A 114,334-nucleotide genomic window follows, 5' to 3' on the forward strand; every position below is an offset into this window, starting at 1 on the left:
CCAGGGTGATTTCGGTCTGCATGTCAGCCAGTTTTTTCTGGATCAACTGAGTGGCCGCCAATGGGCGACCGAACTGCTGACGATCCAGGGTGTACTGGCGGGCGGTGTGCCAGCAGAACTCGGCGGCGCCCAGTGCCCCCAGGAGATGCCATAACGCGCGGAGTTGAGACAGGTAAAAGGGCCTTTCAGGCCACGGACATCCGGGAAGATGTTCTCTTCAGGAACAAACACGTTGTCCATGACGATCTCGCCAGTGATGGACGCACGCAGGCCGACCTTGCCGTGAATCGCCGGAGCACTCAGGCCTTTCCAACCCTTCTCCAGCACGAAGCCACGAATGTCGCCGGCATCATCCTTGCCCCAGACCACGAACACATCGGCGATCGGGCTGTTGGTAATCCACATCTTGCTGCCGGTCAGGCTGTAGCCGCCTTCCACTTTGCGTGCACGAGTAATCATCGCGCCAGGGTCGGAACCATGGTTCGGCTCTGTCAGACCGAAGCATCCGATCCATTCACCCGAAGCGAGTTTCGGCAGGTACTTCTGCTTTTGCGCCTCAGTGCCGAATTCATTGATCGGCACCATGACCAGCGAGGACTGCACGCTCATCATCGAGCGATAGCCAGAGTCAACGCGCTCGACTTCACGGGCGATCAGGCCATAGCTGACGTAGTTCAGGCCGCTGCCTCCGTACTCCTCCGGAATGGTCGCGCCCAACAGGCCCACTTCGCCCATCTCGCGGAAGATCGCCGTGTCGGTCTTTTCATGGCGGAAAGCTTCAAGCACACGTGGCGCGAGCTTCTGCTGAGCGAATTGCTCGGCGGTGTCGCGGATCATGCGTTCTTCTTCGGTGAGCTGTTGATCCAGCAGCAGGGGATCGATCCAGTTGAAGCTAGCTTTACCGCCCATGAGTGAGTCCTCTCGAATCGGGTCAAATAACGTGGGTTGATCCTAGGCCCGGTGCGGCATTCCGGCAAACGAGGATTTTGCATCCTGTTGTGCTAATTTCTCACTCCGAAGCATCGCGAATGGTCATTCATGCGATGTATTAGTGAGGTTCACGTACATGCGCAGGAAAATCCCCAGTACAACCGCCCTGATCAGCTTCGAAGCGGCTGCGCGCCACGAGAGCTTTACCAAGGCAGCCCAGGAACTTTCACTCACTCAGGGAGCCATTTGCCGACAGATCGCCAGCCTTGAGGAGTTCCTCAGTGTCGAACTGTTCCGACGCTCTCGGCGCGGAGTGAAGCTGACAGAAGCCGGGCTTTCCTACAGCCGTCGGGTGGCCACCCAACTCGATGCCGTTGAACGGGACACTTTGTCGGTCATGGGCCAACAAGGTGCCAACGTGATCGAGTTGGCGGTAGTGCCGACCTTTGGCACTCAGTGGTTGCTGCCAAGGCTCAAAGACTTCCAGCACAAGCACCCCGAGGTGACGGTCAATCTAACCAACCGCACACGTCCGTTCCTGTTTGCCGACACCGAGTTCGATGCCGCGATCTACTTCGGCGACGCGGACTGGTCAGGTACCGAATCCCACAGGCTGATGGGAGAAAATCCGATGCCGGTGTGCAGCCCGGCCCTACTGGGCAAGAAGACAAGCCTGACACCTGCTGAAATCGCGGAACTACCGTTACTGCAACAAACCACCCGCCCCTACGCCTGGCGTCAATGGTTCAACTCCCAGAGCCTGAATATCCCCCGCGACATGACAGGCCCGCGTTACGAGCTATTCTCCATGCTCGCCCAGGCGGCCATGCACGACATGGGGATTGCACTTATTCCGCCGTTCCTGATTCAGCGTGAACTGACGGAGAAGCGCTTGGTGATTGCCAATCCGCAAGCGCTGTTGAGCATCAAGGCCTATTACCTGATGATTCCTGAGCGAAAGGTCGAATCGGCTTCGTTAAGGGCTTTTCGGGATTGGCTGGTGAATCAGGCCCACAGCTACAGCCTGGAAGGATAAAGGCCAGCCCTATTAACTGACCCCGTAGTCAGTAAAATAAAAGCACTACAGATATAATTATTTGTCGCATTTTCATAGACTGTAACGACAAACAGTACAAACGTCCCACAAGCGCCTGAAGACGTGGCCTTGAGCCGCTATTTCGTAGCAATGACAGCTCATTCACCACGCCGATGTGTAAATTCTTTAATTTCGACCAGAATCCTTACAAGGCACGGCCTGCAAGGGATTGACCAGGCTAGTTGCGACATTCGGTCACGGGGTGACTTGTAGTTAATTTTCCGTCACCCGTCATAATTCCTTGAAGGGCACAAAGTTCGCCTGCAAAATGCCGCGCCCCGCCCTGATTTTGCGGGATCGTGCTGATCGGCCGCCCCAGCCGCACCATCCGAAGTGCCTGGGTTTACTCAATAAGATCACGCAGGAGATTTGACGTGCACATTGGTGTTCCTCTCGAAACCCAGACGGGTGAAACACGGGTTGCTGCAACCCCGGAAACCATCAAAAAGTTGATCGGCCAGGGTCATAAGGTCACTGTACAAAGCGGCGCTGGGGTAAAAGCCAGCGTTGTCGACAGTGCCTATGAAGCGGCAGGCGCAACCATTGGCAGCGCCAACGACGCGTTTGGTGCCGAGCTGATTTTGAAGGTGGTCGCGCCCAGCGACAGCGAGTTGACGCTGATTAAAAGCGGCACCGTTGTGGTGGGCATGCTGAACCCGTTCAGCAATGAAATCATCGCCAAGCTGGCCGAGTGCGGCATTACCGCGTTCGCGCTTGAAGCCGCGCCACGCACCTCCCGCGCCCAGAGCCTGGATGTGCTGTCCTCGCAAGCGAATATCGCCGGTTACAAATCCGTGCTGCTCGCCGCTCACTACTATCCACGCTTCATGCCGATGTTGATGACTGCCGCGGGCACTGTGAAAGCAGCGCGCGTGCTGATCCTCGGTGCAGGTGTGGCTGGCTTGCAGGCAATCGCTACGGCGAAACGTCTGGGTGCGGTGATCGAAGCGTCTGACGTGCGTCCTGCGGTAAAAGAGCAGATCGAATCCCTCGGCGCCAAGTTCGTCGACGTGCCTTATGAGACCGATGAAGAGCGCGAATGCGCCGTCGGTGTTGGCGGTTACGCACGACCTATGCCCGCTAGCTGGATGCAACGTCAGGCCCTGGCCGTGCACGAACGCGCCAAGCAGGCTGACATCGTCATCACCACCGCACTAATCCCGGGCCGCAAGGCACCGACGCTGTTGAGCGCCGAAACCGTGGCGCAGATGAAGCCAGGCTCAGTGGTCATCGACCTTGCCGCAGCCCAGGGCGGCAACTGCCCGCTGACCGTGGCTGATCAGGTGATTGTTGCGAATGGCGTGACCATTTGCGGCCCGACCAATCTGGCCGGTGAAGTCGCGGCAGATGCTTCGGCCTTGTACGCCCGTAACCTGCTGGACTTCCTGAAGCTGGTCTTCAACAAAGAAGGCCAGTTCGAAGTGAACCTAGAAGACGATATCGTCGCCGCGTGCCTGATGTGCCGCGACGGCCAAGTCATCCGCAAAAACGCCTAAGCAGGGATTCAGACGATGGAAGAGCTTATCTCCCCCGGTATCTACAACCTGATCATCTTCGTGCTGGCGATCTATGTCGGTTATCACGTGGTCTGGAACGTAACACCTGCACTGCATACGCCATTGATGGCTGTGACTAACGCAATCTCGGCGATCGTGATCGTCGGCGCGATGCTCGCCGCCGCGCTGACCGTGACGCCACTGGGCAAGACCATGGGCACCCTGGCGGTGGCACTGGCGGCAGTGAACGTGTTTGGTGGCTTCCTGGTCACCCGCAGGATGCTTGAGATGTTCAAGAAAAAAGCCCCGAAAGTCGTAAAAGAAGAGGCGCCCAAGTAATGAGCATGAACCTTGTCACGACGCTCTACTTGATCGCGTCGATCTGCTTCATCCAGGCCCTCAAAGGCCTGTCGCACCCGACCACGTCCCGACGCGGCAACGTGTACGGCATGCTCGGCATGGGGCTGGCGATCCTCACTACCGTGGGCCTCATCTATAAGCTGGGCGCGCTCTCTTTTGGACAAGGCGGGGCCACTGCCGGCATCGGCTACGTCATCGTCGGCCTGTTGGTCGGCGGCACCGCCGGTTCGATCATGGCCAAGCGCGTTGAAATGACCAAGATGCCGGAACTGGTTGCCTTCATGCACAGCATGATCGGTATGGCAGCGGTGTTCATTGCCATCGCTGCTGTCGTTGAGCCGCAATCGCTGGGTATCGTCAAGCAGCTGGGCGACTCGATTCCTGCCGGTAACCGCCTGGAGCTGTTCCTTGGCGCCGCCATCGGTGCAATCACCTTCTCCGGTTCGGTGATCGCCTTCGGCAAGCTGTCGGGCAAGTACAAGTTCCGCCTGTTCCAGGGCGCGCCCGTACAGTTCGGCGGCCAGCACAAGCTGAACCTGCTGCTGGGCCTGGCGACACTGGCCCTCGGCATCACCTTCATGCTGACCGGCAACCTTAACGCCTTCGCGCTGATGCTGGCCCTGGCCTTCGTGCTGGGCGTGTTGATCATCATCCCGATTGGCGGCGCAGACATGCCGGTGGTTGTGTCGATGCTCAACAGCTACTCCGGCTGGGCAGCGGCGGGTATCGGCTTCTCGCTGAACAACTCGATGCTGATCATTGCCGGCTCGCTGGTGGGCTCAAGCGGTGCGATCCTCTCGTACATCATGTGCAAGGCGATGAACCGTTCCTTCTTTAATGTGCTGCTCGGCGGTTTCGGCAACACGACGGATGCAGCCGGCCCGGCTGGTTCGAAAGAAGCCCGCCCGGTGAAATCCGGCTCGGCTGACGACGCGACTTTCCTGCTGACTAACGCCGACACCGTGATCATCGTTCCGGGCTACGGCCTGGCGGTTGCGCGGGCGCAACACGCGCTGAAAGAGCTGACCGAGAAGCTGACCCATCGCGGCGTGACCGTGAAGTACGCGATCCACCCGGTTGCCGGTCGGATGCCTGGGCACATGAACGTATTGCTGGCCGAGGCCGAAGTGCCTTACGACCAAGTGTTCGAGATGGAGGACATCAACTCCGAGTTTGGTCAAGCCGATGTGGTGCTGGTATTGGGCGCCAACGACGTGGTGAACCCGGCCGCCAAGAACGATCCGAAATCGCCGATTGCCGGCATGCCGATTCTCGAAGCGTTCAAAGCCAAGACCATCATCGTCAACAAGCGCTCAATGGCCAGCGGCTATGCCGGCCTGGACAACGAACTGTTCTACCTCGACAAAACCATGATGGTCTTCGGCGACGCCAAGAAGGTTATCGAGGACATGGTTAAAGCCGTCGAGTAAAACCTGCGCCAGCGCAATACCCAAAACCTCAGCCTTTAGTAGGCTGGGGTTTTTTTATTCCCCGTGAAACCCGACCAAAGGCTCTAAATCAGGGCTCGGCATTCGACCATGGTAGCGGGACGGATTTTTTCAAATCACTAGACTGCGTACCTTGCTTCCGTTGCCCGAGATAATAATCCATGTACCGTGATCGTATTCGCTTGCCTTCGTTGTTGGATAAGGTAATGAGCGCCGCTGACGCTGCCGCTCTGATTGAGGACGGCATGACCGTCGGCATGAGCGGTTTCACCCGCGCCGGCGAAGCCAAGGCTGTGCCGCACGCACTGGCCGAGCGCGCCAAAATCACTCCGCTGAAAATCACCTTGATGACCGGCGCCAGCCTGGGCAACGACCTCGATAAGCAGTTGACCGAAGCCGGCGTCCTGTCGCGGCGCATGCCGTTCCAGGTCGACAGCACCCTGCGCAAGGCGATCAACGCCGGCGAAGTCATGTTCATCGACCAGCATCTCTCGGAAACCGTGGAGCTGCTGCGCAACCAGCAACTCAAGCTGCCAGACATCGCGGTGATTGAAGCCGTGGCGATCACCGAGCAGGGTCACATCGTGCCGACCACGTCGGTGGGTAACTCGGCCAGCTTCGCGATTTTCGCCAAGCACGTCATCGTCGAGATCAACATGGCGCACAACCCGAATCTCGAGGGTTTGCACGACATCTATATCCCGACCTACCGCCCGACCCGCACGCCAATTCCACTGGTGAAGGTCGACGACCGCATTGGCAGTACGGCCATCCCGATCCCGCCGGAAAAGATCGTCGCGATCGTGATCACCAATCAATCCGACTCGCCGTCCACTGTACTGCCGCCGGACGCCGACACCCAGGCCATCGCCGATCACCTGATCGACTTCTTCAAGCAGGAAGTAGCCGCCGGACGCATGACCAACAAGCTTGGCCCGTTGCAGGCCGGGATCGGCACCATCGCCAACTCGGTGATGTGTGGCCTGATCGACTCGCCGTTTGAAGACCTGACGATGTATTCGGAAGTGCTGCAGGACTCGACGTTCGACCTGATTGATGCCGGCAAGCTGAGCTTTGCCTCGGGCAGCTCAATCACCTTGTCCGCCCGGCGCAATGCCGATGTGTTCGGCAACCTGGAGCATTACAAGGACAAACTGGTACTGCGCCCCCAGGAAATCTCCAACCACCCGGAAGTGGTTCGGCGTCTGGGCATCATCGCCATCAACACGGCGCTGGAGTTCGACCTGTACGGCAACGTCAACTCCACCCACGTCTGTGGTACGCGGATGATGAACGGCATCGGCGGTTCGGGTGACTTCGCGCGCAACGCCCATCTGTCGATCTTTGTCACCAAATCGATCGCCAAGGGCGGCGCGATTTCCAGTGTGGTGCCGATGGTCAGCCATGTGGACCACACCGAACATGACGTCGACATCCTGGTGACCGAAATCGGTCTGGCCGACCTGCGCGGCCTCGCGCCTCGCGAGCGGGCTCGGGTGGTTATCGACAACTGTGTTCACCCGGACTATCGCGAAGCCTTGAATGACTACTTCACCGCCGCCTGCGCGCTCGGTGGGCACACCCCGCACATCCTGCGCGATGCCCTGAGCTGGCACATTAACCTGGAAGAAACCGGGCGGATGCTGGTGGTCTGATTGACGTAAAACACAGCTGACGCAAACACAGTTGCGTCAGTTGGTTGTTGCAACACCCGATCCTGTCTAAAACTGTACTTCTGTACTGGTCTTTTCCTACCGTAATCTCCTACATTTTCGAATCAACTTGCCTTATTTGCACCTGTTTGGTGCCGATAGGTACAGTTGCTTCAATTTCGACCAGTACACCCCCTATAAACAGTTAATTGATCCCTCACAATACAAGTGAACTGTATCTAGAGGGACTGGCCAAACAGGAGGATCATTGGCATCAGTTAAACCACTACCTAATCCCGCCACAAGCGGAAGGATGTCAACCATGGAACGTACACTCAGTTCCGAGCTGTTCTTCGAAGACAATGCTGCAAAAACCCAGGCTTCGATGCCTCTTCGCGTTATCGCCAACCTGATGTTGTGGCAGCGCCGCATTACCAGCCGCCATCAACTGGCTCGTCTGGATTCGCGTCTGCTGGCTGATGCCGGGATTAGCGAAGCACAACGCTACGAAGAGCTGAGCAAGCCGTTCTGGCGCTAAGTTAGCGTCGCTGGCTCTGACCTGTAGGGTCCACCGCCAGCAACCCGAATTGAACAAACAAAACCCGTCGTGGGAAACCACGGCGGGTTTTGTCGTTTCAGGAGCCATAAACATCACACCGATACAGTTTGTTTAAATCCAATGTAGGACGGTACACTTTTGCAGGAGCTGCCGAACGCGGCCCGAGCCTTCGGCAGCTCCTACGTATCGTTTCATCTGTATGGGCTGTTCGAATCCATCCGCGTCAGCCTAATATCCGATCAGAACGTGGCGAACGCCGCATGACAGGCGTCTGATCTTCCAGACACTGCGCCACCTCTCAATCGGTTTATCCAAAGGAGCTTCCCCATGTCCCGTCTTCGCCTGCTGAGCGCTGCAGCCCTGCTCGCCGTAGCTGCCAATGCCCACGCCTCCAGCTTTATCGTGACCACCGACGCCGTTGTTGGTGCTCTAAAATCCAGCTCCGACGCGACCTCCAATCTCTCTTCTTCGCTGCGCGACAACAAAATTGTGCGTGCAGCCCGTGATGACGCCGCCAGCTTTGTCGCCAGCAACGGCGACATTCGTGGCGTGAAACTGGAAAGTGCATTTGACGAAATCCATCGTCAAGCGCCTCAGCTGAACGCTACTGACGCACAACTTGCCCAGGCCATCCTGGCGATCTAAACGTCGGTGCTGCAAGGGGACACGTCCATCGTGTCCCAATGTTTCGGCGCTGGCTCTAGCCCGGGCATTGCGCTAGCCTTGGGGCTCGCTTTCAGCTATCGAGTCTCATGCGTTTTCTTTCAAGCCTGTTGTCCATTGCGTTGCTTCTTCTCGCCTGCTGGTCTGGCGCTGCCCAGGCCTTCGACGCCTTCAACCTGTCTACACAAGGCACCGTGGTCAGTGGTTACGCCACAAGCATGGTGACCTCCGCGCCCTTCGACCATAAACTGCTGATCGCCGCTCAGGATGACGCTGCGGCTTTCATTGCCAGTGACGGCCAACTGCGAGGAGCGCAACTGGAATCCGCCCTGGTTTACCTGCGCCGGACCCAGCCAAAACTTCATGCCAGCGACCTTGAACTGGCACAAGCAATTCTCGTCCAATAGTTATCATCGTTCCCCCGGAGTCGTTCCATGCGTAGCCCGCTGATTGCTGCCACCCTTGGCTTGCTGTTGTTGGCCGACGTGGCCCAGGCACACACCCTGGTAGCCACCAGTAACATGATCATTCGTGCCACCCAGCGCACGCTTGATTTCACTTCTGATACCACCACGTCCATCCGTGATTCGAAAATCGTGCGCGAAGCCCACGACGATGCGGCCAGTTTCGTCGCCAGCGATGGCGATATTCGCGGCGCGCATCTGGAAGAGGCCTTCAATACCCTGCGCACCCGCGTACCTGAAGCCCGCGACGCCAGTGATCAGGTCCTCGCCGAAGCCATCCTCGCGCTGTGAGGTCGCTCAGCGCCTGGCTGCTGGCCGGGATGGTGTTGCTGCTTGGCAACACCGCACAGGCCAGCTTGCAATTACGGCTCAAGACCGACGGTCTGAGCCCCGCGCAAGTGCAGGCCAGCCAAGCGCTGCTCGATGAAGCCATGCAGGCATTGCCGCCGCGCTTCGTCGAGCAACTGGATCGGCGCATCGATGTCGGCTGGACCGACGAGATGCCCGACAACGCCTACGGCGAGGCGTCGCTGGTGTCCGAGCTCGATCTGAATCGCAATCTGCTGGACAGCCTCACCGACGGCAGCGCCGCGACGAAAAAGACCTACCGCCCACACGGCACGGTACGCCGGGAAATGCTCGCTACGGTCTTGCACGAACTCACCCATATTTACGACCGCGCGCGCCTGTGGCCATCTGCCCAGCGCACGCTGATCCAGCGTTGCAGCCAGCGTAATAGCAGCTCCGGGCTGGTCGGCCTCCCCGATCAATGCCGCGGCCAGACGGCGCGACGTTTTACCCTCAGTGACGACCCGCGCCTGCTGGATCTGGCCGGCTGGCCGCAATACGTCGGCCGACGTGGCGAACGCGAGCAGCACAACCGGCAAATCGTTCGCAGCCCGGATATCTACGAGACGACCAATCCCAAGGAATTCGTGGCGGTCAACATGGAGTATTTCCTCCTGGACCCGAGCTATGCCTGCCGCCGTCCTGCGCTTTACCGCTACTACAAAGAACATTTCGGCTGGGCGCCGGCCGCCAAAGACACCTGCGCCAAATCCTTCGCCTTCCTCAATGCCGGTAACGACTTCGCCAAGACACCATTGGGCCAGGTCGACCCGGAACGGGTTTATGCGGTGGACTATCTGCTGGCCGAGGCCAACCAGAACTGGGTCAGCCGGTGGGGCCACAGTATGTTGCGCCTGGTGATCTGCGCGCCGGGCCGACCACGCGGACCGGATTGCCGGCTGGACCTGGATCAGCACCTGGTGCTGTCCTACCGCGCCTTCGTCGGTGACGTACAGTTGTCGAGCTGGGATGGACTGGTGGGTAAATATCCGTCACGCCTGTTTGTCTTGCCCCTGGCTCAAGTGATCGACGAATACACCAAGACCGAACTTCGCAGCCTGGCTTCGGTGCCGCTGAATCTCTCTCGCACCGAAATCGAAGAAGTGGTGGAACACGCCGCAGAGATGCACTGGAGCTACGACGGCAACTACTTCTTCCTGTCCAATAATTGCGCGGTTGAAAGCCTGAAGCTGCTGCGCAGCGGCAGCAACAACGCGCAACTGACCGGACTGGACAGCATCATGCCCAACGGTTTGCTGGAAGTGCTCAAGGGTCGCGGGCTGGCAGACACCAGCGTGCTGGACGATCCCCGCGAAGCCTTGCGTCTGGGATATCGCTTCGACTCCTTCCGCGATCGCTATCAAGCCATGTTCGAAGTGCTGAAGAAGCACTTGCCGATCAAGCAGACCACTGTCGAAGACTGGCTGGCATTGAGCGCCGAAGAACGCCGGCAATGGATCGATCAGGCCGATTTGCGCACCAGCGCGGCACTGCTGTTGTTGGAACAGGCCAGTTTCCGTCGGCAGCTACAGTTGGCCCAGGACGAAGTGAAGCAGCGCTACTTGGGCGCTCGAGAACTGAAGAACGGCGGCATGGACAAGGCCAACGCGACCTTGCAGCAGATTCTCGCCAACAGCGGCTTCCTCAGCCGTCCCGCCGAATTGCTCGGCACCGGTGGTTATGGTTTGCCACAGCCGAGCGAGTCGGCGCGCCTGGAATCGGAAAGCAGCCTGCGCCAGAAACAACTGCAATCGCTGACCGGGGATCTGGATAAAGAAGTGAGAGCGCTGCTGGAACCGAGCCGGGCGGCGGAGATAGCAGCCAATGAAGCCAATCTTAAACAGGTTGGCGAACATTTGAGGGCATTGCACAAGGCCGCGGGTGGGTTGGAGCTGCCCTGACAGAAATGCAAAGATCGCAGCCTTCGGCAGCTCCTACGGGGTACACAATCCCATGTAGGAGCTGCCGAAGGCTGCGATCTTTGAGGCACAGCGCGCAATGCGCTGTGCCGATGCAGTCCTTAATTCAACACGTTATCCAGAATTTCATAAACAATCCCGGTTCCTACGGCGATCAGCACAATGTCGCCACCCGCCCGGCGCCATTCGTAACCCTCGTATTGCGGCAACCGACCCAGCGCACGCTGATCCAGGCGTTCGCCGTAATAACCGTGAGGCAACGGCCGGCCACGTTCCAGACGGATGCCTGACGGTGGCGGCGCACCGCGCACGAAGTATCCGTGATTGTCGTGAATGGTCTGACGCACCGGGCCAAAATCATGTGGAGGAGGACCGCCGCGATGGTTGTCCTGCGGGCCACGGTGATCATTGCCACGGTTGTCACCATGGTTATCGTATTGGCCCTGCTCCGGGCCGCCGTGGTCGTGATCGTCGCGCTGATCGGCGCTGGCGTGCAGCAACGGGGTCGCACTCAGCATCAGTACGCCCAGGCTGGCTATCAACCGTTTCGGCATTTTCATCGGGGGTTTCCTCACTGCACCTACAGCAAAAAGGGCTTCAGAACGTAGTCCTGAAACCCTCGGTCTTACTGTTTAGTCTGTGTTGCGAGGCGCTAATTCCTTTGTATCAGGAACTTTACTTTCAGTTGACCCGTGCTTGGCGCACGCCGTCGGCCAACGCTGCACAAAGGCTCAATACACCGTCGATTGCCTGATCCGGCGTCGACGCATTCGCGATGTGATCGATCAATGCCGAACCCACCACGACGCCGTCCGCCAGACGAGCGATAGCCGCCGCTTGCTCCGGTGTACGGATACCGAAACCGATGCTGATCGGCAGGTCGGTGTGACGACGCAAACGAGCAACCGCTTCTTCGACGTGTTCCAGCGTTGCCGCACCCGCGCCCGTCACACCTGCCACCGACACGTAGTAAACGAAGCCGGAGCTGCCGTTCAGAACGGTCGGCAGGCGCACATCGTCGGTGGTCGGCGTGGTCAGACGAATGAAGTCCAGACCCGCAGCCTGAGCCGGGTCGCACAGTTCGCCGTTATGTTCCGGCGGCAGGTCGACCACGATCAGACCGTCAACGCCGGCCTCTTTAGCGTCCGCGATGAAGCGCGGCACGCCATACATGTGGATCGGGTTGAAGTAACCCATCAACACCAACGGCGTCTCGGTGTTGCCTTCACGGAACTCGCGAACCATTTGCAGGGTTTTCGCCAGATTCTGTTTGGCACCCAAAGCGCGGATGTTCGCCAGTTGGATCGCCGGGCCGTCGGCCATCGGGTCGGTGAAGGGCATGCCCAATTCGATCACGTCGGCGCCAGCACCCGGCAAGCCTTTGAGGATCGCCAGCGAGGTGTCATAGCTCGGGTCGCCAGCGGTGACGAAGGTCACCAGAGCGGCGCGATTCTGTTCCTTGAGTTCGGCAAAACGCGTTTGCAGGCGGCTCATCAGTGTTTCTCCTGCTGGGAGTGCTCTTGTTGAGAGTGTTCCATGTGGTGCATCACGGTCTGCATGTCTTTGTCGCCACGGCCGGACAGGTTGACCACCATCAGGTGATCTTTCGGCAGGTTCGGTGCGCGTTTGAACACTTCGGCCAGGGCATGGGCGCTTTCCAGGGCAGGAATAATCCCTTCCAGGCGGCAGCATTTATGGAATGCGTCGAGGGCTTCGTTGTCAGTCACCGAGGTGTACTGGACGCGGCCGATGTCATGCAACCAGGCGTGTTCAGGGCCGATGCCCGGGTAGTCAAGGCCGGCGGAGATCGAGTGAGCGTCGATGATCTGGCCGTCGTCGTCCTGCAGCAGGAAGGTGCGGTTGCCGTGCAACACACCCGGTACGCCGCCATTCAGGCTGGCCGCGTGCTTGCCGGTTTCGATGCCGTAGCCGGCGGCTTCAACGCCGATGATCTCAACGCTCTTGTCATCCAGGAATGGGTGGAACAGGCCCATGGCGTTGGAACCGCCGCCGATGCACGCCACCAGGCTGTCCGGCAGGCGGCCTTCCTGGTCTTGCAGTTGAACGCGGGTTTCCTTGCCAATCACCGACTGGAAGTCGCGAACCATCGCAGGGTAAGGGTGCGGGCCGGCCACGGTGCCGATCAGGTAGAAGGTGCTGTCGACGTTGGTCACCCAGTCACGCAGGGCTTCGTTCATCGCGTCTTTCAGGGTGCCGGTGCCGGCCACCACCGGGATCACTTCGGCGCCCAGCAGTTTCATGCGGAACACGTTGGCCTGCTGACGTTCGATGTCAGTGGTGCCCATGTAGATCACGCAATCCAGACCAAAGCGTGCGGCCACGGTAGCGGTCGCCACGCCGTGCATGCCGGCGCCGGTCTCGGCGATGATGCGTTTCTTGCCCATGCGCCGCGCCAGCAGGATCTGGCCGATACAGTTGTTGATCTTGTGCGCGCCGGTGTGGTTCAACTCTTCGCGCTTGAGGTAAATCTTCGCGCCGCCGCAGAACTCGGTCAGGCGTTCAGCGAAATACAGCGGGCTTGGACGACCGACGTAGTCACGCTGGAAGTAGGCCAATTCTTCTTTGAATGCCGGATCTTCCTTGGCCAGTTCGTATTCACGGGCCAGGTCGAGGATCAACGGCATCAGGGTTTCGGCGACGTAACGGCCGCCAAACGAGCCAAACAGGCCGTTGGCGTCGGGGCCGTTGCGCAGATCGGAAGTGTTCGAAGTCTGGGTCATGGGTTGCTCCAGGTGAATTCGTATAGGAAGACAATGACGACCACTCTACCCCTGACGTTCCGACCTGAAAACCGATAAGATCGCCACAACCTGTCAGGAAAATTCACAGATCACATGAGCCACGACCTCCCGCCGTTGAACGCCCTTCGGGCCTTCGAAGCTACTGCCCGTCTGAACAGCGTCAGTCAGGCTGCCGAACAGCTGCACGTCACCCATGGTGCGGTCAGCCGGCAACTCAAGGTGCTCGAAGAACATCTCGGCGTGAGTCTGTTCGTCAAGGACGGACGTGGCCTTAAACTCACAGATGCCGGCGTTCGTTTGCGCGATGCCAGCAGCGACGCGTTTGAGCGATTGCGCACCGTCTGTGCCGAATTGACCCAAAGCACCGCCGACGCGCCCTTCGTGCTTGGCTGCTCCGGCAGCTTGCTCGCGCGCTGGTTCATTCCGCGCCTTGGTCGCTTGAATGCGGATCTGCCGGACTTGCGCCTGCACCTGTCAGCCGGAGAAGGCGATCTCGACCCACGGCGCCCTGGACTGGACGCTTTGCTGGTATTCGCCGAGCCGCCCTGGCCGGCGGACATGCAAGTCTATGAACTGGCCAGCGAACGCATCGGCCCGGTCATGAGCCCACGCTTCGCCGGCTACGAACGGCTGCAACAGGCTCCGGCCAGCGCGCTGTTGAGCGAGCCGCTGTTGCACACCACATCGCGTCCTCAGGCGTGGCCGAGCTGGGCACAGCAAAGCGGCCTCGACGCCAGGGCGTTGAAGTTGGGGCAGGGTTTCGAACATTTGTATTATTTGCTGGAAGCAGCGGTGGCGGGGTTGGGTGTAGCGATTGCCCCCGAGCCGCTGGTGGCCGAGGACTTGAAGGCCGGCCGCCTGGTTGCGCCGTGGGGTTTCTGTGAGACCCCGGCGCAACTGGCGTTGTGGCTACCCAAGCGTGCCGCGGACGGCCGCGCTCGGCAGTTGGCTCAGTGGCTCAAGAACGAGCTGCGCCAAGCGGATTAATCGCCGCGTTTGCACAACAAGTAAGCCGCCAGCAGACCGAGTGCACCGACAGCGACACCCGCTGTAGTCCAAGGGTGTTCCTGGGCGTAGTCCCGGGTGGCGATCCCGGTTTCGCGGGTTTTCACTTTCACTTCTTCATAGGCATCGGCGAGCAGGTGGCGCGAATGTTTCAGCGCGCTCTCGGCGTTGCTTTTCAGGGCCTTGAGGGTTTTACGCGACTCGTCCGAGGCGTCGTCCTTAAGGTTTTCCAGCGATTTGAGAAGACTCTCGATCTCGGCTTCCATGCTTTGCAATGAGGCTTTACGTAAAGAGGTATTGGCCATGGTGGCTCTCCTTCATTGGTGATGAGTAGCGTGTGTTGGTTGGGACTTCAGGGGTTTGAGAAAGTGCAGTAAATCTGAACGTCGGTGTCGGATTGGCCGACAGAAGTAATACGAAAAATCACTGCTAGGCTGTATTTCATACCCCAAGGAGAACGCCATGACTGACCATCACACCTACAAAAAAGTCGAGCTGGTCGGCTCGTCCCCTACCAGCATCGAAGACGCCATCAACAATGCGCTGGCCGAAGCCAGCAAAAGCCTCAAGCATCTGGAATGGTTTGAAGTGACCGAGACCCGCGGCCATATCAAGGACGGCAAGGCTGCCCACTTCCAGGTGACACTGAAAGTCGGGTTCCGGATTGCCAGTAGCTGAGTTTGAGCTAGTCTTCTGAACTTGCGCGCTGGCCGAGTGCCATAGGGAATGGCAAAGCGCTACTTGAGCGCATCTGGCTACCCGCTGGATGCTCCCCATTTGATCCGACCAGGGAATGCGACCGATGAAGAAGTTTATTTTGGCGGTAGGTTTATTGAGCATCGCGGGAACAGCCCTTGCTGGCGGCAAGTCGTGCGAAGACCTGAAAAGCGAAATCGCAGCGAAACTTGATGCCAAGCATGTCTCGGGCTATTCCCTGGAGATTGTCGACAAAGGCGCTGCCGCTGGCGGAAAAATCGTCGGAAAGTGCGAAGCCGGCAGCAAAGTAATCGTCTACAGAAAGTAGAAAAGTAGACTGTTACCCTCAATGAAAAAGCCGACGCAATCGCGTCGGCTTTTTTATGCGCGTCGTTCCGGGATCAGCCCTTCATGACCTGCGCCAGCAACTCATAGGAATGCACTCGATCCGCATGTTCGTAGAGGTCGCTGGTAAAAATCAGCTCATCGGCCTGAGTCTGCTCGATCAGCACTTCCAGTTTGGCGCGGATTTTCTGCGGGCTGCCGACCATGGCCAGCCCCAGGAAATCGCCGACCGCTTCCTTCTCATGCGCCAGCCACAGGCCGTCCATGGTTTTCACCGGCGGACGCTGCACCAGACTCTGGCCACGCATCAGCGCGAGGATCCGCTGATAGACCGACGTCGCCAGGTAATCGGCCTGTTCATCGGTGTCTGCCGCCACCAGTGGTACGCCGAGCATCACGTAGGGCTTGTCCAATACCGCAGAAGGCTTGAAGTGATTGCGATAGACGCGAATCGCCTCGTGCATGAAGCGCGGCGCGAAATGCGAGGCGAAGGCGTAGGGCAAACCGCGTTCACCGGCCAGTTGGGCGCTGAACAGACTGGAACCCAGCAGCCAGACCGGGACATTAGTGCCCGTTCCGGGCATCGCGATAATTCGTTGGTCCGGCGTGCGTGGGCCCAGGTAGCGCATCAGCTCTGCGACGTCTTGCGGGAATTCGTCTGCGCTGCCGGAACGCTCACGGCGCAGTGCGCGAGCGGTCATTTGATCGGAACCGGGCGCGCGGCCCAGACCGAGGTCGATACGGCCGGGATACAGACTTTCAAGGGTGCCGAACTGTTCGGCTATCACCAACGGCGCATGGTTAGGCAGCATCACGCCGCCCGAGCCGACCCGAATAGTCGAGGTGCCGCCCGCCAGGTAACCGAGCAACACCGACGTCGCGGAACTGGCGATGCCGTCCATGTTGTGGTGCTCGGCCACCCAAAAGCGGTTGTAGCCAAACTTTTCGACGTGCCGGGCCAGGTCCAGGGAATTGCGCAGTGACTGGGCCACGCTGCCGTTCTCCCGCACGGGCACCAGATCGAGGGTCGAAAACTTGATATCGGACAGTCGTTTCATAAACCTGCTTCTCCAATGGGGGGCGCAGGTTTTTTCACGAACGAAAACCTGCCGAGTCTGAAAGCGTTCCCTATGCAATGAGGGCATATACCCGAGTTTCAATAGCAAAGGTAAATTTGCCTACCAGATAAGCGGTTTGGTCCGACAATGTGAACTTTGCCACGTCTTCTATCCTCAGAACCCTTACCAAGCGAAAACCACGAAGGCGCGACGTTTCGCGCTGGATCTTGAGGAGGCAGACATGGCTATCACGAAGAAAGCATCGGCTCATTGGGCAGGCGATCTGAAAACCGGCATCGGTTCGATTTCCACGGAAACCGGCGTACTCAGAGAAGCGCCCTACGGCTTCAAGGCCCGCTTCGAGGGCGGCAAAGGCACCAATCCGGAAGAGCTGATCGGTGCGGCCCACGCAGGCTGCTTCTCCATGGCGTTTTCGATGATTCTCGGCGACGCCGGCCTCAAGGCTGACAGCATCGATACCAACGCTGAGGTCACACTGGACCAGGTGGAAGGTGGATTTGCGATCACGGCGGTAAAACTGATCCTCAAGGCGAAAATCCCTGGGGCGACCCAAGCACAGTTCGAGGAACTGAGTAACAAGGCCAAGGAAGGTTGCCCGGTTTCCAAGGTGCTGAATGCGAAGATCAGCCTGGAGGCATCGTTGGTTAGCTGATGGTCACAACGGTTCGAGTAGGCGTTGTTTGCACTGACGCCATCGCGAGCAGGCTCGCTCCCACATTGGCTTTGTGTTCGATGCAACGCCAAATTGGGAGTGAGCCTGCTCGCGAAAGCAATCTTATAAGCGACACCAACCCATGGTTGAAAACGCAGTTTGTGAGCGAAGTCAGAACTCGCTTTGCAAAACTGTGGTCGAATAAATGACAGCAGCTTCAGCGCATAGACATGCGCGCTGCCTCAAGGGAGCTTCAACCATGAAACGTTTTGTCTTGGCAGTTATTTGCGGTGCATTGGCGACTTCGGCCCTGGCCGCGACCAAAGACTGCGAAGAACTCAAGAATGAGATTGAAATCAAGATTCAGGCTAACGCAGTGCCCTCCTACACTCTGGAGATCGTCACGAAAGAAGAAGCCGACAAGCATGACGCGGCGATGGTCGTTGGTACTTGCGAAAACGGCACCAAAGCCATCATCTATCAAAAGAACGATCGCTGATTGGCCTCAAATGGCGCAGTCGACCGCTCGGTCTTCGGCCACGATCTCGCGCTTGGCGTTATACAGCCGGGCGCTGGGCGTGAACGACAATGAGCGCCCTTCGAGCATGTAACGCTGGCCGGCCTCGAAATGGTCGTAGCGGATGGTCAGGTAGCAGAGGCGCTCAGCGGGATCGTTCATCATTCCAAAACCGCCACTGAACACCTCAAAGTCGAAACGCACCATCAGCTCATGGCTGCCGGGGGCAACCTGAAAGAATCGCCCGTCGGTTAATCGCTGGTTATCCAGGCGTTCGGCCATCATTAATTTTCCACCGGGGGTCGGTGTAGACATGTCGACCCAGGCCATCTGCGGATTGACCGCCGGCATCGGGCTCAGGCAACCGGAAATGACGCTTGCCGTGAGCAACAGCAATAACCTGCGCATGATGAATGTCCTGATGATTGGTCATTCAGCATAACGCCGATCACGTGCGTTGGCAGCCTGCCGGTGTGCCATGCCCAATGACTTTTCGCTGCTGATCGTAGAGCTTTGCCCACGGTCGGAAGCCGATATTCCCCGCTTGCAGTTGATAGCGCTCACCCGCGTTGAAATCCTTGAATTTCACGCTCAACTGGCAATCGCGCCACAACGGCTCACTGTCCGGGCCAATGTTGGTGGGCTGGACCGCAAACTGGTAACGAACCTTCAATTCATGGCTTCCGGGCTGCACTTCGAAGAAGCGTTTATCGGTGGTCGCCTTGTCATCGACCTTCAGCGCTTGCAACGCGGTGTCTTGCGGCTTCGAATCGAGGTCAATCCAGGCTTGGGCGGGGTCCGGGTCGGGCATTCCAAACCCGGCACAACCGGCCAGCGTCAGCAGGCCTCCTGTCAGCATCAACATGCGCATAGCGGAGCTCCAGTCAGGCGGGATAGTCTTGCGGGCAGACTCTCCGAGGATGATTTTATTTTGATCAGGCCGCTTCCAAGCCTTGGGTTACTTGATCGCGTTTTGCGCGTTTTGTTTCCGGGCGTGTTGTTTTTGTTGCTCAACGGTTGCGCCAGCGTCAGCTACTACGGTCAATTGGCCAGTGGTCAGCTGCAATTGCTCCGGGCCCGGGAGCCGGTTGCCAAGGTAATTGCCAACCCACAGCGCGATCCGCAACTGCGTGCGCATCTGGCCCAATCGCAAAAGGCTCGGGTGTTCGCGAGCCAGCATCTGCACCTGCCGGATAACCAGAGCTATCGCCTGTACGCCGACATTGGCCGGCCGTATGTGGTCTGGAATGTCTTCGCCACGCAGGAGTTTTCCCTGACGCCGCAAAACCATTGCTTCCCCATCGCCGGTTGCGTCGCTTACCGCGGTTACTACAGCCAGAGCGCGGCCCGGGGTGAAGCGGCCATGCAACGACTCAACGGCATGGACGTGTCGATCGGCGGGGTGGAGGCCTACTCGACCCTGGGCTGGTTCAATGACCCGATCCTCAGCTCGATGATGAATTGGGGTGATGAACGGCTGGCCACGCTGATCTTTCATGAGCTGGGCCATCAGCGGTTTTATGTGAAGGACGACACTGAGTTCAACGAGTCTTTCGCCACGTTTGTCGAGCAGGAAGGCACCCGCCAATGGCGCGCCAGCCGTGGACTCGCCCCGGACAACGGCATGCAAATGCGGCAGCGCGATCAGTTCATTCAGCTGATTCTGGATACTCGCGTACGACTTGAACGGCTGTACGCCCAGCCCTTGCCCGCCGAGCAGATGCGTCAACGCAAAGCCGCCGAGTTCGAACGACTGCGCAGCAACTATCGGACGATGCGGGAAAGCCAATGGGCCGGGGATAAACGCTACGACGCCTGGATCAACCTGCCGCTGAACAATGCCCGGTTGCTGCCGTTTGGTTTATACGACCAGTGGGTGCCAGCGTTTGCGGCGCTGTTCAGGCAGGAGGGTGGGGATTGGGTAAAGTTTTATGCGGCGGTGGAGAAACTTGGCGGCTTGCCGGTTGCGGAGCGTAAGGCGGCTTTGAAGGCATTGGCAGACCTACAGAATGCCGGTGGCTGAACGGACGCCACGCGGGCAAGCCTTGCTCCTACAGATGCTCTGTCCAAACGCAATGGTGTGCACATCACAATCTGTAGGAGCAAGGCTTGCCCGCGATGAGGCCCGAACAGACACATCAAAAACAGGTCATAACCAAATCGCATCCCATAACGGGTAATCCCCTACCTTCTCGACCAATCCCGCGCGTAGCGGATTGGCGACGATGTATCGAGCAACCGCCTGCAGATCCTCTTCCTTGCGGATGGCCCTGTCGTGAAATCCAGGTTGCCAAAGTGGGTCTTCACGCTGAATCGCACGATTTAATGCCACGGTCGTGCGTGACTTGGTGCGGGCTATCAGCTTTGGCAGTGAGATATTCTGAAGCTCGATCAGCCAATGAAAATGATCCGGCATGACAACCCAGGCCAGGGATTTGGCGAATTGCTCTTGCTGCGCCTTTTGAAATGCATCGACTACCATTCGGCCGGTTTTAAAGCTTGAAAAGACAGGCTGACGGTTTCGAACGACCGCCGTCAGCAGATAGATTTGTCCAGAACCGGAATAGCGCCCGGTACGTAGACGATGAGCGTGATGCTCGCTTGGCATTAATGATCCTCCTTGATCGTGGCCTCAGTCATTAGAGGCTAGAACGACAAAAGAGAATCGGTTGCACAGCAGTTTCTCAGGATGTTTCTGCAAGGACGCCATCGCGGGCAAGCCTTGCTCCTACAGATGTTCGTCAGAACGCAGAGATGTGCACGCCACGACCCCGTAGGAGCGAGGCTTGCCCGCGAAGGCGTACTGATCAACGCCGCAGAAACGCCTGATGCATCTCCTCCAGCGTTTCAAAGTGATACGCCGGCGCTTCGGCGCTGAGCTCTTCGTGGCTGCCAAAACCGTAACCCACCGCTGCCGCATCAAGCCCGTTGCTGCGCGCGCCGATCAAGTCGTGTTTGCGGTCGCCGATCATCAGGGTGTTGCCCGGGTCGAGGCCTTCTTCGGCGATCAAATGGGCGATCAGCTCGACTTTGTTGGTCCGGGTGCCATCCAGCTCACTGCCGTAAATCACTTTGAAGTGCTTGGCGAAATCGAAGTGCCGGGCGATTTCCCGGGCGAACACCCAGGGTTTGGAGGTGGCGATGTACAGCTGTCGGCCTTGCCCACTCAAGGTTTCCAATAGCAGCGTAACACCGTCGAACACGCGGTTCTCATACAGGCCGGTGACTTTGAAACGCTCGCGATAGAAATTCACCGCTTCCCAGGCCTTGGGCTCGTCGAACCCGTAAAACTGCATGAACGCCTGCAACAGCGGCGGGCCGATGAAGTGTTCGAGCTTGGTCAGGTCGGGTTCGTCGATGCCAAATTTGGCCAGGGCGAACTGGATCGAGCGGGTAATCCCCTCACGCGGGTCGGTCAAAGTGCCATCGAGGTCGAACAAAACAGTTTGGTAATGCATGAAGATTCCTGGGCAACAGTGAGAAGGCTTAGAGCGGGTCGTAGCCTTCGGCCAGATGCAGGTCCTTGAGCTTCACGTAATTCGCCGCGCTGTAGGTGAAAAAGGCTTTTTCCTTGTCAGTCAGCGGCCGGATCTGTTTCACCGGGCTGCCGACATACAGAAAACCGCTTTCCAGGCGTTTGCCCGGCGGCACCAGGCTGCCGGCACCGATGATCACATCGTCTTCGACCACCGCACCGTCCATGACGATGCTGCCCATGCCGATCAGAATCCGGTTACCCACCGAACAGCCGTGGAGCATGACTTTGTGAGCGATGGTCACGTCGTCACCGATCAAACAGGGAAAGCCGTCAGGATTGAATGGTCCGGCGTGGGTGATGTGCAGCACGCAGCCGTCCTGAACGCTGGTGCGCGCACCGATGCGGATGCGGTGCATGTCGCCACGAATCACCGTCAGCGGCCAGACGGAGCTGTCTTCGCCGATTTCGACGTCGCCGATTACCACCGCCGAGCCGTCGACAAAAGCGCCTTTGCCCAGTAGCGGCGTGTGGTTCAGATACTTGCGAAGGGTCACGATAGGTTCTCTCTCTGTCGCTGATAGCTGCGGTGAGCGTCGATTGTAATTAAGATGGCCGCATGTTTCTTCCAGCCAAGGTGCCAACCGTGAGCGTGAACAACCCTCTTTTGCAGTCCTACGACCTGCCGCCGTTCTCGGCGATTCGTGCCGAACACGTGCAACCGGCCATTGAACAGATCCTGGCTGACAACCGCGCCGCCATTATCGAGATCCTCAAAACCCAGGGCAAACAACCGACCTGGGCCGGCCTGGTGCTGGCGATGGACGAGCTCAATGACCGCCTGGGCGCCGCCTGGAGCCCGGTCAGCCACCTGAATGCCGTGTGCAACAGCGCCCAATTGCGTGAAGCCTACGAGTCCTGCCTGCCGGCCCTGAGCGCCTACTCCACCGAGATGGGCCAGAACCGCGAACTGTTCCAGGCTTTCGAAGCCCTGGCCAACAGTCCCGAAGCCGCCGGTTTCGACGTGGCGCAGAAAACCATTCTCGAACACGCCCTGCGTGACTTCCGTCTGTCGGGTATCGACCTGCCGCAAGCTCAGCAGAAGCGTTACGCCGAAGTGCAAAGCAAACTGTCCGAGCTGGGCAGCCGCTTCTCCAACCAGTTGCTCGACGCCACTCAGGCCTGGACCAAGCACGTTACCGATGAAGCCGCCCTCGCCGGCCTGACCGATTCGGCCAAGGCGCAAATGGCCGCCGCGGCGCAGGCCAAAGGCCTGGATGGCTGGTTGATCAGCCTGGAATTCCCGAGCTATTACGCGGTGATGACCTACGCCCACGACCGCGCCCTGCGCGAAGAAGTCTACGCCGCCTACTGCACCCGTGCGTCGGACCAAGGCCCGAATGCCGGTCAGAACGATAACGGCCCGGTGATGGAAGAAATCCTCGACCTGCGTCAGGAGCTTGCAAAACTCTTGGGGTTCGCCAGCTTCTCGGAACTGAGTCTGGCGACCAAAATGGCGGAATCCAGCGATCAGGTACTCAGTTTCCTACGGGATCTGGCCAAGCGCAGCAAACCGTTCGCCGCTCAGGACCTGGAACAGCTCAAGGCCTATGCCGCCGAACAGGACTGCCCGGATCTGCAAAGCTGGGACAGTGGTTTCTACGGTGAAAAACTTCGCGAGCAGCGCTACAGCGTCGCGCAAGAAGCCCTTCGCGCCTACTTCCCGATCGATAAAGTGCTGGGCGGCTTGTTCGCCATCGTTCAGCGCCTGTACGGCATCGAAATCGCCGAACAGAAAGGCTTCGACACTTGGCACCCCGATGTTCGCCTGTTCGAAATCAAGGAAAACGGCCAACACGTCGGCCGCTTCTTCTTCGACCTCTACGCCCGCGCCAACAAGCGCGGCGGTGCCTGGATGGACGGCGCTCGTGACCGTCGCCGCACCGCGCAAGGCGTGCTGCAAAGCCCGGTGGCGAACCTGGTGTGCAACTTCACTCCGGCCGACAGCGGCAAGCCTGCGTTGCTGACCCACGATGAAGTCACCACCCTGTTCCACGAATTTGGTCATGGCCTGCATCACCTGCTGACCCGCGTCGAGCATGCCGGTGTGTCCGGTATCAACGGCGTGGCCTGGGATGCGGTCGAGCTGCCAAGTCAGTTCATGGAAAACTGGTGCTGGGAGCCCGAAGGCCTGGCGCTGATCTCCGGTCACTACGAAACCGGCGAACCACTGCCTCAGGACCTGCTGGGCAAAATGCTCGCGGCGAAGAACTTCCAGTCCGGCCTGATGATGGTCCGCCAGCTGGAGTTCTCGTTGTTCGACTTCGAACTGCACGCCACCCATGGCGACGGCCGCAGCGTACTGCAAGTGCTCGAAGGCGTGCGCGACGAGGTCTCGGTCATGCGTCCGCCGGCCTACAACCGTTTCCCGAACAGCTTCGCGCATATCTTCGCCGGCGGTTACGCGGCGGGTTACTACAGCTACAAATGGGCCGAAGTGCTGTCTGCCGATGCCTTTTCGAAATTCGAAGAAGACGGCGTGCTCAATGCCGAGACCGGCCGCGCCTTCCGTGAAGCGATCCTGGCGCGCGGCGGTTCTCAGGAGCCAATGGTGCTGTTCGTCGACTTCCGTGGCCGGGCGCCATCGATTGACGCACTCTTGCGCCACAGCGGCCTGAGTGAGGACGCGGCAGCATGAGCGAGGGGCCTGTGATCACGAAAAAACGCTTTATCGCCGGGGCAGTTTGCCCGGCCTGCAGCGAGCCGGACAAATTGATGATGTGGAACGAAGACGAGGTCCCGCACCGTGAGTGCGTGGCCTGCGGATACTCCGACACGCTCAATGAGCAGAGGTCTGTCAGTGCCCAAGGAATTGGGCACGCGGGTCAACGTTTCGGCGCTGAAAGTGCCGGATGCCAAGGTTCAGGCGGTGCAATTCTTCCCGAACCCGAAGTTGAAAAAGAAGCCTGACGAGCAGCACTGAGTCATCACTACCTTGCTCGCCGCAACGGCGTGCAAGGTTGGTACGCCCAGTACCAGTCAGTTAATGCACAGAACCTGTGGGAGCGAGCAAGCTCGCTCCCACAGGGATTGCAACCTTCAAATCCTTAACTGATCGGCATTAGGCGGTACGACTGCTTTTTCCTACTTCTCGACGTTGGCCGATTTGAACCAACTCTTCATCGAGCACATGGCGAACGGACTGGTGCTGCAATCACCATTGGCCAGCGCCGTGCGCAGCTTGTCGACATCAGCCTGCATCATGTAGCGAACACCGTCCTTGAAGTGGGTACTGTCGCCAAAACCGCCTTGGGTCATTTCATTCAAGGCATCTTCTTTGCTCCAGCCCTGCACGACCACCCGATACATGGCGGACATCAGGCCGGTGCGGTCGGAGCCATGCTTGCAATGCATCAATACCGGGCCTTTGGCCTCGGCGGTCTGAATGGCGCGAAGCGCGGCGATGACCTGCGCGTCGTCCACATGATTGGTGCGGTAAGGCAGTTGGACCTGGTCGATGCCAGGCGTGGACAACCAGCTCTTGTCCGATTCAGGCAGGAAGTTGATGACGGTTCCAACCTTGAGTTTTTCCAGCAGCGGCACTGCGCCGCTGTCCGGCAATGCGCTGCGGTAGAGCGTCGGGGACATTTGGTAGAGGTTGTATTTGGCCTCCACCGGCTGCGCCCATTCTGCGGGCCGCGCGGGTGCCGCGTCGTCAGCCAGGGCCAGCGACACATTGAAAAGGGCTACCAACGACAGGCACATCGCAGGGATAAGACGGGTTTTAGACATGCTGGGCGACCGTGAAGAAGAAGCGGATTAATAACGCTAGCTTCAGCCTTGAGCAGTCAAAGGGCTGTGAGCCGACTGTCAAAGAATCGTGAATCGATCGAGCCAAGGGCTACTTTCGTCGCATAACCCGGTTTATTTATGCTGAATCGCTTCATCCTGATTCTTAGCCTGCTACCATTTGTTACCAAAGTTTTTAGGTACGTGGCCATTTTCACTGATCGTCCCCCCCGTATCGCTGCCAAAACGAAAAGCCGCTCAATGAATCGGCTGAAAACCATCAATGCCTGATGAGGTGCACCCCATGTCTGATCAAGATCGAGACAACCCGCGGCGTGAGTTTTTGCGTAAATCCCTGACCTTGATCCCGGTGGTCACCGTCGCCAGCACTACGCTGGGCAGTTCTGTCCTGCTCGCCGCGCCGCAAGCGGCACCGGCCAGTCCCGGCAAAACGCCTGTAAGCACCAGCGTCTATGAACCCAGCTACTTCACCGCCGAAGAATGGACGTTCATCAAGGCAGCCGTCGCTCAACTGATCCCGAACGATGCCCAAGGGCCAGGCGCACTTGAAGCCGGCGTGCCGGAATACATCGATCGACAAATGAACACCCCGTATGCCGCCGGCGCCCTGTGGTTCATGCAAGGGCCGTTCAATGCCGATGCCCCCGCGGAAATGGGCTGGCAGAGCAAACTCGTCCCTAAAGAGATCTATCGCTTGGGCATTGCCGCCACGGATGCCTGGTCGAAAGCCTTGAACGGTAAAGTATTTGCTGATCAAGACAGCGCTACCCGAGACGATTTACTGAAGCAACTCGAAACCGGAAAGCCTGCGTTCGACAGCGTTCCGTCGACGATTTTCTTCAACCTGCTGCTGCAAAACACCAAGGAGGGGTTCTTCTGCGACCCGATCCACGGCGGCAACAAAGGCATGGTCGGCTGGACCATGATCGGCTTCCCCGGCGCCCGCGCCGATTTCATGGATTGGGTGGAACGCAACGAGCAATACCCCTTCCCGGCAGTTTCGATTCGCGGCGAGAGGGCATAAGCATGGCAACCGTAATGAAGAAGGTCGACGCAGTGATCGTCGGTTTTGGCTGGACCGGCGCGATCATGGCCAAAGAGCTGACAGAAGCAGGCCTGAACGTGTTGGCGCTGGAACGCGGCCCGATGCAGGACACCTACCCTGACGGCAACTATCCCCAGGTGATCGACGAACTTACCTACAGCGTTCGCAAGAAACTCTTCCAGGACATCTCCAAAGAGACGGTGACCATTCGCCATAGCGTGAATGACATCGCACTGCCGAACCGCCAACTCGGCGCTTTCCTGCCCGGTAACGGTGTGGGCGGCGCGGGGCTGCATTGGTCGGGCGTGCACTTTCGGGTTGATCCAATCGAGTTGCGGATGCGCAGCCATTACGAAGAACGCTACGGCAAAAGCTTCATCCCCAAGGACATGACCATCCAGGACTTCGGCGTCAGCTATGAAGAGCTGGAGCCGTTCTTCGATTACGCCGAGAAGGTGTTCGGTACGTCGGGTCAAGCCTGGACGGTGAATGGTCAACGGGTCGGTGAAGGCAAGGGCGGCAACCCTTATGCACCGGATCGCTCGAACCCGTTCCCGCTGGAATCGCAGAAAAACACGGTCTCCGCACAGCTGTTCCAGAAAGCGGCCACAGCCGTGGGTTACAAACCCTACAACCTGCCGTCGGCCAATACCTCAGGCCCGTACACCAACCCCTACGGCGCCCAGATGGGCCCGTGCAACTTCTGCGGTTTTTGCAGCGGTTACGTTTGCTACATGTACTCCAAGGCATCGCCGAACGTGAACATTCTGCCGGCGCTCAAGCCGTTGCCGAATTTCGAACTGCGGCCCAATTCCCACGTGCTGCGGGTCAACCTCGACAGCACCAAGACCAAAGCCACCGGCGTGACCTACATCGATGGCCAGGGCCGGGAGATCGAGCAGCCGGCCGATCTGGTGATCCTCGGCGCGTTCCAGTTCCACAACGTGCGATTGATGCTGCTCTCCGGCATCGGCAAACCTTACGACCCGATCAGCGGTGAGGGCGTGGTCGGCAAGAACTTCGCCTACCAGAACTTGGCCACTATCAAGGCGTTCTTCGACAAGGACACCCACACCAACAACTTCATCGGGGCTGGCGGCAACGGCGTGGCAATAGATGACTTCAATGCCGACAACTTCGACCACGGCCCGCACGGCTTCGTCGGCGGCTCGCCGATGTGGGTCAATCAGGCCGGCAGCCGCCCAATCGCCGGGACCTCGAACCCCCGGGCACTCCGGCCTGGGGCAGTGCCTGGAAACGCGCCACCGCCGATTACTACACCCATCAGGTGTCGATGGACGCCCACGGCGCGCATCAGTCCTACCGCGGCAATTACCTGGATCTCGACCCGGTATACCGCGATGCCTACGGCTTGCCGCTGCTGCGGATGACCTTCGACTGGCAGGAAAACGACATCAAGATGAACCGCTTCATGGTCGAAAAAATGGGCAAGATCGCCGAAGCGATGGGCCCCAAAGCCATCGCAGTGATCGGCAAGCAGGTCGGTGATCACTTCAACACCGCGGCCTACCAGACCACCCACCTCAACGGTGGCGCGATCATGGGCACCAACCCGAAAACCAGCGCCCTGAACCGTTACCTGCAGAGCTGGGACGTGCACAACGTGTTCGTCCCTGGGGCGTCAGCTTTCCCACAAGGCTTGGGTTACAACCCTACAGGCCTGGTGGCTGCGTTGACCTACTGGTCGGCGCGGGCGATCCGCGAGCAGTACCTGAAAAACCCCGGCCCGCTGGTTCAGGCTTAAGGAGCGATAACCATGAAAGCACTCGTTATCGCGACCTTCGCCCTGCTCGGCAGTGCCTCGATCAACGCCGCAGAAGTTGATCAAAACCTGATCAAACAAGGCGAATACCTTGCCCGTGCCGGTGACTGTGTCGCCTGCCACACCGCCAAGAACGGCAAGCCGTTCGCCGGTGGTCTGCCGATGGAAACACCGATCGGGACAATCTATTCGACCAACATCACCCCGGACAAAACCGGCCTCGGCGACTACAGCTTCGAAAACTTCGACAAAGCCGTACGCCACGGTGTCGCCAAAAACGGCAGCACCTTGTACCCGGCGATGCCGTATCCGTCCTATGCCAGCGTCACCGAACCCGACATGCAGGCCTTGTACGCCTACTTCATGCACGGCGTGGCGCCGGTCGCCCAGGAAAACAAGGCCAGCGACATTCCCTGGCCTTTGAGCATGCGTTGGCCACTCATGGGCTGGCGCTGGATGTTTGCCCCGGCCGCGGCAGATTACAAAGCAGCGCCGGGCGCTGATGCGGTGGTCAGTCGTGGGGCTTATCTGGTGGAAGGCCTGGGACATTGCGGCGCCTGCCATACGCCGCGAGCCCTGACCATGCAGGAAAAATCCCTGAATGCCGGCGAGGGCAGCACGTTTCTGTCGGGTAGCGCGCCGCTGGAAGGCTGGATCGCGAAAAGCCTGCGCGGCGACCACAAGGACGGTCTCGGCAGTTGGAGCGAGGCGCAACTGGTGCAATTTCTCAAGACCGGACGCAGCGACCGCAGTGCGGTGTTCGGTGGCATGAGCGATGTGGTGACCCACAGCATGCAGTACATGACCGACGCCGACCTGAGCGCGATTGCCCGTTACCTCAAGTCGCTGCCGGCTAACGATCCCGACGACCAGCCGCACCAGTACGACAAGCAAGTCGCCCAGGCACTGTGGAAGGGTGACGACAGCAAGCCTGGCGCCTCGGTGTACATCGACAATTGCGCGGCCTGTCACAGGACTGATGGCCACGGATATACACGGGTGTTCCCGGCGCTGGCGGGCAATCCGGTGTTGCAGTCGCAAGACCCGACGTCGCTGATTAACATTGTGCTCAAGGGCGGCACCTTGCCGGCGACTCACACGGCACCGTCGACCTTCACCATGCCAGCGTTTGCCTGGCGCTTGTCGGATCAGGAAGTGGCGGATGTGGTCAGCTTCATTCGCAGCAGTTGGGGCAATAACGGTTCGCCGGTCAAGGCCAGCACCGTGGCCGACCTGCGCAAGGCTGATATGAAAACCACCTCGGGCGATGATCTGGGCCAGGTCACCCGGAAGAAGTGATCGCCCGGCGGCACTAGCCAGATGAACAATGCCTCGCTACTGTATATAAAACCAGTACCGAGGCATTTTCATGTCCACTCCTCTTCCGCCACGCGGCCGCGGCACCGCCACTAACCCGCACAACCGCTTCGCGCCCAACCGCTCGGTAGCCGAAGACGACGGTTGGTATCAGGAAGCGCCAGTCACCCAAGGCACCGAGGTGCGCATCGAGACGGCGAAAACCATCATCACCCGCAACAACTCGCCGGACCTGCCCTTCGATCGCTCGATCAATCCTTATCGTGGCTGCGAGCACGGTTGTATCTATTGCTACGCGCGGCCCAGTCACGCCTATTGGGACATGTCGCCGGGGCTGGATTTCGAAACCAAACTGATCGCCAAGACCAACGCTGCGCACGTGCTGGAGGAGCAGCTCTCCAAACGCGGCTATCAATGCGCACCGATCAACCTCGGTTCCAACACCGATCCTTATCAGCCCATCGAACGCGAACACAAAATCACCCGCCAGACCCTGGAGGTGCTGCTGCGTTACCGTCATCCGGTGACCATCATTACTAAGGGTTCGCTGATTCTTCGCGATCTGGACCTGCTGGTCGAACTTGCTGAACAGCGGTTGGTGGCGGTGATGATCAGCCTCACCACCCTCGACGACGAGCTCAAACGCATCCTCGAACCCCGGGCCGCGGCGCCCAAAGCCCGGCTGCGGGCTATCCGGGTGATGCGCGAGGCCGGGATTCAGGTAGGCGTCTTGTGCTCGCCGATGATTCCGATGATCAATGACAGCGAACTCGAAAGCCTGCTCACCGAAGCCCACGCGGCCGGTGCCCAGAGCGCGGCCTACATGATGTTGCGCTTGCCCCTGGAAGTGGCGCCGTTGTTCGAAGAATGGCTGGCCGCCCACTACCCGCAGCGCGCGGCTCATGTGCTGAGCCTGATCCGGCAGAGTCGAGGCGGCGAGCTCTACGACAGCCAGTTTGGTGCGCGGATGCGCGGTGAAGGACCGTTCGCCGACCTGTTGGCGCAACGCTTTGCCAAAACCATCAAACGCTTGGGGCTCAATTGTCGTGAAGGGTTTAATCTGGACTGCAACGCCTTCTGTCCACCGGGTCGCCAAATGTCATTGATTTGAGGACAATTGGCCTATCGTTGAGTCGTGAAAACACTCGTCACCGTTAGGCCCGGTCACGTTTTTTTCGACCTGGAACGCACGTTCTAGAGCGGTCTATTCAGTTTGAGTTAAGTTTCGCCGGCTACCTTGTTCATCGAGTGACTGATGGGTCGAGACCTGCGACCTGGATGTTTTTTAAACAGCCACTGGCTTCATATCGGACAAAACGGGACACTTCCCCATCTCCGTCAAAGAGGATGAATCATGAGTGACAAGGATAAACAGCCGCTGGCTGCATCGGTTTCAGCCCACCCCGAGGCGGAGTCCGCCGATGCAGCGCTGAAGCATATTGTTGACGGCTTTTTGCATTTTCATCACGAGGTCTTTCCGCAGCAGGAAGAGCTCTTCAAAAAACTCGCCACGGCCCAGAGCCCGAGAGCGATGTTCATCGCCTGCGCCGATTCGCGCATCGTTCCTGAACTGATCACCCAAAGCGCCCCTGGCGATCTGTTCGTGACCCGTAACGTCGGTAACGTCGTGCCACCTTATGGGCAAATGAACGGCGGCGTTTCCACCGCGATCGAATACGCGGTGCTGGCCCTCGGCGTGCAACACATCATCATTTGCGGCCATTCCGATTGCGGCGCCATGCGCGCGGTACTCAACCCGCAGAGCCTGGAAAAAATGCCCACGGTCAAAGCCTGGCTGCGGCATGCCGAAGTGGCGAAAACCATGGTCCAGGAAAACTGCCATTGCGCTGACGAAAACGAAAGCATGCACATCCTCACCGAAGAGAATGTGATCGCCCAGTTGCAGCATCTGCGCACACACCCATCGGTGGCCTCGCGCATGGCCAACGGTCAGCTGTTTATCCATGGCTGGGTCTACAGCATCGAAACCAGCGAAATCAAAGCGTACGACGCGGATCAGGGTCGTTTCCTGCCGCTCGATGGCAGCCATCCGATCCCGGTGGCGACGCCTAAAGCGCGCTTCTAAAACCTCCTAAATCGTTGAGTGGTTTAGCCGGGGCTGCCGATTGAGCAGCCGGGCTTCGCCATGCCTGAAAAACTTCGGGAGAATCCCTATGCGTGCTGCGCAACTAAAAGCTGTACTGCCACGGGAGCTGCTGGCTTCGGTGGTGGTGTTTCTGGTGGCCCTGCCCTTGTGCATGGGCATCGCCATCGCCTCGGGGTTGCCACCGGCCAAAGGCCTGATCACCGGGATCATCGGTGGCTTGGTGGTGGGCTGGATTGCCGGCTCACCGTTGCAAGTCAGCGGCCCGGCGGCGGGTCTGGCCGTATTGGTATTCGAGCTGGTGCGCCAACACGGTATCGCCATGCTCGGGCCGATTTTGCTGCTGGCCGGTTTTCTGCAACTGGTGGCCGGTCGTTTGAAACTGGGCTGCTGGTTTCGGGTGACGGCGCCAGCGGTGGTCTACGGCATGCTCGCCGGGATTGGCGTGTTGATCGTGCTGTCACAGGTGCATGTGATGCTCGACGCCGTACCCAAACCGTCAGGGCTGGATAACCTGGCAGCGTTCCCGGCCGCCGTGGCTCAGGCCTTGCCATCCTTGGGCTGGCAGGCCGGCTTACTCGGGCTGTCGACGATTGCGGTGATGTGGTTGTGGGAGAAATTGCGCCCACATTCCCTGCGTTTCATTCCCGGTGCCTTGCTCGGGGTCGGTCTGGCGACAGTCGCCAGCCTGATGCTTGCCTTGCAGGTCAAACGCGTGGAGGTCCCGGCCAACCTGGCTGAAGCCATCGACTGGCTCAAACCGGCGGACTTGCTCAACCTGGCTGACCCGACCCTGCTGATCGCCGCGTTTGCCGTGGCCTTCATCGCCAGCGCCGAAACCCTGCTTTCGGCCGCCGCCGTGGACCGTATGCACAGCGGCCAGCGTTCGGACTTCGACCGGGAATTGTCAGCGCAAGGGGTGGGCAATATGCTCTGCGGCTTGCTCGGTGCATTGCCAATGACCGGGGTGATCGTGCGCAGCTCGGCCAACGTCCAGGCCGGTGCGACCACGCGAATGTCGGCAATCTTTCATGGTCTGTGGTTGCTGGCCTTCGTGCTGTTGCTGTCCAGCGTGCTGCAAAGCATTCCGGTGGCGAGCCTGGCGGGTGTGCTGGTTTATACCGGTTTCAAACTGGTGGACCTCAAAGCCTTTCGCGGCCTGGGTCGTTATGGCCGGATGCCGATGTTCACCTACGCGGCGACTGCACTGGCGATCATCTTCACCGACCTGCTGACCGGCGTGCTGATCGGCTTCGGCCTGACCCTGGCCAAACTGGCCTGGAAGGCTTCGCGGCTGAAGATCAGCCTGATCGACCTGCCCAAGGACGGCGAAATGGAGTTGCGCTTGATCGGTGCGGCGACCTTTCTCAAGGTGCCGGCACTGACCCAGGTGCTGGGCACCATTCCAGCAGGCACGACGGTGCATGTGCCACTCAATAACCTGAGCTACATCGACCATTCGTGTCTGGAGTTGCTTGAGGAGTGGGGCCGGGCGAATGCGGCCAAGGGCTCGACACTGGTGATTGAGGCGCGGGGGTTGAAGCGCAGGTTGGAAGGACGGTTGCGGACAACGTCCGGCGTGGGTTCTGCTGGATAGGAAAACCATTGTGGGAGCGAGCAGGCTCGCTCCCACAGAGATACGTTAATCCATTTCGTGCTTTTGCCCAATCGATGCCCTGACGATCTTGCAGTAACCGCTTCCTTAATAATTCAGCTCGACTTTTTTCTTCCTTTTAATAGGTAAATCTGAAATGAAAATTTTATTGACTGTAGTATTTAGTAGTCTGTGCGTAACTGCTATAGCCGAAGAGCACTCAACTGAAATCGTGCAACAACCGACAGTAAATGAATACAACTATTCCACTCGACTAGATGTTGCCAAAATCATTTCCACGAGCGAAATCCCCTATGTCTGCGGCGTTGTCCCGATGCAAATGGAGTACGAGGATTCCAAAGATCAACGCCATATTTTAAATTACAGTGTGATGGGCAATGGTTGCTCTAACGGCTGATGATTTTTCACAAACGAATTCTGAGGAAATACTACATGACGCCATTCAATACCCTTGAACCATTTTGAGACCGGATGAGAATCTCCTGGCCGTATGCAGCATTGTCCGAGTTCATTACACATTCATCCATTACAAACATTCAGCCGCAATGCTGGCAGGTAATAAATTCGACAACTATAAAGATAAATTATTCCTGCATTCATTAAGGAGCCGCTGCAGAAACAATTAATAGCCCCAGTCCCGGGCACACTGAACACCGTCAATGAGCCCCCTCGCCTTGAACACCTTTACACACCAAGCTGGAGATCTTCTCCGAATTCGAATCGTAATTCCTGCAAGTTTTTTGAGTTAATGCGTACTTAACTACTTCAACTGATACTGCATCGACAAGATGAATCGAGATGATTTGTCTAACATTGGCCGGGGCTGTGCCAACCAAGACTGGCTCTCATTAATAGATTTTTTCTTTGTTCTTTGGCTTGCTGTGCAGAGGACCTCCACCCTCTGCATTTCAGAGAAAGTGATCTCAACATAAGGTATTAAAAATGAAACTAACCCAATTGTGTACTTTTGCATTCATCTTGGTTGTGTCTTCTGTTACGGTCGCTGAAGGTGGCGGGGACAGAACATTTGAAAGAATGATGGTCGCGAACGATCGAGCCGTGGAGAATTTTTTAGAAAAAAAGGAAAATAGTCGTCCTGAGCCCGTGAATAACGACAAGTCAAAAGACCAAATCTATTGAGACGAACCCATACGTTAATCTCGGCCCGTTTAGATAACTACTGACTTCGTATCGAACAAAACGGGACACTTTCCCCAACCCCGCCAAAGAGGATGGATCAGGAGTGACAAGGATAAACAGCCGTTGGCTGCGTCGGCGTCAGGCCACCCCCGAGGCAGAATCCGCTGATGTAGCATATCGTTGACGGCTTTTTGCATTTTCATCACGAGATTTTTCCCCAGCAGAAAGAGCTCTTCAAAAACTCGCCACGGTCCAGGTCGGCGCAACGACGCGATTGTCGGCGGTGTTCCACGGTCTGTGGCTGCTGGCGTCCGTACTGTTGCTTTCCGGTGGCGAGCCTGGCGGGTGTGCTGGTTTATACCGGTTTCAAACTGGTGGACCTCAAGGCCTTTCGCGGCCTGGGTCGTTATGGCCGGATACCGATGCGACTGCCCTGGCAATCATCTTCACCGACCTGCTGACCGGCGTGCTGATCGGCTTCGGCCTGACCCTGGCCAAACGAGCCTGGAAGGCTTCGCGGCTGAAGATCAGCCTGATCGACCTGCCCAAGGACGGCGAAATGGAGTTGCGCTTGATCGGTGCGGCGACCTTTCTCAAGGTGCCGGCGCTGACCCAGGTGCTAGGGACCATTCCAGCAGGCACGACGGTGCATGTGCCGCTCAATAACCTGAGCTACATCGACCATTCGTGTCTGGAATTGCTTGAGGAGTGGGGCCGGGCGAATGCGGCCAAGGATTCGAAGCTGCTGATTGAGGCGCGGGGGTTGAAGCGCAGGCTGGAGGGGCGGTTGCGTACGACCACCGGTGTAGGTTCTGCGGGGGTTTAAAGCAAAAGATCGCAGCCTTCGGCAGCTCCTACATGTAATGGCGAACATTCTGTAGGAGCTGCCGGAGGCTGCGATCTTTTAAGAACTCCAGATTAAGTCGCCGGCTGATCCAGCTCCAGGCCCACGCCCAACTGGCGCGACAGGCACGGCCAGCGTTTCCACGCGGCACCGGTGTCCGGGCTGTTGAGTTTCTCGCGGTAGGCTTCCACCGACTCCAGCGCGAAACTGTCTTCGTTAAGCATCTCGTCCACGGCGTGATGCACCGCCTCATCCAGTTGGTTGGCAAATGTTTCGCCGATCAATTGGTGGGCAATCAGGTTGGCGACAGTCATGTCCAATGGGATCAGTGGCTGGCCAAAATGCTTGATGTACAGGTCATTGACCTCCTCGACCAACCGGTGCGCCAGATAAGCTTCGTCCAGCAGGCTGTCCAGGCCGATATGCCCGGTCATGATCGCCGGCGGCTTGAGGAAGAACTGCTCGGCGATTTTCAGCACCGGTTTGATCTGTGATTCGATGCCCGCTTCCCGAGCGACATCATTGGCTGCGTCCAACAGGTCCGGCACTTGCTCTATATAAGCGGCCACAAAACGGGTCATCACGCCCTTGGCGTCGACATCCGGTAGCTGGATGGCGGAATGCAGGTGCGGCAGTTGAGTTTCCAGTTGACGAGTTAACAGGCCGGTCTCGGCCTCATGTTGTTGGGCTTTTTGGATCTGCTCGCGCAATGCGGCGGTGCTCATGAAAACTCCAGGAAACAAAGGCAATGAAATAGGGAGAACATAACTTAGCTGGCTTATGAAAAATGCTAAGACGCATTTGTCATAATTATTTCATCCTTGAGACATTGCAGTTATATCGATTTGCCACCACTCGTCTGCATCCTTCTCCATTCGTGCCCTGGAACGCAAGTACTAGCTGTTTCAGTTGATTTACGCCTTCGCGTTGCGAGGTCGCGGTCGCTGTCTATACTCGGTTTTGAATGGAGTTAGCTGATGACGCCCGACTGCATATGCAGCAAGGCCCGGCGATTCAAGTTCGTAGTCTGAAAAAGCCGCTCCCTTGCCGTTGGTGTTAGCCGGCGGGATAACAAGAACGATAAGGGGAACCCGCAATGATGCGACATCCACATGTCTGGATGGGCCTCCTGTTGTGGTCGATTTTCAGCCAGGCACAAGCTGCCTGGACTGTGAATATGGCGCCTGGAGCGACTGAAATCAGTCACGCAGTATTTGACCTGCACATGACCATTTTCTGGATCTGTGTAGTGATCGGCATCATCGTCTTCGGCGCCATGTTCTGGTCGATGATGGTCCACCGCCGCTCGACCGGGCAGGTGGCCGCAAAATTTCATGAAAGCACCACCGTAGAAATCCTCTGGACCGTCGTGCCCTTCATCATTCTGGTGGCCATGGCGGTTCCCGCGACAGCCACCCTGATCAAGATGTATGACTCCAGTGAGCCGGATATCGATATCCAGATCACCGGCTATCAGTGGAAGTGGCACTACAAATACCTGGGCCAGGACGTCGAGTTCTTCAGCAACCTGGCCACGCCCCAGGATCAAATCCACAACAAGGAAGCCAAGGGCGAGCACTACTTGCTCGAGGTCGACAAGCCGCTGGTGCTGCCGATTGGCGCCAAGGTGCGCTTCCTGGTGACCTCCGCCGACGTTATCCACTCCTGGTGGGTACCCGCCTTCGCGGTCAAGCGCGATGCGATTCCGGGATTCGTCAACGAAGCCTGGACCCGGATCGACAAGCCCGGCATCTACCGTGGCCAGTGTGCCGAGCTGTGCGGCAAGGATCACGGCTTCATGCCGATCGTGGTCGAGGTCAAGGAGAAGGCCGATTACGACAAGTGGCTGGCCGATCGCAAGGCTGAAGCCCTGCAGCTCAAAGAGCTGACAACCAAGGAATGGACCCTCGACGAACTCAAGGAGCGCGGTGACAAGATCTATCACACCACCTGCGTGGCCTGTCACCAGGCCGAAGGGCAAGGCTTGCCACCGATGTTCCCGGCGCTCAAAGGTTCGCCGATTGCTACCGGACCGAAAGCAGACCACCTGCACCGCGTTTATTTCGGCAAGCCCGGAACTGCCATGGCGGCGTTCGGCAAGCAACTCTCGGAAGTCGATATCGCCGCGGTCGTGACCTACGAACGTAACGCCTGGGGCAACAACAAAGGCGACATGGTCACGCCTAAAGAAGTGCTGGAGTTGAAACAGGCGGAAAGCAAATGACCCGGTCTATTGCGCACGTAAGGAACCGGTCGGGGCAGCGCGCCCCGGCCTGCCCAGCCCATCTGTTTGCAGGAGACAAGCCATGAGCGCCGTCATCGATGACCATGGTCATGCCGACCACGCCCACGGCCCCGCCAAGGGCCTGATGCGCTGGGTACTGACCACCAATCACAAGGACATCGGCACGCTGTACCTGTGGTTCGCGTTCACCATGTTCCTGATTGGCGGCTCGTTCGCCATGGTGATTCGCGCCGAATTGTTCCAGCCCGGGCTGCAAATCGTCGAACCGGCGTTCTTCAACCAGATGACCACCATGCACGGCCTGGTGATGGTCTTCGGTGCGGTGATGCCAGCATTCGTCGGCCTCGCCAACTGGATGATCCCGTTGATGATCGGCGCGCCGGACATGGCCCTGCCACGAATGAACAACTTCAGCTTCTGGCTACTGCCAGCGGCGTTCATCCTGTTGATCTCGACCTTGTTCACTGCCGGTGGCGGTCCGAACTTCGGCTGGACCTTCTACGCCCCGCTCTCCACGACCTACGCGCCGGAAAGCGTGACCTACTTCATCTTCGCCATTCACTTGATGGGCATCAGCTCGATCATGGGCGCGATCAACGTGATCGCCACCATCCTCAACCTGCGCGCCCCCGGCATGACGTTGATGAAAATGCCGCTGTTCGTCTGGACCTGGCTGATCACCGCGTTCCTGCTGATCGCGGTGATGCCGGTGCTGGCCGGGTGCGTGACGATGATGCTGATGGACATCCACTTCGGCACCAGTTTCTTCAGTGCCGCCGGTGGCGGTGATCCGGTGCTGTTCCAGCACGTGTTCTGGTTCTTCGGCCACCCCGAGGTGTACATCATGATCCTGCCGGCCTTCGGTGCCGTCAGCTCGATTATCCCGACCTTCTCGCGCAAGCCACTGTTCGGCTACACCTCGATGGTCTACGCCACGGCGAGCATCGCGTTCCTGTCGTTTATCGTCTGGGCGCACCACATGTTCGTGGTCGGTATTCCGCTGGTGGGCGAGTTGTTCTTCATGTACGCCACGCTGCTGATCGCGGTGCCGACCGGCGTGAAGGTGTTCAACTGGGCCAGCACCATGTGGCAAGGCTCGCTGACCTTCGAAACGCCGATGCTGTTCGCCGTGGCGTTCGTGATCCTGTTCTCCATTGGCGGGTTCTCCGGGCTGATGCTGGCCATCGCCCCGGCGGACTTCCAGTACCAGGACACCTACTTCGTGGTCGCGCACTTCCACTACGTGCTGGTGCCGGGGGCAATCTTCGGGATCTTCGCCTCAGCGTACTACTGGTTGCCGAAATGGACCGGCCACATGTACGACGAAACCCTCGGCAAGCTGCATTTCTGGCTGTCGTTCGTCGGCATGAACATGACCTTTTTCCCGATGCACTTCGTGGGGCTGGCGGGCATGCCGCGACGGATTCCGGACTACAACCTGCAATTCGCCGACTTCAATATGGTGTCCTCGATCGGCGCGTTCATGTTCGGTACCACGCAGTTGTTCTTCCTGTTCATCGTGATCAAGACCATTCGCGGCGGCCCGCCAGCACCGGCCAAACCGTGGGAAGGGGCTGAAGGTCTGGAGTGGAGCGTGCCGTCACCGGCGCCGTATCACACCTTCACCACCCCACCGGAAGTGAAATGAAACGCCTGGCTTTTGTGGGAGTGAGCCTGCTCGCGAAGAACGATGATGCGGTTTGTCTGCTAAACCGCAGCGCCTGCTTCGCGAGCAGGCTCGCTCCCACAGGGTTTTGTGTGGAGGGCTTGCACTGTGGCTGACTCGATCTCGCTGAAAAAACTGGTCACGCGCCTGCTGATGGTGGTGGTGGCGATGTTTGTATTCGGGTTTGCCCTGGTGCCGATCTACGACGTGATGTGCAAGGCCTTCGGCATCAATGGCAAAACCGCCGGGCAGTACGAAGGTTCGCAAGTGGTCGACACCTCGCGGCAGGTGCGCGTGCAGTTTCTGTCGATGAACAACGCCGACATGCCGTGGGAGTTTTATCCCAAGGGCAATGAGCTGACGGCGCACCCAGGTGCGGTGAGCGAGATGATTTTCGTCGCCTACAACCCCACCGACCACCCGATGAGCGCCCAGGCAGTGCCGAGCATCGCGCCCAGCGAGGCGGCGGCGTATTTCCACAAGACCGAATGTTTCTGCTTTACCCAGCAAGTGCTGCAGCCCGGTCAACGGATCGAGATGCCGGTACGTTTTATCGTTGACCGTGACATGCCCAAGGATGTGAAGCACCTGACGCTGTCCTACACGCTGTTCGATATCACCGCACGTCATCCGCCCGTGGCTGTTGCTGCAAGCACCGGTGGCTAGGCGTTGAAGCGTGCCCGATAAGGAGAACAATAAATGGCAACTCATGAGCACTATTACGTACCCGCCCAGAGCAAATGGCCGATCATCGCCACCGCCGGCATGCTGGTCACGGTGTACGGCCTGGCCACCTGGTTCAACGACCTGAAAGCGGCCCGGCCGGAATCCCACGGCCCGCTGATCTTTTTCGTCGGTGGCCTGCTGCTGGCCTACATGCTGTTCGGCTGGTTCGGCACGGTGATCAAGGAGAGCCGCGCGGGGTTGTACAGCCCGCAGCTTGATCGCTCGTTCCGCTGGGGCATGAGTTGGTTCATCTTTTCCGAGGTGATGTTCTTCATCGCCTTCTTCGGTGCGCTGTTTTACGTGCGGCACATCTCTGGCCCGGCGCTGGGAGGCGAAGGCCCAAAAGGCATCGCCCACATGCTCTGGCCGAACTTTCAGTTCGCCTGGCCGCTGCTGCACACCCCGGACCCGAAACTGTTCCCGCCGCCTAAAGAAGTCATCAGCCCCTGGGGCCTGCCGCTGATCAACACCATTTTGCTGGTCAGCTCCAGCGTCACCGTAACCATCGCCCACCACGCCTTGAAAAAAGGCCATCGCGGCGCGTTGAAAATCTGGCTGGCGATCACCGTGTTGCTCGGTTGCGGATTTCTCGCCCTGCAAGCCGAAGAGTACACACACGCCTACCACGAACTGGGCTTGACCCTCGGCTCGGGCGTCTACGGCGCGACGTTCTTCATGCTCACCGGGTTCCACGGTGCCCACGTGACCATCGGCACCATCATCCTGTTTGTGATGCTGATGCGGATCATGCGCGGGCACTTCGATAACGAGCACCAGTTCGGCTTCGAAGCGGCGAGTTGGTACTGGCACTTCGTCGACGTGGTGTGGATCGGGTTGTTCGTTTTCGTCTACGTGCTTTGAGGCGTCACCAAGGCGCAGTAGAAACCAACTGGCCGCTGTAGAAACCCCAGGCAATCAAGCCGACGGTGGTGGCGGCCAGGGCAACCCGAACACTCAAGGCGATGACCAGGCGGTTCGAGCTGCTGTCGTCCTTGACCAGAAAAAACAGGCCGCCGAACAGGCTGACAACCGTGGCAATCAGCATCAGGACGATGGCTGTTTTGAGCATGGCAAGACTCCGGGGGACAGGCGATGCATTTGAGTATAGCTATCGCGATGACCGACTTTCTGGCGATGCCATGAAGCGCTTTCGGCCGGGCATCGTGCCAACGATTGTAGTGGCGCTGTTGCTGCCGCTGCTGGTGTCACTCGGTTTCTGGCAACTGAGCCGAGGCGCGGAGAAAAGCGCGCTGCTGCAAACTTACGCCGAGCGTCGGGCGGCCGAACCGATGGCCAGCACCGAGCTGCAACACACCCAGGATCCGGCCTTTCGCCGGGTGCACCTGTACGGCCAGTTCGATGCCGGGCACAGCCTGCTGCTGGATAACCGCCAGCGCAACGGCAAGGTCGGCGTCGAGTTACTGCAACCGTTTCACGATCAAGCGACCGGGCTTTGGTTGCTGGTCAATCGTGGCTGGTTGCCGTGGCCGGAGCGCCGTACCCCGCCGCAATTCAAGACCCCCACCGAAGCTCGGAGCATTGACGCGTGGGTCTACGTTTCCCCCGGCGCGACGTTCCAGTTACATGCCGATCCGGCGACGTCGACCTGGCCGAAGCTGATCACCGCCGTCGAACCGGCCAAGCTCTGGGCCTCGCTCAATCGCGAAGGTTTCGCCTACGAATTACGTGAAGAAACCGGCCCCGCGTCCTACCAGGCCGATTGGCCGGTGGTGGCCATGGGGCCGGAAAAACACATCGCTTATGCCGTGCAGTGGTTCGCCATGGCGATCGCCCTGTTTGGCCTTTTTATCTACCTCGGCTGGCACAACGCAAAGGAGAAACACCATGGGAGCGGCCATGAATCCACCCAGCATGTCTGAGGCGAAAACGCCGGCGAGTCGGCGTAAGGGGCGTTTGCAACTGCTGCTGATCCTGCTTGGGGTGATCGGTCCGATGATCCTTGCGACCGGCATGTACAAACTGAATTTCTGGGTGCCGGACGGCCGCAGTTATCACGGAGAACTGATCGGCAACGGCCAGACCCGCGCCGACCTCGGCGTGCAGGCCGAGGAGGATCGCTGGCAAATGCTGGTGACCGCGCCCAAGGACTGCTCGGTGGACTGCCAACAACTGGTGTACCTGGCGCGGCAAATCCAGATCGGCCTCGGCCGCGACGCGTCCCGTGCCAGTCATGCATTGGCAGCGGCGCAACCGCTGACCGCCGACTATGAGGCCAAGCTGACTCGCGAATATCCGCAACTGCAGCGCTATCCCATGGACTTGACCACGTTCAGTAAAACAACAGGGGACAAAACCGCGCCGCAGCTGTGGATCATCGACCCGCACGGCAATCTGGTGCTGCGCTACGACCCGACGGTCAAGGGCAAGGACCTGCTGAACGATCTGCGTCAACTGCTGAAACTGTCGAACATCGGATAAGGGCATCGTCATGGCCAAACCTGGATTTCGCCTCGCACTGTTTGCCACCCTGCTGGCACTGATTGTGGTGTTGCTCGGTGCCTACACGCGCCTGACCCACGCCGGCCTCGGCTGCCCGGACTGGCCGGGTTGCTACGGCTTTATCAGCGTGCCGAAAAGCGAAGCCCAACTGGCCCATGCCGAATTGCACTTCCCCGATACGCCGGTGGTGGCTCACAAGGGCTGGAACGAGATGATTCACCGCTATTTCGCCGGCACCCTGGGGCTGTTGATCTCGGTGCTGGCCGGGCGCGCCTGGGTGCATCGTCGTCACCCTGGACAACCGGTGAAGTTGCCGTTGTTTCTGTTGGCGGTGGTGTTCGCCCAAGCGGCGTTCGGAATGTGGACGGTGACGCTCAAGCTCTGGCCGCAAGTGGTCACCGGGCATTTGCTTGGCGGGTTCGCGACGTTGAGTTTGTTGTTTCTGCTGACACTCAGACTGTCCGGCGTATTACCGGCCCTGACCGTGCCAAAGCGTTTGCAGTACTGGGCGACCGCCGGATTACTGCTGGTGATTCTGCAAATTGCCCTCGGCGGCTGGGTCAGTTCCAATTACGCGGCAGTGGCATGCATCGACTTCCCGACCTGCCACGGCCAATGGCTGCCACCGGCTGATTTCGCCAACGGTTTTCACCTGACCCAACACATCGGCCCGAATTACCTCGGCGGACAACTGGACAGCGATGCCCGCACCGCGATTCACCTGACCCACCGGATCGGCGCCCTGCTGGTGACGCTGGTGCTGCTGGGCCTGGCCTGGCAACTGAAAGTGGTCGGCATGACTCGTCTCGCAGGCCTTGTGTTGATCGCCCTCGGCGCACAAATCACCCTAGGCATCAGCAACGTGCTGTTTCACCTGCCGTTGCCGATTGCCGTTGCCCATAACGCGGGCGGTGCGGCGCTGTTGCTGACGATGGTGCTGGTCAATTATCACGCGCGAACCAGTCTGGTTCGGGTCAAGCAGCAATCCCCTGCGCGCTGGCGCTTCAGCCTGCGTAAACACTCCGCCGGGCCCATAACAATAAAAGGAGAAATGCCATGGCGACTCTGATCGGTGAACGTCACAGTCAGGCAATCTGGCGCGATTATCTGGAACTGACCAAGCCGAAAGTGGTGGTGCTGATGCTCATCACATCCTTGGTGGGCATGTTCCTCGCGACCCGCGCCGGGGTGCCGTGGACGGTGCTGGTGTTCGGTAATCTGGGGATCGCCCTGTGTGCCGGTGGCGCGGCGGCGGTCAATCATGTGGTGGACCGGCGGATCGATGCGGTCATGGCCCGGACTCACAAGCGGCCGCTGGCTGAAGGCCGGGTGTCACCCGCAGCAGCGTTGACCTTTGCCTTGGTGCTGGCGCTGCTCGGTCAGGCGTTGTTGCTGGCGTTCACCAATCCGCTGACTGCCTGGTTGACCCTGGCCTCCCTGCTCGGCTATGCAGTGGTCTACACCGGTTTCCTGAAACGCGCGACGCCGCAGAACATCGTCATCGGCGGCCTGGCCGGCGCTGCCCCGCCGCTGCTGGGCTGGACCGCCGCGACCGGCCATATCGGAGCCGAGCCGTTGCTGCTGGTGCTGATCATCTTCGCCTGGACCCCGCCACACTTCTGGGCCTTGGCCATTCACCGCAAAGAGGAGTACGCCAAGGCCGACATTCCGATGCTGCCGGTGACCCATGGCGAACACTACACCAAAGTCCATATCCTGCTTTACACCTTCGCGCTGCTGGCGGTCAGCCTGATGCCGTATGTGATCCACATGAGTGGCGTGCTCTACCTCGTTTGTGCCTTGGGACTGGGCGCGAGGTTTCTGCAATGGGCCGTGGTGCTGTACCGTGGCACTCGGCCGCACGCGGCGATCAACACGTTCAAGTACTCTATTTACTACTTGTTCCTGCTGTTTATCGCGCTGCTCGTAGACCACTACTTACTGTTGAACCTATGACTCGAACTCAGAAAACCGTCTTCATCCTCGTTGCCCTGATCGCGCTTGTGCTGGGCCTGACCGTCAACAAAGTGCTGTCCGGCAAGGGCCAGGGTGACCCGACGGCGCTGATCGACGCCGGGATCATCCTGTTGCCGCAAAGCCGCAGCCTGCCGAGCGTGACGATGACCGACCAGGACGGCAAACCGGTGGCGGTCAACGAGCTGAAAGACAAGTGGAGTCTGTTGTTTTTCGGCTACACCTTCTGCCCGGACATCTGCCCGACCACCCTCGCCCAACTGCGCCAGATCAAAAGCGAACTGCCGCCGGAAGCGGCGGCCAGGTTGCAGATCATCCTGGTCAGCGTCGACCCGAACCGCGACACGCCCAAGCAGCTCAAACAATATCTGGGTTACTTCGACCCGCAGTTCCAGGGACTGACCGCCTCTTCGGTGGAAGACATCCAGAAACTCGCCAACGCGGTAAGCATTCCGTTTATTCCGGCGGACACCAGCAAGCCTGACTACACGGTCGACCACAGCGGCAATCTCGCGGTGATCGGGCCGGACGGGACGCAGCGTGGGTTCATTCGCGCGCCGCTGAACAACGTGAAGTTGGTAGCGCAGTTGCCGGTGATGCTTAAACGCCAATAGCTTTTTGAGGCACAAAAAAAGATCGCAGCCTGCGGCAGCTCCTACAGAATCAGGTCGATACCGATGCCTGTGTAGGAGCTGCCGAAGGCTGCGATCTTTTACTTTTGATCTCTAGATCAGAACGCCGGCAATACCGCGCCTTTGTACTTCTCGAGAATGAACGCTTTCACCTCCGGGCTGTGCAGCGCAGCGACCAGTTTCTTCATCGCGTCGCTGTCCTTGTCGTCCGGACGGGCCACCAGGATGTTCACGTAAGGCGAGTCGTTGCCTTCGATGACCAGCGCATCCTTGGACGGATCAAGCTTGGCTTCCAGCGCGTAGTTGGTGTTGATCAGAGCCAGGTCGACCTGGGTCAGCACACGCGGGATGGTCGCGGCTTCCAGTTCACGGAACTTCAGGTCCTTGGCGTTCTCGGTGATGTCCTTGATGGTCGACAGGATGTTGTTCGAATCCTTCAACTTGATCAGGCCAGCCTTCTGCAGCAGCAACAGCGCACGGCCGCCGTTGGTGGCGTCGTTCGGGATCACCACGTTGGCGCCGCCAGGCAGTTCGGCCAGGGTTTTGTACTTGCTGGAGTAAGCGCCCAGCGGTTCCAGGTGCACACCGGCAACAGCAACCAGATGGGTGCCCTTGGCTTTGTTGAACTCATCCAGGTACGGCTGGTGCTGGAAGAAGTTGGCGTCCAGACGCTTCTCGGCGACCTGCACGTTCGGCTGGATGTAGTCGGTGAAGACTTTGACTTTCAGGTCCACGCCTTCTTTGGCCAAGGCCGGTTTCACGAACTCGAGGATTTCCGCATGCGGAACCGGAGTCGCGGCGACGGTCAGGGTTTCAGCAGCCTGGGCAGAGAACGCGGCAACGGCAGCGAACGCGACGAGTAGTTTTTTCATTCAGCTAACTCCTTGTGGGTACCCGCTTGCGGCGCCCGTGTGGCGCCTGCCAGCGAATGGCCGGCTCATGTCTTGATTACGAGAACTGTTATTTACGCGAGAAATGTACGACCAGCCTGTCGCCAACCATCTGCAGAACCTGCACCAGCACCAGCAACAGCACCACGGTGACGATCATCACATCGGTCTGGAAACGCTGGTAGCCGAAACGGATCGCCAGGTCGCCCAAACCACCGGCGCCGACCACACCGGCCATCGCCGTGTAGGACACCAGTGTAATCGCCGTCACCGTAATCGCCGCGTAGATACCCGGACGGGCTTCTGGCAGCAAGGCGTTGATGATGATTTGCCTGGTGGTCGCGCCCATGGCCTGGGTCGCTTCGATGATGCCGCGATCGACTTCACGCAGGGCGGTTTCCACCAGTCGCGCGAAGAACGGCGTGGCGCCTACCACCAGCGGTGGAATCGCGCCCGCAACGCCGAGCGAAGTGCCGGTGATCAATACCGTGAACGGGATCATCACGATAAGCAGAATGATGAACGGCAGCGAACGCAGGATGTTCACCGCCAGCGACATCAATGCGTAGGCCGCTCGGTTTTCGAGCAACTGTCGCGGGCTGCACAGGAACAGCAGCACACCCAGCGGCAGGCCGAGCAAGATAGTGAACAACAGCGAACCACCGAGCATCTGCATCGTGTCGCTGGAGGCCAGCCCGATTTCCAGCCAGTCGATGTTCTTGAAGAACGCTTTGATTGTTTCTACTGCAGCGTCATACGTTTCCATTAGCGCAGCACCTCCATGTGGACGTCAGCCGCAGTGAAGAGGCCGAACGCCGCCTCCATGTCGCCGCCGGTGACGGCCAGGGTCAATTGCCCGTAAGGAACGTCTTTGATGCGGTCGATACGACCGGCCAGGATGCTGTAGTCCACGCCGGTTTCCCTCGCGACGGTACCGAGCAATGGCGCGTAGGTCGCTTCGCCCTGGAAGGTCAGACGCACGATACGGCCCGGCACGTGAGCGAAGTCATCGCGCTGTTCGCTTTCGTCGATCTGCTCGCTTTCCTGCACGAAACGCTTGGTGGTCGGGTGCTTGGGATGCAGGAACACCTCGGCCACCGAGCCTTGCTCGACAATCACGCCTGCGTCCATCACGGCCACTTGGTCGCAAACGCGGCGGATCACGTCCATCTCGTGGGTGATCAGCACGATGGTCAGCTTCAGCTCGCGATTGATCTCGGCCAGCAATTGCAGGACCGATGCGGTGGTCTGCGGGTCCAGGGCGCTGGTGGCTTCGTCGCACAGCAGGATTTTCGGCTTGGTCGCCAGGGCGCGGGCGATGCCGACGCGCTGCTTCTGGCCACCGGACAACTGCGCCGGGTACTTCCTGGCATGGTCGGACAAACCCACCGGGCCAACAGTTCGGCCACACGCTGGTCAATCTCGCTGCGGGACAACTCACCGGCCAGGGTCAGCGGCAGCGCGACGTTGTCGGCCACAGTCTTGGACGCCAGCAGGTTGAAGTGCTGGAAAATCATCCCGACTTGCTGACGGAAACGTCGCAGGCTATTGGCATCCAGCGCGGTGACTTCTTCGCCATCGACGAAGATTTTGCCGCCACTGGACTCTTCCAGGCGATTGATCAGACGCAGCAGGGTACTTTTTCCCGCACCGGAATGACCGATCAGGCCGAAGACCTGACCGTTCTCAATCGTCAGACTGGTCGGATGCAGGGCGGGAATATCCTTACCGGCGACGCGGTAAGTCTTATGGACGTTTTGAAACTCGATCACGTAGCGAACCTTGTGGGGCGCGTTGGAAAAGGATCAGCGGTTAGCCGGGCGCGCATTTTAGCCTGTCCGTATAGAGGTTATTAGCATTTATTCCGCATTCAACCTTTCATTTGGAAATAACGCGATCAAAGGTCATAAAAAAGGAACGGCTAAAAACCTCATCAGTCACTAATTAGGCAACTCGAAAACGCCCCCGGTGCCGTGCCTGGGGAATTGCTCAAGAGTCCTGGCTACGGCGGGAATCGCAACGAGGAGTTTACGTCTGATGAGTACCAAAAAGCCTGCCGCCCCCAAAAGCGCACTGGCCGGGACCGACACCCTGGACCGCGGCAACACCAACGCCAAGCTCGACAGCCTGGAACAATTTCGCTCCGATGCCACTGAACAGGCGCTACGCACCAACCAGGGCGTGAAGGTTTCGGATAACCAGAACACCTTGAAGGTCGGCGCCCGCGGGCCGTCGCTGCTGGAAGACTTCATCATGCGTGAAAAGATCACGCATTTTGACCATGAGCGCATCCCGGAGCGCATCGTTCATGCCCGTGGCACCGGCGCCCATGGTTACTTCCAGACCTACGAAAACCATTTCGCCCTGACCAAGGCTGGCTTCCTACAGGATCCGGGCAAGAAAACCCCGGTATTCACTCGTTTCTCTACCGTTCAAGGCCCCCGCGGGTCAGGCGATACCGTGCGGGACGTACGAGGTTTCGCCGTGAAGTTCTTCACTGACGAAGGCAACTTCGACCTGGTGGGCAACAACATGCCGGTGTTCTTCATTCAGGACGCGATCAAGTTTCCCGACTTCGTCCACGCGGTAAAACCCGAGCCCCACAACGAGATGCCGACTGGCGGCTCGGCCCATGACACGTTCTGGGACTTCGTGTCCCTGCAACCCGAGTCGGCACACATGGTCATCTGGACGATGTCCGACCGGGCGATCCCGAAAAGCCTGCGCAGCATGCAGGGCTTCGGCATCCACACCTTTCGGTTGATCAATGCCGAAGGCAAATCACGCTTCGTCAAATTTCACTGGCGCCCCACTGCCGGCACTTGCTCGCTGGTGTGGGATGAAGCGCAGAAACTCGCCGGTAAAGACACTGACTTCCACCGTCGCGATCTCTGGGAGGCCATCGAGGCCGGGGACTACCCGGAATGGGAACTTGGCGTACAAATCATCGAGGAAGAAAACGAACATAGCTTCGACTTCGACATCCTCGACCCGACCAAACTGATCCCGGAAGAAATCGTCCCGATCACACCGCTGGGCAAAATGGTCCTTAACCGTAACCCGGACAATTTTTTCGCCGAAACCGAGCAGGTAGCGTTTTGCCCGGGACACATCGTGCCGGGCATCGACTTCTCCAACGATCCACTGCTGCAAGGTCGGCTGTTTTCCTACACCGACACGCAAATCAGCCGACTCGGCGGGCCGAACTTTCACGAGATTCCGATCAACCGTCCGCTGGCACCGTTCCACAACGGCCAGCGGGATGCGTTGCACCGCACCACCATCGACAAGGGTCGCGCGTCCTACGAGCCCAACTCGATTGATGGCGGTTGGCCGAAAGAAACCCCGGCGGCGGCGAAGGACGGCGGCTTCGAGACGTACCCGGAACGCATCGACGCCAACAAGATCCGGCAGCGCAGCGAGTCGTTCAGCGATCACTTTTCCCAGGCGCGGTTGTTCTTCAAGAGCATGAGCAAGCACGAGCAGGAACACATCATCTCGGCTTACAGCTTCGAGTTGGGCAAGGTTGAGCGGTTGTGGATTCGTGAGCGGCAAGTTAACGAGATCCTCGCCAATATCGACCTGGAACTGGCCAAGCGTGTGGCGCAGAACCTGGGGCTGCCGGCGCCGAAGGCCGGGACTGTTGATGTGCGTAAAACGTCGCTGGATCATTCGCCGGCGCTGAGTCAGGCCAATTTGCTGCCAGAAAACATCAAAACCCGGAAAGTGGCGATTCTTGCGGCCAACGGCGTCGATGGTGCAGCGATCGAGGCGATGAAGAAAGCGCTGGCCGCCGAGGGTGCTCATGCCAAATTGCTTGGGCCGACTTCAGCGCCGGTTACAACCGCCGATGGCAAAGCACTGCCGGTGGATGCGTCGATGGAGGGTCTGCCGTCGGTGGCGTTCGATGCGGTGTTCGTGCCGGGTGGCTCGGCGTCGATCAAGGCGTTGAGCGGTGATGGCGTGGCGTTGCATTACTTGCTGGAGGCCTACAAGCATCTGAAGGCAATCGCGCTGCATGGCGAAGCCAGGCAATTGCTGGATGTGTTGAAACTGGAAGCGGATGCCGGATTGATCGTTGGCGCGGATGCCAAGCTGTTCAAGGCATTTTTTGCCGCCATCGGGCAGCATCGGGTGTGGGACAGGGAGCCCAGGGCCAAGGCGATTCCGGCTTAAGTTTTTTATTGATCGCAAAGGCGCCATCGCGGGCAAGCCTTGCTCCTACGGGTTCGCGTTGTTCACATAATTAGCGAACGCCGCGGACCTGTGGGAGCAAGGCTTGCCCGCGATGCTTTTCAGGGTTTACGCGGGCTTAGAACGATCTGCGCCGGAACATTGCGCAAAATCTGTTTTTCCAGCTTCAAATCGAAATCCGAATCGAGCTTCTTCACGCGCTTGGTGAGCAGAGTGGCCAACCACGGGTAATCCTGGGTACGCGGCGCCTGAATGCTCACGGCGCATTCATAATTCACAACATCGGCGGCGATAGCGTCCAGTTGATGACGAAGCTTGCTCATATCGGTGAGGTTCAACGCCACCGTGGTGCTTTCAGCCGTCGGGTCGATGACTTTGGCTTTCGGCTTGGCTTCAGCCGCCATCAGCGCTGCTTCAGCCTTGTCCAGCTCAGCCTTGCGCGCATTGACGATGGCGTTGTTAACCCCACCGGTCAGCGCCGGGGCCTTGGGCATCAATGCCCGTGCACGGCTCAGGGCGGTCGCGGCAGCGTTTACATCGCCTTTTTGCAACACGATCTGGCTGCGTTGCAAATAGGCTTCGGCCAGTTGCCGTTGGTACTGCACAAGGCTTGGGTCGTCGGGCGACTGGGCCTGCAAGGCCGCCAGTTGATCTTCGGCGGTGGCCAGCTCGCTGCTGGCCAGGTTTTGTTCCAGCTGTGCGATGGCCGTGGCCCGTGCATCGGGGGCATCGGTGGCCGCCGGTGGCGTGCTTTGGCAGGCGCCCAGCAGCAGAGAAAATGCGACAAGGAGCAGATAACGGGAGGCGAACGACTTCATTCCTGCGACTCTCTATTTGCGCAAAAAACGAGCAAGTCTACACCCCTCGACGGGGCAGGACAAAACTCAGCAGAAACAGTGCGGCGGCCGTCACAACAATCGACGGGCCCGCCGGGGTGTCCTTGAACCATGACAACGCCAGCCCGCCACACACCGCGAGCATGCCCAGCAGGCTCGCGCCCAGTGCCATCTGCTCCGGTGAGCGGGCGTGACGTTGTGCCGCAGCCGCCGGGATGATCAACAACGAAGTAATCAGCAACACACCGACGATCTTCATCGCTACGGCAATCACTACGGCGATCAGCAACATCAGCGTCAGGCGCAACGCCGCCACCGGCAAACCTTCCACCGTGGCCAACTCTTCGTGCACGGTGATCGCCAGCAATGGCCGCCACAACGTCACCAGCAACGCCAGCACCGCCGCGCTGCCACCGAGGATCCAGGCCAGGTCGGTCGGGCTGATCGCCAGCAGGTCGCCAAACAAATAAGCCATCAGGTCGATCCGCACTTCATGCATGAAGCTTAGTACCACCAGGCCCAGCGAGAGCGTACTCGGTGCGAGAATTCCCAAAAGCGTGTCAGACGCCAGCGGCTGGCGCTGCTGCAAAGTCACCAGCAACACTGCCAGCAGCAGGCAACCGACGGTCACCGCCACGGTCGGGCTCACATCCAGCAGAAAGCCCAGGGCCACGCCCAGTAGCGCGGCGTGGGACAAGGTATCGCCGAAGTAGGCCATACGGCGCCAGACCACGAACGAACCCAACGGGCCCGCGACCAGGGCCAGGGCCAGACCTGCAAGCAGGGCGTAGAGCAGAAAATCAGCCATGCTTGCAGCTATCTCCATGAACGTGGGGTGGGGCCGACGCGGTCGCGCTGACCACCGAACCATGCAGGTCATGAGCATGGTCGTGATGGTGGTGATAAATCGCAAGGCTTTGTGCGTTCTTGCCGAAAAGCTCGACGAAAGCGGGATCGCCGCTGACGTGTTCCGGGTGCCCGGAGCAGCAGACGTGGCGATTCAGGCAAACCACCTGGTCGGTGGTGCTCATCACCAGGTGCAAATCGTGGGAAACCATCAACACGCCGCAACCGTGACGGTCGCGCAGACGCGTGATCAGGCTGTACAGGTCGGCCTGACCCGCCACATCGACGCCTTGCACCGGTTCATCGAGCACCAGTAGTTCCGGCTCACGCAACAATGCCCGGGCCAGTAGCACACGCTGCATTTCGCCACCAGACACCGTTTGCACCGGGCTGTCGATCACCTGCTCGGCGCCGACTTCCTTGAGGGCCGCCAACGCCCGCGCCCGGTCCACGCCGGGCACCAGGCGCAGAAAGCGCAGTACCGAGAGTGGCAGGGTTGGATCGACATGAAGTTTTTGCGGCATGTAGCCAACGCGCAGTTTCGGCTTGCGCCAGACACTGCCGCTGTCCGGTTTCAACAGGCCGAGTACGGCGCGCACCAGAGTGGTTTTGCCAGCGCCGTTGGGGCCGATCAGGGTCACGATCTGCCCAGGTTCGACGCTCAGATCAATGTTTTCCAGGACGTTTTGCCCGGCAAACGTGACGGCAACCTGCTCAAGACGGATCAGCGCGTTGCTCATCAAGCCCCCTGGCAACCCGAGCAGAGCCCGACCACTTCAACGGTCTGGGCCTCCACGACAAATCCGACATCTTTGGCGCTGAAGACAATCGCGTCGCTGATGGATTTTTGTTCAAGTTCAATCGCAGCGTGGCATTCGCGGCAGATCAGGAACTGACCCTGGTGGGCGTGCTCCGGGTGATTGCAGCCAACGAAGGCGTTCAACGACGAGATGCGGTGCACAAGGCCGTTATCCAGCAGGAAATCCAGCGCCCGGTATACGGTCGGTGGCGCGGCGCGTCGGCCATCCTGCTCGCTGAGTACCGCCAGAATGTCGTAGGCGCCCAGCGGCTTGTGGCTTTGCCAGACCAGTTCCAGCACCCGTCGGCGCAGGGCGGTCAGGCGCAACCCCTGACGTGCGCACAAGGCATCGGCCTCAGACAATGCGCTATGAACGCAATGAGAGTGGTCGTGGGGACGGCTGGCAATCGGTGTTTTAGGCATGAGCGGCGACGAGTTTTGTGAGAGACGTTATTATGTTACTCGTTCTCGCCTCTTCGAGTGGTCATCGTGTCCCGACTTTTTTCTATTCCTGTCGCATTTATCGCAAGTTTCCTGTTGATCGGCTCGGCGCAAGCAGAAGTCAAAGTGCTCACCAGCATCAAGCCGCTGCAGTTGATTGCGGCGGCAGTGCAGGACGGCGTGGCGATTCCGGAAGTGTTGCTGCCGCCAGGGGCTTCGCCGCATAACTACGCCTTGCGCCCTTCCGATGTACGCAAGGTGCAGTCGGTCGATCTGGTGTACTGGATCGGTCCGGACATGGAAGGTTTCCTGCCGCGCGTGCTGAAAGGTCGCACGCTGCCCACCGTAGCCGTGCAGGATTTGCCTGGCATGAAGCTGCGACACTTCGCCGAAGATAGCCAATCTCACGCCGAAGATGCCGACGAACATGACCACGATCATCGCCCGGGCACCCTGGACGCACATTTGTGGCTGTCGCCGATCAACGCTCGGGTGATCGCCACGAAAATGGCCACCGACCTGAGTGCCGCCGATCCCGACAATGCGGCGCGCTATCAGAGCAACCTCAAGGCGTTCGATGAGCGTCTGGATGCATTGGACCTACGCCTGAAGGCTCGCCTGGCAGGCATCGCCGGTAAGCCTTACTTCGTGTTCCACGAAGCGTTCGACTACTTCGAAGACGCTTACGGCCTCAAGCACACCGGCGTGTTCAGCGTCGCCGCTGAAGTCCAGCCTGGCGCCCAGCATGTCGCGGCGATGCGCACGCGATTGCAGGAAGTCGGCAAGACTTGCGTGTTCAGCGAACCGCCGCTGCGGCCACGTCTGGCGGAAACCCTGGTGGCCGGCCTGCCGGTGAAACTGGCGGAACTGGATGCACTGGGCGGCTACACCCCGGCGACCGCTCAGGGGTATGAACAGGTACTGGAGAAGTTGGGGAATGATTTGGCGGGGTGCCTGGAGTCGTTGTAACCCCATAAAAAGATCGCAGCCTTCGGCAGCTCCTACACCGATCTCCGTAGGAGCTGCCGAAGGCTGCGATCTTTTGATTTTTAAAGGGCAAACGGCAACGGATTACTCACCTTCTGCCGCTGCGCCAAGCGCAGCTGAAACTCCATCGGATCGTGAATCAACACATCCTGTCCGGCGAAGGACTCGGCGGCAATCAACCGCGACAGCCAGAACCGCACGCACGCCACGCGCAGCATGGTCGGCCACAATTCGGCCTCGGCCGCAGTAAACGGGCGCAGCGCCGCATAGGCGCCCAACAAGGCCCGGGCTCGCGGCCCGTCGATCAAGCCTTGTTCGTCCGAACACCAATCATTCAGGGCAATCGCCACGTCGTACAACATCGGCCCGGAACAGGCGTTGTAGAAGTCGATCAACCCGGTCAGGTGCGTGCCTTCGAACATCGCGTTGTCGCGGAACAGGTCGGCGTGGATGTTCGCCCGTGGCAGCGCCAGAATTTTCTCTTTCCGCTGAGTGATTTCATCCAGCGCCCGTTGCAACAGATCGCTTTGCTCAGCGTTCAGGTGCGAGAGCAACTGCGTGCCCTCCTCCAGCATCCAGTCCAGGCCACGATCCGTCTTGCGCTTTATCATGTTGGCCTGGGTCGCCAGGTGCAGATGGCCGAGGAGCTCGCCCACTTGTGAACAATGCTGGGCGTTGGCATCCTTGATGTGCTTGCCGGCCAGACGCGGCTGCAACAGCGCCGGCTTGCCCGCCAATTCGCGCAAGGCCACGCCGTCGGTGGTGCGCAGCGCGTACGGCACTGGCAAGTCGGCATCGTGCAACACGTCGAGCAGTTCGATGAAGAACGGCATTTCCTGAACCGGGCCGCGCTCGACCAGGGTCAGGACAAACTCGCCCTTCTCCAGGCTGATAAAAAAATTGGTGTTTTCGCTACCGGCAGCAATCCCCTGGAAATCGAGCAGGCGGCCGAGCCCGTACGGGGCGAGAAAGGTTTCCAGCTCGGGCCGAGCCAGGGGGTAAACACAGACATGGTTAAAAACTGCTCAGTTCGGGCGCCGCGATCGAGCCGGCGCCAATTAAAATTAATAAACTACTTCCACTCAAAAATTTTCCACGACGGAATCAACATATCCGGCTGGTCCGAGCGGATGAAGTTTGCATCGGTCCCGTCCGCGCGCACCAGAAAATATGGCGGTGCGCCCTTGGGCGTGACCTTGATCGCATACAGGAAGCCGTTTTGGCGGTATTCCTGAATGACCTTGTCCCCTTCCGTGTGGATCGTGACTTCCGGCTCAGCCTTTGATACATCGTCCGCCGCCATGACGGCTAACGGAACGGCTGCAAACAACCCAGCCAGCAACAGGCGATTTAGTGTGCGCATGATAACCTTGTCCCTTTGTCGTCAACGGTCCCGCTATTCTAGCGCCGGACCCGCCGAAAAGGTTGATCCTGCTCATGAGCCAAGCCCCCCTCGTCCTGGTGGACGGTTCTTCTTACCTGTACCGCGCCTTTCATGCACTGCCACCGCTGACCACCTCCAAAGGCCTGCCGACCGGCGCGGTCAAGGGTGTGTTGAACATGCTCAAGAGTCTGCGCAAGCAGTACCCGGACAGCCCGTTCGCCGTGGTGTTCGACGCCAAGGGTGGGACGTTTCGCGATGACATGTACGCCGAATACAAGGCCAACCGTCCGAGCATGCCCGACGACATGCGCGTGCAGATCGAACCGCTGCACCAAAGCGTGATCGCCCTGGGCTTCCCGTTGCTGTGCGTCGAAGGCGTCGAGGCCGATGACGTGATCGGCACCCTGGCCCGCAGCAGCGCGGCCGCCGACCGCCCGGTGGTGATCTCCACCGGCGACAAAGACATGGCGCAACTGGTCGACGGGCACATTACCTTGGTCAATACCATGACCGGTAGCAGCATGGACGTGGAGGGCGTGAAGGAGAAATTCGGCGTCGCTCCCGAGCAGATCATCGATTATCTGGCGCTGATGGGCGATTCGTCCGACAACATTCCGGGCGTTCCGGGCATTGGCCCAAAGACCGCCTCCGGCCTGCTGGTGGGCGTGAACGGCGGCCTGACCGAGCTCTATGCGCAGCTCGACATTGTCCCGACCCTGCCGATTCGCGGCGCCAAGACCCTGCCGGCCAAGCTGGAAGAGCACAAGGAGATGGCGTTCCTGTCCTATAAGCTGGCGACCATCAAGATCGACGTGCCGCTGGATATCGGCCTCGACGACCTGCAAATGGGCCAACCGGATCACGACAAACTTGCCGAGCTCTACACCCTGCTCGAGTTCAGGAGCTGGTTCGACGATAACCAGCGCGACGCCAAGCGTTCCGGCCAGGCAGTTGTCGCGCCGGTGGCTGAAGAAGCCGCCGTCGAAGCCGAACTCAACTACACGACGATCCTCACTCAGGCAGATTTCGATCTCTGGCTGAAGAAGTTGAACGACGCCAAATTGATGGCCTTCGACACCGAAACCACCGGCGTCGATGCGCAGCAGGCGCAACTGGTGGGCCTGTCGTTTGCGGTACAAGCCAACGAAGCCGCCTACATCCCGTTGACTCACTCCTACATGGGCGTGCCGGAGCAACTGGATCGCGACACCGTGCTTCGGGCACTGAAACCGATCCTCGAAGATCCGAGCAAGCTCAAGGTCGGCCAGCACGCCAAGTTCGACATGAACATCCTGGCCAACTGTGCCATCGGTGGCGACCAGAGTTGCGGCATCACCGTGCAAGGCATCGCCTTCGACACCATGCTCGAATCCTACGTGCTGGACTCCACCGCGACCCGCCACGACATGGACAGCCTGGCGCTCAAGTACCTGAATCACACGACCACCAGCTTTACCGACATTGCCGGCAAAGGTGCCAAGCAGCTGACGTTTGACCAGATTGCCCTGGAACTGGCCGGACCGTACGCCGCTGAAGACGCTGATGTGACCCTGCGCCTGCATCAAACCTTGCAGGCCAAGCTCAATGCGATCCCAAGCCTGAGCAAGGTCTTGAGCGAAATCGAAATGCCGCTGGTACCGGTACTGGCGCGGATTGAGCGTCAGGGCGCGCTGGTCGATGCCGAACTGCTGGGTATTCAGAGCATTGAGCTGGGCAAGAAGATGGTCGAGCTGGAACGTGAGGCATTTGTCCTCGCCGGCGAAGAATTCAACCTGGGCTCGCCGAAGCAATTAGGCGCGATCCTGTACGAAAAGCTCGGCCTGCCGATCCTCAGCAAAACCGCCAAAGGCCAGGCGTCCACCGCCGAAGCAGTATTGGCGGAGCTGGCCGATCAGGATTTCCAACTGCCCAAGGTGCTGATGCAGTACCGCTCGATGAGCAAGCTGAAAAGCACCTACACCGACCGCTTGCCGGAGCAGATCAACCCACGCACCGGACGGATTCATACGTCTTATCATCAAGCCGTCGCCGCGACCGGGCGTTTGTCCTCCAGTGACCCGAACCTGCAGAACATTCCGATCCGTACCGCCGAAGGTCGGCGGATTCGTCAGGCGTTTATCGCGCCAAAAGGCTACAAACTGCTGGCGGCGGACTACTCGCAGATCGAACTGCGGATCATGGCTCACCTGGCCAAGGACGAAGGCTTGCTGCACGCCTTTCGCAACGACCTGGACGTGCACAAGGCCACTGCCGCCGAAGTCTTCGGGGTCGAACTGATGGCCGTCACCACCGATCAGCGGCGCAGCGCCAAGGCGATCAACTTCGGACTGATCTACGGCATGAGCGCTTTTGGCCTGGCCAAGCAGATCGGTGTTGATCGCAAACAGTCCCAGGCGTACATCGATCGCTATTTCGCCCGCTATCCTGGCGTTCTCGAGTACATGGAACGCACCCGCACCCAGGCTGCCGAGCAGGGTTTCGTCGAAACCATTTTCGGCCGTCGCCTGTACCTGCCGGATATCAACGCAAAAAACCCGGCCCTGCGCAAAGGCGCCGAACGCACGGCGATCAACGCCCCGATGCAAGGCACCGCGGCAGACATCATCAAGAAAGCCATGGTGGCGGTGGATAACTGGCTGACGTCGTCAGGCCTGGACGCCAAAGTCATCCTGCAGGTACACGATGAATTGGTGCTTGAAGTGCGTGAGGATCTGGTTGATCAGGTACGTGAAGAAATTCGCGCCCACATGAGTAACGCCGTGAAGCTGGATGTTCCGCTTCTGGTAGAGGTTGGCGTAGGCAATAACTGGGATGAGGCTCACTGAGCCGCCTGAAAAGGGGCGTTTCTGCTGCGGCATGGTGCCGCGGCAGAATCTGGCGAAGGGCTATTAGTTCGGAAAATGCTTCGGGTTATTCCAAAGGCATTTTAAAATTTTCTGAACTAATTCCGCGATCCGCAACTCAGAGTAACTGAATGGCTGGTGAAGCCCTTCGATGCTCCTATGTTGTGTTAAGTGTTGGCAGATATCTGGACCCCGCCCTAGCGGTCCGGAACTTGAACCCCGGAACTTCCCCCTCCCCATACGAAGTCCGGGGTTTTTTTTGCCTGCAAGAAAGCCTTACTCGGCAATCTCGGCGCCTTTGTCTGCCAATTCCATCCAGCCTGCCAATACAGTGTAGGCGTCTTCCAGGCCCAAGCGTTTTGGTGCCGAAAACAGCTGGATGGTAATCGTATCGCCCCAACCCTTACGGATATCGGCCTGCACTTTGAGCAGCACGTTTTTCGCCGCGCCGTAGGTCAGCTTGTCGGCCTTGGTCAGCAAAATGTGCATCGGCATGCCGCTGGCGACTGCCCAGTCGAGCATCAACAAATCGAAGTCGGTCATTGGATGACGGATGTCCATCATCAGGATCAGACCTTTCAAACTCTCGCGACCGCCCAGGTAAGCTTCCAGGTGACGCTGCCAATGCAGCTTCAGCGGGATCGGTACTTTTGCATAACCGTAGCCTGGAAGGTCGACCAGACGACGATCATCGTCTAGCTTGAAGAAGTTCAACAACTGCGTGCGACCCGGAGTTTTCGAGGTCCGCGCCAGGCTGGCATGAGTCAGGGTGTTCAGCGCGCTGGATTTACCAGCGTTGGAACGCCCGGCAAAGGCTACTTCAAAGCCTTCGTCGTCCGGACATTGGTCGACTTTGGCAGCGCTGAGCATGAAGGTGGACTGTTGGCACAGGCCGAGGATGGGGTTCTTGAGTTGCATGGGATTTCCGATGTGGGCGGCGCCGGGAATGGACGCGGCAAGCGGTGTCGTTTCCGTTTCAGTGACGCCAGTATATAATGCCGCAGATTTTGTGTGCGCTTTGTCCCAGCGTAGGATGAAGTTCACGAGAGCGATAGACCTTGATTGCGCACTAGAACGCAGAACGCTCTCAACCCTGAAAAGGTCGTTTTATGACGAAATGGCTGCTAGCTGCCGGGGTCTTGATGCCGCTTTACAGCGCGCAGGCTACACAGGATCCGGAAGCTGTGTACAACCGTGTTTGTGGTGCCTGTCATTCCGGCCAACTACCCATGGCGCCTCAAAAGGGCGATCAGGATGCTTGGACGCCGAGGTTGGCGAAAGGTATGGAGACGCTGGTGCAACACGTGACCCAGGGTTTCAAGGCGATGCCGCCGCGTGGTTTGTGCATGGACTGCAGTGCCGAGGATTACCAAGCCATCATCCACTGGATGAGCGAGTAAGCCCGGCCCATAACTCTTTAACCCTTAGCCGTAGTTGGATTAGCTGATGAACAAATTGATCGTGAGTCTGCTGTTGACCGTGGGGATCTCCGGCATTGCCCATGCTGCAGGTGATGCAACTGCTGGTCAGGCGAAAGCCGCAGTATGTGGCGCCTGTCATGGCCCGGATGGCAACAGCATGGCGCCTAACTTTCCGAAACTGGCAGGTCAGGGCGAGCGTTATCTGAACAAGCAGTTGCACGACATCAAGTCCGGCAAACGTACGGTACTGGAAATGACCGGCCTGCTGACCAACCTGAGCGATCAGGACCTGGCCGATATCGCCGCTTACTTCTCCAGCCAGAAAGGCAGCGTTGGCGCCGCCGACCCTAAAGTCGTGGCTCGCGGTGAAGCGCTGTTCCGTGGTGGCGACCTGACCAAGAACATGCCGGCCTGCACCGGTTGCCACTCGCCGAATGGCGCAGGCAACGCCGCCGCCGGCTTCCCGCACCTGGGTGGCCAGCATGCTCAATACGTCGCCAAGCAACTGACCGACTTCCGAAAAGAAGAAGGCGGCCGGACCAACGATGGCGATACCAAAATCATGCAAACCATCGCCAAGAAAATGAGCGACGAAGAAATTGCAGCGGTGTCCAGCTACATTCAAGGCCTGCACTAAGGCCTGCGGATCGAGCGTTGCGGGCGATGGACATCTCCTGCAACGTTAACGCTCGATTAATCCGTCGATGCAAGCATAAAAAGGGTGGCTTTGGCCGCCCTTTTTTGTGGCCGCTGCCGTTACACTACAGAACTCAAGCCCGCCATGACCTGTCTGAAAACAGGCCGCGCGAGGCGACCCAATTTGTCCAGGAGTAAAGCATGCGTAATCTGATCATCAGCGCCGCACTCGTCGCTGCCAGCCTGTTCGGCATGACCGCACAAGCCGCTGAAGCACCCGCCGCACCTTATGTTGAACTGACCAATCCTGTCCCGGTGGCTGTCCCTGGCAAAATCGAAGTGGTGGAGCTGTTCTGGTATGGCTGCCCGCATTGCTATGCATTCGAGCCAGTGATCAATCCCTGGGTCGCGAAACTGCCTTCCGACGTGAACTTCGTACGTATTCCAGCCATGTTCGGCGGCCCTTGGGATGCTCACGGTCAAATGTTCCTGACCCTGGAAGCCATGGGCGTTGAGAGCAAGGTTCACTCCGCCGTGTTCGAAGCGATCCAGAAAGAACACAAGCGCCTGACCACGCCAGAAGAAATGGCAGAGTTCCTGGCCACTCAGGGCGTCGACAAGGACAAGTTCCTGGCCACCTTCAACTCCTTCGCCATCAAAGGCAAAGTCGTCCAGGCCAAAGAACTGGCGAAGAAGTATGAGATCTCCGGCGTTCCAACCATGATCGTCAACGGCAAGTATCGCTTTGACGTGGGCTCCGCCGGCGGCGCCGAGCAAGCCCTGCAATTGGCCGACAAACTGGTCGCCCAAGAGCGAGCGGCTAACAAGGCTGCTGCCAACTAAGCGCGGCCCCTGCCATGCGCCGCTGGGGTACTGAACGCGTGGTTGGCCTGCATGAACCGCAGATCAACACGCATCACCTGGAATCGACGGGCCTGCCCGCAGACAGTCGTCTGCGCTTGCTCAGCTTCAATATCCAGGTAGGCATCAGTACCGAGCGCTATCGGCACTATCTGACCCGTGGCTGGCAACACCTGTTGCCGCACACCGGGCGTGCCGACAACCTGCAAAAATCGGCAATCTGCTCGGCGACTTCGATCTGGTCGCCTTGCAGGAAGCCGATGGCGGCAGCCTGCGATCAGGCTACGTCAATCAGGTCGAACACCTGGCCCAGCTCGGCGCCTTCCCTTACTGGTATCAACAACTCAATCGCAACCTCGGTCGCCTCGGCCAGCACAGCAATGGCGTGCTCAGCCGCCTGCGCCCATGGGCGATTGAAGACCATCCGCTACCGGGCCCGAAGGGTCGCGGGGCGATCCTGGTGCGTTTCGGCGAAGGTCCCGAGGCGTTGGTTGTCGTGATGATGCACCTGGCACTCGGCGCCCGCGTACGCAGCCTGCAACTGGCCTACATCCGCGAGTTGATCGGCGGCTACAAACACCAGGTGCTGATGGGCGACATGAACACCCACGCCAGTGATTTGCTGCAAAACTCTGCGCTGCGCGACCTCGGCCTGCTGGCGCCGCAACTGGAAGCGACGTTCCCCAGCTGGCGCCCGCAACGCTGCCTGGACCATATTCTGCTTAGCCCGACCTTGACCCTTGAAAGGGTCGAAGTGCTGGCACAACCGATTTCCGATCACCTGCCGGTCGCGGTAGAGATTCGTCTGCCGGGTTCGCTCACGGCCGATGCATTGCCCGCGTTGAGTCCTGCCCCTCGCGGATCCCATGAATGAGCGACGAAGCACAACGCTGGAAAGAGAAGTACCTCAAGAGCATCGAACAACAGGAAAAGCTCGAACGTCGTTGGGACGCCCGGCTCGACTTGCTGCGGCGCGGGCTGGTACGCAGCACCCTGGCGGCTGAGGGTACCGACCGCGCGGTTGACCTGTGCATGAAGGAAATGCGCGAAGTCGTGCGCAGCGATGACATGGATGCCGGCCTGGCGGCGTTGCTGCCACGCCTGGAAAAAGCCGTGCTCGACTCCGAGCAGCGCCGCGAAACCCGGGCGGATCAGGTCAGCGCTGCACTGAACGCGCTGGTCGCGCAGCTCCAGGCATTGCCATTGCCTCGGGAAGTCAGCCGCCCCCTCAAGACCTTTGCCAAACAACTGGACGGGCGCGTCGGCCAGGCCCGAGAGATTCCTTTGTTGCTCAGCGAACTGAGCGGCTTGCAAGGCAAAGCCCTGAACCAGTTGGAGAACCCGGCCGAACATGGTCGTCCAGGTTTACTGCAACGGTTGTTCGGCAATCGGGAAGCGCAAGAGTCAGCGCCACCGGTCGCTGCCCCCATCCCCCCACGCAGGCTCAGGCGCCGACCCAACAATCTGCTGAGCCGCCGTCTCCTGCTCCGGCCGAGGCACCGCAGCCAAAGGCTGAGCCCGCGCCAACCGTCCATGTGCCGCAAGAGATGCCGCCGACAGCCCAAGCAGCGCCGATCGCCGCCGCAATGCCAGAGCCACCGGAGCCGCTGCAATCACCGCCACCGATACCCGATGTCGTAACATTCGTCCCTCCGGTTCTGGAGCCGCAGATAGAGCGCGCGCCAACCCAAATCCCGGCTTCGCTGCCTGCCGCTGAACAGCCCCACGAAGCGATGCCATCGATCATCGCGCCTGCGGCGCCCGCGCAACCGGCCATTAACCCTGATGAACTGACTCCAGCGGCTGTTTCTGACACACCGGTATTCCTCGACAGCCTGCCCTTACCTTCAGCCATGGCGCAGGCACTGGCCGCGATTGATCCGGAACACCCCGAACAAGACATCCTCTACGCCCTGCCCGACTCACCGGAGCCGTCCTATAGCTCCGTCGCCGCGCACATTGAAGAAACACTGCTGGGCCTGCTCGACGACTTGACGCTGCCGGAACGCCATCGCCCACAAGCCGAGGCAATGCGCAGTCGCCTGCAAAATGGGCTGAATTGGTACGAACTGCTACCGATCCTCGACGATCTCGCGACCTTGATGCTGGCGATCACCGACAGCGGCCAGCACGAGTTCGAAGCCTATTTGCAGCAACTCAACGAGCGCCTCGAGTCCTTCCAGAGCAACCTGCAAGCCGCCAGCGCCGGTCATGCCGATAACCGCTCCGCTGCACGGGAGATGGACACGCAGATCCGCGAACAAGTCGACGGCTTGCAAACGAGCATGCAGGACGCGGCCGACCTGGAAGACCTCAAGCACGTACTGGAAAACCATCTCGAAGGTCTGCTGGGCACCATGGACCAGCATCAGAAGCAGCGAGACGAGCGTGAGCAAGAAGTCGCGGCCCGCCTGCAAGGCCTGGCCGAACGGGTCGCGCACATGGAGCAGGAAGCCATGGGTTACCGCGAGCACCTTGAGGAACAGCGTCAGAAAGCCCTGATCGATCCGCTGACCGGCCTGCCCAACCGCGCCGCCTGGAGCGAACGACTGGAACACGAAATAGGCGAGTGGCAGCAGCATGGCAATACGTTAATGCTGGCCATGCTCGACCTTGACCATTTCAAACGCATCAACGATAACTACGGGCACCTGGCGGGCGACAAAGTGCTGAAAATCATCGCAAGCGTGCTGCACAAACGCCTGCGCGGGTCAGACTTCATTGCCCGCTTTGGTGGTGAAGAGTTCGTCTTGATGATGCCCGCCACAGTACCGGCTGTCGGGGCAAAATTGCTGGAAACCCTGCGCGCGTCGATTGAAGCTTGCCCTTTTCACTTCAAGGGTGAGCGAGTGACCGTCACTATTTCGATGGGACTCACAGCATTCAAGCCCGGCGAGCATAGCGACATGGTGCTTAAAAGAGCCGATCAGGCGCTATACCGAGCCAAGAACGCCGGGCGTAATCGTGTGGAGCTGGGCTAAAGCCCAGTTGTCTCATTTTGTGTAAAGCAGCCCTTTTGCCGTCGACAAGCAAAGCATTACGTTACACTGTTGCATTATCGTCTTGCGCGTACTGCCTTCCGCCATGAAATATCTTGCTCTCGTTGTGTCGCTTCTACTGCTGGCCGGTTGTGCCAGCGGTCCTCGTTTCGACACCAGCCACCCTTCCGCCAATCACGACAGCCGCGTGCAGTTTGTGGTGGTGCACTACACCTCCGCGTCGCTGGAGCGTTCGCTACAATTGTTGACCCATGGCGAAGTCAGCAGCCACTACTTGATCGGTGACGACAAGGGCGCGACCGTCTACAAACTGGTCGATGAAAACCTGCGCGCCTGGCACGCCGGAGAAAGTGAATGGCAAGGCCGGACATGGTTGAACTCCAGTTCCATCGGCATCGAGATCGTCAATCCGGGTTTCCGCGACACGCCGACCGGTCGCCTCTGGTATCCGTACAGCGAAGCTCAGGTCCAGGCCTTGATCGTTCTGCTCAAGGACATCAGCAAACGTAATGGCATCAGCCCCCGCCACATCATCGGCCATAGCGATATCGCCCCACTGCGCAAACTTGATCCGGGGCCGCTGTTCCCCTGGAAGCGCCTGGCCGCTGAAGGCCTGGGCATCTGGCCAAACGAGCAAGCCGTCGCCAGCCGCCAAGCACAATTCGTGGCACAGTTGCCGAGCATCGGCTGGTTCCAGGAAGAGCTCGCGCGCCTGGGCTACGCGACGCCGCAGACCGGCGAACTGGATGTGGCTACCCGGCATGTGCTGGCAGCCTTCCAAATGCATTTCCGCCCTTCGCGTTTCGACGGCACCCCGGACGCGCAAACCGCGGCCATGCTTTTGGTGCTTAATCAGACAAAATAATGACGCCCGCCCGACGGTCAGCCCTAAACCCAAATCAGCAGCTATAACTCATTGGTAATACTTCGGATATTCCATGATGCCTGCAGCGCGCGAGAGGTTGCGTAGTTGGTTCTATCGCCCCTGGTTTTTGGCGATGATGGCTGCTGTCTTGAGCGCAACACTGCTGATGGCCGGCAGTCTGTTTATGGCAATGCATCAAGTCGAGCAAGACGAAAGCCAGGAAATGAACGCCCAGGGCGAGCGCTTCCTCGCTCGTCTGGAACAGCTGTTCGGGCAACTGCGCGAAAGCCTCGATGATCTGCAAGCCCAGCCGTTGCGAACCTGCGACGACGAAATGATCGCCACCTTGCAGCAGATCAGTTTCAGCTACCGCTTCGTCTACGAAGCCGCTTATATGGACGCGGCGCTGATCTGCTCCAACCGCCCTCGCCAGGAAGGGCTGTCGGTAGTACGACCGCCGGACATCAAAGGCCCCACCTACAGTTATTGGCTCAATACCACCACCGAACCCGATGAAAACCGCGCGGCGCTGATGCTCGGTCGTGGCAATTTCAGGGTGGCGACCTCTCGCGGGCATTTGACCGACATGGTCGATCTCTCGCCCGGCAGCAGTCTGCTGGTAGTGCTCGATCATGGGACCCGGGCGATTCCGGTGCTGGGCGTCGAGCAGGCCTGGCCACCGACGGAACCCTGGCCACCGATGAGCGGCGACGCGCTGCAAGTGACGCATAGCCGTTTGATTTACCGCATGCCCACCCACAATCCCGAGTACCAGTTGGTGTTGATCTCTCCACGCTCCGGCATGCATGTGCCTGCGGTCTGGTGGTGGCTATTGCCGGCGAGTCTGGCGCTCGGTGCTTTCGTCGGTTTCCTGGTATTCCTGCTGGTGCGCCAGCGTCAATCGCTGGATGCCGAACTGCATGGCGCGATACGCCGTGGCGAGTTGCAGGTGTTGTATCAACCGATCTTCGATCTCGACAGCCGCCACTGCGTCGGCGCTGAAGCCTTGCTGCGCTGGCGACGACCGGACGGCACGCTGACCAGCCCCGATCTGTTTATCCCCATGGCGGAAAACACCGGGCAGATCCGCCAGATGACCGACTTCGTCTTGCAGCGCTTGCTTGAACAGTTGGGGCAACTGCTCCGGGCCAATCCGCAGCTCTATATCTCGGTCAATCTCGCAGCTTGCGATGTCATGGTGCCGCGCATCGGCCAGGTGATGGCGCGCCTGCTGACCTTGCATAGGGTCGCAGCCAAGCAGATTGCCTTCGAAGTGACTGAGCGCGGGTTGATTGATGTGGTGGTGGCCGGGAAAACCTGCAAGCCTTGCGCGATGTCGGGCATCAGGTGTTGATCGACGACTTCGGCACCGGCTATTGCAGCCTGGCCTACCTGCAAACCTTGCCGGTGGATTGCCTGAAAATCGACAAGGCTTTCATCGATGCCCTGGGCCATGACGCCGCCAGCAGCGGTGTAGCGCCGCACATCATTCACATGGCCCAGGCCCTGCAGCTCAAGGTGATCGCCGAAGGCATCGAGCATGAAGCCCAAGCGGCGTTCCTGAGCAGCGAAGGCGTGAAGTTCGGTCAGGGTTGGCTGTTCGCCCATGCGCTGAGTGCCGTGCAGTTCATCGAACTGATTACCCGTGGCCGGCGCCTGACCAACCGACGGTTGGATGACGAAGCGTAAAAGCGGCTTTCATACCGCTAAAGCCATATAGAACTGCGTACCCTGCCCCGGCCGCGAATAAACCCCCATCCGCCCGCCATGCAATTGCACGATTTCCTTGCACAACGCCAGGCCCAGCCCGGCACCGCCCTTTTTGCGGCCGACCTGAACGAACGGCTCGAAGATCCGCCCTTGCTGGCCGTAGGCAATGCCTTCGCCATTATCCTCGACGCTGATTATCACCCGCTCGCCGTGGCGCCGGGCCTGCAAGCGGATCTGCCCGTCCTCTGCGGTATGGCGCAAGGCATTGTCGATCAGGTTATCGAGCACTCGATCCAACTGCGCCTGGTCCGCCTGCAATCGCGGCAAGGGCCCCTGCACTTCCACCAGCAAGTCGATGCCCCTCTCAGCGGCGGCCCCCGCAAAACGGTCCTGCGCCTGCTCCAGCAAGTCTTCGATGGAGCACGGCCCCAGCGTGAGCTTCTGCAAACCGTTCTGGTAACGGGAGAAGTTCAGCAGGTCGTTGATCAACTGCATCAAGCGCTGCATTTCTTCGTTCACGGTGTCGAGCAAGTCCGCTTCGCGTGAGTCCTGCGGAAATTTCGCTCGCTCACGAAACAGGCCGAACGCCATGTGCATGCCGGTGACCGGCGTGCGCAACTCGTGGGAGGCACGCAATACGAACTCACTGCGCACCCGTTCGAACGCCCGCTGCTCGGTGACGTCATGCAACACCATCACCGCGCCAAGGATATGCCCCTGGGTATGACTGACCGGGGTCAGGCTGTAGGTCAACAGCCGCGACTCGCCATCGACTTCAACACTCAGGTCTTCCGGCGCCCGCTCCAGCGTACCGCCACGCAGCACCATTTGCAGTTGCTCGTCCAGCTCAGGACGGTCAAGCGCCGCGCCCAACCCCTGGCCGAGACGCTCGGTATCCCAACCCAATTGCCGCTGTGCCACCGGGTTAAGGTGCTCCAGATGACCTTCTCGGTCGATCATCAGCAAACCGTCATCGATACTGTCGAGTACCGCCTGCAAACGTTGCTGGCCGGCCAGCAACTCGTCGACATTGGTCGCTTGGTGCTCGCGCAAGGCCTCGGCCATGATCCCGAAGCGTCGAGTCAACTGATTCATTTCCGCCGCCGAGGATAGCGGTAGCGTCACTTCGAAATTGCCCTGGCCAATGTTGTCCGCGGCCTTGGCCAAGGCTTCAATTGGCGCGCCAAAACGTCGGGCGATCGCGTGAGCCGTGATGAAACCAATGATTAATACCGCCAGCCCGACCAAACCGAGCAGGCCGGCAATCAGCAGCGCTCGATCACGGGCCTTTTGCTGGGTGTCATTGATATTGTCCAGTGCGCGCTTGTGTTCGGAGATCAAGCCATTGCGCAACGCGTTGAATTTTTCCGTGAGCGCTTCATTGCCACTCAACACATGTGTCGGGTCGCGGGACTCGCTGTATGCCTGGAGAAAACTCAGGTAATCCGTCTTGGCTTGACTGAAACCGTACTGGACACCATCGCCGGATTGCTCATGGGCGATGCCTTCATCGAGCAATTGAAAGTAATGCTGCTTGGAGGCCTCGAATACCGCGGGATCAGCTTTCTCGCCAAGCATGATGATCAGTTGGTCGCCCAGCGTCTGGCGCAACTTAAGACCCAAATCGAGGGTGACAAAGTTATTGCGGACCAGCGCTTCTTGAGTTCCGGCCATCTGCATCACGCTGACCAGCCCTAGCAGCAACCCGAGCAACGCCACGGTGATCAGTGCCGAGATACTCAGAAACAACCGGGTCCGCAACTTCATCGCGAGTTTCATCGAATGCCGCTCACAGGTTGTACTGCTTGCGTTTGCGGTACAGGGTCGAAGCATCGATGCCCAGCGTTTTGGCCGCCTGGTCCAGAGTTCCAGCCGTGGCCAGTACGGCGCCAATGTGGGCTTTTTCCAGCTCATCCAGACTCAGCGCGGCGCCAACCCGCGGCGAATTATTGGCCGGTTGCTCGGCCATGCCCAAGTGGCTGATCTCGACCCGCTCCTGTGGACAAATAATGCTCGCCCGCTCCACCACATTACGCAGCTCGCGAATGTTGCCCGGCCATCGATAGCTGAGCAGCGCTTCCCGGGCTTCATCACTGAAACCCCGAGCCGGACGGGCGTATTCCTTGACGAAACGGGCCAGAAAGCGATCAGCCAGGGTCAGGATGTCTTCGCTACGTTCACGCAATGGAGGCAAGTGCAAGGTGATGACATTCAGGCGATAGAGCAAATCTTCACGGAAACGACCGTCGCGGACCATGTCTTCAAGGTTCAAATTAGTGGCCGCGAGGATTCGCACATCGGCGCGTCGGGTCACCGGGTCGCCGACCCGCTCGTATTCCTTATCCTGGATAAATCTGAGCAACTTTGGTTGCAACGTCAGCGGAAAATCGCCGATCTCGTCGAGAAACAGCGTACCGCCATCGGCCTGGTTCACGCGGCCCAGGGTGCTTTCGCTGGCGCCGGTAAACGCGCCGCGACTGTGGCCGAAGAGTTCGCTTTCCATCAGTTCGGCGGTCAGGGACGGGCAGTTGATGGTGACGCAGGATTTTTCTCGCGCTTGCTCCAGCCGTGGATCGCCCGGGCCAGCTCACCTTTACCGGTCCCGGACTCGCCGAGAATCAGGATATTGGCGTCGGTGCCGGCCACTTGGCGAGCGGTCTCGAGCACCACCTTCATGGCTGGGCTATGGGAGTCGAGGCCATCCTTGGTTTTGCGCACTTCGCCTTCGAGGGCTTCCAGGCGCGCAGAGAGTTGGCGCACTTCCAGTTGCTTGGCGGTGGCCAGGCGCAATTGATCCGGGCTGCAGGGTTTGACCAGGTAGTCGGCCGCGCCGGCCTGAATCGCATCTACCGCGGTATCGACCGCAGAATGGGCGGTGACAATCACAACTCGCATCCACGGCGCTTGAATGCGCATCTGTGCCAGCACATCGAGGCCGTTATCCTCACCCAGGCGCAAATCCAGGAAGCACAGATCAAACACCTGACGCTGCAATAGCGCATCGGCCTGGGCGGCGCTGTTGGCGGTGGCAACGGTATAGCCTTCGTCTTCGAGGCAATAACGGAAGGTACGCAGGATGGCGGACTCGTCGTCTACCAGCAGAATGCGGCCTTGGTGCTCAGTGGCTGATTCCATTTTCCTACGCTCCTTAATGAATGATTTTGGTTAGTCCCGGACAAATCGGGCAAGTTGCATGGTTGATTCTGGTCCATTCCAGCCATGACGGGTAGTTATCTACTGACAACCAATCTAATTAATTGATTTAATTATTTTTTTACCAAAATCCCGACATTTCGGCGATTGCCTGTTTGAACGTCTGACATCCGCGCCCTCCTCTCAATTCAAAAAACTTGAAAGTTCCTGTGAATCTATCGTGCATTACGCACGACCCTTGGGGGCCCATCGTGCAGGATGCGTCCGAAAGGATTTTCATCACAACAATAAGTAATTGTTTTTAAACAATATTATTCATACTAAAAGCTGGCATGCAGGCTGCAACGGTCTGGTTAACGCTGGGCATTTATGGAATGAACGCCCTTAACCAGATCACCACCAATGTGGGAGGAGTTTCAGGATGAATCGCCAACGTGCCGCCCAATTGCGCATCTCGCCACTGCACATCCAGCAGGGCTTGTTTGCCGTGCTCGCCCTTCTGATCACCTTGATCGGCGGCCAGCAATTTGTTCGCTGGGAACAGAGCCAGCAGCCAGAGGCGCCACGCGTGTCGATTGAACACGCCACCCAAACCCACTTCAGCGCCGTCAGCAACAACCCGGCTGACAGCGCTCCGATGCGAATGATGGACGTCGACCAGGCCCAGCCTGTGGATGAGATGCCCCGTCAGGAACGTTGGGTGTTCTAAAGAATCGAACTTGGCGTGATCGATACGCCGGGATAAGCACCACTTGCATCACCTCTAAAAAGCATCATCTCTAATAGAAGCGTAAGGAGAATCACCATGTTGAGCTGGGCAATTACATTCTTGATCATTGCCATCATCGCCGCAGTACTGGGCTTCGGTGGTATCGCGGGCACCGCCACGGGTATCGCCAAGATTCTCTTTGTCGTGTTCCTGGTGATGTTTGTTGCTTCGTTCTTCTTTGGCCGTCGCGGTCGAGGCTGAACATGAGCGTTTTGTTCAAGGCACTGGCAGCCGCCCTGCTTTTGGGCGGTGGTGCCATGGCGATGGCCGCCAACAGTGACGGTCAGGCGCGGGCCAACGAGTTGTTGAACTCGGACCCGCAGTACCGTGAAACCTGGACGAAAGTCGTTAAAAAGGAAGAACGACTGCCGGAATGGGTGATGAACCTGTCCGGTGCTTCCGAACAAATGAATGCCGTTGAAGAGGATGGCGGCAAGTATCTGGTCGGGCCACTGTGCGAAACACAGCAGACGTGCCTGAACAAACGCTTGATCGTGGCATTCAGCTTCAACAAGAAGGACGCCTACGCGATGCTGGTCGAAGTGCCTGCGGGACTGCCCGCCGACAAGTCACCCACGCGACATGCCGACTACCGCTTCCTGGGGAAGCCGAACCAGGGCATGCAGGACCTGTTGATGGAACAACTCAAGAAAGATCCAAACTGGTACTGAGTTCGTAACATGAAAGGAGCAGCATCGCTTCTTTCCAGTGCGCCACCCGAGGAAGGCAGGCGCATGACCAAGGGGTCGGGACGTTCTGACTGTTACAGGGTCGGAGTGACCTACGGGCACATGGAGTGTCTGCGCAAGGGCCGGGTCAGGTAAAAGCTGCGACGCAAGTTCGCCGACCCCGAGCGGCTCGACGGACTTGCGCAGCGCTTCAACGTGCAAAACGTTGATCTAGAGCACTCCGTTGATTCCCTTCTGCTGCATATTCCCCGCAAAACCGTTTCACCGTGTCTCCTCACGACCGTATATCGAGAAACTTCCGACTTTCGGGAAATGAGTTTTCGTCGGTAAGCGCAGGAATTCTCTTAAATTTCGGCTGTAATCCACCGATACAAAAAACAACTAATCTGCTCTGAAATGGCCGGTTCACTGCACTTATACCTGCCGAAATGTCGTATTCGAACCGGTTGGGACGCCAGTTTCATTTGAAAAAGCTCATGCCGATTCGGCATAGGGTAGGCGTTTACGGCATTAGACGTCGCTTCCTTGCATCGGAATAGTTGCGCCTTTTTTCGCCTGCCGAAGAGCCGTACATACGCGCTTCGGGGCACCTTATACGGGGGCAGATGCACAAACTTTTCCGCCATTGAGCGTTCCAGTTCGCGCATCTTCCCGAGTCAAACTGAAGTAAGGGTAATGATATGAAGAAGGCAAAGCTTAGCCTCGCCTGGCAGATCCTCATCGGTCTGGTATTGGGGATTGCAATCGGTGCGCTGCTCAACCATTTCAGTGCCGAAAAAGCCTGGTGGATCAGCAACGTCCTGCAACCTGCAGGCGATATCTTTATCCGTCTGATCAAGATGATCGTGATCCCTATCGTGATCTCTTCGCTGGTGGTGGGTATTGCCGGCGTGGGCGACGCGAAGAAACTCGGACGCATCGGTCTGAAGACCATCCTCTACTTCGAAGTCGTCACCACCATCGCCATCCTGGTCGGTCTGGTGCTGGCCAACGTGGTCCATCCGGGCACCGGCATCGACATGAGCACCCTGGGGACTGTGGATATTTCCAAGTACCAGGCGACTGCCGCCGAGGTTCAGCATGAACATGCGTTCATCGAAACCATACTCAACCTGATCCCGTCGAACATCTTCGCGGCCATGGCCCGCGGCGAGATGCTGCCGATCATTTTCTTCTCCGTGTTGTTCGGTCTCGGTCTGTCGAGCCTGCAATCGGACCTGCGCGAGCCGCTGGTGAAGATGTTCCAGGGCGTGTCCGAGAGCATGTTCAAGGTCACTCACATGATCATGAACTACGCCCCTATTGGTGTTTTCGCTTTAATCGCGGTAACCGTGGCCAACTTCGGCTTCGCTTCCTTGCTGCCACTGGCCAAACTGGTGGTGCTGGTTTACTTCGCCATTGCCTTCTTCGCCTTTGTGGTGCTGGGCCTGATTGCTCGCCTGTTCGGCTTCTCGGTGATCAAGCTGATGCGCATCTTCAAGGATGAACTGGTCCTGGCTTACTCCACCGCCAGTTCCGAAACCGTGCTGCCGCGCGTAATCGAGAAGATGGAAGCCTACGGCGCGCCGAAAGCCATTTGCAGCTTCGTGGTGCCGACCGGTTACTCATTCAACCTCGACGGTTCGACCCTGTACCAGAGCATCGCGGCCATCTTCATTGCCCAGCTCTACGGCATCGACCTGTCGATCAGCCAGCAATTGCTGCTGGTGCTGACCCTGATGGTCACCTCCAAAGGCATCGCTGGTGTACCGGGCGTGTCCTTCGTGGTGCTGCTGGCCACCCTGGGCAGCGTTGGCATTCCGCTGGAAGGCCTGGCGTTCATCGCCGGTGTCGACCGCATCATGGACATGGCGCGTACCGCTCTGAACGTGATCGGCAATGCCCTGGCCGTGCTGGTTATCTCCCGCTGGGAAGGCATGTACGACGACGCCAAGGGCGAGCGCTACTGGAACTCCCTGCCGCACTGGCGCAGCAAGGAAAAGCTGCCGGCTGGCGAAATTTCCAAGAACTGATCCATCTGCTTCTGTAGGAGCGAGGCTTGCCCGCGAAGAGGCCGGAACATTCAACATCTACGTTGATTGATAGGTCGCCTTCGCGGGCAAGCCTCGCTCCTACAGGCCAAAGGTGCGATCAATGCTCGTCAAACCAAACCCCGGAGAAATCCGGGGTTTGTCGTTTCTGGCGACCCCGCTATCATTCGCCGCATTCTTCGGGGGATTTAACTGATGCTCAATGGCCTGTGGCTTGGCTTCTTCATCGTGGCAGCCGTGTCGGCGCTGGCGCAGTGGCTGATCGGCGGCAACGCCGGGATCTTCGCAGCGATGGTGGAAAGTATCTTCGCCATGGCCAAGCTGTCCGTGGAGGTCATGGTCCTGCTGTTCGGCACCTTGACCCTGTGGCTGGGCTTTCTGCGGATCGCCGAGAAAGCCGGGATCGTCGACTGGCTGGCCAAGGCCCTCGGCCCGCTGTTCCTGCGGCTGATGCCGGAAGTCCCGCCCGGTCACCCGGCCATCGGCCTGATCACCCTCAACTTCGCTGCCAACGGCCTGGGCCTGGACAACGCCGCCACGCCGATCGGCCTCAAGGCCATGAAAGCGCTGCAAGAGCTCAATCCCAGCGCCACGGTCGCCAGCAACGCACAAATCCTGTTCCTGGTGCTCAACGCCTCGTCCCTGACCCTGCTGCCAGTGACGATCTTCATGTACCGCGCCCAGCAAGGTGCGCCGGACCCGACGCTGGTGTTCCTGCCGATCCTGCTGGCCACCAGTTGCTCGACCATCGTCGGCTTTTTGTCGGTGGCATTCATGCAACGCCTGCGCGTCTGGGACCCGGTGGTGCTCGCCTATCTGATTCCCGGTGTGTTGGCCCTCGGTGGTTTCATGGCGCTGCTGGGGACGCTCTCGGCGACCGCGCTGGCCGGGCTGTCATCGATCCTCGGCAACCTGACGCTGTTCGGCCTGATCATGCTGTTTCTGATCATTGGCGCGTTGCGCAAAGTGAAGGTCTACGAAGCGTTCGTCGAAGGCGCCAAAGAAGGCTTCGACGTGGCCAAGAACCTGCTGCCGTATCTGGTGGCGATGCTCTGTGCGGTGGGCGTGCTGCGAGCGTCCGGTGCCTTGGACTTCGGTCTGGACGGGATTCGGCATTTGGTGGCGTGGGCCGGTTGGGACACGCGCTTCGTCGATGCGTTGCCGACGGCGATGGTCAAACCGTTCTCCGGCAGCGCCGCCCGGGCGATGCTGATCGAAACCATGAAAACCTCCGGGGTGGACAGCTTCCCGGCGTTGGTGGCGGCAACCATTCAGGGCAGTACCGAAACCACGTTCTATGTGTTGGCGGTGTACTTCGGTGCGGTGGGGATTCAGCGCGCGCGGCATGCAGTGGGCTGTGCGTTGCTGGCGGAGTTTGCCGGGGTGGTCGGCGCGATCCTGGTTTGTTACTGGTTCTTTGGGTAAATCAAAAGATCGCAGCCTTCGGCAGCTCCTACAGGTGTACACCCAACTAATGTAGGAGCTATTTCAAGGTTTAACAGGAGCCAGCTGCTGACCTTGTTCCACTGCCCAAGCCACCACCTGCGCCGTTAATTGGTCGCTGGCCTGGCCAAACCCGGCCACCACCGACGGCACCTTCACATCGCTCAGCGGCTGACGCACTTCAAAGCGGCGGCTGGCGAGGATTCGCTGGTCATATCCACGCACCAGCAATGCATCCAGCCGTATGACCACGCTCGCGTTAGTGCCTTGGTACTCAGTCTGGAATGCTTGCAGACTCCCACCGAGCTCCAGATCCGCCTGGAAATTACTGTCATCAGTGCTCAACAGCGACACCCGACCATCGCGCTGAAACCCATCCAGCAACCGATTACGCAGCAGCACCGGTGCCGGATCGCTCCAGCGCGAGGCTTTGTAGCTGCTGATCAGGTCGCCCTGCGGGATCACGGCGATTTTCGGGCTGTTCAGTGCCTCGCTGGCCTGTGGTTTGGTCAGGCGTAGCGACCAGTGTTGCGGCGTGCCGTGACCGACCGCTGCGGCGCTCTGAGCCGAAGGCAAGCGATAGACATCGGACGGCTCGGCCTTGGGCAGGATCGAGCAAGAGCTGACCAGCGCAAAACTGGCGAGGAGGGCGAGTCGAGTCAGCTTCATGGCGTGAATTCCTTGTTCTTGTCGCTGCCCAGCAGGTAACCGCTGGGGTTGGCTTCCAGTCGCTGGGAAATGGCTCGCAGCGAACTCAGGGTGTCGCGCAGTTCACGCACCGCCGGGGCCAGGCCATTGAGGCCCTGCATACCGCTGTTGAGCGAATCCTGATTGGTCGTCAGCAATTTGTTGATGGTCGCGGTGCTCTGTTCCAGCGACTTCATCGCCTGCCCGGCGCTGCCGAACATCTGCTTGCCCTGATCATTGAGCAGGCCGTTGGCGTTGCGCATAAGCGCGGTGGTTTGCTCAAGGGTGGCGCTGGCCTGTTTGCCGATCGAGGCCAGTTGCTGCATGGCCTGGCGGATGTCGCCACGTTGCTCGGCAATTGTCCCGGTAGTTTGCTCCAGATGCTCAAGGGTGTTGCTGATGCGCTCGACGTTTTGCGCCGAAAACATCTGATTGGCGTTGTGCATCAGCGTATTCACGCCGGCCATCAAGTCGTTGCTGTCGTTCAGCAGGCGAGCGATGGGCGAGGGCGCCGCGACAATCGTCGGCAACTCGCCGTCCTTGCCCCGAAGCTTGGGACTTTGCGGTGTGCCGCCACTGAGTTGGATGATCGAAGTACCGGTGATCCCGGTCAGCGCCAGTTTGGCCTGGGTGTCTTCCTTGATTGGTGTCTCGCCGCCAAGACGAATCCGTGCCAGCACCCGGCGCGGGTCTTTCGGGTCCAGGCGCAGGGTCACCACGTCGCCGACCTTGATCCCGCTGTACTGCACGGCGCTGCCCTTGGACAGGCCGCTGACCGCCTCGTTGAAGACGATTTCGTAATCCTTGAACTCGGTGTCGACGCTGGACTTGGCCAGCCAGAGACCGAAGAGCAGGGCGCCCGCCACCACAATCACGGTGAACAGGCCGATCAATACATGATGGGCTCGGGTTTCCATGTCAGACCTCGTTAAGCTGTTGAGCGACGGTCAGCGCCGCGCGGCCGCGGGGGCCGTGGAAGTATTCGTGAATCCAGGCGTCGTCGGTTTCCGACACTTTGTCGATGGCATCCGCCACCAGCACTTTCTTCTGCGCCAGCACCGCCACCCGGTCTGTGATGGTGTAGAGCGTGTCCAAATCGTGGGTCACCAGGAACACGCTCAAGCCCAACGCATCGCGCAGGGTCAGGATCAACTGATCGAAAGCCGCCGCGCCAATCGGGTCGAGGCCGGCGGTGGGCTCGTCGAGAAACAGGATGTCCGGGTCCAGCGCCAGCGCCCGGGCCAGTGCCGCACGCTTGATCATGCCGCCGGACAAGGACGCGGGGTACTTGTCCGCCGCCGACAACGGCAGCCCGGCCAGCGCCAGTTTCACCGCTGCCAGGTGTTCGGCGTCGGCACGGCTCAGGCCGGCGTGTTCGATCAGGGGCAGGGCGACGTTTTCGGTCACGGTCAGCGAAGAGAACAGCGCGCCTTTCTGGAACAGCACGCCGAAGCGCCGTTCAACCATCGAGCGCTCATGCTCCGACAGCGTCGGCAGGTTTTTGCCGAAGACTTTCACCACGCCTTCACTGGGCCGACGCAAACCGACAATGCTGCGCAGCAACACCGATTTGCCGCTGCCGGAGCCGCCAACCACCGCAAGGATTTCACCTTTGTACAAATCCAGGTCGAGGTTCTCGTGCACGCTCTGGCTGCCGAAGCGATTGCATAGCCCACGGACTTCGATCACCGCCTCGCAGGGCGCTCGGGGTAGACGACTCACCAGCCCATCTCCATGAAAAACAACGCGGCGACGGCATCCAGCACGATCACCACGAAAATCGACTGAACCACGCTGGACGTGGTGTGGGCGCCAACGGATTCGGCGCTGCCACTGACCTTGAAACCTTCAAGGCAGCCAATGGCCGCGATCAGGAACGCGAAAATCGGCGCTTTGACAATCCCCACCAGAAAATGCTGAACGCCAATGTCTGATTGCAGCAGCGAGAGGAACATCGCCGGCGAAATCTCCAGCGACACCGCGCAGACCACGCCACCGCCAATAATCCCGGAGATCATCGCCAGAAAAGTCAGCATCGGCAGCGCCACCAACAGCGCCAGCACGCGCGGGACTACCAGCAACTCGATCGGGTCGAGGCCGAGGGTGCGGATCGCGTCGATTTCTTCGTTGGCCTTCATCGAGCCGATTTGGGCGGTGAACGCACTGGCGGTACGCCCGGCCATCAAGATCGCGGTCAGCAACACGCCGAACTCGCGCAGGAAGGCGAACGCCACCAGGTCCACGGTAAAGATGCTCGCGCCGAAACTCGCCAGCACCGTCGCCCCGAGAAACGCCACCACGGCGCCCACCAGGAAGGTCAGCAGGGCGACGATAGGCGCGGCGTCAAGGCCGGTCTGCTCGATGTGCGCGACCATCGGCGTGATGCGCCAGCGTTGGGGGCGAAACAAATTGCGGGCGATGGTTTCGAGGATCAGGCCGACGAAACCCAGCAGTTGCAGGGTGTCCTGCCAGATCGTGTCAACAGCGCGACCGATGCGCGTCAGCAATTGAATGCCGACGCTGATTTCCGGTTCCTTGAGCGGTACGCAGAAATCGGTCAGCGAGCGGTAGACAGTTTGCAGCAACGCACGATCGGCGGTGGAGAGGGTGCACTCGGGGTGTTCGGCCGATCGGCCCAGGCGCTCGGAACCCAGCAGCTCCACCAACAGCGAAGCACCCGCCGTGTCGAGGGCGCCAAGGCCGTTGAGATCGATGTGGGTACTGTCGTCGTACTGGCCGCGAAGCTTGTCGCCCAGGCGCTTGAGGTCAGCGTAATGGGCGAGCGTCCAGTCACCCGTAACCCGCAATTGTGCAGGGGTGTGAGTGGTGTCCAGTTGGGCATTGCCGGGCAATGTGCTGCTGGTCATAAGCTCCGTGCTTGTTCGGCTGTTACGCAGATCTACGTAATAGCACGAACCGGATTACTTTTCTTTGGCCGGTGTGCTGTCCGTGACCTCGAAGCGCAACACGCCGATCACCTGCCCATCTTCGGTCAACACCCGGACCTGCCAATCGCCTACCGAGTTGCCGGGGAAATTCTGTTTGTGGGTCCAGGCCCGATAGCCTTCCTTGCGCCCGCCATGGATATCCAGCGCGATGCGGTCGACTTCCTGGCCGTTGAACTGCCAGACGTGATAGATCCGCTCATCCAGTCCGCGCGGGGCGTTGATCGCGGTATAGGCGTAGAGCCCGCCACCGCGAATCTGCTCGGCGCTGACTTGTTCCAGGCTGTCGCCAGGGGTGCGGTCCTGCATTTGCGTGCTGATGGCCACGTCGGTCATCCACAGCGTCGCCGGTGGAACCCACGAACGCAGCACCCAACCGAGCACACCGATGCCCAGCGTGACGCTCAGAATCGCCAAGGCGTTGCGCACGGTGCGGATCGGGAAGATCGACGCCAGGCTCGGGAACGACAACAACACGGAGATGCCCAGCGCCAGTTTGAAACTCTGGGACGTCGTCAGGTGCAGGATGACGGGCAGGGCGGTCAGCAGGGCCGCGAACAGCGTCAGGGTGTGCAGCGCCAGGAACGCCCAGCGACGTGGCGCCAGCCATTTGTAGTACAGCGGGTCGGTGATGGAGATCAGCGCCGCAATGCCCAGCAACCCGGTGAAGACCAGTTGGCCGCTGTTCCAGGTGGTGGTGATGAAGAAAAACGGCAGGACAAAAAACAGGCTTCCCTGGTGGATCATCTGCGTGGCGTAACGCAGTAATGGCTGCGGGATTTCCCGTTTGAAGACGCGGGTAAACAACCGGGTGAGGCTGTGTTCCAGCATCAGCCAGACCCAACTGACCAGCATGATGGTGGTAATCCAGGTCGCCAGGCCTTGCTGGCGATCCACCAGTATGAAGCTGCCGACCCCGGAGATAAAACCACCGAGCGCAATGACCCCAGGATAGCGCTTCATCAGTTCGAGGATGCGCTGGACGAAAGGGGGCAGGGTAGGCATTCGGCGGTTCACACTGGTCGTAGGAAAAATCCCCGACAGGGTACCGCCGGGGGCGGTGTGGCGAGAGTCGTCATCCGTTTTCCTTTAGATTCGTTGGCCCCAAAGATCGCAGCCTTCGGCAGCTCCTACAGAGAAGCGTGCACCTGTAGGAGCTGCCGAAGGCTGCGATCTTTTAACAATTCAACCACCGCCGCATCACTTGCGATGAACACGCCAAGCCAACAACCCCAGCACCAACAATCCGAACACCGCACCCAGCGCCCACAACAACTGGTCATAACTGATCAACGGCTTCTCGATCCGAAAGTACCCCGGCTGCAGCAGCAACTCGCGCATCGCCTTGTTCGCTTCTTCCAGCGTCACACCTTGCAGTTCCTTGGCCGGGTCGGTGAATTGTCCGTCCTCGTAATCCCCCAGGGCGCTCCAGTAGTAATCGGCCAGCGCGCTGTTGCCTTGCACGGCCCAGGCCTGACGAACAATGGCTGCTTGTTTGAGGCGCTCGAAGGTCTCGGCATCAAGGCCGTTCTTGAGCAACTCGGCTTTCATGTCCTCCAGCACTTGCTCGGCCTCGCCGACGTTCTCGCGCTCAAGGTCCGCGTTCAAGCTCATGAAGCCGACGCTGCCGAACAGCTCACGCTCAGCCCAAGGGCCGTAGGACAAGCCGTGGGCCAGGCGCATCTGGCGATAGAGCGCCCAGTCCAGATAATCCTTGAGCAGGTCGAAAGTTTGATCGGGCACGTCTTCCAGCACCGGTTCCGGCACCAGCCAGTGCAACTTCGCACCGCCACCGACAAAACCGTGAATCAGGCTGCGCTCATGAGCAGCACTGGCGTTGATTTCCGGCAGCGGCAAATGGTCGGTGGGATCGATGGCCTCAAGCGCGCCCCAGGCCCGCTCCAGGTAGGACGGCAGCAACTTGTCGAGGTCGCCGACCACGATCAACGTCATGTTGTTGGGGGCGTACCAGGCCTTGCGGACCTTCTCCAGTTGCTCGCGGGTCAGGTGATCGACTTCGGCTCGCTCGGGGCATTTGAGGCCCAGTTCCACGGCCAACTGATTGCTGGCGGTGTGGCCAAGGTCCTGACGGTCCATCCAGCGCTGCAAATGCGAATAATGGCCACCGTCTTCGCGCTCGACCACTTGCTTGGCGGCGTTGATGGCGTTGTCGTCGACTCGGGTCTGAGTCAGCAGGGCCAGCAATAGATCGAGGACCTTGCGCTGGTTTTTCGCCGGGGCTTCGATGACGAAAGTGGTGTCGGCGTTGCTGGTGTAGGCGTTCCATTCACCGCCCAAAGCCTGCATGCGTTCTTCCAGGCCGCCTTCGCCACTGGCGTCGATGCCGCTAAACAGCAAGTGTTCGAGCAGGTGGGGCAGCTCTTTGTCGTCGCATTTGAAGTCATCGATGCCGACGCCGACCACCAGCCGAATCGCCACGTGCCCACGATCGGTGCCCGGCTTGAGCAGCAATTGCAGGCCGTTGGGCAGGGCGTAGCCTTCGACCTGAAAGCGATCCAGGGCGAACGAAGGGAATGAACCGAGCAACAGACAGGCGAACAACAGACAACGCATAACGAGCTTCCATACGGCTGATTGGAGATCCGTGTCGCTTTCCAGGCAGCCATCGTCGGACCAGGACCACTGTTACTGACAGACCACACTGCCAGACGTTCAAGGCGAATGTGTGATGTCAGCCAAATCCTCCGACTCCAGCGCACCGGTGTCGGACGTTTCCAATACCGCGTAAGCGCTGCTGCAAAACAGCGAATTCAAACGTTTCATGTCGGCGATCAGCTCCAGGTGCAGCGAACTGGTTTCGATACTTTGCACGATCTTACGTTGCAATCGGCTGACATGAGCATGGGCCAGGCGGCGTTCCTGTGCGCGAAAACGACGTTTCTCACGCAGCAACTGGCGGGCGCTTTGCGGATCGCTGCTGAGAAACACCGACAACCCCAGGCGCAGGTTGGAAATCAGTTGGCTGTGCAGCCCCGCCAACTCTTCCAGACCGACCTCGGAAAAGGATCGGCGCTGCGAGGTCTTCTGCTGCTGGACCTTGCGCAGCATGCGTTCGATCAGGTCGCTGGCGAGTTTCAGGTTGATCGCCAGCTCAATGATTTCCGCCCAGCGCCGGCTGTCCTGATCGCTGAGGTCTTCCCGGGCATCTGCGCCAGATAGAGTTTGATCGCGCTGTAGAGCGCTTCGACATCATCGGTCAGGCGGCGCATTTCCTGAGTGACGGCGGTTTGCTTGCCGTGCAGCACGTCGAGCATGGCTTCAAGCATGTTGTCGATCAGGTCGCCGATGCGCAGGGTTTCCCGGGCAGCGTTGGCCAGTGCCAGGCTTGGGGTCACCAGTGCAGTCGGGTCCAGGTGCCGGGGCTTGGCCATGCCGTTGAGTTCCGGCCGCTCCGGCAACAGCCAGGCGCAGACCCTGGCCATCGGCCCGACGCTGGGCAACAGGATCAGGCAACGCGTGGTGTTGTAGAGCAGGTGGAAGCCGATGACCATTTCCTGAGGGCTGTAATCGAGGCTGTCGATCCAGTGCACCAGCGGGTCGAGCACCGGGATGATCAACAGCAGGCCGATCAGTTTGTACAACAGACTGCCCAGCGCGACTTGGCGACCGGCAGCGTTCTGCATGCTGGTGCTCATGAAAGCCAGCACACCGCTGCCGATGTTGGCGCCGATCACCAGGCCGATGGCCACCGGCAGGCTGATAACGCCGGCACCGGCCAGTGTCGCGGTCAGCAGCACGGCCGCCAGGCTGGAGTAGGAAATCATCGCGAACAGCGCGCCAATCAGGGCATCGAGCAGGATATCGCCGGTCAGGGACGCGAAAATCACCTTCACCCCTTGCGCGTGGGTGATCGGTGCGGCGGCTTCGACGATCAGTTGCAGCGCGAGGATGATCAGCCCCAGGCCGATGGCTACCCGGCCCATCTGCCCGACCCGGGTCTGTTTGCGTGACAGGAAGAAAATCACCCCGAGGAAGATCAGCAGCGGCGACAGCCACGACAGGTCAAACGTCAGCACCCGCGCCATCAGCGCCGTACCGACGTCGGCCCCGAGCATGGTCGCCAGGGCCGGGGTCAGCGCCATCAAGCCCTGACCGACGAAGGAGGTGACGAGCATGGCCGTGGCGTTACTGCTCTGGACCATGGCGGTCACGACAATGCCGGCGACAAACGCGAGCCCGCGCTTGGACATGTTCTGGCCAATCACATGGCGCAAGTTGGAACCGTAGACCCGCAGGATGCCGGTTCGGACGATGTGCGTGCCCCAGATCAGCAAGGTCACGGCAGATAGCAAATTGAGCAGGGTCAGCATGCTGGGCCCCCTGTGGTGGTAGCGCCCCAAAGGGGCAAGTTGACGATACCGCGCGACGTTCTACGTTCTGTACTTAAGCTGTAGTTGGCTAACGGTCCGGGCGCCAGCATCGCATAGCTAAAGTGTTGATTGAAATAAAACTGTCATGAAAACAGTTTGATGCAGATGTGAAAAAGGGGTCCGAAGACCCCTTTGCGATACGGCCCACTGTAGCAGCTGCCGAAGGCTGCGTTCGGCGGCGAAGCCGTCGTCAACCTTACACCGCAGTTCTTCTGATACACCGCGTGCGCTGGTTTTACGACTGCTACGCAGCCGAACGCAGGCTACGCCAGCTGCTACAGGGGTTAGCCTGTGCAGCCTGATTACTGCCCCGGAACATCCTTGCGCAGTTTCACCGGGTCTTGCTGTTTCTTCTTTTTCGCAATCGCGGTGCGCAGCTTGATGTTGATCGCTTCTACCGCCAGCGAGAACGCCATGGCGAAGTAGACGTAGCCTTTTGGCACGTGTACGCCAAAGGCCTCGGCAATCAGCACGGTGCCGACCACCAGCAGGAACGCCAGCGCCAGCATCTTCAGCGACGGGTGCTTGTCGATGAATTCACTGATCTTGCCAGCCGCCAGCATCATCACCAGCACCGCCACGATGATCGCCGCAACCATGACCGGCACGTGGGAGACCATGCCGACCGCGGTGATCACCGAGTCCAGCGAGAACACGATGTCGATGATCGCGATCTGGATGATGGTGTAAAGGAAGTTGCCACCCTTGCCCGAAGGCTCGTCGCCGGTTTCATCCTCACCTTCCAGCGCGTGGTACATCTCTTGCGAGCTCTTCCACAGCAGGAACAGACCACCGAAGAACAGGATCAGGTCTCGCCCGGAAATACCCTGGCCGAACACTTCGAACAGGTCCGCAGTGAGGCGCATGACCCACGTGATCGACAGCAGCAACAGGATCCGCGTGATCATGGCCAGGGCCAGACCGAAGATCCGGGTGCGCGCCTGCATGTGCTTGGGCATGCGGCTGACCAGGATCGAGATCATGATGATGTTGTCGATGCCCAGGACGATCTCCAGGGCAGTCAGGGTGAAGAAGGCAACCCAGATTTCAGGGTTGGTCAGCCATTCCATGTGTATTCCTTTGAGCGAGTGTTAAACCACGACGCCAGCAGTGAGCTGGCGGCATGGTGAGTTGATGCCGTTACAAAGTGCTGAACAGCGGGAAAGTCCCCAACAGCAAGGCGGCGACCAGTATGCACAGGCAGACCAGTACTGCCCACTTCAGGGTAAAGCGTTGATGGTCACCGAACTCGATCCCGGCCAGTGCTACCAGCAAATAGGTAGACGGTACCAGTGGGCTGAGCAAGTGGACGGGCTGACCAACGATCGAGGCACGTGCCATTTCCACCGCGGTGATGCCGTAATGACTGGCGGCTTCGGCCAACACCGGCAACACGCCGTAATAAAATGCGTCGTTCGACATGAAGAACGTGAACGGCATGCTCACCAGCGCCGTGATCACCGCCAGGTACGGGCCGAGGAAATCCGGGATCACCGCCAACAGACTTTTCGACATGGCATCGACCATGCCGGTTCCGGTCAAAATACCAGTGAAGATACCCGCGGCAAAAATCAGACCGACCACCGCCAGCACGCTGCCGGCGTGAGCCGCAACGCGGTCCTTCTGTTGTTGCAGGCACGGGTAGTTGACGATCATCGCGATACTGAACGCCACCATGAACAGCACCGGCAGCGGCAACAGGCCAGCGATCAGGGTGCACATCAGGGCAACGGTCAGTGCGCCGTTGAACCAGATCAGCTTCGGACGACGGGCGTCCGGGTACTGGGAAACGCTGATTTCGCTGTGGTCCACTTCATCGCCGGCCAGGTGCAGCTCACCCAGGCGAGCACGCTCGCGTTTACCGTAGAAGTAAGCAATCGCCAGGATCGCCACCACACCGGCCAGCATCGCCGGAATCATTGGCACGAAGATGTCGGACGGGTCCACATGCAGCGCACTCGCGGCACGGGCGGTCGGGCCGCCCCAAGGAGTCATGTTCATCACGCCGCCGGCGAGGATGATCAGGCCAGCCATGATGCGCGGGCTCATGCCGATGCGGCTGTAGAGCGGCAGCATGGCGGCCACGCAAATCATATAAGTGGTCGCGCCGTCACCATCGAGGGAAACAACGAGCGCCAGAACGGCGGTGCCGACCGAAACTTTCAACGGGTCGCCCTTGACCAGTTTGAGGATCTTGCGCACGGCCGGGTCAAACAGGCCGGAGTCGATCATCAGGGCGAAGTACAGAATGGCGAACATCAGCATTACGCCGGTCGGCGCAAGCTTGGTGATGCCTTCGAGCATCATCGGGCCGATTTTCGGTGCAAAACCACCGAACAGGGCGAAGATGATCGGAATAATGATCAGGGCGATCAGCGCGGACAGGCGCTTGGTCATGATCAGGAACATGAACGTGATGACCATGGCAAAGCCAAGGAAAGTCAGCATGGGAATACTCCAGGCGTAGCGCGGCTAGGGAATGGGCGAACCGGATGGGTCAGCGCAGAACGGGAAGCACGAGGCGTACGGGCGGAGTTGCAGCGAAGGGGCGGGTAGTAAAGGACATCAGAATCACCATTGTTGTTGTTAATTGGGCCACGCGAGCGATAAAACACACGCGCGGCCAACCGGTCTCTTGCCGGTAGTGGGGGCCGATCCTAATGGGGAAAGCTTTCAGCCAGCTTTCGCGGCCGAAAGCATTGTCCGGATGGGTAACCGGTCGTCGGATAGGCTTAACCTCAGTAAACACTGCACAGTAGGTAAAAACATGGACGACATTCATACCGGCGGCTGCCATTGCGGCCATCTGCGCTATCAATTTCGCGGACCATTGCACGACATCGCCCACTGCCACTGTTCGATTTGTCGACGAGTCAGCGGCGGTATTGTGACCACCTGGATCACTGCGCCCGCCTCAGCCTTTGAATGGCTGGCCGGGACACCGGCGCGGTACGACTCTTCCGAAAGCTGCGCGCGGTATTTCTGCCCGACCTGTGGGGCGCAGGTGGCGCTGGTGACGTTGCTCAGCCCCGAGAGCATCGACCTGACCATCGCTACCCTCGATCATCCAGAGCTGGCTCCAGCCGACCGGCACATCTGGACCGACAGCCGCTTGCCCTGGCTGCACCTGGACGAGCATTTGCCCGTCGAAGCAGAAGAAACGATCTGATCAGAAAATAGACAGGTCCAATGGACGGATGGCACCCATCCAGACTGCGTGCTCCGTATGATCGAGCAAGTCATCGCCGGTGTCCGGGTGCAAGAACACCACCAAGCCGTTGCGATTGAGCGCCAACCACGGCAGCACATCGCCGATAAGCTGCGGGCCGAACGCCAGTTGGCAGCTCCAGTCCGGGTGCGGACCCACCGGGCGCTCGTGCACGCGGCCCATCTTCAACGGGAACAACTGCGCCGCCTGCTCACACAAGGCTCGTGCCTGATCGATAGTGCTGGCGTCGAAATAAACGTGGGCGTGGTAGCCCGTGATGGTTTGCATCTGAACCTCTCCAAAAACCCGGTCGAACCCTCACTGTTTCCTACAGGTCACACGTCATATACGTGGGAAACAAGGAACTCAGCCATGAAAAATGCCGAAACCCCGGTGGTGAAAGTGGTGCTCTATGGTGCCATGAGTAGCCTGGGCAGTGCGCTGATGGCTGAAATGCTGCGGCGCCAGCATGAAGTGATCGCGATTCTCGATGACCTGACGGCGCTGGCGCCTCGACCCGGACTGCGCACCAAGAATGGCGACCTGTTCGACGCCGAACGCGTGAAACAAAGCGTGGCCGGTTGTTCGGTGGTGATCTGTCTACTAGACGCACCAGGGCTGCCGATCAGCAGCGAACACGTGGAGAAAACCATCGTACCGGGACCGGTCGAGCAGGTGCTGGCAGTGGATGCATTGATCGACGGTATGCAAGCCGCCAGCATTGGCCGGTTGTTTGTGGTGGGGCATTTTGAGGAATTGGACGAGCCGGAGGTGGACGATGACCTTCAGCGCCATGCCGCCGAAGAAATCCTCGAAGCCCTGCAAGGCAGCGGTCTGCACTGGACGTTGGTGGATGTGCCGCACGGGGTGGCCGGGCTGACCATCGAGCATTTCAGCCAGGTCAGCAGCAGCCTTGAGCCGGGTCTGGCCGAGCCATTGCGACGGCTAAATCGTGTGGCGGTCGGGATCGCTGATGAGCTGCGGTTGAACCTGCATGTCGGTGAGCATGTGAGTTTTGTGGCGGCTTCGGGGCCGTAAAAGATCGCAGCCTTCGGCAGCTCCTACAGGTGCGATCTTTTCGCCCGTCACACCGCAATCGACGGTAACGGCAAACCAGTCAACGACTGCGCACTGCTGGCCTGCTCTGCCATCAACCAGTCCACAAACTGTTTGATCAACACGCCACGACGTTTGCGCTGAGGCAAGACAACGTAATAACCCAGCCGTGAAATCACCGTGTCGGCAATCGGCCGACACAACAAACCCTGAGCCAACAAGTTATCCACAAGGTGCCGCCAACCAATGGCCACGCCCTGGCCACCAATCGCCGCCTGAATCAACAACGTGTAATTGTCGAAACGCAGTTGCCCCGGCACCGGCGCCGAGGTGATCCCCAGCTCCCGGAATACTCCGCTCCAGTCGAACCAGTTGCTGCTGTTTTCACCACGTAAATGCAGCAGGGGAAACTCCAGCAATGACTGGACCGGCAAGGGCAGGACGCGATCCTTCAACAATAGCGGACTGCACACCGGAAACACTTCTTCGCTGAACAGCCAATGGCTTTCGCCTTGCTTGAAGCGCCCGTCGCCGAACAGCACCGCCACGTCGATATCGGTACGCAACATGTTGTGATTGCGTTCGCTGGTGACCAGGCTGACATCGACCTGGGGATTGGCTTCGTGAAACCGGTGCAGGCGTGGCATCAACCAATACGCGGCGAAGGCGAAGTCGGTGGCGACTTGCAGCACTTCGTGGGACTGCTGTGTGCTGATCGCAGTCAATCCGGCGTCGATATTCTGTAAACCGAGCTGAACTTGCTCGAAAAGAATCGCCCCCGCCTCAGTCAGCTCGATACCTCGATAGATGCGATCAAACAGCCGTGTCCCGAGCTGTTCTTCCAGCCGTTTGATCTGCTGGCTGATCGCCGGTTGCGTGGTACCAAGCTCCACCGCTGCGGCGGTAAAGCTGCGTTGACGCGCCGCCGCCTCGAAGGCACGCAGCAAGTCGAGAGACAAATCACCAAGGGCGTCATACATAAGCAGTGCTTATCCTAGTCATTGCCGTACATGGGCTTTACCGCAAAAGGCATGGGCTACATGCTCGATCGCAGCACTCTCGCATAAATATTCACTATGGAATGCCGCGATCACATGAAGCGCAAGAATATTCTTTTCATCATGGCCGATCAGATGGCCGCGCCAATGTTGCCGTTCTACGGCCCTTCGCCGATCAAACTCCCGAATCTCAGCCGCCTGGCCGCCGAAGGCGTGGTGTTCGACGCCGCGTATTGCAACAGCCCACTCTGCGCGCCGTCGCGTTTTACCCTGGTCAGCGGTCAGTTGCCGAGCAAGATCGGCGCCTACGACAACGCGGCCGATTTCCCAGCCGACGTGCCGACCTATGCCCACTACCTGCGTCGCCTCGGCTACCGCACCGCGCTGTCGGGCAAGATGCACTTCTGCGGCCCGGACCAACTCCACGGCTATGAAGAACGCCTGACCAGTGACATCTACCCGGCCGACTACGGCTGGTCAGTGAACTGGGACGAACCGGATGTACGTCCGAGCTGGTATCACAACATGTCGTCGGTGCTACAGGCAGGGCCCTGTGTGCGGACCAATCAGCTGGATTTCGACGAAGAAGTGGTATTCAAGGCCCAGCAATATCTGTTCGATCACATTCGCGAGGATGGCGATCAGCCGTTCTGCCTGACCGTCTCGATGACTCACCCACATGACCCGTACACGATTCCCAAGGCTTTTTGGGATATGTATGACGATGCCGACATTCCGTTGCCCGAGACACCGGCACAGACTGCACTCGATCCACACTCCCAACGTTTGCTCAAGGTTTACGACCTGTGGGACAAGCCGCTGCCTGTGGATAAGATTCGCGATGCGCGCCGGGCGTACTTCGGTGCATGCAGCTATATCGACAGCAACGTCGGCAAACTCCTGCAAACACTCGAGGAAACCGGGCTGATCGACGACACCATCATCGTTTTCTCCGGCGACCACGGCGACATGCTCGGCGAGCGTGGGCTCTGGTACAAAATGCACTGGTTTGAAATGGCCGCCCGCGTCCCCCTGCTGATCAGTGCGCCGGGGCAATTCGGGGCGGGCCGGGTCAGCGCAGCCGTCTCCACCGCGGATCTGCTGCCGACCTTTGTCGAACTGGCTGGCGGTTCCCTGGAACCAGGATTGCCGCTGGACGGTCGCTCGCTGGTGTCGCACCTGCAAGGGCAGGGCGGTCACGACGAAGTGTTCGGCGAATACATGGCCGAAGGCACCATCAGCCCGTTGATGATGATTCGGCGCGGCGCCTACAAATTCATCTACAGCGAAGATGACCCTTGCCTACTCTTCGACGTACATAACGACCCGCGAGAACAGGAAGAACTCAGCCAGTCCCCGCAACATCGGCCGCTGTTCGACGATTTTCTCGCCCAAGCGCGGGCCAAATGGGACATTCCCGCGATTCACCAACAGGTGCTCGCCAGTCAGCGGCGCCGGCGTTTCGTCGCCGACGCCCTGACTATCGGCAAGCTGAAGAGCTGGGATCACCAGCCGCTGGTGGACGCCAGTCAGCAGTACATGCGCAACCACATCGACCTCGATGATCTGGAGCGCAAAGCACGTTATCCACAACCCTGCCAAAACCAATAATGTGAAGGGGAAGTCCATGCAAAGGTTATCCACAGTACTGACGGTCGGGCTTCTGGCTCTGGGCAGTGCATCGGTTTACGCCGATCAAAGCTGCGAAACGGTGAAAATGGCCGACCCTGGCTGGAGCGACATCGCCGCGACCAACGCCATCACCGGGTTTCTGCTGGACGGCATGGGCTACAAGGCCAAGGTCGACACCCTGGCGGTGCCGATCACCTTTGGCGGGCTGAAGGATGGTCAGGTCGACGTGTTTTTGGGTAATTGGATGCCGGCGCAGCAGGGCTTCTATGACAAATTCGTCGCCACCGGCGACGTGACTCAATTGGCGAAGAATCTCGACGGCACCGAGTTCACACTGGCCGTGCCGGATTATGTGTGGGACGCGGGTGTGCATAACTTTGCCGACTTGAACAAATATGCAGATAAGTTCGACAAGAAAATCTACGGCATCGGCTCCGGCGCCCCGGCGAACATTTCGCTGCAGGACATCATCAAGAAAAACGACTTCGAACTGGGCCAATGGAAACTGATTGAGTCCAGCGAGCAGGCGATGCTGGCCGAAGTCTCCCGCGCGGTGAAGAAACAGAAATTCGTGACCTTCCTCGGCTGGACCCCGCACCCGATGAACGTGCAGCTGAAAATGCATTACCTGAAGGGCGGCGAGAAGTACTTCGGCGACACCGGCGCGGTTTATACACTGACCCGCAAAGGTTATGCACAGGCCTGCCCGAACGTTGGCAAGTTGCTGACCAACCTGAGTTTCACCCAGGAAATGGAAAACAGCATCATGGCCGAGGTGGTGAACAAGAAGGTTAGCAATGCTGATGCGGTGAAGGCGTGGATCAAGGCCAACCCGGCGGTGCTGGATAAATGGCTGGACGGGGTGAAGACCGTGGATGGGCAGGATGCATTGCCGGCAGTCAAAGCCAGGCTCTAACCCGAACCTGTAGGAGCGAGGCTTGCCCGCGAAGGTCTCGGCGCGGTTTTTCTGAAGAACCGCGTTAGCGTTCTTCGCGGGCAAGCCTCGCTCCTACAGAAGGAACGCTCGTCGCTGTCCTGTTACCCTTGCGCAAACTCCCACCCGAGAGGACCCATGGCCTTCCCCAGCCGCCATTCACTCTTCCCGTTTCTCAGTTGGCTGCCACGGCAGACCCGCGCCAGCGTCAGTCGCGACCTGATCGTCGGCCTCAGCGGTGCGATTCTCGCGTTGCCGCAATCCATTGCCTACGCGCTGATCGCCGGTCTCCCACCGGAATACGGCTTGTACGCCGCGATCATCCCGGTGCTGATCGCCTGCTTGTGGGGGTCGTCCTGGCACTTGATCTGCGGTCCTACAGCAGCGATTTCCATCGTCCTATACGCCAGCGTCAGTCCTCTGGCCGTGCCCGCGTCACAGGACTACATCACGCTGATCCTGCTGCTTACGCTCCTGGCCGGCATTTTTCAGTGGCTATTGGGGATGCTGCGTTTCGGCGCGCTGGTGAATTTTGTCTCGCACTCGGTGGTACTGGGTTTTACCCTCGGTGCGGCCGTGGTGATCGCCATTGGACAGATGCCGAACCTGCTCGGGCTGGACTTGCCCAACCAGGCCACGGCGCTCAACAGCCTGGTGACCTTGATCACGCACCTCGGGGCTGTGGATAAACCTTCGCTGGTGCTAGGTCTTGCCACGGTCGTTGTCGGGATTGTCTTGAAACTGTTGCTGCCCCGTTGGCCGACGCTATTGATCACCCTGATCCTGAGCGGTGTGCTGGTGTGGCTCTGGCCGGCGATGTTCGGCCATGTGAAATTGGTCAGCGAATTTGTCGGACGCTTGCCGCCCTTCAGTTCGTTGCCGCTGGATCTGGAACTGGTGCTGCGCCTGCTGCCGAGTGCCGTCGCCGTGGGCATGCTTGGATTGGTGACGAGTCTGTCGATTGCCCGCTCCTTGTCGGCCCGTTCGCAGCAGTTGCTCGACGCCAACCAGGAAGTCCGCGCCCAGGGTTTATCAAACATCGTCGGAGCGTTTTTTCCGGCTCGCTGTCAGCCGGGTCCTTCACCCGTTCGGGGCTGAGCTACGAGGCCGGCGCCTGCTCGCCACTGGCCGGGGTGTTCTCGGCGTTGTGGGTGGCGCTGTTCGCGATCTTCGGCGCCGGGTTGATCGCACACATTCCGATCCCGGCCATGGCCGGCAGCATTCTGTTGATCGCCTGGGGGTTGGTGGACCATCGCGGCATTCGCGCGTTGCTGCGGGTCAGCCGTGCCGAATTCGTGGTCATGGCCCTGACCTGTGTCGCCACGTTGCTGCTGGAATTGCAGACGGCGATCTACGCCGGGGTGCTGGCGTCGCTGTTCTTCTACCTCAAGCGCACTTCGCAACCACGGGTGCAGCACTGGCGCGAGGGCGATGAAGACATCCTGCGGGTCGGCGGCTCGATCTTCTTTGGCGCCAGCCATTACCTGCAAGTGCGCCTGCAACGGATGCACGGCGCGAAGGTGGTGATCGAAGCGCAGCACATCAACTTCATCGACTATTCGGGTGTGGAAATGCTGCACCAGGAAGCACGGCGGTTGCTCAAGCAAGACCGTAGCCTGACCTTGCGCGGCGCGCGGCCGCCGGTGGTGGAGGAGTTGAGGAAGCTGGAAGGCGCCGAGAAATGCCCGATTCGTTTCGAAGATTGAGTGAAGCCATAAAAGATCGCAGCCTTCGGCAGCTCCTACAAGGTGAACGCCGATCCTGTGTAGGAGCTGCCGAAGGCTGCGATCTTTTGATCTTATAGAGCTAGCTGACGACGCAGTTCAGCCAGTACCGGCGCCGTATCCGGCCGCACGCCGCGCCACAGGTAGAAGGCTTCCGCCGCCTGCTCGGCCAGCATCCCCAACCCATCCATCGCCACCGCCGCGCCGTGTTCACTGGCCCAGCGGCAGAACGAGGTCGGTTCCTTGCCGTACATCATGTCGTAGCACACGGTCTTGCCCGGTTCGATCAGGCTGCTGGCAATCGGCGGTACATCACCCGACAGACTGGCCGACGTCGCGTTGATGATCAGGTCCACCGGCTCGCGCAACCAGTCAAAACCACTGGCGGACACCGGCCCCAAGTCGGCAAACAACTCCGCCAGCAGCTCGGCTTTTTCCACTGTGCGATTGGCGATGATCACCGACGCCGGTTGTTCGGCCAGCAATGGTTCCAACGCCCCGCGCACCGCACCGCCGGCACCCAGCAACAGGATGCGTTTGCCCTTGAGGCTGAAACCGGCGTTGACTGTCAGGTCGCGCACCAGCCCGGCACCATCGGTGTTGTCGCCCAACAGGCTGCCGTCAGCCAGTTTGCTCAAAGTGTTCACCGCCCCGGCTCGCTGCGCGCGCCCTGTCAGGCTGTCGGCCAGACGATAGGCGTCTTCCTTGAACGGCACGGTGACATTCGCCCCACGACCGTGAAGGAAAAATGCCTGGGCAAACCCGGAAAAATCGTCGAGCGGCGCCAACGAAGTGCTGTAGTCCAATTGCTGAGCGGTTTGCTCAGCGAACAAGCGATGGATCAGTGGCGACTTGCTGTGGCCAATCGGGTTACCGAATACGACGTAACGATCCATCAGGATTCCTCTCAGGCCTTGGCCAACCAATCGCGGTCTTGCAGGAAGTACTCGGTCAGGCGCGCTTCTTCGCTGCCCGGCTCGGCTTTCCAGTCATAGCCCCAGCGCACTTGCGGCGGCAGGGACATCAGGATCGATTCGGTACGACCACCCGATTGCAGACCGAACAACGTACCGCGGTCGTAGACCAGGTTGAACTCGACATAACGACCCCGGCGGATTTCCTGGAACTCACGCTGTTTGGCGGTGAACGCATCATTTTTGCGGCGCTGCACAATCGGCAGGTACGCGTCGATGAACGCGTCACCGATGGCACGCATGAAGGCGAAACTGGTGTCGAAGTCCCACTCGTTCAAGTCATCGAAAAACAGGCCGCCGATGCCCCGAGGTTCATGGCGATGCTTGATGTGGAAATAGCTGTCGCACCAGGCCTTGTAGCGCGGGTAGACGTCCGGCCCGAACGGCGCGCAGGCCTGTTCGGCGATACGGTGCCAATGCACGCAGTCTTCTTCATTGCCGTAGTAAGGGGTCAGGTCGAAGCCGCCGCCGAACCACCAGACCGGCTCTTCACCTTCTTTTTCAGCGATGAAAAAGCGCACGTTGGCATGGGAAGTGGGCACATGCGGGTTGTGCGGGTGAATCACCAGGGACACGCCCAGCGCTTCGAAGCCACGCCCTGCCAGTTCCGGCCGATGGGCGCTGGCGGACGGAGGGAGACCGCTGCCAAAGACATGGGAAAAGTTGACGCCACCCTTTTCGATGACTGCGCCGTTTTCGATCACTCGGGTCCGACCGCCACCGCCGGCAGGCCGGGTCCAGGCGTCTTCGACGAAGCGTGTGCCGCCGTCCTCGGTTTCCAGAGCGGCGCAAATGCGGTCTTGCAGGTCGAGCAGGTAGGCTTTTACGGCCTCGGTGCGGGTCGTCATGTCATCACCTTGAATCGGGCAAAGCTACGCGGCGCACGAATGGCCGGCGGCAAATTGCTGCGTAGGATAACACCGCACCTTGTTCCACCGCAGTTGACGAAGATCATGGTTAGGAGTCCGATAGGGAGCTTCGCAAAGCGACCTAAGGAGAGTTCTGATGGCAAAGCGTATCCAGTTCCGCACCCATGGCGGCCCCGAGGTGCTCGAATATGTCGATTACGAACCTGCCGAACCCGGCCCGCAGCAAGTGCGCGTGACCAACAAGGCTATCGGTCTGAACTTCATCGACACCTATTTCCGCAGTGGCCTCTATCCGCCGCCGGTATTGCCATCGGGCCTGGGCTCGGAAGGCGCGGGCGTGGTCGACGCCGTCGGCAGCGAAGTCACTCGCTTCAAAGTGGGTGATCGCGTCGCTTATGGCAGCGGCCCATTGGGCGCCTACAGCCAGGTTCACGTCTTGCCCCAAGCCAATCTGGTGCATCTACCCGATGCCATCAGCTTCGAACAGGCCGCCGGTGTGATGCTCAAGGGCCTCACCGTGCAATACCTGTTGCGTCAGACTTATGAACTCAAGGGTGGCGAAACCATCCTGTTCCATGCGGCTGCCGGCGGTGTCGGTACGCTGGCCTGCCAGTGGGCCAAGGCACTGGGCGTGAAGCTGATCGGTACGGTCAGCTCACCGGAGAAAGCGGCCCTGGCCAAGGCCAACGGTGCCTGGGCGACCATCGACTACAGCCACGAAAACGTCGCACAACGGGTACTGGAATTGACTGACGGGAAAAAAGTCCCGGTGGTGTACGACGGCGTGGGCAAGGACACCTGGCTGACGTCCCTTGATAGCGTGTCGCCTCGGGGTCTGGTGGTAAGTTTCGGCAATGCGTCGGGCGCGGTGGACGGGGTGAACCTGGGGATTCTATCGGCGAAAGGTTCGCTGTACGTGACCCGGCCAACCCTGGCGAGCTACGCCAACAATGCCGAAAACCTGCAACGCATGGCAGATGAATTGTTCGAGATGATCATCAGCGGGAAGTTGAAGGTGGAGGTTAGCCAGAAGTATCCATTGGCGGAAGCGGCGAAGGCGCAGACCGAGTTGTCGGCGCGGCGCACCACTGGCTCGACTGTTTTGTTGCCTTGAGGGCCTCTTCGCGGGCAAGCCTCGCTCCTACAAGGATCACCTAAACCCTGTAGGAGCAAGGCTTGCCCGCGAAGAACGATGACGCGGTCTTAATCCGGGCGCACCACGTGCCCGGTCGCCACATCACGAATCACACTCGGATTCTTGCGCCCACCCAGATTCCCGCCCATCACCAGATCAAGCTGCCCACGGAAATACTGCTCGATGCGAATCCGCGTGCGCGCCGCCGGCCGGCCCTGGGGGTTAGCGGACGTCGATACCAGTGGTCCGACCACTGCACACAAATCCCGCACCAACGGGTGATCGCTGACCCGCAGCGCTACCGTTTCATGCACGCCGGTAATCCATTGCGGCAACAGATTCTGGTGCGGCACCAGCCAGGTGTTCGGCCCCGGCCAGGTGCTGGCCATGCGGTCCATCCACAGTTCCGGAAAGTCTTCGAACAGGAAGTCGAACTGGCGAATGTTGTCGGCCACCAGGATCAGGCCTTTATCTACCGCCCGGCCCTTGATCATCAACAGACGATCCACCGCCTCTTCGTCCCACGGGTCACAACCCAGGCCCCAGACAGCTTCGGTTGGGTAGGCAATCACCGCTCCTGCGCGAATTGCTTGTGCGGCTTGCTGCACACGCCAACTGTTGACCATGAAAAGACTCTCCGGAATAAGGCTCTGCGCAGTTTACCGATCTTCCTTATAAAACCTAGCTCACCCGCGCAAACCAGCGTCCGCTTTCGCACACCGCCCGGCCATCCATTTCCAGCTCCGTCAATGCCGCCAGCACTTTCGGCAAGGCCCAGCCGCTGCTGTGAGCCAACGCCTCACTGGTATGGGGCGCCGCGTGGAGCAACATAAGCAATGGATGCGTCGTCGACGCAGCGGCCATGGATAACGGCAACTGTTGCCAGCCACGCAGGGCTTCGAGGATGTGCTCGATGGTTTCCACCAGCATCGCACCGTCGCGGATCAGTTGATGGCAGCCCTTGGCGCCGGGGTGGTGGATCGAACCCGGAATCGCATACACCTCGCGACCCTGTTCCGCCGCAAGCCTGGCGGTAATCAACGAACCACTGGCGACCCTGGCCTCGACCACCAGCACGCCGAGGGATAAACCACTGATGATCCGGTTGCGCCGGGGGAAGTTGCTGGCAGTGGGGCTGGCGTCCAGCGGGAACTCCGAAAGCACCGCACTACCGGAGGCAATCATGGCATCGGCCAGCCAACGATTGCGCTGTGGATAAAACTTTTCAAGACCCGTGCCAAGCACACCTACCGTTTGCCCGCCAACGTCCAATGCCGCCTGGTGCGCAGCGGCATCGATACCCAGAGCCAGACCGCTGGTGATGACGAATCCGGCACCAGCCAGGCTGCGGGAAAACGCAGCCGCCGTGTCCATCCCTGGCCGCGACGCGCGGCGACTGCCGACCATCGCCAGTTGCGGTTTTTCCAGAATGCCCGGATCCCCGGCGACAAATAACAGCGGCGGCGCATCGCTGATTTGCGCCAGCAACGCCGGGTACTCAGGCTGGTCCCACATCAGCAAATGCTGGCCCGGACGCTCTAGCCAGGCCAATGCATGGCTGGCGCCGTCGCGGATTTCATGGCTGCGCCGGGCCTGCGCACACACCAGCGGCACGCCCAGCGAACGCCAGGCACTGGCGGGTGCGCTGATGGCTTTTGAGGCAGAGCCAAAGGCTTCCAGCAGTTTTTAAATCGCGCAGGTCCGAGTTCGGGCAAGCGGTGCAGGCGTAAACGAGCCTCCAGTTCCGCAGGGGAAACCGGCGTAATAGCAGAGAGTGACATGGATCATCCTTGATCGTTATGAACCCCGTTCAAACGGGAATAAGCTGTGGATAACTCTGTTGGTAACTTGTGGAGCAGGCTAAGGATTTCGCACCTTATCCATCACTGCCAGAGAGCGCGATGCATTAAGGACCAAACCGTAACTGAGTTTGTCGTAGGTGCGGAAAACCATCAGCAAACCGGCGCGCTCATCGGGAATTTTCAGCGGCTGGCCCGTCACGCGATCACGCACGGTTTCGCCGGTTTTCATCACCACCAACACGTTGCCTTCGGCCAGACCGTCCCGTTGCCCCTTGTTCAGTGTGACCACGTCCATCGCGCCAATCTGCGTGACGCCGCGGGGTACATCGATAATCAAGCCGTTGATTTCGCTTTTGGGTGCACTGGGCATGAAGGTCGAGTTGATCGCCCGTTCCTCGCCGGTGAACAAGCGGTCGCCGAGGCGCACTTCCTGGGTGGTGCGTTGCAGCGCCAGAGTGGCGACGTCGCCTTCGGTCGCGATAATTTCGCCGCCACCGATGTCGTCGGCGTTGATCCCCAGGAACTCCTTGCTCTGCGGATCGGTGTACACCTTGCCCTGACGGAAGATGCCGTACACCGGTTGGTTCGGGTCGAAATGCCCGCGAGCGAAGATCCGGTCACCGGTGCCGCTGAGCACCCGTTCGGCATCGCCGGCGACGATGTACGGCGCCTTGTCGAAGTCCTCGACCTTGTCGACGATGCGGTTGCTCAGCAGAAAACTATTGATCGATTGCAGCGGAATGCTTGGGATCGCGTCGGCCACCGGGCTGCTGCGGATGCGTGGCGACAGTTTGATGGTGCCGCGGGACTCGCCGCGATTGAGGGTCAGGCGTGGCTGGCCATCGACATAGGTCAGCGTCAGCAAATCGCCCGGATAGATGAGATTGGGGTTTTGGATCTGCGGGTTGACCTGCCACAGCTCGGGCCATTTCCACGGCTCACGCAGGAATTTCCCGGAAATGTCCCAAAGTGTGTCCCCCCGTACCACCGTGTATTGCTGCGGAAAACCTTCCTTGAGTTGCACTTGCCCGTGCGCCAAACCGGCCGAGGCCAGAAGGAGCAAGGCGAGTAGTGATTTCCTCATGCGGTGAATCCCTTTATTATGTGCGTTCGCGTAAAACGCCAGAGCCCCCGTGGCTCGCTCCTGGCTCTTCTCGAAGAAGGGAGCTACGTTTTACAACGGTAGCCTGCATCTTCGGACCCGCCAGGCCATCGACCCGACTTTACCTCACATGTGCAGCAAATAAGCTTATGGCCATTTTAGACATCCTCGAATTTCCCGACTCGCGCCTGCGCACTATCGCCAAACCTGTGGCCGTAGTGGACGACGAAGTGCGTCAGTTGGTCGATGACATGTTTGAAACAATGTATGAAGCGCCAGGCATCGGCCTCGCCGCGACCCAGGTCAACGTGCACAAACGTATCGTCGTGATGGACCTCTCCGAAGACCGCAGCGAACCACGGGTGTTCATCAACCCCGAGTTCGAAACCCTGACGGATGAGATGGAGCAGTATCAGGAAGGCTGCCTCTCGGTGCCGGGTTTCTACGAAAACGTCGATCGCCCGCAGAAGATCAAGATCAAGGCCCTGGACCGCGACGGCCAGCCTTACGAACTGATCGCCGAAGGCTTGCTCGCCGTGTGTGTCCAGCACGAATGCGACCACCTCAACGGCAAGTTGTTCGTCGACTACCTGTCCAGCCTTAAACGCGACCGAATCAAGAAGAAACTGGAAAAGCTCCATCGCCAGAACGCTTGATGCCCCCTTTCAAAGGCTTGCTGCGGCAAGCCTTTTTCTTTGCGAGACCTTCTTCATGACTGAGCCACTGCGCATCGTCTTTGCCGGCACCCCGGAATTCGCCGCTGAACACCTCAAGGCCCTGCTCGCCAGCCCTTACGAGATCATCGCGGTCTACACCCAACCGGACCGTCCGGCGGGTCGAGGGCAAAAGCTGATGCCGAGCCCGGTCAAGCAGTTGGCTCTGGAAAACAACATCCCGGTGCTGCAACCGCCGACCTTGCGCAACGAAGACGCCCAGGCTGAACTGGCCGCATTGAAGCCGGATTTGCTGGTGGTGGTCGCCTACGGCCTGATCCTGCCGCAAGTGGTGCTGGATATTCCACGCCTGGGTTGCATCAATAGCCACGCCTCCTTGCTGCCACGCTGGCGTGGTGCGGCGCCGATCCAGCGCGCCGTTGAAGCAGGCGACAGCGAAAGCGGCGTGACCGTGATGCGCATGGAGCTGGGCCTCGACACCGGCCCGATGCTGTTGAAAGTCACCACGCCGATCACCGCGGAAGACACCGGTGGCAGCCTCCATGATCGACTGGCCGAAATGGGCCCACCCGCCGTCGTTCAAGCGATTGCCGGCCTCGCTGCTGGAACGCTGGAAGGCGAAGTTCAGGACGACAGCCTCGCCACCTATGCTCACAAACTGAACAAAGACGAAGCACGCATCGTCTGGAGCCGTCCGGCCGTTGAGCTGGAACGCCTGGTCCGCGCCTTCAACCCTTGGCCGATCACCCACAGCACGCTAAATGGCGAAGCGCTGAAAGTGCTGGCCGCAAGCCTCGCCGAAGGGCAGGGCGCACCGGGGGAAATCCTTGGCGCCAGCAAGGACGGCTTGATCGTCGCTTGCGGTGAGCAGGCGCTGTGCCTGACTCGTCTGCAATTGCCCGGCGGCAAGGCGCTGAACTTCAGTGACTTCTTCAACAGCCGGCGCGAGAAATTCGCCGTCGGCACCGTGCTCGGTCACGTGGCGGATGCTCAATGAACCCGCGTCTGGCCGCCGCCAAGGCACTTGCCGCTGTTCTTAACGGAAAAGCCTCACTCAACAGTTCCCTGCCGACGCAAATGGACAAGGTCGAAGACCGCGACCGCGGCTTCACCCAGGACCTGGCGTTCGGCACTGCGCGCTGGCAGCCGCGTCTGTCGGCGCTGGCGGCCAAATTGCTGCAGAAGCCGTTCAAAGCTGCTGATGCCGATGTCGAGGCATTATTGCTGGTCGGCCTCTATCAACTGCTCTACACCCGCGTCCCGGCCCACGCAGCCATCGGCGAAACCGTCGGTTGCGCCGAAAAGCTAAAAAAACCCTGGGCCAAGGCCTTGCTCAACGCCGTGCTGCGCCGCGCCCAACGGGAAAGCGAAGCGCTGCTGGCGGAGCTGGAACACGATCCGGTGGTGCGCACCGCCCACCCGCGCTGGCTGCAAAAATCCCTGAAAGCCTTCTGGCCGGAACAGTGGGAAGCCATCTGCGCAGCGAACAACGCCCACCCGCCAATGATCTTGCGGGTCAACCGTCGCCATCATTCTCGTGACGCCTACCTCGGCTTGCTGACTGACGCGGGCATCGCCGCCACGCCGTGCGTTTACAGCCGCGATGGCATCATCCTCGAAGCCGCCGCCGACGTGCGCAGCCTGCCGGGTTTCGCCGAGGGCTGGATCAGCGTGCAAGACGAAGCGGCACAACTGACCGCCGACTTGCTGGACCTGGCGCCGGGCCAACGGGTGCTCGACGCCTGCTGCGCGCCGGGTGGCAAGACTTGTCACATCCTGGAAGCCGAGCCAGCCCTGGCCGGCGTCGTCGCCGTGGACCTGGAAGCCAAGCGTCTGGTGCGGGTGCGGGAAAACCTCGCGCGCCTGGGCCTGAGCGCCGAACTGATCGCCGCCGACGGCCGCGACACCGCGACCTGGTGGGACGGCAAGCCGTTCCAGCGCATCCTGTTGGACGCGCCATGCTCGGCCACTGGCGTGATCCGTCGTCACCCGGACATCAAACTGACGCGCCAACCCGACGACATCGTTGCGTTGGCGGTGCTTCAGGGCGAACTGCTCGACGCCATGTGGATAGCGCTGGAAGTCGGCGGGATTCTGCTTTACGCCACCTGCTCGACGCTGCCGACCGAGAACACCGAAGTCATCGAAGCCTTCCTCGCTCGCACGCCGGGCGCCCGTGAGCTGGACCTCGCCACCACGGCCGGGATCAAGCAGCCTCATGGTCGCCAATTGCTGGCCCAGCAGGGTGGCCACGACGGGTTCTACTACGCCAAGCTGATCAAGATTGCCGCAGCGCGCGGTTAACCGGATTTCAAGGGAGTGACTGGATGAAGATCATCATCCTCGGCGCCGGGCAGGTCGGCGGTTCGCTGGCGGAACACTTGGCCAGTGAAGCCAACGACATCACCGTGGTCGACACCGACGGCGAACGCCTGCGCGACCTCGGCGATCGGCTGGACATCCGCACCGTGCAGGGCCGCGCCTCGTTCCCGACCGTGCTGCGCCAGGCCGGCGCCGACGACGCCGACATGCTGGTGGCGGTGACCAACAGCGACGAGACCAACATGGTCGCCTGCCAGGTCGCCCACACCCTGTTCCACACCCCGACCAAGATCGCCCGGGTCCGCGAAGCCGCGTACCTCACGCGCGGCGGGCTGTTCAACAACGACGCGATCCCGGTGGACGTGCTGATCAGCCCGGAGCAAGTGGTCACCAACTACATCAAGCGCCTGATCGAACACCCCGGTGCCTTGCAGGTAATCGACTTCGCCGAAGGCAAGGCGCAACTGGTGGCGGTGAAGGCCTATTACGGCGGGCCGTTGGTGGGTCAGCAACTGCGGCAGTTGCGCGAACACATGCCAAACGTCGAAACCCGCGTAGCGGCGATTTTTCGGCGCGACCGGCCGATCCTGCCGCAGGGCGATACGGTGATCGAGGCCGACGACGAAGTGTTTTTCATCGCCGCGAAGGCGAACATTCGTGCGGTGATGAGCGAAATGCGCCGCCTCGATGAAAGCTACAAACGCATTGTCATTGCTGGCGGCGGGCAAATCGGCGAACGACTGGCCGAAGCCATCGAAAGCCGTTATCAGGTGAAGATCATCGAGATGAACCCGGCACGCTGCCGCCACCTCTCGGACACCCTCGACAGCACCGTGGTGTTGCAGGGCAGCGCTTCGGACCGCGACTTGCTGCTGGAAGAGAACATTGCCGACGCCGACATCTTCCTGGCCCTGACCAACGATGACGAAGCCAACATCATGTCGTCGTTGCTGGCCAAGCGGCTCGGCGCGAAGAAGGTGATGACGATCATCAACAACCCGGCCTACGTTGATTTGATCCAGGGCGGCGACATCGACATCGCCATCAGCCCGCAGCTGGCGACCATTGGCACCTTGCTGGCTCACGTGCGCCGTGGCGATATCGTCAGCGTGCACTCACTGCGCCGAGGCGCGGCGGAAGCCATCGAGGCGATTGCCCATGGCGATGCGAAGTCGAGCAAGGTGATTGGCAAGGCGATCGAGAATATCGGGTTGCCGCCGGGCACCACGATTGGCGCGATTATTCGTGATGAAGAAGTGATCATCGCCCACGACGATACGGTGATCGAAACCGGCGACCATGTGATTCTGTTCCTTGTGGATAAGAAGCATATTCGGGATGTGGAGAAGCTGTTTCATGTGGGGTTGAGCTTTTTCTGATCCAAAATCGCCAAGATCGCAGCCTTCGGCAGCTCCTACACAGATCGGCGTAGGAGCTGCCGAAGGCTGCGATCTTTTGATCCTCACTTCAGCGCTAAAGGAATCCACCCATGATCGAATCCCTGGAAAAAATGCTCGCCAAGGGTGTGGATAACTCCTTGCTGCGCTTCGGCCTGGGCAAGGGTTATCTGGATCTTGGGGAAAACGCCAAGGCAGCGGAGCATTTCCAGCGTTGCGTCGGGTTCGATCCGAAGTATTCGGCGGCCTGGAAGCTGTTGGGCAAGGCGCACTTGGCGCTGGCAGATTTTGCGGCTGCACGTCAGGCGTGGGAGCAAGGCCTGGAAGCCGCCCGCGCCCATGGCGACAAGCAGGCAGAGAAGGAAATGACGGTGTTTCTGAAGAAGCTCGAGCGTCAGGCTCTCTGATCAGAGATAGCGCAGGCCAATCCCTTCGGCATCCACCAGCACCACTTCCATGCGCACTCGCGGCGCGCCTGTGGGCAAGTCTTGTACCTGGCCGAAGACCAGCGTGCCTTTGGGCAATACCGACAGGGTCGGGTGCTTGACGTAGACCCCCGTCGTCGAGAGGTTACGGGTTTGCCCCAGGCACTCGCCGAAGCTTTCGTGACTGATCTTGATGCGAAATGATTTGCGGTGGTCGGACATCTCTGCGCCCTTGATTGAACTGTTTGTGGATAAGCCGTGGAGCAAGATCAAAAGATCGCAGCCTTCGGCAGCGCCTACGAGTTATCCACAGATCGTGCCATTAACGTCAGTACCAGCGTTCTTCGCCGGGTGGACGCTTCTTGAAGCGCTTCATGCTCCACATGTACTGGCTCGGATACGCCCCGACATAGCGTTCGACGACTTTGCTCATGGCGGCGCAGGACGTCTCGGTATCCGTGCTGTACATGGCTTGCGGTGCGGCTTCGAGGATCACTTTGTAGCCTGAACCGTCCGGCAGCCGCAGGGCATGCAGGAACACGCCGACCGCTTTGCCACCGGCGAGCATGTTCGGCACGAACTTGCTGGTCAGTGCCTGGGTGGCAAAGAACGGCACGAAGATTCCGGCGGATTCAGCCGGTTCCGGGTCAGCGGGGATGCCCACTGCACCACCTTTGCGCACTTCCTTGATGACGCTGAGGATGCCTTCCTTGGTGGAAGCGGCTACTCGGTTGCCCAATTGAACCCGTTGCTTGCGCAGCAAATCGTCTACCGCCTTCAACTTTGGCGGACGATAGAAAATGATCGGTTTGCACTGGCTGCAATAGAAGTGGTTCAACACTTCCCAGTTGCCCAGGTGGCTGGTGATGCCGACGACGCCTTTGCCGGAGGCGAGGGCGTCCTTCAATACGTCGAGGCCTTCGACTTCGCGCACCAGGTCGATGGAACGCTGGGCCGGCCAGATCCAGGCACAGGCGCTTTCGGTCAGGGACTTGCCGATGTCGCTGAGGCTCCGGCCGACCAGACGCTCACGTTCGGCCGGGTCCATCTGCGGAAAGCACTTGGCCAGGTTGATCCGCACCACGTCGCGGGAACGGTTGGGGGTTTTCCACATCACCCAGCCAATGGCCGAGCCCACCGCCTGCACTGCCCGCCACGGAAGCAGGGCAAACAGCCGCAGAGCGCCTACCAGCAAGGCGCCTTTAAACTTATCCACAGGTCACTCCTGATCTTGTGCTGTGTGCGAGGCGGCCATTCTAACCGCCGTTCGCCAGCGTCGCGTAGCGATCGCAATCCTGAGTGTGGTCCATGACCATGCCCGAGGCCTGCATCAGCGCGTAACAAATGGTCGGGCCGACGAACGTGAACCCAGCCTTTTTCAGGCCTTTGCTCATCTCCACGGCGACCGGTGTCACGGCCGGCACCTGGCTGCGATCCTTGAAATGATTGACCTTCGCAGTACCACCGACAAACGACCAGAGAAACCCCACCGGATCCTCCAGCGCCAGCCAGGCCTGGGCATTGCGCCGGGCCGCGTTGAGTTTCAGGCGATTGCGAATGATGCCTGGGTCAAGCATCAATTCATTGATTTGCGCATCGCTCATCTGCGCCACACGCTGCACGTCGAAGCCGAATAACACCTGGCGATAACGCTCGCGTTTGCGCAGCACGGTGATCCATGAGAGGCCGGCCTGGAACCCTTCGAGCAAAAGCAACTCGAACAATCCCTGCGCATCGCGTAGCGGCGTGCCCCACTCCTGATCGTGATAAGCCATGTACAGCGGATCTTCGGAACACCAAAAGCAGCGTGGCATAAGGCTCCAGGGGGCGTGCGCAGCAACGAATCGGGTATACTCCCGCTCTTTAAATCGCAGCCCAAGAAACAGGTGAATTTCGTGAGCCAGCCTACGCCAGCCGTGCGTACCTTCCAAGACTTGATCCTCGCCCTCCAGCAATACTGGGCCGAGCAAGGTTGCGTGGTACTTCAGCCCTACGATATGGAAGTAGGCGCCGGCACTTTCCACACAGCCACGTTTCTACGCGCCATCGGCCCGGAAACCTGGAACGCCGCTTATGTGCAGCCCAGTCGTCGCCCGACTGACGGCCGCTACGGCGAAAACCCGAATCGTCTGCAGCACTACTACCAGTTCCAGGTAGTCCTGAAGCCGAACCCGGACAACTTCCAGGAACTGTACCTGGGCTCCCTCAAGCACGTCGGGCTGGACCCGTTGGTCCACGACATTCGCTTCGTCGAAGACAACTGGGAGTCGCCAACACTGGGCGCCTGGGGTCTGGGCTGGGAAGTCTGGCTCAACGGCATGGAAGTGACGCAGTTCACTTACTTCCAGCAAGCGGGCGGCATCGAGTGCTACCCGGTGACCGGCGAGATCACCTACGGTCTTGAGCGTCTGGCCATGTACCTGCAAGGCGTGGACTCGGTCTACGACCTGGTCTGGGCTGACGGTCCGATGGGCAAGGTCACCTACGGCGACGTGTTCCACCAGAACGAAGTAGAGCAATCGACCTACAACTTCGAACACGCCAATGTCGAGAAGCTGTTCGAGCTGTTCGATTTCTACGAAAGCGAAGCCAAGCGCCTGATCGAACTCGACCAGCCGCTGCCGTTGCCGAGCTACGAAATGGTGTTGAAGGCGTCCCACACCTTCAACCTGCTGGATGCGCGCCGGGCGATCTCGGTGACTGCGCGTCAGCAATACATTCTGCGTGTACGCACCCTGGCGCGTTCCGTTGCGCAAGCCTACCTGCTGGCTCGCGCCAAGCTGGGCTTCCCGATGGCGACCCCGGACCTGCGTGATGAAGTGTTGGCTAAGCTGGAGGCTGCACAATGAGTGCTCTGGATTTCCTGGTTGAATTGGGCACCGAAGAACTGCCACCCAAAGCCCTTAACACCCTGGCCGACGCGTTCCTGGCCGGTATCGATAAGGGCCTGCAAGCCGCCGGCCTGAGCTACGAAGCCAAAACCGTCTACGCCGCGCCGCGTCGTCTGGCCGTGCTGATCAGCGCATTGTCCACCCAGCAGCCGGACCGCAGCATCAACCTCGACGGCCCGCCACGTCAGGCCGCGTTCGATGCCGACGGTAACCCGACTCAAGCAGCCCTGGGCTTCGCCAAGAAGTGCGGTGTCGACCTGAGCGAAATCGATCAGAGCGGTCCGAAACTGCGTTACAGCCAGAGCATCGCCGGTAAACCGACCGCGAGCCTGCTGCCGACCATCGTTGAAGATTCCCTGAACGACTTGCCGATCCCCAAGCGCATGCGCTGGGGTGCTCGCAAGGAAGAGTTCGTTCGCCCGACCCAGTGGCTGGTCATGCTGCTCGGTGACCAGGTCATCGATTGCACGATCCTCGCCCAGAAGGCCGGTCGCGATTCCCGTGGTCACCGCTTCCACCACCCGCAAAGCGTGCGCATCAGCGCGCCGGCCAACTACCTGGCCGACCTGCGTGCAGCCTACGTATTGGCCGATGCCGACGAGCGTCGCGCAATCATCAGCAAGCGCACCGAAGAACTCGCGACCTTGCAGGAAGGCACGGCAATCATCCCTCCAGCCTTGCTCGACGAAGTGACCGCGCTGGTGGAATGGCCGGTGCCGCTGGTGTGCTCGTTCGAGGAGCGTTTCCTCGATGTGCCGCAAGAAGCCCTGATCACCACCATGCAGGACAACCAGAAGTACTTCTGCCTGCTGGATGCCGACGGCAAGTTGCTGCCCCGTTTCATTACCGTGGCCAACATCGAAAGCAAAGACCCGCAACAGATCATCGCCGGTAACGAGAAAGTGGTTCGCCCACGCCTGACCGACGCCGAGTTCTTCTTCAAGCAAGACAAGAAGCAGAAACTCGAAGACTTCAACCTGCGCCTGCAAAACGTGGTGTTCCAGGAAAAACTCGGCAGCGTCTACGACAAGGCCGAGCGCGTTTCCAAACTGGCCGCGTTCATCGCGCAGCGCATTGGTGGCAACGCGGCATGGGCTTCCCGTGCCGGCCTGCTGTCCAAGTGCGACCTGGCGACCGAAATGGTGGGTGAGTTCCCGGAGATGCAAGGTGTCGCCGGTTACTACTACGCCCTCAACGACGGCGAGCCGCAAGAAGTTGCCCTGGCGCTGAACGAGCAGTACATGCCGCGCGGTGCCGGCGCTGAACTGCCGACCACCCTGACCGGTGCGGCCGTGGCCATCGCTGACAAGCTCGACACCCTGGTCGGCATCTTCGGCATCGGCATGCTGCCCACCGGTAGCAAAGACCCGTACGCCCTGCGCCGTGCAGCACTCGGCGTGTTGCGCATCCTGATCGACAAGAAACTCGACCTCGACCTGAACGACGCGGTGGCCTTCGCCGTGAATGCGTTCGGCGCCAAGATCAAGGCTGCCGGGCTGAACGAGTCGGTGCTGGAGTTCATCTTCGACCGTCTGCGTGCCCGTTACGAAGACGAAGGCGTGGACGTCGCGACTTACCTGTCGGTACGCGCTCTGAAGCCGGGTTCGGCGCTGGACTTCGATCAGCGTGTGCAAGCGGTTCAAGCCTTCCGCAAGTTGCCGGAAGCTGCCGCGCTGGCCGCAGTGAACAAGCGTGTTTCGAACTTGCTGAGCAAGGCCGAAGGCTCGATTCCATCGGTGGTGGAAGCCAAGTACTTCGACAACGCCAACGAGTTCTCCCTGTATTCGGCGATCCAGCAAGCTGACCAGGCTGTCCAGCCAATGGCCGCGGCTCGTCAGTACAGTGAATCGCTGGCACGCCTGGCGGCCTTGCGCGAGCCGGTGGATGCGTTCTTCGAAGCGGTGATGGTCAACGCGGATGACGCCAAGGTGCGCGCCAACCGTTATGCCCTGTTGTCCCGCTTGCGTGGGCTGTTCCTCGGCGTCGCCGACATTTCGCTGCTGGGGTAAGACTGTTTGAAACTGCTGATTCTCGATCGGGACGGGGTGATCAACTATGACTCCGACGCTTACATCAAGTCGGTGGAGGAGTGGATTCCACTCCCCGGTTCGATCGAAGCCATCGCGCAGTTGAGCAAGGCCGGCTGGACGGTGGCGGTCGCTACCAACCAGTCGGGCATCGCTCGCGGCTATTACGACATCGCCACCCTGGACGCCATGCACGAGCGCTTGCGATTGTTGGTGGCGGAGCAGGGCGGTGAAGTCGGGCTGATCGTCTACTGCCCGCACGGGCCGGACGAAGGCTGCGATTGCCGCAAGCCAAAACCCGGATGTTGAAAACCATCGCCGCGCATTACAACGTATCGCTGACTAATCTATGGTTCGTCGGCGACAGTCTCGGTGACCTGGAAGCCGCCAAAGCCGTCGATTCTCAACCCGTTTTGGTAAAGACCGGGAAAGGCGAAAAGACTCAGGGCAAGACCCTGCCGGTAGGCACCTTGATTTTTGACGATCTGGCGGCGATTGCCGCAGAACTTATCCACAATTAGAGTGCTTCGATTGTTCCGATTAAGGATTGATCGGAAGTGCGCTTTATATAGACGGGCAGCGCCCGCACGGTAAACGTCACCATGTCGATACTGCAGGCCATCAGAACGTTCCTCTTCTATCTGTTGCTGGGCACCAGCTCTTTGCTCTGGTGCAGCCTGAGCTTTTTTATCGCGCCGTTTCTGCCGTTCAAGGCCCGATATCGTTTTATCAACGTGTACTGGTGCCGCTGCGCCTTATGGCTGAGCAAAGTGTTTCTGGGCATCAGCTATGAAGTGAAGGGCGCCGAGAACGTGCCTGACCAGCCCTGCGTGATTCAGTCGAACCACCAGAGTACCTGGGAGACGTTCTTTCTCTCGGCTTACTTCGAACCGTTGAGCCAGGTGCTTAAACGCTCACTTCTGTTTGTACCGTTCTTCGGCTGGGCGATGGCCATGCTGCGACCGATAGCCATCGACCGCGACAACCCGAAAGCTGCGCTCAAACACGTGGCGAAGAAGGGCGACGAATTATTGAAGGATGGCGTCTGGGTGTTGATCTTCCCTGAGGGCACTCGTGTTCCCTACGGCACTGTCGGCAAGTTCTCGCGCGGCGGTAGCGCTTTGGCGGTCAATGCCGAACTTCCGGTACTGCCGATTGCGCACAATGCCGGCAAGTTCTGGCCGAAAACCGGTTGGGCGAAGAAGCAGGGCGTGATCACCGTGATCATCGGTGAGCCGATGTATGCCGAGGGCACTGGGCCGCGAGCCATTGCGGCGCTGAATGATCGGGTCCAGGCCTGGAACGAACAGATGCAGCGCGACATGGGTTCGTTGCCACCCGCTCCTCAGGCACCTGCCACAACTGATCAAGTGGCTGTCTGAGATTCTGTGGATAACCTGTGTACCGTTTTGTTGAAAAACGACGGATTTAGCTTATAGGGTAATGATTTATATACATATTTCTGAAGCTCATAAAAATCCGAAAAAGGTGCATAAGTTTTTTCGGACGTAAAAAAAACCGGCTGATATAGCCGGTTTTTTTGTACCTCAAAAAATCGCAGCCTACGGGCTTGTGTAGGAACGGCCGAAGGCTGCGATCTTTTGCCTTTAATCGGTAAACACCGGTAATTGAAGCCTGAATGTAGTGCCTTGTCCGACCTCGCTCTGGCACTCGATCCGCCCACCGTGACGATCCACAACGGCCTTGACCATCGACAAACCCAAACCCAGACCATCATTGCCGTGGGCCGAAGCAAAGCGCCGATACTGGCTGAACAACTCAGGCAACTCTTCGGCGGCGATGCCTTTGCCCTGATCGGTAATCTCACAGGTCAGCCAGTCATCGGCACAACTCACCCGCACGCTGATCCGCGAACCGGCCGGGCTGTACTTGATCGCATTTTCCAGCAGGTTGAACAGCGCACGGGTCAGCAAAGATTGATCGGCCATGATCAAGGCTTCAGCGTCTTCATCCAGGTCATGTACCAGTTGAATGTTCTTCAACTGCGCAATGCTCATTGCCTGGTCGAAGGTATCAAGCAGCAACATCGCAAACATGCTCGGCTGGAACTGATAGGCCTCCGACTCGGCTTTCGCCAACTGCACAAACGCCTCGGTCAGGCTCAGCGCCTTGCGCACTTGCAACTCGATCTGCGCGAACAAGTGAGCGTCGCCGCTCACCTGATGCCGCTGCACATCGAGCAGCGCGAGAATCGCCGAGTGGGGTGCCCGCAGGTCATGGGAAAGAAACCGCAGCAACACCGCTCGCTGTTCTTCGGCATCACGTTCGACACTCAAGTCGGTCAAGCTCAGCAGCCAGCCAATCGGCGTATCGCCCTCGGCGGCCAGCAGCGGGGCAAGATCGATTCGCAGACTGCGTGCCTGGGTATCACGGAACTCCTTCGGTTCCAGGGCCGACCACACTGCTGGCGCGCTATTGAGTGCTGCCGGATAACCCAGCGCGGTTAATTGATTGAGCAAGTCTTCGCCCACCAGCCCATTGGCAAACACATCTCGAGCCTTGCGATTGGCCAGCAGAATGCGGCCGTTCGGATCGCTGATCAGTGTCGCTACCGGTAAATACTCCAGACCATCGGAGATAAAGCGTCGGGTATCTCGGGTCCGGCTCATGGCCTGTTCCAGCGCAACGATTTGACCCTGCAATACATCGCCAGCCGGGGCTTGGGTGCGTCGGCGCTCGGGGAAGACTTTCGGTTCACTGTCCAGACGGGCCAACTCCCAGCCGAAGTAGGCGAGTACCGCACTCAGCCGCCGCCAGTTCCAGATCAGGTAACCCAGCAACATACCCAGCAGGCTCGCGGCCGGTGACCACCACCAGCCCAGCCGCAACAACAGGCAAGACCCGAGCAAGGCAACGGCGATGCCGCCAACGGTCATCCACAAGGCCAGGCGGGGGCGCAGCAACAACAGACCCAGCAGCAACCCGACAATCACCACCGACAGCAACACTGAAAGGCGCTCATCGAGCACCACAATGCTGCGCTGTTGCAGCAACCCGTTAAGGATGTTCGCCTGAATCTCAATACCCGGCGTCGTGCCGATACTGGCCGATTGCGGGGTGACATAACGGTCACCCAGGCCCGGCGCGGTCGAGCCGATAAGAATCAGGCGATCGCGCAGCAACTGCGGCGCGACTTCGCCTCGCAACACACTGGCGTAAGGCACGCTGGGAAATCCGGCATCGGACCTGATGAAAGGAATACGTATTTCGTGGGAACGTTGCCAACCTTGCACCGACAGCGGGGCAGGGTTACCGGGCATTGATGAAGGATGATCGCCCGGCTGGCTCAATTGATACAGCAGCCAGGCCAGTTGAGCCCGGGGGTTTTGCGCCGATCCTTCGCTCAGATATACGCTACGCACAATGCCGTCGACGTCGGCTTCGGCATTGATGTGCCCGATGCCCCTGGCACAATGACTCAGCGGCGCCACCGGCTCGATTTCCCCCAGCGGCTGGCCATAGCGCGCCACACCTTCACGCAGCAGCGGCACAAACACATTGCCCGCCCGACAGGCTGCCTGGGCCAGACGCTGATCGTTGTCGGGATGACTGTCGGGTTCGCTGAAAATCACATCGAACAGAATGCCTTTGGCCTTTGCCGCGTCCAGTCGATCAAGCAGATCGGCGTGCAGCGCTCGCGACCACGGCCATTGCCCAAGTTGCTGCAGGCTGTAATCGTCGATGGTCACAATCAGGATTCGGGGATCGACCGGCAACGGGCTGAGCCGGCGCAGGTTGTCGTACAGCAGATTGCTCAAGGTCAGGCCCTGACCCAGGGACAGGATGGCTGTCAGCGGCAACAGGATCAGACTGACCCACAGCCACTCGCGGACCATACGCCGAAACAACCGTTGAGCCTGGGTCGGCTCGCGCGCTTCCTTCCTTGGCCGGCTCTTCATCGGCAGTCGGCCGCAGTGCTATTGGACACGCGTGGTCCTGGGGTAATAGAAAATGTCATATACCCCGGTTTCTCCCTCTAGTCCCTGCGCGTCATACGCCGAGAGCCGAACATGGTAGAAAAACGCTTTCAGGTCGTGAAAGCTGACTTGCGGCGTACTGGAAAACTGCTCTTGCTTGATGTTCAGAAACGCCGGATCGGTGGCAACTTGCGCTCGATAACGCGTGGCCCCCTCGATGGGCTTCATGATCAGTTGCCAAGTGGGCGCCGGGCCCGTCTGGCCTGCCTGACCCAACAGGCTAGGGGCCGGCAACAATTCAACCGGGGTCAACTTGCCCTGCTTCTGAATACGCAGCCCCTGGCGGGCCATGACCTGGACTTCGTCATTGTCCGACACGACAGAATGTTTGCCAGGCTGTGAGGACAAAGACTCTTCCTCGCGATTGACCGCTACTTGCCCATTCAGCACTTCCAGCACAGCCTGGCCGCCATCATCGTTGCGTACCCGAAAATGTGTCCCTCGCACGCCCAGCACGCCGACCGGCGTGACAATCTGAAAACGATCATAGTCGCTGGCGCGCTTGATCACATACGACTCGACCTGACCCTGCTCAAGAATGACTTGAGGGATCGAATGTTCTTCATTCAAATGCAGGGTGATGCGCGAGCTTGAGGGCAAGACAATACGCGAGCCATCGCCCAGAGACAGACTGACAAAGGCAGAAGGAGAGGTCATGACACCTTCTCGCTCATCCACTTTCATGCCTTCTTGCAGCGGCTCCTGTTTACCTTTGACGTCCAGTTTCCAGGCTTCGCCGGTCAGATGCTCTACCGTCGCGGGCAGCGGCTGGCCACGGCATTGCTGGTTGTCGTCGATATAAGGCAAGCGTTTTGTGGAAACGGCGGCAGCCGATACGCCAGGGGTAATCAACCCCATCAGGCCGGTCAGCAAAAACAGACAGACGCCAGAACGGCGCAGAAACAATGAGGTATTGGAGTTCATGGATTGGCTTTTTATGCTCTTGTGGTAATCAGGCCGCAAAGGCTTCGATCCGCTGGAAGCACCATACCTGACCGGACGCTCTGGCAGATAGCCATAGGCCGTAGGGATGACACGTCCTTGTGTCAGAATCGACCGATCATTGAGCCGAGTTGAAACCTGAGCAGGCACTCCTTGATTTCCCCTGAACTGCAGACCGCCCGCAAACCGGCGATCGGCGGTCCCGCCAGGTTGGCGTTGACGCTCCCTGCGTCAGAGCACATCCCAATGCTCGTATGTGCCCGCTCAGCGAGAACGAATTTACCGGCATGCGCCTGCTGTGAGGCGATTCTCAATAATTGTTCAGAATTGCCCAGGCGTTCTAGAACACCCAGCGCTGTTCCACCTGGCTGACGGGTTGATCCACTTCCGCTTGCAGCGAATGGACAGGCGCGAACCCCTGCGAATCCCCCAGTGATGTGTTTATCCCTCCACCGAAGTAGCGCGGTCCGGCCTCCCGATAGGCGTCTGGAGAGAATTGGACCGTAGTGCATCCCAGCCCAAGGCAACCCACAAACAGCAACGCTGCCAGCCTTGTGAAAACGTTACAGGCGATATTTTCCAGAACCTTTTGCTGCATCTTTCCCACAGTCCCTATTGAGTATTCTGCCAGTGGCTTCGCGCCTGAGGGCGAAGTGCTACTAGCGTAGCCACCCTCTGGAACTTCGGAGCGATTCGCCACAATTGTTCAGATTCAGGCAATCAGCCTAAACTCGCTCCTGTAGGACTTTTCTTGAACGTTGCCCTTACGAGATGAAGGAATCATTGCGCATGCGTGTCGCAATACTGGATGACGAACCCGCCGAGCTACGTCGGGTGGAACAGACACTGCGACAGATCCCCTCTGCGGGAGAGCAAGCGTGGACATTGCACAGTTTCGAGCGAGGGGAGGACCTGCTGCGGCAGCTTCGGCGGGAGACCTTCGACCTGCTGATCCTCGACTGGCAACTGCCCGATATCAGTGGCCTGTCGCTGTTGCGCTGGACCCGCGAACACATGGACGCACCACCCGCCGCGATCATGCTGACCAGTCGCGACGCCGAGAGCGATATCGTCCAGGCCCTGAATGCCGGCGCCGATGACTACGTGAGCAAACCGTTCCGCCCTAATGAGCTCAAGGCGCGGGTGAGTGCGGTATTACGCCGGCATGGCCTGCAACGATCGGCCGCCACTGAACTGCTGACGTTCAATGACTTGGCCTTCGACGACGCCGAACTGACCGTCACCCGCGCCGGCAGCCCCATCAGCCTGACCGAAAAAGAATACCGACTGGCCCACTGCCTGTTCACCAACCTGGGCCGGCCGCTGTCTCGGGAATACCTGTATGAGCGGTTCTGGAGCCATGAAGAAATGATCTCTTCCAGACCGCTGGATACTCACATTTATCGCCTTCGCAATAAGCTCGGGCTGACGGCTGATCGAGGTTGGCAGTTGTTGACGATTTATGGGTATGGGTATCGGTTGGAAAGTGTGGCGTCAGTAATCGAGTAACGATCAAAAGATCGCAGCCTTCGGCAGCTCCTACAGGGAAATGCGGTCGGCATAGGAGCTGCCGAAGGC

Annotated in this window: 100 protein-coding genes and 14 pseudogenes (1 of these 114 cut by a window edge); 67 read left to right on the forward strand and 47 right to left on the reverse strand. The window is 59.4% G+C overall.

Annotated features, from left to right (window positions below; all coding sequences use genetic code 11):
* Positions 1-909, reverse strand: a pseudogene (locus JFV26_RS23920) (acyl-CoA dehydrogenase) (it extends 272 nt beyond the left edge of the window).
* Positions 910-1,066: 157 nt separating this feature from the next.
* Here JFV26_RS23920 and JFV26_RS23925 point away from each other — a divergent pair.
* From JFV26_RS23925 to JFV26_RS23970, 10 genes are all read left to right on the forward strand, one after another.
* Positions 1,067-1,966: a LysR family transcriptional regulator gene (locus JFV26_RS23925; protein WP_201195904.1), complete on the forward strand. Its 900-nt coding sequence runs from the start codon at positions 1,067-1,069 to the stop codon at positions 1,964-1,966.
* A gap of 434 nt (positions 1,967-2,400) precedes the next feature.
* Complete coding sequence (locus tag JFV26_RS23930; protein ID WP_201195905.1) at positions 2,401-3,522, forward strand: Re/Si-specific NAD(P)(+) transhydrogenase subunit alpha; 1,122 nt, start codon at positions 2,401-2,403, stop codon at positions 3,520-3,522.
* A gap of 15 nt (positions 3,523-3,537) precedes the next feature.
* Positions 3,538-3,861: an NAD(P) transhydrogenase subunit alpha gene (locus tag JFV26_RS23935; protein ID WP_007947884.1), complete on the forward strand. Its 324-nt coding sequence runs from the start codon at positions 3,538-3,540 to the stop codon at positions 3,859-3,861.
* Positions 3,861-5,312 carry an NAD(P)(+) transhydrogenase (Re/Si-specific) subunit beta gene (locus JFV26_RS23940; RefSeq protein WP_201195906.1) on the forward strand — a complete coding sequence of 484 codons (1,452 nt, stop codon included), beginning with the start codon at positions 3,861-3,863 and terminating at the stop codon, positions 5,310-5,312. The genes JFV26_RS23935 and JFV26_RS23940 overlap by 1 nt, the downstream gene beginning before the upstream one ends.
* A gap of 179 nt (positions 5,313-5,491) precedes the next feature.
* Positions 5,492-6,985 (forward strand): acetyl-CoA hydrolase/transferase family protein, encoded by a 1,494-nt coding sequence (locus JFV26_RS23945; protein ID WP_201195907.1) that lies wholly within the window; start codon positions 5,492-5,494, stop codon positions 6,983-6,985.
* 319 nt (positions 6,986-7,304) lie between these two features.
* Positions 7,305-7,520, forward strand: a complete 216-nt coding sequence (locus tag JFV26_RS23950) for a DUF1127 domain-containing protein (protein WP_201195908.1) — start codon at positions 7,305-7,307, stop codon at positions 7,518-7,520.
* Between the two features lie 348 nt (positions 7,521-7,868).
* Entirely contained in the window at positions 7,869-8,186 is a 318-nt protein-coding gene (locus JFV26_RS23955; protein WP_201195909.1) for a DUF2388 domain-containing protein, read from the forward strand.
* A 107-nt stretch (positions 8,187-8,293) separates the two neighbouring features.
* Positions 8,294-8,611, forward strand: coding sequence for a DUF2388 domain-containing protein (locus JFV26_RS23960; protein ID WP_201195910.1), 318 nt, complete (start codon positions 8,294-8,296; stop codon positions 8,609-8,611).
* Positions 8,612-8,638: 27 nt separating this feature from the next.
* Entirely contained in the window at positions 8,639-8,959 is a 321-nt protein-coding gene (locus JFV26_RS23965) for a DUF2388 domain-containing protein (protein ID WP_201195912.1), read from the forward strand.
* Positions 8,956-10,917: a DUF7844 domain-containing protein gene (locus tag JFV26_RS23970; protein ID WP_201195914.1), complete on the forward strand. Its 1,962-nt coding sequence runs from the start codon at positions 8,956-8,958 to the stop codon at positions 10,915-10,917. Before JFV26_RS23965 ends, JFV26_RS23970 begins: the two co-directional genes overlap by 4 nt.
* A gap of 119 nt (positions 10,918-11,036) precedes the next feature.
* On the opposite strand, the gene JFV26_RS23975 is transcribed toward JFV26_RS23970, so the two are convergent.
* The 3 genes from JFV26_RS23975 to trpB form a co-directional block, all read right to left on the reverse strand.
* The gene (locus tag JFV26_RS23975; protein ID WP_201195916.1) at positions 11,037-11,495 is read right to left on the reverse strand and encodes an anti-virulence regulator CigR family protein; all 459 of its coding nucleotides are present in this window, start codon (positions 11,493-11,495) and stop codon (positions 11,037-11,039) included.
* A gap of 121 nt (positions 11,496-11,616) precedes the next feature.
* Positions 11,617-12,429: a tryptophan synthase subunit alpha gene (gene trpA / locus JFV26_RS23980; RefSeq protein WP_201195918.1), complete on the reverse strand. Its 813-nt coding sequence runs from the start codon at positions 12,427-12,429 to the stop codon at positions 11,617-11,619.
* Complete coding sequence (trpB, locus tag JFV26_RS23985; RefSeq protein WP_201195921.1) at positions 12,429-13,676, reverse strand: tryptophan synthase subunit beta; 1,248 nt, start codon at positions 13,674-13,676, stop codon at positions 12,429-12,431. Before trpB ends, trpA begins: the two co-directional genes overlap by 1 nt.
* 114 nt (positions 13,677-13,790) lie before the next feature.
* Between trpB and JFV26_RS23990 the strand changes: the two genes are divergently transcribed.
* Positions 13,791-14,684, forward strand: a complete 894-nt coding sequence (locus JFV26_RS23990) for a LysR family transcriptional regulator (protein WP_201195922.1) — start codon at positions 13,791-13,793, stop codon at positions 14,682-14,684.
* Here JFV26_RS23990 and JFV26_RS23995 read toward each other — a convergent pair.
* Positions 14,681-15,007: a DUF883 family protein gene (locus JFV26_RS23995; protein WP_201195924.1), complete on the reverse strand. Its 327-nt coding sequence runs from the start codon at positions 15,005-15,007 to the stop codon at positions 14,681-14,683. The genes JFV26_RS23990 and JFV26_RS23995 overlap by 4 nt on opposite strands.
* Positions 15,008-15,164: 157 nt before the next feature.
* On the opposite strand from JFV26_RS23995, the gene JFV26_RS24000 reads away from it, so the two are divergent.
* Both JFV26_RS24000 and JFV26_RS24005 read left to right on the forward strand, forming a co-directional pair.
* Entirely contained in the window at positions 15,165-15,380 is a 216-nt protein-coding gene (locus JFV26_RS24000; protein WP_054047931.1) for a dodecin, read from the forward strand.
* A 124-nt stretch (positions 15,381-15,504) separates the two neighbouring features.
* A complete protein-coding gene (locus JFV26_RS24005) occupies positions 15,505-15,726 on the forward strand; it encodes a DUF1161 domain-containing protein (RefSeq protein WP_201195926.1) in 222 nt (73 codons plus the stop codon).
* Positions 15,727-15,799: 73 nt separating this feature from the next.
* Here the strand turns inward: JFV26_RS24005 and JFV26_RS24010 are convergent, their stop codons facing one another.
* Entirely contained in the window at positions 15,800-16,801 is a 1,002-nt protein-coding gene (locus JFV26_RS24010; RefSeq protein WP_201195928.1) for an LLM class flavin-dependent oxidoreductase, read from the reverse strand.
* Between the two features lie 241 nt (positions 16,802-17,042).
* On the opposite strand from JFV26_RS24010, the gene JFV26_RS24015 reads away from it, so the two are divergent.
* The gene (locus tag JFV26_RS24015) at positions 17,043-17,474 is read left to right on the forward strand and encodes an OsmC family protein (protein ID WP_201195930.1); all 432 of its coding nucleotides are present in this window, start codon (positions 17,043-17,045) and stop codon (positions 17,472-17,474) included.
* Positions 17,475-17,733: 259 nt separating this feature from the next.
* A complete protein-coding gene (locus tag JFV26_RS24020; RefSeq protein ID WP_201195931.1) occupies positions 17,734-17,973 on the forward strand; it encodes a DUF1161 domain-containing protein in 240 nt (79 codons plus the stop codon).
* Between the two features lie 6 nt (positions 17,974-17,979).
* On the opposite strand, the gene JFV26_RS24025 is transcribed toward JFV26_RS24020, so the two are convergent.
* Both JFV26_RS24025 and JFV26_RS24030 read right to left on the reverse strand, forming a co-directional pair.
* On the reverse strand, positions 17,980-18,399 hold the full coding sequence (locus JFV26_RS24025; protein ID WP_201195932.1) for a PA0061/PA0062 family lipoprotein: 420 nt from the start codon (positions 18,397-18,399) through the stop codon (positions 17,980-17,982).
* Positions 18,400-18,439: 40 nt separating this feature from the next.
* Positions 18,440-18,862 (reverse strand): PA0061/PA0062 family lipoprotein, encoded by a 423-nt coding sequence (locus JFV26_RS24030; RefSeq protein ID WP_201195933.1) that lies wholly within the window; start codon positions 18,860-18,862, stop codon positions 18,440-18,442.
* Positions 18,863-18,922: 60 nt separating this feature from the next.
* On the opposite strand from JFV26_RS24030, the gene JFV26_RS24035 reads away from it, so the two are divergent.
* Positions 18,923-20,014, forward strand: coding sequence for an aminopeptidase (locus JFV26_RS24035; protein ID WP_201195934.1), 1,092 nt, complete (start codon positions 18,923-18,925; stop codon positions 20,012-20,014).
* 126 nt (positions 20,015-20,140) lie between these two features.
* On the opposite strand, the gene JFV26_RS24040 is transcribed toward JFV26_RS24035, so the two are convergent.
* The 3 genes from JFV26_RS24040 to JFV26_RS24050 all read right to left on the reverse strand — a co-directional run bounded on the left by JFV26_RS24040 (position 20,141) and on the right by JFV26_RS24050 (position 22,023).
* Entirely contained in the window at positions 20,141-20,599 is a 459-nt protein-coding gene (locus JFV26_RS24040) for an REP-associated tyrosine transposase (RefSeq protein ID WP_201195935.1), read from the reverse strand.
* 199 nt (positions 20,600-20,798) lie between these two features.
* On the reverse strand, positions 20,799-21,449 hold the full coding sequence (locus JFV26_RS24045; protein WP_201195936.1) for an HAD family hydrolase: 651 nt from the start codon (positions 21,447-21,449) through the stop codon (positions 20,799-20,801).
* Between the two features lie 28 nt (positions 21,450-21,477).
* A complete protein-coding gene (locus JFV26_RS24050; protein WP_201195937.1) occupies positions 21,478-22,023 on the reverse strand; it encodes a gamma carbonic anhydrase family protein in 546 nt (181 codons plus the stop codon).
* A gap of 62 nt (positions 22,024-22,085) precedes the next feature.
* Between JFV26_RS24050 and prlC the strand changes: the two genes are divergently transcribed.
* Positions 22,086-24,164 (forward strand): oligopeptidase A, encoded by a 2,079-nt coding sequence (gene prlC, locus JFV26_RS24055; protein WP_201195938.1) that lies wholly within the window; start codon positions 22,086-22,088, stop codon positions 24,162-24,164.
* Positions 24,161-24,449: pseudogene (locus JFV26_RS24060) on the forward strand (YheV family putative zinc ribbon protein). Before prlC ends, JFV26_RS24060 begins: the two are co-directional and overlap by 4 nt.
* Before the next feature lie 161 nt (positions 24,450-24,610).
* On the opposite strand, the gene JFV26_RS24065 reads toward JFV26_RS24060, so the two are convergent.
* Positions 24,611-25,258: a phosphatase domain-containing protein gene (locus JFV26_RS24065; protein WP_201195939.1), complete on the reverse strand. Its 648-nt coding sequence runs from the start codon at positions 25,256-25,258 to the stop codon at positions 24,611-24,613.
* A 301-nt stretch (positions 25,259-25,559) separates the two neighbouring features.
* On the opposite strand from JFV26_RS24065, the gene JFV26_RS24070 reads away from it, so the two are divergent.
* From JFV26_RS24070 to JFV26_RS24110, 9 genes and pseudogenes are all read left to right on the forward strand, one after another.
* A complete protein-coding gene (locus JFV26_RS24070; protein ID WP_201195940.1) occupies positions 25,560-26,300 on the forward strand; it encodes a gluconate 2-dehydrogenase subunit 3 family protein in 741 nt (246 codons plus the stop codon).
* Between the two features lie 2 nt (positions 26,301-26,302).
* Positions 26,303-28,086 (forward strand): annotated as a pseudogene (locus JFV26_RS24075) (GMC family oxidoreductase).
* Positions 28,087-28,098: 12 nt separating this feature from the next.
* Entirely contained in the window at positions 28,099-29,403 is a 1,305-nt protein-coding gene (locus tag JFV26_RS24080) for a c-type cytochrome (RefSeq protein WP_201195941.1), read from the forward strand.
* A gap of 70 nt (positions 29,404-29,473) precedes the next feature.
* Positions 29,474-30,532, forward strand: a complete 1,059-nt coding sequence (locus JFV26_RS24085; protein WP_201195942.1) for a PA0069 family radical SAM protein — start codon at positions 29,474-29,476, stop codon at positions 30,530-30,532.
* A 243-nt stretch (positions 30,533-30,775) separates the two neighbouring features.
* Positions 30,776-31,507: a carbonic anhydrase gene (locus JFV26_RS24090; RefSeq protein WP_201195944.1), complete on the forward strand. Its 732-nt coding sequence runs from the start codon at positions 30,776-30,778 to the stop codon at positions 31,505-31,507.
* 88 nt (positions 31,508-31,595) lie between these two features.
* The gene (locus tag JFV26_RS24095; RefSeq protein WP_201195946.1) at positions 31,596-33,122 is read left to right on the forward strand and encodes a SulP family inorganic anion transporter; all 1,527 of its coding nucleotides are present in this window, start codon (positions 31,596-31,598) and stop codon (positions 33,120-33,122) included.
* 154 nt (positions 33,123-33,276) lie between these two features.
* Complete coding sequence (locus tag JFV26_RS24100) at positions 33,277-33,537, forward strand: DUF2790 domain-containing protein (protein ID WP_201195948.1); 261 nt, start codon at positions 33,277-33,279, stop codon at positions 33,535-33,537.
* A 545-nt stretch (positions 33,538-34,082) separates the two neighbouring features.
* Positions 34,083-34,280: a co-regulatory protein PtrA N-terminal domain-containing protein gene (locus JFV26_RS24105; protein ID WP_201195950.1), complete on the forward strand. Its 198-nt coding sequence runs from the start codon at positions 34,083-34,085 to the stop codon at positions 34,278-34,280.
* A 244-nt stretch (positions 34,281-34,524) separates the two neighbouring features.
* Positions 34,525-35,106, forward strand: a pseudogene (locus JFV26_RS24110) (SulP family inorganic anion transporter); the annotation flags it as partial.
* A gap of 92 nt (positions 35,107-35,198) precedes the next feature.
* Here the strand turns inward: JFV26_RS24110 and JFV26_RS24115 are convergent.
* The gene (locus JFV26_RS24115; RefSeq protein ID WP_201195952.1) at positions 35,199-35,849 is read right to left on the reverse strand and encodes a hypothetical protein; all 651 of its coding nucleotides are present in this window, start codon (positions 35,847-35,849) and stop codon (positions 35,199-35,201) included.
* A gap of 371 nt (positions 35,850-36,220) precedes the next feature.
* Between JFV26_RS24115 and coxB the strand changes: the two genes are divergently transcribed.
* From coxB to JFV26_RS24135, 4 genes are all read left to right on the forward strand, one after another.
* The gene (coxB, locus tag JFV26_RS24120) at positions 36,221-37,348 is read left to right on the forward strand and encodes a cytochrome c oxidase subunit II (protein WP_201195953.1); all 1,128 of its coding nucleotides are present in this window, start codon (positions 36,221-36,223) and stop codon (positions 37,346-37,348) included.
* Positions 37,349-37,430: 82 nt separating this feature from the next.
* Complete coding sequence (ctaD, locus tag JFV26_RS24125) at positions 37,431-39,017, forward strand: cytochrome c oxidase subunit I (RefSeq protein WP_201195955.1); 1,587 nt, start codon at positions 37,431-37,433, stop codon at positions 39,015-39,017.
* A 126-nt stretch (positions 39,018-39,143) separates the two neighbouring features.
* On the forward strand, positions 39,144-39,701 hold the full coding sequence (locus tag JFV26_RS24130) for a cytochrome c oxidase assembly protein (RefSeq protein ID WP_201195957.1): 558 nt from the start codon (positions 39,144-39,146) through the stop codon (positions 39,699-39,701).
* Between the two features lie 33 nt (positions 39,702-39,734).
* Positions 39,735-40,622: a cytochrome c oxidase subunit 3 gene (locus tag JFV26_RS24135; protein ID WP_201195959.1), complete on the forward strand. Its 888-nt coding sequence runs from the start codon at positions 39,735-39,737 to the stop codon at positions 40,620-40,622.
* A 4-nt stretch (positions 40,623-40,626) separates the two neighbouring features.
* On the opposite strand, the gene JFV26_RS24140 is transcribed toward JFV26_RS24135, so the two are convergent.
* On the reverse strand, positions 40,627-40,830 hold the full coding sequence (locus JFV26_RS24140; RefSeq protein WP_201195961.1) for a twin transmembrane helix small protein: 204 nt from the start codon (positions 40,828-40,830) through the stop codon (positions 40,627-40,629).
* Positions 40,831-40,900: 70 nt separating this feature from the next.
* Here JFV26_RS24140 and JFV26_RS24145 point away from each other — a divergent pair, with 70 nt between their 5' ends.
* From JFV26_RS24145 to JFV26_RS24165, 5 genes are read left to right on the forward strand one after another with little or no spacing between them, the layout of a single operon-like run.
* Positions 40,901-41,641: an SURF1 family protein gene (locus JFV26_RS24145; RefSeq protein WP_201195963.1), complete on the forward strand. Its 741-nt coding sequence runs from the start codon at positions 40,901-40,903 to the stop codon at positions 41,639-41,641.
* Complete coding sequence (locus JFV26_RS24150; RefSeq protein WP_201195965.1) at positions 41,607-42,200, forward strand: hypothetical protein; 594 nt, start codon at positions 41,607-41,609, stop codon at positions 42,198-42,200. Before JFV26_RS24145 ends, JFV26_RS24150 begins: the two co-directional genes overlap by 35 nt.
* 10 nt (positions 42,201-42,210) lie before the next feature.
* The gene (locus JFV26_RS24155) at positions 42,211-43,290 is read left to right on the forward strand and encodes a COX15/CtaA family protein (RefSeq protein WP_201195966.1); all 1,080 of its coding nucleotides are present in this window, start codon (positions 42,211-42,213) and stop codon (positions 43,288-43,290) included.
* On the forward strand, positions 43,278-44,177 hold the full coding sequence (gene cyoE / locus JFV26_RS24160; RefSeq protein ID WP_201195967.1) for a heme o synthase: 900 nt from the start codon (positions 43,278-43,280) through the stop codon (positions 44,175-44,177). The genes JFV26_RS24155 and cyoE overlap by 13 nt, the downstream gene beginning before the upstream one ends.
* Entirely contained in the window at positions 44,174-44,809 is a 636-nt protein-coding gene (locus JFV26_RS24165) for an SCO family protein (protein ID WP_201195968.1), read from the forward strand. The genes cyoE and JFV26_RS24165 overlap by 4 nt, the downstream gene beginning before the upstream one ends.
* 116 nt (positions 44,810-44,925) lie before the next feature.
* On the opposite strand, the gene JFV26_RS24170 is transcribed toward JFV26_RS24165, so the two are convergent.
* The 3 genes and pseudogenes from JFV26_RS24170 to JFV26_RS24180 form a co-directional block, all read right to left on the reverse strand.
* A complete protein-coding gene (locus JFV26_RS24170; RefSeq protein ID WP_201195969.1) occupies positions 44,926-45,699 on the reverse strand; it encodes a MetQ/NlpA family ABC transporter substrate-binding protein in 774 nt (257 codons plus the stop codon).
* A gap of 88 nt (positions 45,700-45,787) precedes the next feature.
* Positions 45,788-46,483, reverse strand: a complete 696-nt coding sequence (locus tag JFV26_RS24175; protein ID WP_201195970.1) for a methionine ABC transporter permease — start codon at positions 46,481-46,483, stop codon at positions 45,788-45,790.
* Positions 46,483-47,489: pseudogene (locus JFV26_RS24180) on the reverse strand (methionine ABC transporter ATP-binding protein). The gene JFV26_RS24175 and the pseudogene JFV26_RS24180 overlap by 1 nt, the downstream one beginning before the upstream one ends.
* A 265-nt stretch (positions 47,490-47,754) precedes the next feature.
* Here JFV26_RS24180 and katE point away from each other — a divergent pair.
* Positions 47,755-49,893, forward strand: a complete 2,139-nt coding sequence (gene katE, locus JFV26_RS24185; protein WP_201195971.1) for a catalase HPII — start codon at positions 47,755-47,757, stop codon at positions 49,891-49,893.
* Between the two features lie 119 nt (positions 49,894-50,012).
* On the opposite strand, the gene JFV26_RS24190 is transcribed toward katE, so the two are convergent.
* Genes JFV26_RS24190 through zur form a run of 4 tightly spaced genes read right to left on the reverse strand, consistent with a single transcriptional unit; the run spans position 50,013 to position 52,815 of the window.
* Positions 50,013-50,729 (reverse strand): PA5502 family lipoprotein, encoded by a 717-nt coding sequence (locus JFV26_RS24190; protein WP_201195972.1) that lies wholly within the window; start codon positions 50,727-50,729, stop codon positions 50,013-50,015.
* 37 nt (positions 50,730-50,766) lie between these two features.
* Positions 50,767-51,555, reverse strand: a complete 789-nt coding sequence (gene znuB / locus JFV26_RS24195) for a zinc ABC transporter permease subunit ZnuB (RefSeq protein WP_054047998.1) — start codon at positions 51,553-51,555, stop codon at positions 50,767-50,769.
* Positions 51,548-52,333, reverse strand: a complete 786-nt coding sequence (gene znuC, locus JFV26_RS24200; protein WP_201195973.1) for a zinc ABC transporter ATP-binding protein ZnuC — start codon at positions 52,331-52,333, stop codon at positions 51,548-51,550. The genes znuB and znuC overlap by 8 nt, the downstream gene beginning before the upstream one ends.
* Complete coding sequence (gene zur / locus JFV26_RS24205; RefSeq protein WP_201195974.1) at positions 52,333-52,815, reverse strand: zinc uptake transcriptional repressor Zur; 483 nt, start codon at positions 52,813-52,815, stop codon at positions 52,333-52,335. Before zur ends, znuC begins: the two co-directional genes overlap by 1 nt.
* A gap of 66 nt (positions 52,816-52,881) precedes the next feature.
* Here zur and JFV26_RS24210 point away from each other — a divergent pair, with 66 nt between their 5' ends.
* Positions 52,882-53,802: a metal ABC transporter solute-binding protein, Zn/Mn family gene (locus JFV26_RS24210; RefSeq protein WP_201195975.1), complete on the forward strand. Its 921-nt coding sequence runs from the start codon at positions 52,882-52,884 to the stop codon at positions 53,800-53,802.
* An 80-nt stretch (positions 53,803-53,882) separates the two neighbouring features.
* Here the strand turns inward: JFV26_RS24210 and JFV26_RS24215 are convergent.
* Positions 53,883-54,832, reverse strand: a pseudogene (locus JFV26_RS24215) (homoserine kinase).
* 60 nt (positions 54,833-54,892) lie between these two features.
* The gene (locus JFV26_RS24220) at positions 54,893-55,183 is read right to left on the reverse strand and encodes a DUF2782 domain-containing protein (RefSeq protein ID WP_201195976.1); all 291 of its coding nucleotides are present in this window, start codon (positions 55,181-55,183) and stop codon (positions 54,893-54,895) included.
* A gap of 74 nt (positions 55,184-55,257) precedes the next feature.
* On the opposite strand from JFV26_RS24220, the gene polA reads away from it, so the two are divergent.
* Positions 55,258-58,029, forward strand: coding sequence for a DNA polymerase I (gene polA / locus JFV26_RS24225; protein WP_201195977.1), 2,772 nt, complete (start codon positions 55,258-55,260; stop codon positions 58,027-58,029).
* A 294-nt stretch (positions 58,030-58,323) separates the two neighbouring features.
* Here polA and yihA read toward each other — a convergent pair whose 3' ends face one another.
* Positions 58,324-58,965: a ribosome biogenesis GTP-binding protein YihA/YsxC gene (gene yihA / locus JFV26_RS24230; protein WP_092275538.1), complete on the reverse strand. Its 642-nt coding sequence runs from the start codon at positions 58,963-58,965 to the stop codon at positions 58,324-58,326.
* A 191-nt stretch (positions 58,966-59,156) separates the two neighbouring features.
* On the opposite strand from yihA, the gene JFV26_RS24235 reads away from it, so the two are divergent.
* The 7 genes and pseudogenes from JFV26_RS24235 (at position 59,157) to JFV26_RS24265 (ending at position 66,518) form a co-directional block, all read left to right on the forward strand.
* On the forward strand, positions 59,157-59,447 hold the full coding sequence (locus tag JFV26_RS24235) for a c-type cytochrome (protein ID WP_201195978.1): 291 nt from the start codon (positions 59,157-59,159) through the stop codon (positions 59,445-59,447).
* Positions 59,448-59,493: 46 nt separating this feature from the next.
* Positions 59,494-60,105: a c-type cytochrome gene (locus tag JFV26_RS24240; RefSeq protein ID WP_201195980.1), complete on the forward strand. Its 612-nt coding sequence runs from the start codon at positions 59,494-59,496 to the stop codon at positions 60,103-60,105.
* 200 nt (positions 60,106-60,305) lie between these two features.
* Positions 60,306-60,947, forward strand: a complete 642-nt coding sequence (locus JFV26_RS24245; RefSeq protein ID WP_201195982.1) for a thiol:disulfide interchange protein DsbA/DsbL — start codon at positions 60,306-60,308, stop codon at positions 60,945-60,947.
* Between the two features lie 14 nt (positions 60,948-60,961).
* Positions 60,962-61,839: pseudogene (locus tag JFV26_RS24250) on the forward strand (endonuclease/exonuclease/phosphatase family protein).
* A pseudogene (locus JFV26_RS24255) lies at positions 61,836-63,946 on the forward strand (GGDEF domain-containing protein). Before JFV26_RS24250 ends, JFV26_RS24255 begins: the two co-directional pseudogenes overlap by 4 nt.
* A 103-nt stretch (positions 63,947-64,049) precedes the next feature.
* Positions 64,050-64,829 carry an N-acetylmuramoyl-L-alanine amidase gene (locus tag JFV26_RS24260; protein ID WP_201195984.1) on the forward strand — a complete coding sequence of 260 codons (780 nt, stop codon included), beginning with the start codon at positions 64,050-64,052 and terminating at the stop codon, positions 64,827-64,829.
* Between the two features lie 73 nt (positions 64,830-64,902).
* Positions 64,903-66,518: pseudogene (locus tag JFV26_RS24265) on the forward strand (EAL domain-containing protein).
* A gap of 9 nt (positions 66,519-66,527) precedes the next feature.
* Here JFV26_RS24265 and JFV26_RS24270 read toward each other — a convergent pair.
* On the reverse strand, positions 66,528-68,318 hold the full coding sequence (locus JFV26_RS24270; protein ID WP_201195986.1) for a KinB sensor domain-containing domain: 1,791 nt from the start codon (positions 68,316-68,318) through the stop codon (positions 66,528-66,530).
* Between the two features lie 10 nt (positions 68,319-68,328).
* Positions 68,329-69,674: pseudogene (gene algB / locus JFV26_RS24275) on the reverse strand (sigma-54-dependent response regulator transcription factor AlgB).
* Between the two features lie 439 nt (positions 69,675-70,113).
* On the opposite strand from algB, the gene JFV26_RS24280 reads away from it, so the two are divergent.
* From JFV26_RS24280 to JFV26_RS24300, 5 genes are all read left to right on the forward strand, one after another.
* Positions 70,114-70,401 (forward strand): hypothetical protein, encoded by a 288-nt coding sequence (locus JFV26_RS24280; RefSeq protein WP_201195988.1) that lies wholly within the window; start codon positions 70,114-70,116, stop codon positions 70,399-70,401.
* 96 nt (positions 70,402-70,497) lie between these two features.
* Complete coding sequence (locus JFV26_RS24285) at positions 70,498-70,662, forward strand: DUF1328 domain-containing protein (RefSeq protein ID WP_008002172.1); 165 nt, start codon at positions 70,498-70,500, stop codon at positions 70,660-70,662.
* A 2-nt stretch (positions 70,663-70,664) separates the two neighbouring features.
* Positions 70,665-71,132: an inhibitor of vertebrate lysozyme family protein gene (locus JFV26_RS24290; RefSeq protein WP_201195989.1), complete on the forward strand. Its 468-nt coding sequence runs from the start codon at positions 70,665-70,667 to the stop codon at positions 71,130-71,132.
* A 698-nt stretch (positions 71,133-71,830) separates the two neighbouring features.
* Positions 71,831-73,162 carry a glutamate/aspartate:proton symporter GltP gene (gene gltP, locus JFV26_RS24295; protein WP_201195990.1) on the forward strand — a complete coding sequence of 444 codons (1,332 nt, stop codon included), beginning with the start codon at positions 71,831-71,833 and terminating at the stop codon, positions 73,160-73,162.
* A gap of 213 nt (positions 73,163-73,375) precedes the next feature.
* On the forward strand, positions 73,376-74,605 hold the full coding sequence (locus tag JFV26_RS24300; RefSeq protein ID WP_201195991.1) for a nucleoside recognition domain-containing protein: 1,230 nt from the start codon (positions 73,376-73,378) through the stop codon (positions 74,603-74,605).
* A 63-nt stretch (positions 74,606-74,668) separates the two neighbouring features.
* Here JFV26_RS24300 and JFV26_RS24305 read toward each other — a convergent pair whose 3' ends face one another.
* From JFV26_RS24305 to JFV26_RS24345, 9 genes and pseudogenes are all read right to left on the reverse strand, one after another.
* Positions 74,669-75,292: an ABC-type transport auxiliary lipoprotein family protein gene (locus JFV26_RS24305; protein ID WP_201195992.1), complete on the reverse strand. Its 624-nt coding sequence runs from the start codon at positions 75,290-75,292 to the stop codon at positions 74,669-74,671.
* Positions 75,289-76,227, reverse strand: a complete 939-nt coding sequence (locus tag JFV26_RS24310) for an MlaD family protein (protein ID WP_201195993.1) — start codon at positions 76,225-76,227, stop codon at positions 75,289-75,291. Before JFV26_RS24310 ends, JFV26_RS24305 begins: the two co-directional genes overlap by 4 nt.
* 1 nt (position 76,228) lies before the next feature.
* Complete coding sequence (locus JFV26_RS24315; RefSeq protein ID WP_201195994.1) at positions 76,229-77,032, reverse strand: ATP-binding cassette domain-containing protein; 804 nt, start codon at positions 77,030-77,032, stop codon at positions 76,229-76,231.
* Positions 77,029-78,177 carry an ABC transporter permease gene (locus JFV26_RS24320; protein WP_201195995.1) on the reverse strand — a complete coding sequence of 383 codons (1,149 nt, stop codon included), beginning with the start codon at positions 78,175-78,177 and terminating at the stop codon, positions 77,029-77,031. Before JFV26_RS24320 ends, JFV26_RS24315 begins: the two co-directional genes overlap by 4 nt.
* Before the next feature lie 54 nt (positions 78,178-78,231).
* Positions 78,232-79,260: a DUF5924 family protein gene (locus JFV26_RS24325; RefSeq protein ID WP_201195997.1), complete on the reverse strand. Its 1,029-nt coding sequence runs from the start codon at positions 79,258-79,260 to the stop codon at positions 78,232-78,234.
* A gap of 195 nt (positions 79,261-79,455) precedes the next feature.
* Positions 79,456-80,829, reverse strand: coding sequence for a M16 family metallopeptidase (locus JFV26_RS24330; RefSeq protein WP_201195999.1), 1,374 nt, complete (start codon positions 80,827-80,829; stop codon positions 79,456-79,458).
* 99 nt (positions 80,830-80,928) lie between these two features.
* A pseudogene (locus JFV26_RS24335) lies at positions 80,929-82,586 on the reverse strand (Na/Pi cotransporter family protein).
* Between the two features lie 362 nt (positions 82,587-82,948).
* Positions 82,949-83,716, reverse strand: coding sequence for a TerC family protein (locus tag JFV26_RS24340; RefSeq protein ID WP_201196001.1), 768 nt, complete (start codon positions 83,714-83,716; stop codon positions 82,949-82,951).
* 70 nt (positions 83,717-83,786) lie between these two features.
* Entirely contained in the window at positions 83,787-85,094 is a 1,308-nt protein-coding gene (locus tag JFV26_RS24345; protein WP_201196003.1) for a CitMHS family transporter, read from the reverse strand.
* 319 nt (positions 85,095-85,413) lie between these two features.
* On the opposite strand from JFV26_RS24345, the gene JFV26_RS24350 reads away from it, so the two are divergent.
* Complete coding sequence (locus JFV26_RS24350; protein WP_201196005.1) at positions 85,414-85,815, forward strand: GFA family protein; 402 nt, start codon at positions 85,414-85,416, stop codon at positions 85,813-85,815.
* Here the strand turns inward: JFV26_RS24350 and JFV26_RS24355 are convergent, their stop codons facing one another.
* Positions 85,816-86,142: a DOPA 4,5-dioxygenase family protein gene (locus JFV26_RS24355; protein WP_201196007.1), complete on the reverse strand. Its 327-nt coding sequence runs from the start codon at positions 86,140-86,142 to the stop codon at positions 85,816-85,818.
* Between the two features lie 84 nt (positions 86,143-86,226).
* On the opposite strand from JFV26_RS24355, the gene JFV26_RS24360 reads away from it, so the two are divergent.
* Entirely contained in the window at positions 86,227-86,892 is a 666-nt protein-coding gene (locus JFV26_RS24360; protein ID WP_201196009.1) for an NAD(P)-dependent oxidoreductase, read from the forward strand.
* A 47-nt stretch (positions 86,893-86,939) separates the two neighbouring features.
* Here JFV26_RS24360 and JFV26_RS24365 read toward each other — a convergent pair whose 3' ends face one another.
* Positions 86,940-87,890 carry a choline sulfate utilization transcriptional regulator gene (locus JFV26_RS24365; RefSeq protein ID WP_201196011.1) on the reverse strand — a complete coding sequence of 317 codons (951 nt, stop codon included), beginning with the start codon at positions 87,888-87,890 and terminating at the stop codon, positions 86,940-86,942.
* A 114-nt stretch (positions 87,891-88,004) separates the two neighbouring features.
* Here JFV26_RS24365 and betC point away from each other — a divergent pair, with 114 nt between their 5' ends.
* The 3 genes and pseudogenes from betC (at position 88,005) to JFV26_RS24380 (ending at position 92,180) form a co-directional block, all read left to right on the forward strand.
* Positions 88,005-89,519 (forward strand): choline-sulfatase, encoded by a 1,515-nt coding sequence (gene betC / locus JFV26_RS24370; protein WP_201196013.1) that lies wholly within the window; start codon positions 88,005-88,007, stop codon positions 89,517-89,519.
* Positions 89,520-89,535: 16 nt separating this feature from the next.
* Positions 89,536-90,456, forward strand: a complete 921-nt coding sequence (choX, locus tag JFV26_RS24375) for a choline ABC transporter substrate-binding protein (RefSeq protein WP_201196014.1) — start codon at positions 89,536-89,538, stop codon at positions 90,454-90,456.
* 156 nt (positions 90,457-90,612) lie between these two features.
* A pseudogene (locus JFV26_RS24380) lies at positions 90,613-92,180 on the forward strand (SulP family inorganic anion transporter).
* Between the two features lie 92 nt (positions 92,181-92,272).
* Here the strand turns inward: JFV26_RS24380 and aroE are convergent.
* The gene (gene aroE / locus JFV26_RS24385) at positions 92,273-93,094 is read right to left on the reverse strand and encodes a shikimate dehydrogenase (protein WP_201196016.1); all 822 of its coding nucleotides are present in this window, start codon (positions 93,092-93,094) and stop codon (positions 92,273-92,275) included.
* 11 nt (positions 93,095-93,105) lie between these two features.
* Positions 93,106-94,020, reverse strand: a complete 915-nt coding sequence (gene hemF / locus JFV26_RS24390; RefSeq protein WP_201196018.1) for an oxygen-dependent coproporphyrinogen oxidase — start codon at positions 94,018-94,020, stop codon at positions 93,106-93,108.
* A 157-nt stretch (positions 94,021-94,177) separates the two neighbouring features.
* On the opposite strand from hemF, the gene JFV26_RS24395 reads away from it, so the two are divergent.
* Positions 94,178-95,155, forward strand: coding sequence for an NADPH:quinone reductase (locus tag JFV26_RS24395; RefSeq protein WP_201196020.1), 978 nt, complete (start codon positions 94,178-94,180; stop codon positions 95,153-95,155).
* Between the two features lie 89 nt (positions 95,156-95,244).
* On the opposite strand, the gene JFV26_RS24400 is transcribed toward JFV26_RS24395, so the two are convergent.
* The 3 genes and pseudogenes from JFV26_RS24400 to JFV26_RS24410 form a co-directional block, all read right to left on the reverse strand.
* Positions 95,245-95,802, reverse strand: a complete 558-nt coding sequence (locus JFV26_RS24400) for an L-threonylcarbamoyladenylate synthase (RefSeq protein WP_201196021.1) — start codon at positions 95,800-95,802, stop codon at positions 95,245-95,247.
* Between the two features lie 55 nt (positions 95,803-95,857).
* A pseudogene (gene dprA, locus JFV26_RS24405) lies at positions 95,858-96,957 on the reverse strand (DNA-processing protein DprA).
* A gap of 79 nt (positions 96,958-97,036) precedes the next feature.
* Positions 97,037-98,062 (reverse strand): LysM peptidoglycan-binding domain-containing protein, encoded by a 1,026-nt coding sequence (locus tag JFV26_RS24410; protein ID WP_201196023.1) that lies wholly within the window; start codon positions 98,060-98,062, stop codon positions 97,037-97,039.
* A 167-nt stretch (positions 98,063-98,229) separates the two neighbouring features.
* On the opposite strand from JFV26_RS24410, the gene def reads away from it, so the two are divergent.
* From def to JFV26_RS24435, 5 genes are all read left to right on the forward strand, one after another.
* Positions 98,230-98,736 carry a peptide deformylase gene (gene def, locus JFV26_RS24415; RefSeq protein ID WP_201196025.1) on the forward strand — a complete coding sequence of 169 codons (507 nt, stop codon included), beginning with the start codon at positions 98,230-98,232 and terminating at the stop codon, positions 98,734-98,736.
* A gap of 55 nt (positions 98,737-98,791) precedes the next feature.
* The gene (gene fmt / locus JFV26_RS24420) at positions 98,792-99,751 is read left to right on the forward strand and encodes a methionyl-tRNA formyltransferase (protein ID WP_201196026.1); all 960 of its coding nucleotides are present in this window, start codon (positions 98,792-98,794) and stop codon (positions 99,749-99,751) included.
* Positions 99,748-101,058 (forward strand): 16S rRNA (cytosine(967)-C(5))-methyltransferase RsmB, encoded by a 1,311-nt coding sequence (gene rsmB, locus JFV26_RS24425; protein ID WP_201196027.1) that lies wholly within the window; start codon positions 99,748-99,750, stop codon positions 101,056-101,058. Before fmt ends, rsmB begins: the two co-directional genes overlap by 4 nt.
* A 23-nt stretch (positions 101,059-101,081) precedes the next feature.
* Positions 101,082-102,455, forward strand: coding sequence for a Trk system potassium transporter TrkA (gene trkA, locus JFV26_RS24430; protein WP_201196028.1), 1,374 nt, complete (start codon positions 101,082-101,084; stop codon positions 102,453-102,455).
* A gap of 110 nt (positions 102,456-102,565) precedes the next feature.
* Positions 102,566-102,880: a tetratricopeptide repeat protein gene (locus tag JFV26_RS24435; protein ID WP_201196029.1), complete on the forward strand. Its 315-nt coding sequence runs from the start codon at positions 102,566-102,568 to the stop codon at positions 102,878-102,880.
* Here the strand turns inward: JFV26_RS24435 and JFV26_RS24440 are convergent, their stop codons facing one another.
* The 3 genes from JFV26_RS24440 to tag all read right to left on the reverse strand — a co-directional run bounded on the left by JFV26_RS24440 (position 102,881) and on the right by tag (position 104,712).
* Positions 102,881-103,120 carry a PilZ domain-containing protein gene (locus tag JFV26_RS24440; protein ID WP_201196030.1) on the reverse strand — a complete coding sequence of 80 codons (240 nt, stop codon included), beginning with the start codon at positions 103,118-103,120 and terminating at the stop codon, positions 102,881-102,883.
* Positions 103,121-103,226: 106 nt separating this feature from the next.
* Positions 103,227-104,114: a lysophospholipid acyltransferase gene (locus tag JFV26_RS24445; protein WP_201196032.1), complete on the reverse strand. Its 888-nt coding sequence runs from the start codon at positions 104,112-104,114 to the stop codon at positions 103,227-103,229.
* 40 nt (positions 104,115-104,154) lie between these two features.
* The gene (gene tag / locus JFV26_RS24450) at positions 104,155-104,712 is read right to left on the reverse strand and encodes a DNA-3-methyladenine glycosylase I (protein ID WP_201196034.1); all 558 of its coding nucleotides are present in this window, start codon (positions 104,710-104,712) and stop codon (positions 104,155-104,157) included.
* A gap of 81 nt (positions 104,713-104,793) precedes the next feature.
* On the opposite strand from tag, the gene glyQ reads away from it, so the two are divergent.
* From glyQ to JFV26_RS24470, 4 genes and pseudogenes are all read left to right on the forward strand, one after another.
* A complete protein-coding gene (gene glyQ / locus JFV26_RS24455) occupies positions 104,794-105,747 on the forward strand; it encodes a glycine--tRNA ligase subunit alpha (RefSeq protein WP_008155694.1) in 954 nt (317 codons plus the stop codon).
* On the forward strand, positions 105,744-107,798 hold the full coding sequence (gene glyS / locus JFV26_RS24460; protein ID WP_201196035.1) for a glycine--tRNA ligase subunit beta: 2,055 nt from the start codon (positions 105,744-105,746) through the stop codon (positions 107,796-107,798). Before glyQ ends, glyS begins: the two co-directional genes overlap by 4 nt.
* A 6-nt stretch (positions 107,799-107,804) precedes the next feature.
* Positions 107,805-108,337 (forward strand): annotated as a pseudogene (gene gmhB / locus JFV26_RS24465) (D-glycero-beta-D-manno-heptose 1,7-bisphosphate 7-phosphatase).
* 81 nt (positions 108,338-108,418) lie between these two features.
* The gene (locus tag JFV26_RS24470) at positions 108,419-109,198 is read left to right on the forward strand and encodes a lysophospholipid acyltransferase family protein (protein WP_201196036.1); all 780 of its coding nucleotides are present in this window, start codon (positions 108,419-108,421) and stop codon (positions 109,196-109,198) included.
* Between the two features lie 225 nt (positions 109,199-109,423).
* Here JFV26_RS24470 and JFV26_RS24475 read toward each other — a convergent pair whose 3' ends face one another.
* Positions 109,424-111,736: a CHASE2 domain-containing protein gene (locus JFV26_RS24475; protein WP_201196037.1), complete on the reverse strand. Its 2,313-nt coding sequence runs from the start codon at positions 111,734-111,736 to the stop codon at positions 109,424-109,426.
* A gap of 18 nt (positions 111,737-111,754) precedes the next feature.
* Positions 111,755-112,738 (reverse strand): FecR domain-containing protein, encoded by a 984-nt coding sequence (locus tag JFV26_RS24480; RefSeq protein WP_201196095.1) that lies wholly within the window; start codon positions 112,736-112,738, stop codon positions 111,755-111,757.
* A gap of 807 nt (positions 112,739-113,545) precedes the next feature.
* On the opposite strand from JFV26_RS24480, the gene JFV26_RS24485 reads away from it, so the two are divergent.
* Positions 113,546-114,265: a response regulator transcription factor gene (locus tag JFV26_RS24485; RefSeq protein ID WP_201196038.1), complete on the forward strand. Its 720-nt coding sequence runs from the start codon at positions 113,546-113,548 to the stop codon at positions 114,263-114,265.
* Positions 114,266-114,334 lie beyond the last annotated feature (69 nt).

It is taken from the genome of Pseudomonas sp. TH31 (genome assembly GCF_016650815.1).
Classification (GTDB): Bacteria; Pseudomonadota; Gammaproteobacteria; order Pseudomonadales; family Pseudomonadaceae; genus Aquipseudomonas.

Excerpts from the sequence above, each read along its gene's own strand:
- JFV26_RS23925 (WP_201195904.1), top strand. The coding sequence starts at position 1,067 with ATGCGCAGGAAAATCCCCAGTACAACCGCCCTGATCAGCTTCGAAGCG.
- JFV26_RS23935 (WP_007947884.1), top strand. The coding sequence starts at position 3,538 with ATGGAAGAGCTTATCTCCCCCGGTATCTACAACCTGATCATCTTCGTG.
- JFV26_RS23940 (WP_201195906.1), top strand. The coding sequence starts at position 3,861 with ATGAGCATGAACCTTGTCACGACGCTCTACTTGATCGCGTCGATCTGC.
- JFV26_RS23945 (WP_201195907.1), top strand. The coding sequence starts at position 5,492 with ATGTACCGTGATCGTATTCGCTTGCCTTCGTTGTTGGATAAGGTAATG.
- JFV26_RS23950 (WP_201195908.1), top strand. The coding sequence starts at position 7,305 with ATGGAACGTACACTCAGTTCCGAGCTGTTCTTCGAAGACAATGCTGCA.
- JFV26_RS23955 (WP_201195909.1), top strand. The coding sequence starts at position 7,869 with ATGTCCCGTCTTCGCCTGCTGAGCGCTGCAGCCCTGCTCGCCGTAGCT.
- JFV26_RS23960 (WP_201195910.1), top strand. The coding sequence starts at position 8,294 with ATGCGTTTTCTTTCAAGCCTGTTGTCCATTGCGTTGCTTCTTCTCGCC.
- JFV26_RS23965 (WP_201195912.1), top strand. The coding sequence starts at position 8,639 with ATGCGTAGCCCGCTGATTGCTGCCACCCTTGGCTTGCTGTTGTTGGCC.
- JFV26_RS23975 (WP_201195916.1), bottom strand. The coding sequence starts at position 11,495 with ATGAAAATGCCGAAACGGTTGATAGCCAGCCTGGGCGTACTGATGCTG.
- trpA (WP_201195918.1), bottom strand. The coding sequence starts at position 12,429 with ATGAGCCGCCTGCAAACGCGTTTTGCCGAACTCAAGGAACAGAATCGC.
- trpB (WP_201195921.1), bottom strand. The coding sequence starts at position 13,676 with ATGACCCAGACTTCGAACACTTCCGATCTGCGCAACGGCCCCGACGCC.
- JFV26_RS23990 (WP_201195922.1), top strand. The coding sequence starts at position 13,791 with ATGAGCCACGACCTCCCGCCGTTGAACGCCCTTCGGGCCTTCGAAGCT.
- JFV26_RS23995 (WP_201195924.1), bottom strand. The coding sequence starts at position 15,007 with ATGGCCAATACCTCTTTACGTAAAGCCTCATTGCAAAGCATGGAAGCC.
- JFV26_RS24000 (WP_054047931.1), top strand. The coding sequence starts at position 15,165 with ATGACTGACCATCACACCTACAAAAAAGTCGAGCTGGTCGGCTCGTCC.
- JFV26_RS24005 (WP_201195926.1), top strand. The coding sequence starts at position 15,505 with ATGAAGAAGTTTATTTTGGCGGTAGGTTTATTGAGCATCGCGGGAACA.
- JFV26_RS24010 (WP_201195928.1), bottom strand. The coding sequence starts at position 16,801 with ATGAAACGACTGTCCGATATCAAGTTTTCGACCCTCGATCTGGTGCCC.
- JFV26_RS24015 (WP_201195930.1), top strand. The coding sequence starts at position 17,043 with ATGGCTATCACGAAGAAAGCATCGGCTCATTGGGCAGGCGATCTGAAA.
- JFV26_RS24020 (WP_201195931.1), top strand. The coding sequence starts at position 17,734 with ATGAAACGTTTTGTCTTGGCAGTTATTTGCGGTGCATTGGCGACTTCG.
- JFV26_RS24025 (WP_201195932.1), bottom strand. The coding sequence starts at position 18,399 with ATGCGCAGGTTATTGCTGTTGCTCACGGCAAGCGTCATTTCCGGTTGC.
- JFV26_RS24030 (WP_201195933.1), bottom strand. The coding sequence starts at position 18,862 with ATGCGCATGTTGATGCTGACAGGAGGCCTGCTGACGCTGGCCGGTTGT.
- JFV26_RS24040 (WP_201195935.1), bottom strand. The coding sequence starts at position 20,599 with ATGCCAAGCGAGCATCACGCTCATCGTCTACGTACCGGGCGCTATTCC.
- JFV26_RS24045 (WP_201195936.1), bottom strand. The coding sequence starts at position 21,449 with ATGCATTACCAAACTGTTTTGTTCGACCTCGATGGCACTTTGACCGAC.
- prlC (WP_201195938.1), top strand. The coding sequence starts at position 22,086 with ATGTTTCTTCCAGCCAAGGTGCCAACCGTGAGCGTGAACAACCCTCTT.
- JFV26_RS24065 (WP_201195939.1), bottom strand. The coding sequence starts at position 25,258 with ATGTCTAAAACCCGTCTTATCCCTGCGATGTGCCTGTCGTTGGTAGCC.
- JFV26_RS24070 (WP_201195940.1), top strand. The coding sequence starts at position 25,560 with ATGTCTGATCAAGATCGAGACAACCCGCGGCGTGAGTTTTTGCGTAAA.
- JFV26_RS24080 (WP_201195941.1), top strand. The coding sequence starts at position 28,099 with ATGAAAGCACTCGTTATCGCGACCTTCGCCCTGCTCGGCAGTGCCTCG.
- JFV26_RS24085 (WP_201195942.1), top strand. The coding sequence starts at position 29,474 with ATGTCCACTCCTCTTCCGCCACGCGGCCGCGGCACCGCCACTAACCCG.
- JFV26_RS24090 (WP_201195944.1), top strand. The coding sequence starts at position 30,776 with ATGAGTGACAAGGATAAACAGCCGCTGGCTGCATCGGTTTCAGCCCAC.
- JFV26_RS24095 (WP_201195946.1), top strand. The coding sequence starts at position 31,596 with ATGCGTGCTGCGCAACTAAAAGCTGTACTGCCACGGGAGCTGCTGGCT.
- JFV26_RS24100 (WP_201195948.1), top strand. The coding sequence starts at position 33,277 with ATGAAAATTTTATTGACTGTAGTATTTAGTAGTCTGTGCGTAACTGCT.
- JFV26_RS24105 (WP_201195950.1), top strand. The coding sequence starts at position 34,083 with ATGAAACTAACCCAATTGTGTACTTTTGCATTCATCTTGGTTGTGTCT.
- JFV26_RS24115 (WP_201195952.1), bottom strand. The coding sequence starts at position 35,849 with ATGAGCACCGCCGCATTGCGCGAGCAGATCCAAAAAGCCCAACAACAT.
- coxB (WP_201195953.1), top strand. The coding sequence starts at position 36,221 with ATGATGCGACATCCACATGTCTGGATGGGCCTCCTGTTGTGGTCGATT.
- ctaD (WP_201195955.1), top strand. The coding sequence starts at position 37,431 with ATGAGCGCCGTCATCGATGACCATGGTCATGCCGACCACGCCCACGGC.
- JFV26_RS24135 (WP_201195959.1), top strand. The coding sequence starts at position 39,735 with ATGGCAACTCATGAGCACTATTACGTACCCGCCCAGAGCAAATGGCCG.
- JFV26_RS24140 (WP_201195961.1), bottom strand. The coding sequence starts at position 40,830 with ATGCTCAAAACAGCCATCGTCCTGATGCTGATTGCCACGGTTGTCAGC.
- JFV26_RS24145 (WP_201195963.1), top strand. The coding sequence starts at position 40,901 with ATGAAGCGCTTTCGGCCGGGCATCGTGCCAACGATTGTAGTGGCGCTG.
- JFV26_RS24150 (WP_201195965.1), top strand. The coding sequence starts at position 41,607 with ATGGGAGCGGCCATGAATCCACCCAGCATGTCTGAGGCGAAAACGCCG.
- JFV26_RS24155 (WP_201195966.1), top strand. The coding sequence starts at position 42,211 with ATGGCCAAACCTGGATTTCGCCTCGCACTGTTTGCCACCCTGCTGGCA.
- cyoE (WP_201195967.1), top strand. The coding sequence starts at position 43,278 with ATGGCGACTCTGATCGGTGAACGTCACAGTCAGGCAATCTGGCGCGAT.
- JFV26_RS24165 (WP_201195968.1), top strand. The coding sequence starts at position 44,174 with ATGACTCGAACTCAGAAAACCGTCTTCATCCTCGTTGCCCTGATCGCG.
- JFV26_RS24170 (WP_201195969.1), bottom strand. The coding sequence starts at position 45,699 with ATGAAAAAACTACTCGTCGCGTTCGCTGCCGTTGCCGCGTTCTCTGCC.
- JFV26_RS24175 (WP_201195970.1), bottom strand. The coding sequence starts at position 46,483 with ATGGAAACGTATGACGCTGCAGTAGAAACAATCAAAGCGTTCTTCAAG.
- katE (WP_201195971.1), top strand. The coding sequence starts at position 47,755 with ATGAGTACCAAAAAGCCTGCCGCCCCCAAAAGCGCACTGGCCGGGACC.
- JFV26_RS24190 (WP_201195972.1), bottom strand. The coding sequence starts at position 50,729 with ATGAAGTCGTTCGCCTCCCGTTATCTGCTCCTTGTCGCATTTTCTCTG.
- znuB (WP_054047998.1), bottom strand. The coding sequence starts at position 51,555 with ATGGCTGATTTTCTGCTCTACGCCCTGCTTGCAGGTCTGGCCCTGGCC.
- znuC (WP_201195973.1), bottom strand. The coding sequence starts at position 52,333 with ATGAGCAACGCGCTGATCCGTCTTGAGCAGGTTGCCGTCACGTTTGCC.
- zur (WP_201195974.1), bottom strand. The coding sequence starts at position 52,815 with ATGCCTAAAACACCGATTGCCAGCCGTCCCCACGACCACTCTCATTGC.
- JFV26_RS24220 (WP_201195976.1), bottom strand. The coding sequence starts at position 55,183 with ATGCGCACACTAAATCGCCTGTTGCTGGCTGGGTTGTTTGCAGCCGTT.
- polA (WP_201195977.1), top strand. The coding sequence starts at position 55,258 with ATGAGCCAAGCCCCCCTCGTCCTGGTGGACGGTTCTTCTTACCTGTAC.
- yihA (WP_092275538.1), bottom strand. The coding sequence starts at position 58,965 with ATGCAACTCAAGAACCCCATCCTCGGCCTGTGCCAACAGTCCACCTTC.
- JFV26_RS24235 (WP_201195978.1), top strand. The coding sequence starts at position 59,157 with ATGACGAAATGGCTGCTAGCTGCCGGGGTCTTGATGCCGCTTTACAGC.
- JFV26_RS24240 (WP_201195980.1), top strand. The coding sequence starts at position 59,494 with ATGAACAAATTGATCGTGAGTCTGCTGTTGACCGTGGGGATCTCCGGC.
- JFV26_RS24245 (WP_201195982.1), top strand. The coding sequence starts at position 60,306 with ATGCGTAATCTGATCATCAGCGCCGCACTCGTCGCTGCCAGCCTGTTC.
- JFV26_RS24260 (WP_201195984.1), top strand. The coding sequence starts at position 64,050 with ATGAAATATCTTGCTCTCGTTGTGTCGCTTCTACTGCTGGCCGGTTGT.
- JFV26_RS24270 (WP_201195986.1), bottom strand. The coding sequence starts at position 68,318 with ATGAAACTCGCGATGAAGTTGCGGACCCGGTTGTTTCTGAGTATCTCG.
- JFV26_RS24280 (WP_201195988.1), top strand. The coding sequence starts at position 70,114 with ATGAATCGCCAACGTGCCGCCCAATTGCGCATCTCGCCACTGCACATC.
- JFV26_RS24285 (WP_008002172.1), top strand. The coding sequence starts at position 70,498 with ATGTTGAGCTGGGCAATTACATTCTTGATCATTGCCATCATCGCCGCA.
- JFV26_RS24290 (WP_201195989.1), top strand. The coding sequence starts at position 70,665 with ATGAGCGTTTTGTTCAAGGCACTGGCAGCCGCCCTGCTTTTGGGCGGT.
- gltP (WP_201195990.1), top strand. The coding sequence starts at position 71,831 with ATGAAGAAGGCAAAGCTTAGCCTCGCCTGGCAGATCCTCATCGGTCTG.
- JFV26_RS24300 (WP_201195991.1), top strand. The coding sequence starts at position 73,376 with ATGCTCAATGGCCTGTGGCTTGGCTTCTTCATCGTGGCAGCCGTGTCG.
- JFV26_RS24305 (WP_201195992.1), bottom strand. The coding sequence starts at position 75,292 with ATGAAGCTGACTCGACTCGCCCTCCTCGCCAGTTTTGCGCTGGTCAGC.
- JFV26_RS24310 (WP_201195993.1), bottom strand. The coding sequence starts at position 76,227 with ATGGAAACCCGAGCCCATCATGTATTGATCGGCCTGTTCACCGTGATT.
- JFV26_RS24320 (WP_201195995.1), bottom strand. The coding sequence starts at position 78,177 with ATGACCAGCAGCACATTGCCCGGCAATGCCCAACTGGACACCACTCAC.
- JFV26_RS24325 (WP_201195997.1), bottom strand. The coding sequence starts at position 79,260 with ATGCCTACCCTGCCCCCTTTCGTCCAGCGCATCCTCGAACTGATGAAG.
- JFV26_RS24330 (WP_201195999.1), bottom strand. The coding sequence starts at position 80,829 with ATGCGTTGTCTGTTGTTCGCCTGTCTGTTGCTCGGTTCATTCCCTTCG.
- JFV26_RS24340 (WP_201196001.1), bottom strand. The coding sequence starts at position 83,716 with ATGGAATGGCTGACCAACCCTGAAATCTGGGTTGCCTTCTTCACCCTG.
- JFV26_RS24345 (WP_201196003.1), bottom strand. The coding sequence starts at position 85,094 with ATGCTGACTTTCCTTGGCTTTGCCATGGTCATCACGTTCATGTTCCTG.
- JFV26_RS24350 (WP_201196005.1), top strand. The coding sequence starts at position 85,414 with ATGGACGACATTCATACCGGCGGCTGCCATTGCGGCCATCTGCGCTAT.
- JFV26_RS24355 (WP_201196007.1), bottom strand. The coding sequence starts at position 86,142 with ATGCAAACCATCACGGGCTACCACGCCCACGTTTATTTCGACGCCAGC.
- JFV26_RS24360 (WP_201196009.1), top strand. The coding sequence starts at position 86,227 with ATGAAAAATGCCGAAACCCCGGTGGTGAAAGTGGTGCTCTATGGTGCC.
- JFV26_RS24365 (WP_201196011.1), bottom strand. The coding sequence starts at position 87,890 with ATGTATGACGCCCTTGGTGATTTGTCTCTCGACTTGCTGCGTGCCTTC.
- betC (WP_201196013.1), top strand. The coding sequence starts at position 88,005 with ATGAAGCGCAAGAATATTCTTTTCATCATGGCCGATCAGATGGCCGCG.
- choX (WP_201196014.1), top strand. The coding sequence starts at position 89,536 with ATGCAAAGGTTATCCACAGTACTGACGGTCGGGCTTCTGGCTCTGGGC.
- aroE (WP_201196016.1), bottom strand. The coding sequence starts at position 93,094 with ATGGATCGTTACGTCGTATTCGGTAACCCGATTGGCCACAGCAAGTCG.
- hemF (WP_201196018.1), bottom strand. The coding sequence starts at position 94,020 with ATGACGACCCGCACCGAGGCCGTAAAAGCCTACCTGCTCGACCTGCAA.
- JFV26_RS24395 (WP_201196020.1), top strand. The coding sequence starts at position 94,178 with ATGGCAAAGCGTATCCAGTTCCGCACCCATGGCGGCCCCGAGGTGCTC.
- JFV26_RS24400 (WP_201196021.1), bottom strand. The coding sequence starts at position 95,802 with ATGGTCAACAGTTGGCGTGTGCAGCAAGCCGCACAAGCAATTCGCGCA.
- JFV26_RS24410 (WP_201196023.1), bottom strand. The coding sequence starts at position 98,062 with ATGAGGAAATCACTACTCGCCTTGCTCCTTCTGGCCTCGGCCGGTTTG.
- def (WP_201196025.1), top strand. The coding sequence starts at position 98,230 with ATGGCCATTTTAGACATCCTCGAATTTCCCGACTCGCGCCTGCGCACT.
- fmt (WP_201196026.1), top strand. The coding sequence starts at position 98,792 with ATGACTGAGCCACTGCGCATCGTCTTTGCCGGCACCCCGGAATTCGCC.
- rsmB (WP_201196027.1), top strand. The coding sequence starts at position 99,748 with ATGAACCCGCGTCTGGCCGCCGCCAAGGCACTTGCCGCTGTTCTTAAC.
- trkA (WP_201196028.1), top strand. The coding sequence starts at position 101,082 with ATGAAGATCATCATCCTCGGCGCCGGGCAGGTCGGCGGTTCGCTGGCG.
- JFV26_RS24435 (WP_201196029.1), top strand. The coding sequence starts at position 102,566 with ATGATCGAATCCCTGGAAAAAATGCTCGCCAAGGGTGTGGATAACTCC.
- JFV26_RS24440 (WP_201196030.1), bottom strand. The coding sequence starts at position 103,120 with ATGTCCGACCACCGCAAATCATTTCGCATCAAGATCAGTCACGAAAGC.
- tag (WP_201196034.1), bottom strand. The coding sequence starts at position 104,712 with ATGCCACGCTGCTTTTGGTGTTCCGAAGATCCGCTGTACATGGCTTAT.
- glyS (WP_201196035.1), top strand. The coding sequence starts at position 105,744 with ATGAGTGCTCTGGATTTCCTGGTTGAATTGGGCACCGAAGAACTGCCA.
- JFV26_RS24470 (WP_201196036.1), top strand. The coding sequence starts at position 108,419 with ATGTCGATACTGCAGGCCATCAGAACGTTCCTCTTCTATCTGTTGCTG.
- JFV26_RS24475 (WP_201196037.1), bottom strand. The coding sequence starts at position 111,736 with ATGAAGAGCCGGCCAAGGAAGGAAGCGCGCGAGCCGACCCAGGCTCAA.
- JFV26_RS24480 (WP_201196095.1), bottom strand. The coding sequence starts at position 112,738 with ATGAACTCCAATACCTCATTGTTTCTGCGCCGTTCTGGCGTCTGTCTG.
- JFV26_RS24485 (WP_201196038.1), top strand. The coding sequence starts at position 113,546 with ATGCGTGTCGCAATACTGGATGACGAACCCGCCGAGCTACGTCGGGTG.